This is a genomic window from Synergistaceae bacterium (assembly GCA_017443945.1).
In the GTDB taxonomy this organism is placed as follows: Bacteria; Synergistota; Synergistia; order Synergistales; family Aminobacteriaceae; genus JAFUXM01.
In genome coordinates, this window is sequence record JAFSXS010000052.1 from 1 (window position 1) to 92,203 (window position 92,203).

The following is a 92,203-nucleotide window of genomic DNA, read 5'->3' on the forward strand; positions in this document are numbered from 1 at the left end:
AATAAATAAATAATATAGTAATAGCAAGGGATTATAAAAATTTTGCTTAGGTAAAGTTTGAGGGAAAGTTGTGGTAAAGTATGGTAAAGATTGCGGAAAAAATTAAAAAGTTTACCAATATGTGTGATGGGTGATGAAAATTAATCATGAGTCTTGCTGAGTAGAAAGTAAGATTAATTGCTGTGTTGAAATTTTGTGTCGGGTGAGATACTAAGGGCGCAGTCAGGAAAGCAAAACGCTTTTATTTAAGCCTGCTCTTATTCCAAAACGAGTCAAAACAAAATCATATTTCGCGGGATCTTCAGGACAAATTTTCTTGAATCCTTCTGTTATCTCTATTGCTGTCCTCAAATCCGCCTGCTTCCTGTCAGTAAATTCAAGCAAACGAGATATATTAAACATGTGTGTATCAGTAGGCACTATTAAATCACTAGGTTTTATGACTGTCCAGCCGCCCGGATCTACTTCATCATGTCTGACTAGCCACTTTAGAAATAAAAATAATCTCTTGCACGCGCTCCCGTCTTTGGGTGAAGTTATCAGAGAAAATGCACCTTCCTTCTTGCCTTGTGAGAGTCCGGCAGAAAAAATATCAAGTGCAGGCAACAATAACTTATCGGAAGAATTTAAGCATTCACATAAAAAATTTTCAAGAGAGTCATATTTCCTGATTATGTCAGCTATATTCTTGAGCAAATTATTTACATCGTCTGAAGTCGTAAATCTATGCTTAAACGCTTTAGGCACAATTTGTAAATTATCATTTGCGAGTAAAAATTTTCTGGGTTTACTCGTGAGACATGATAAAACTTTTTCTACACTCTTCATAATTTGCGCTACTCTCCCATATGCAAGTGAAGACGCTATAAGGCCGACAATTTCTAAATCCCGCACATTTTTGTAATTATAAAGAAAATATAACGGATCAGGATTAATTAATTCCTTGCGCGCATAAACATAATATAAACCTTCGAGAAATGCTCTTAATTCGTCATTAGTCATGATTCATATAAATTAAATACAGGGAAGCAAAAATTTTCTACTCCCCCGCAAAAATTATTAACGTGCAGACAATTCACGGTCAACAAGATAAATGCTGTGTTTGTCTCCGCCGAGAAATTCTATTTTGTTGACTATGCTGCTTGTGTTGTCTTCTTCTTCCATTTGCTCATCAACAAACCATTTCAGCATGGATTGAGTCGCGTAATCCTTTTCTGCCACTGCAAGATCAACGAGCTTATAAATACGCGATGTTACATATTGTTCGTGAGCATATGAAGCTTTGAAGGCCTCAAGTGCGTCTGTATATGAGTCTTTAGGCTTGGCAATTTCGGGAATAATCACGCGCTCGCCACGTTCATAAAGATAATTAATGAATTTTTCTGCGTGCTCGATTTCCTCTTTGTACTGTTTGCGCATCCAATGAGCCATTCCAGCTAAACCGGAGTCCTCAAAATATGCTGACATTGCCAAATAGATATAAGCTGAGTCAAATTCTGCTTTTATCTGCTCGTTAATTGCGTCTCTCATTGCCTGAGAAATTTTCACCGTTTATGACCTCTTTCTAAAAAATTTAGGCTTCTGCCTTCCATAATCCGTGTTTGTTGCAATATTCGCGCATTGTTACGCCCGGTTTTGCACAACCAAATTCTACTGCGGGTTCCTCGCCGGGTTTCAGGAAACATCTAGCAATTCTCTCGCCCTCGATTACTTCTACCCATTCGATATAATGATCGTCCTGCATTGGGTGAGCGACGCTGCCGACTTTTACTTTTTTGCCGTCAAGAACGGGAACGTGTTTTTCCTGCGCTGCATCGGTCGTATTTTCCTTTAACAGCTTCATTGGTTCTCCGCAACAAGAAAGAGTCCCGCCGCCGACGTGCATAACTTCGACGATATTTCCGCATTTAGCACACTTAAAAACGTTCAACTTTTCCATTATAAATTTACCCCCGTATAAAAAATTTTTGCTAGAATAATAATAAACTTTTTGTGAAAATTTAAACACGAAGGAATTACGCAAAATTATGATGAAACGTTCGAGAGCTTTTATTTTAACAGAGATTTTAACGGGGACAATGCTTCAGGCTGGACTCGTGCTGGCTTTGTGCGGTGCGTTCTATATGACGATAAATTTTTACGTTAGGACAAGCAAAATTTTGACTGCTCGTGAAAAAGGTCAGCGGGTCATTTCATTTGTTGACGAGAGAATAAGACATACAGGACTCGGCCTCTGGAAGTGCAGCAGCTCGGCAGAAATTCATAAAGCATTAAGAACGATTCCGGGATTCTGGTGGGATAATGCTAAGACTGAAGCTGTTAAACATTTACCAGTTGTAATTACCAACGGAGACACTTGGAACGCGAAAACTTTAGATGAAGACGGCAATGCGACTCAGGGAATTGTCAGAGGAAATATATTAACTCTGCTTTACGCTCAAAAAGTTAGCAGGAGAGATGATAAAATTTTATTAATTCAACCATGTGATGCTTCAGGTTTCTTTAATAATGTTCCGAGAAGCCGTCCCGTTGCTTTAAGCGGCAAAGCTAATGATGATGAAGTAAAATTATTCAAGACAGAGAATAATAAAGACAAAAATAACAATGATTATATATCTTCCTCCTTTAATGAATTAGGGACTCCGTCTTACTTAACTTCATGGGCTGTTACTGCTACTGCCGGCGTGCCTTTACTACTCAGCAAGAACGCAACAATAAACGGCAGACACATTCTTATCAGCGCAGATATTTCAACAAAATCTATAGATATTGCGTCAGGGACAGAGCTTTTATATCTCAATTGCGATAAAATATTTACTGAGAATGATACGAATCTTGGCACAGGCAGAAATTTAGCATATAGAAAACTTGAAAATGACTGGGACACAAGCCAAGCGGATCGAACCGAGAAAAAAAGAAATATCGAAACCGGCATTCTTGAATTATATATAGAACTCGACAAGAAAACTCATGTATTAGATCTCTATGTGCTTGCGAGCGGAGGCTATGACTCTTCACTTGATAACCCGCGCCCAAAATCTTGGCCAGATAGTGCAATATGGAGAGACGATTACAAACATCATTATATTTATGTCTCGCGAAAATCTTGGCACCTTGATAATATTCCGCCCTCATTTCAATGGAATTAACAGCCCTGCAAGAGCTTCATCAATGTGTGAGACTCGAATTAATTTGATTCCTGTAAATTTTATTTTTTCGCGCGAACTCACTACAGCCGCATGAAACCCCAACCGTGCGGCCTCCTTTAGTCTTAGCTCAATTCGTGTAACCGGTCGGATTTCTCCCGCGAGTCCAACCTCACCGAGCCAACATGTACCCGCCTGAAGTGCAACATTTTTTAAAGCCGACGCAATCGCAGCACACGCAGGCAAATCCGCAGAAGGATCTTGAAGAGTCAAACCTCCTGCAACATTTATATATAAATCATGTCCGTTCACTGCAATATTACAGCGACGTTCTATTACGGCCGTCAACAGTTGAAAGCGATTTAATTCTATGCCTCTTGATGTTCGTCTCGGATATGGGAAAACAGTTCGAGCAGCTAAAGTTTGAATCTCGGCGGCTAATGGCGTATTTCCTTCAAGTGCAATAGTCATAGCTACACCCGGCACAGCTGAGTCATCGCGATTCCAATAAAGGCCGCTTTTATCCTGCACAGGCGTTAAACCGTCTTCGCGCATTTCAAATATTCCAAGCTCATCCGTGCTGCCATAACGATTTTTAACGGCTCTTAGCATTCTATATGATGAATAACCCTCACCGGAAAAATTTAATACTGTGTCGACCATGTGTTCAAGCATCATAGGGCCTGCGATTTTGCCGTCTTTCGTGATGTGGCCGATCATTACTGCGGGAATATTTTTTTCACGGGCTGAGTCTATGACTCTTTGTGCAACTGCGCGAACTTGAGTAACTGTTCCCGGCCAGCCTGAGTCATTATTTGCGCTCATTGCCTGCACGCTGTCAAGTACAAAGAATGCAAATTTATTAGCGTCGAGATTGTTTAAAGCGTCTTCCAAGTCCGAACCCGAATATAAATATAAATTTTCTGACTCCGTGTGAAGTCTTGAAGCACGCAAAGCAACTTGAGCATCTGACTCTTCGCCCGAAATATAAAGCACAGGAAGATTATATTTTTTCGCGACACTTCCGGCAGCTTGAAGCAATAAAGTAGATTTTCCTATGCCCGGTTGACCTCCGATTAAAGCGACTCCGCCTGGAACGAGTCCGCCTCCTAAGACTCTATCAAGTTCATCAATGCCGGTTAAGATTCTTTCAGGCGATTTTACGTCAAGTGCGCTGATAATTTTTACTTTCTGCGAGATAATTTTATTGTTGCTGCTTGATGATTTAGACTCCTGCATAAGTTCAAGTGTCCCCCATGAATTACAAGAAGGACATTTTCCCGTTTTAGTCGTTGTTATATGCCCGCATTCAGAACAAATATATCTTGTGATTTGTGAGTTTGCCATGTGCTTATTATATAGTGCGAGTGGTATAATGTTCAAGAAATAAAAATTTTCCCATCGCGATTAATTCAATCAAGAAAATAATTTTACTAATACTTTTGCTAATACAAGAATGCGCAAATTTATTAACAGCTGCAAAGGTTCATAAAAAATTTTTCTGCATTAACGCAATTAAATTTATGAATCATTGAGCAAATTAATAAATTCCTGTTCTGATAAAATTTTCACGCCGAGTCTATCTGCTTTCTCAAGTTTTGAGCCGGTTTTGTCGCCTGCAACTAAATAACTTGTCTTTGCACTCACGCTGTTAGAGACTTTACCGCCTAAATTTTTTACGCGTTCTGCTGCATCGTCTCGAGTCATTGAGTCAAGTGTTCCGGTGAAGACAAAAATTTTTCCTGATAATCTGCCGTGAATAACTTTTTTATTGCTGCTCATTGTGAGGCCAAGCGCGCGGAAATCTTCTATTAACTTCAAATTTGACTCGTTCCTGAAAAATTCATGAACACTTTTTGCAATTATCGGCCCGATCCCTTCAATCAATGCTATATCGCTTTCACCTGCTGATTTGAGCGAGTCAATATCCCCGAATCGCTCAACTAATAAAGACGCTGCATTTTTCCCGACATCAGGAATCCCTAATGCTGTAATTAAATTCTCTAATGGGCGACTCTTTGATGACTCTAATTCTGACATAATATTTTCTGCGCTTTTACGTGCGATTTTATCAAGTTTCAGCCAGTCAGAAATTTTCAGATTATATATATCGCTCAAGCACTTAACGAGTCCGGAATCAATTAATTTTGCTGCTAAACTGTCGCCGAGTCCCTTAATATTCATACTTGAACGTGAAGCAAAATATTTTAAACCCTCCTTTAACTGTGCAGGGCAGGACGCTCTATTTGTACACCTATAAGCAATTTCGCCGGGCAACCTCACGACTTCAGACTCACAGACAGGGCAAATTTCCGGCATTGTAAAAATTTTTTCGTCTCCTGTGCGCGCTGACTTGTCAACTTCTATTACTTCAGGAATAATTTCTGCTGCTTTCCTGACTCTTGCGAGATCTCCGACTCGAATATCTTTGCGCAAAATTTCATCATAATTATGAAGTCCTGCGCGCTGAACGAGAGTCCCCGCGAGTCTCACAGGTTCAAGAATCGCAACAGGAGTCAATACTCCCGTACGTCCGACAGAAATTTTTATATCTTTTATGCGCGTGAGTGCCTCTTCAGGGGGATATTTATATGCTACTGCCCAGCGCGGAGCATGTGAAGTCGCGCCTATTTCCGGCCATTGAGTCAAATCGTCGAGCTTGATAACTACTCCGTCAGTGAGATAATTTAATTTGTGGCGTTCGTTCTGCCAGTGAGCTATAAAATTTTTCACGTCATTAAGATTCTCGCAATATTCACAGGCATTTTGCACGGGAAGACCTAAATTACGCAAATATTCAAGTGCTTTGCTTTGACTCGTTATCCCATAAGACTCAGCGTTCACGAGGTAATATAAGAAAATATCGAGTCCCCGTTCAGAAATAATTTTGCTGTCCTTCTGCCTGAGAGTCCCTGCTGCTGCGTTTCTTGGATTCGCAAAAGTTTTCTCGCCCCGTTCAGTACGAATTTGATTTAACGCGTTGAATCTGTCAGTAGTCATCAAGATTTCCCCGCGAACTTCAATTTTTCCCGACGGAGCATTATTTAAATATTTAGGAATTGACTCGACCGCTAATAAATTTTCTGTAACATCTTCGCCGGTTATGCCGTTTCCTCGTGTAGCGCCCTGAATAAATTTCCCGTCCTGATATATAAGCGAGACTGCGAGACCGTCAATTTTCATTTCGCACGTAAAATGTTCTTCACGTTTTATGCGCGCGAAAAAATTAACGAGTTCATCAGGCGTAAATACATTATCAAGCGACAACATCGGGATATTATGCTGAACAGGAGCAAATAAATTACTTGCCGAGCCTCCGACGTTATGAGTCAAGAAATTTTTGCGTGTAAATTCCGGGTGATCGCGCTCTAAATCATTTAATTCACGAACAAGCGAGTCATATTCAAAGTCGCTGATTTCCGGCGAATCTTTGTCATAATAGAGTCCCGCATGATAATTTATAAGCTCATAAAGCTCATTCATACGGGATTGAAATATATTCATGCTTTAAGATTTCGGCTTCATCGCAGGGAATAAAATAACGTCCCTGATTGAACGTGCGCCGGTCAAGAACATAACGATTCTATCCATGCCGATTCCCATGCCTCCAGTCGGGGGGAGACCTGCTTCGATTGCGTTAATAAAATCTTCGTCGAAAACGTGTGCTTCCTCGTCGCCTTCTGCTTTCTTGCGTGCCTGATCCTCGAATCTTTCGCGCTGGTCGATAGGGTCATTAAGTTCACTGAATGCATTTGCTACTTCTTTCCCGAACATGAATAACTCGAATCTGTGCGTATAATCAGGATTTTCGGGATCACGTTTTGAAAGCGGCGATATTTCCGTAGGGTGTCCGAGCAAAAATGTAGGTTCAATTAATTTTTCTTCGCCGAACGCCTCAAATAAGAGATTCAACACTGCAAATTTGCTTTCATGTCCGGTCATTTCTGCGCCGAGTCCCTTAGAACGTGCTATTTCGCGCGCTTCCTCGTCGGATTTAACTGTGTCAATGTCGACTCCGGCAAATTCTTTTACTGCTTCACGCATTGTGATACGCTTAAAAGGTTTTGAGAGGTCTAATTGCGTGCCGTTCCATTCTATATTGAGAGTCCCGATAGATTTTGCTGCGTTCCTGATTAATTCTTCCGCAAGATTCATCATGTCAACATAATTTGCGTAAGGCCAATATACTTCCATCATAGTAAATTCGGGGTTGTGCATTGTGTCAATACCTTCATTGCGGAAATTTCGGCCTATCTCGTAAACTCTGCCCATCATGCCGACGACGAGACGCTTCAAATATAATTCTACGGCAATACGCATATACATATCGACACCCAGCGCGTTATGAAAAGTTTTGAAGGGTCTTGCGTTTGCTCCTCCTGCAAGAACTGACAAAATCGGAGTCTCGACTTCTAATGTGCCGTGAGATTCGAGAGTCTCCCTGAACGACGAAATAATTTTAGAACGCTTACGGAAAACTTCGCGGACTTCAGGATTTGCGATTAAATCCATGTAACGCTGTCTATATCTTATTTCAGTGTCTGTTAATCCGTGCCATTTTTCGGGCAGTGGGCGAATTGCTTTGCTGAGTAATTTATAATTTGTTACCATGATAGTTAATTCGCCGCGTCTTGTTCTGCAGGGGTGGCCTTCGATGCCGAGCCAGTCGCCGGTGTCAACCCATTTTTTGAGGAAATTATAATTTTCTTCGCCTACAGTATTAAGCTGAAAATATAATTGCATTCGTGAATTTTCGTCGGCCAAGTCTGCGAAAGTTGCTTTACCCTGTCGTCTGATTGTCATGACTCTTCCTGCTGTCTTGACTGGTGAGTCCTGTGATTCTTCTTCGGGCTGCAAGAAGTCAAATTTTTCGCGAATTGACTCTAAAGTGTCGCGCCTGTCCCATGTTTCGTTTACATAGGGGTTATAGCCTTCTTCGGATAATAGACGCTGTAATTTTTCCTTGCGCTGTCTTACTACCTCGTTATCTTCCGAGTTAAATAATTCTTCGGGCATAAATAAAATTTTCTCCCTTTCTCGTAAAAAAATTTCTTAATATATTATACTTTATTACATGCACAAAATTTTTCAGTAAAGATTTATGCGATTATAAATGAATGCTGCTATGTATATCGGCTCCATGCAATAATTTATACTGTTGACACAATTTGTTATGTCTTGTCAGGCTCGTAACGCAATTTTTTCATCAGTTAATAATTTGAGTCGCGTTCAGGCAAAGGTATTTACAGCTATTAAACTAGATTGGCTATAACAAAATTTCTTTGTGAAGTCTTATAATCAGTGAGTGAAATAAATATTTCTGTAGTTGCAAATGTAGTTGTAAAAATGTATTCTATCGTGAAAAATTTTTATTGCTCCTGCTGTGAATGCTGCAAAATATTTTAACTCATTGACGGCCAAATATGAAGCAAAAATTTAACGCCTGAAAGTTATTTATCACGAGCTTATATGCTCTTTTCATAACAAGTTTTTATCGAGATTATATTATTTTCCTATAAATTACTTAGCATAAATACGTAGAAATTACTATTGTTTTTTTTTTTTTTTTCTAAGCTAAGATTTGCACGTTAATAATTTTAGTAAATCTTTATCATAGAAGGAGAATGCTTGAATGAGAAAAATTTTAGCTCTGATTGTATGTGCTGTTATATGCATTGTCGGAGTCAGTGAAGGTGCTTATTACGACGAAGGCAATGACGGAGACAGCTGGGAGACGGCGTATATTCTTGACTCGGTTGAAGATTTTGTGTTGTTCAAGGACAGAGTCAATAATGATAATGATGACGAAGGAAAATATTATAAGCTGGCAGCAGATATTGATATAACTTCCTATACAAATTGGGAGGGTATAGGAAAAAATTATAGCTTTACTGGACATTTTGACGGTCAAAATCATACTGTAAATGTAAATATTTCCGCTGACAATGCTACAGGATTATTTAACATAATAAGTTCGGACACAGATACAATTGCGGTTAGGAATCTTAATGTTGTTGGCACTGTTAAAAGCAGATATTCTGCCAACGGTTTAGCTTGGAAACTTATGTCAGGTATAATTGAAAATTGCAGCTTTAACGGCACTGTAGAAAGTATATCATGGGCATTATGGACATCTGCAAGCGGTTTATTTGATACTGTAAGGTCAGGTACTATCAGAAATTGCAGAGTTAAAGGAATAATATCAACATCAGCATCATCATATCCGTATTACTCATGGGCAAGCGGTATAGTTGTAGATCTTATTAATGAAGTCTTCAAATCCAAAGATGTTTTGATAGAAAATTGCACAGTTGAAAGCGGAACAAAAATAACTGCACAAAATTATGCAGGTGGAATTGTCGGTACAATGAGGGCAGGTCGTATTCAAAACTGCAATACAAGAGGAGTAATTATAAGCGCTTCAATTGGTATCGGCGGTATAGTCGGCTACGCAGATTTATCTTCAAGTCAAAATATTTATCTCTCAGGCAATCAAAGCCCCGCAGATTATCCGGAAATAGGAAATAATAATGGTAATTCCGATACTCCTGAAGACAATACACCATCCGTTAATAATGAATGGAACAATCACCGCTACGAAATCTACAACGAGTCTTTAACATGGGAAGAAGCAAGACAGCGTTGTGAATCTCTCGGCGGTCATCTCGTAACAATCACAAGCGATGCAGAACAGACTTTTATCACGCAGCTTTTAACAGTTTCAAGCACTAATTACTCAGTCTACTGGATCGGAGCAAACGCAGACTCTTCCGGAGCATGGCACTGGGTAACCGATGAAGTTTTCGAGAAGCAATACAGCAATTTTGCAGCAAATCAGCCCAACGGAGACGGAAATTATTTACAGATTTTCGCAAGTTCAGGCCTATGGGACGACACAAGACAGGACACAGGCACAGAACACGGCTTTATTTGCGAGTGGGACGAGGAACAGAAGGCAGTAACAGAAGCAGCCTTAGACTCTAATTTCGAAAAATGGCAGGCAAACCCTGACGCTTGGACAGACACCGACGGAACAAATTATTTCGGTGCAAGGCCGAGTCCTATAGATAATTCACACTTAGCAGGCAACCCGCCGGTAGTTTCGCCAGTAGATCCTAATGCTTTGCCGGTATCTTATGACGGTAGAATCGCAATAGGACTCCCTGACGCAAGAGATCAGGGCGATTATTCAACCTGTTGGGCGTTTGCGTCAATAGCAGCTGTCGAGGCAAATTATCAAGCTCAAAAATTTAATTTCCTTACGACAAGTCCGGATCTCTCAGAATTATATATGGCATGGTTTACTTTTGCTCAATTCGGCAAAGAAAGAGGCAGAACCGGCAGCACGCTTGAACAGGGCGGAACCGTTAATTTTGCTATAGACTTTCTTAAGGAGCTAGGTACAATAAACGAGTCCGATATGCCTTACTCAATAGCAGGAGATAATAAATCAACATCAGACTCTAATATCACCGCATTTCTTAACGGCAGACGGGCAGAAAATTTTAACAGAACGCCTATAAGACTCGCTCATGCAGAAACAGTTTATATCAGCGAGAACAACGAGTCAGAAATTAAACGTCTTGTCATGCAGCACGGCGGAGTCTATTTCGAGTACCATAACGGCAATACCAGCGAAAACTATAAAGAGAGCACAAACGCTTTCTATTCTCCATATGTAGAAAATAGGGATCACGCAGTATTAATTGTCGGCTGGGACGATAATTTTTCAGCAGATAACTTCAACACAAATCCCGGCAGAAACGGCGCGTGGCTTGTTCGTAATTCATGGGGAACTGAATGGGGCGACAAAGGCTATTTCTGGATGTCATACAAGCAGGCAGACTCACAGCTTGCAGGAATGTTCAACGCTGCATATTTTATAATCAGTGAGGATAACGCCCCGCAGTTAGTTCAGGAAGAAACAGAGAAATTCACAGAAACAGGCACAGTTCCGGAAAATACAGATAATATTGCAGAGTCTGAAGATATTATCATCGTAAACACCGTAGAAGATACCGGTCCGACAAAGCATATTACTACAGCATGGGCAGCAAATATTTTCAGGGCAGCCAGAAATGAAAGTTTGTTCAGAGTCGGATTTTACACGACTGATAATAACGTGCAGTACAAAATTTTCGTGAACAATTTCGGCAAGGACAAACCCACAGATCCCGGTGAAGCAGAAGTATATTCAGCAGCTGGTAATTTCTCAAACGCAGGCTATCACACAGTAAATTTAACTGATACTATGAAGCTCAACAGCGGCGATTATTATGCAGTAATCGTGAAAATGACTCTAAGCTCCACTTATAAATATTCAACAGCTGTAGCAGCATTCGTCGATAAATACGCAAGCCCTGACGTTAAACCGGGAGAAAGTTATTTTTCTGATGGTGAACCGGTGCCTTCAGTGTGGCAGGACGGGACAACGATAGAAGGAGGCCCCTATAATGCATGCATAGAAGCTCATACGGTTTTGATAAAGATTAACGAATCAAGCCCGGTTATAACGACTGATTCACTTCCTGACGCTACAGCAGGCCAGCAATATAATTTCACACTTAATGCTACAGGTACAGGAAAAATCGAATGGAGAAGCGGCAATATTCCCGCAGGACTCGCCTTAAGCCGTGAGGGAGTTATTACGGGAGTTCCTGAGGACTCAGGAGAATACAGCATAAACTTTACAGCTATTAACAGTGCAGGACAGGCAGAGAAAATTTTGACTCTCAACGTAGCAGAGAATCAAAATCCTTCAGAACCTGTAAATCCCGTCAATCCCCCTGCGGATCCTGTCGACCCTGTTAATCCTGATGACGAGCCTCAAAGTTTACCGATGGGCAGCAGCGGAGGCTGTGAGTCGGGCTTTGGTGCGTTATCAATTGTTGTAATTCTTGCTTTGTTCTCTAAGCGCAGGGATATTGCGGAAAAATAAATTTTCAAGGAGGTTTTATCATGCGCAGTAAAAGATTTGCAAGTTTGTTTATTATCGCGTTTATTGCAGTATTTATATTCGCGGGTAATGCGTTTGCTGACATTGTTGACAGTAGCTCGCCCTATCACGTGTCAAAATGGACATCGTATCGGTATGTTAGTATCGGCTCGGTGTTTAGTGATTGGAATTCAGGAACTTTCGGCGGAAATTGTTTTATGTTTGCAAGGCTGGTAACTAATAGGCTCAAGAACGTAGATTTTAATCTTCAAGTTAATGGAATGCGTGCTATAAGTAATATTAAAGGTGTCGGCCCTCTTGCAGGTAAGTCTGTAAGCAGTATATCTAGACTCATAGCACAACATTTTTACGATGTCAGCGGAAGTATTACAGAGCAGCAGGTGAAAAATGCTTTTGCCAATGCTAAGGAGGGTGATGTAGTTCAATTTAGGCGCAATTCAAACGCAGGCCAGCACACATTAATAATAGCTAAAGTATACAGCGACGGATTTACGACTCTTGAAGCAAATTCACCCTATGCAGGTACTATCAGCAATCAGGCCAGATATTATAAAGATTTCGCTAAACAAATAAATCAAGCTAAAAATTTGGGCGGATTCTCTATTTACAGATTCGGAGTCGATGAAGTTGTACGGCCAAGCATTAAAACCGCTCCGTGGGGTGATAGAGTTTATGCAGGATATTATTACAGCTTTAAACCTACTGCAACGGGTTCAAATTTAACATGGAGCATTTCGAGCGGCAGTCTTCCGCCGGGATTCTCGATTAATTCATCAACAGGCGAAATAAGCGGCACTGCTTCACACACTGCAAGCGGTAAATCCTCGAATATGTGGATAAGTTATATTTTCAATATTAAAGCGTCAAATTCCGCAGGAGAATCCGTAAAAGAAGCTTGGTTACCTGTGTGGGAGCCGCCTGTAATTGTAACGAATTCACCACTTCCAAACGGTACACAGGGACAGTCTTACAGACAAGAAGTCAAAGCAGATGGCACAGCAATGAGTATGACATGGAGAGTCAAAAGCGGTTCTCTTCCTCCCGGACTTACACTTGGTAAAAGAAATTCTAATTTAGTTGCAGACCGCCGCTATGCTGTAATATCAGGAACACCTACACAGCCCGGTACTTATTCATTTGAGTTAGAATGTGATAACGGCAATGGGTTTTATCCTAGAGGCATAGATACTAAGTGGTTTACAATTACTATCAAGGGTACGGAGCCTCCATATGACTCAAGTATCAACATAAATTATACCTTCAAGACTCCTTGGTCGCGCGGGGTGTATTATTCTGACTGGGTCAAGACAAATGTTGACAACTATACATGGTTCCAGAATTTTGGCGAACTTCCTCCAGGTTTGAATATTAGTCGTTCAGGCAAGTATATTTATCTAAGAGGTACACCGACAAAGGCAGGCACTTACAATTTTGCGATAACTATATATAAAATCGCTAATGGCTGGTATTCAGGTCAAAGGTCGTTCTCATACACAGTTACAATCACAGATTCGAGCAATAATAGTGAATGGCGTTCTTCTGCTATGTCTACAACATTTAATTATTTACCAGGCAAAATAGGCACGTCATACAATGATTATATACTCGTCAACGGCGGGGTCGCTCCATACACGGCAAGAATCGTCAGCGGTACAGCTCCATCAGGGCTAAAACTTTCAACATCAGGACGCTATATAAAATTCACAGGCACACCCAGAGGCCAATGGGGTAATTTCTCGTTTATATTGCGCATAGTTGGAGCAAATAAAGGCTATGTCGAAAAAAGGTGTTCAATTTACATAAATTATAACCCTGCTTATCCGGCCGGAGACAACGAGGAGGAAAGCCTGACAAAACCTAAGATTATAACAAGCTCCCTTATTGACGCAAATGTAAACGCAGAATATTCCGCAGCAATCGAGGCAACCGGAGCAACGCCTATAACTTGGACTCTCATAAACAGCAATTTACCGGAAGGCGTGAGCTTTGACGCAAACGAAGGCACAGTAACAGGCATTTTCACGGAAGCAGGCAAATATTCACTCACAGTCAAGGCTGATAACCCGGTAGGTTCAAAGACTAAGACCGTAAAAATTAAAGTCTTGCCAGCAAAACCGTTAATCATCACTGAAGAATTGCCTATGGGAGTATTGCGTGAAGAATATAATATCCCAATCGAGGCAGAAGGCACAGATCTTAAATTCTCTAAGAGCGGCAGTTTCCCAAGTGGACTTAAACTCGACAAGAAAACGGGATTAATTTACGGCACACCTAAGAGAGCAGGCACTTACACATTCACAATTACGGCCAAGAATAAAGCAGGCTCTGACTCGAAAGAATTTACGCTTGAGATTAACCCTGGCGACCCGCCTTCTATTGATATTACGAGCTTACCCGATGGAACTGTGAAGACTTATTACGAGACTACGATTACAACATCAGGATCAAGCCCGATAAAATGGACTAAGAACGGGACTCTTCCTTCAGGACTCAAGCTCAACAAAAAAACGGGCATTTTGTCAGGTACACCTAGGAAGGCAGGCACTTATACATTCTCGATAACTGCAACGAATGACGCAGGCAGCGACACAAAAGAATTTGAACTCGTAATCAAGAATAATGCAGGAGGCAGCAATAATACGACCTCAAGCAATAAAGACGAAAGCGAGTCTAATTCCGGTAGCTATGGAGAAAACCGCCCGGTCGTCGAACTTGAAGCAAACGAAGACATCACCGGCAATTCAGGCAGCATTCAGACTCATTTATATCTAGTCAGCGATGATGAAGACATAGAAGGATCTATCACTGTCGAACCCGATAAGGCTTTAACGTTCAAAATAGGCGAATGGGTCAATAGTTCCGGCGTTGCTGCAGAAGTATCTGACGTGAAAATCTTTATTGACTCTGAAGAAATTTCAAGCGATATAGTAATTTCTGATGATGAGTCTTTCGTTTTGCCGAGTGAGCTTGTAACGGGAGAATTTACAATTTATGCAAAGGCTCTCGCAGGAAGTCTCGAACTCACGACCAGAGAAATTAATATTATTGCAAATGACGATGATATTAATAACGGTCAGAGTATAACAGCATCACAAAGCGGGAACACTGACGAAAACGGCACACTGAGCGCAGGGGGATGTAACATCAGCTTTGCAGGAGTTGTTTTACTCGTTTTGTGCGGCACTATGATATTCAGGAAGAAATAATTTATTTTGCTTTTCCCCCTTGTTAACGCGAGGGGGATTTTTTTTGCGGTTATAATATATATAAATTTTAGGGAGGCTATAATCTTGCAGGAAGTCTTGAATAAATTAAACGAGCTTGGCATTAATTACGAACTCGAAGAACATGAAGCAGTCTTTACAATCGAGGCAATTATAAAACTTGGCCTGAACAAACGCGGAATGATTCCAGTAAATTTATTTTTGCGCGACGCTAACGGGAAGAGACATTTTTTAGTGATCCATGACGGCGAGAAACAAACTGACCTCAAAAAATTGCGTGAACAAATTATTTGCTCGCGTTTGAGCTTTGGCTCTGAAGAAAGATTATATAAACATTTAGGACTCACAAAAGGTTCCGTGTCTCCGTTCGGGCTGATAAATAATATAAATAATGACGTAGAATTAATCATTGACTCAAGCATAAGAAATCAGCCGCTTTTAGGTTTTCACCCGAATATAAATACTGCGACTGTTTGGCTTAGTTATCAGGATTTCATGAAATTTGTTAATGCCTGCGGGAATCCTGTAAAATTTGTTGACTGCTAGTTATTTTAAGCCGTTAACATAAATTATATTGCTCCCTGTGTTAATATTCTTGAGCGTTCGGCCTGAAAGACTCTCAACTTTTGCGAATAATTCCGGCTGAGTCTCTTCACTTTGCGAGATTTCATAATTAGGAATCGGGATTCTTTCTCCGTCTTCATTGAGCGCGATTACTCCTTGATTCTGGATTCTGTCATAGACTTCACCGCCGTGTAAAAAATAACTCGGTTCATTAGGTGCATTCAGTGAAGGAACTATTATATTTGCTGGTCTTGCAAGTTCGTCAAGGAAATTAAACGCTTCCATCAAAATCGAGTCAATTTTATCCGTATCTCCGGCAGCTTCTGAAATTTTTTGCGGCAATTCGTCGCGCCATTCCTGAATTTTATTAATTTGCTGCTGTATTAATTGCGAGCTTTTTTCGGCCGATTCTGAGTCCATCACTAAATATTGCGTTAAATTTTCGAGTCTCTCTCTAACTGTAGGGACGCTCTTGTCTGTCTGCACGATTTCGCTCGTTAAAGTTGACTGCGATTTTATTTTTACGTCATCGCTTACAGTGTACCAGCCGGGGGAGCTTATCTCGTAAAATTCTGCGCCGTTTTCGTCATGTTTGACTCTTACTTCCATATTAGGCTGCCAGACTTCCCGAACGTTCCATTTTTCGCCGCTGCTGATTCGAGTTCTCATGCGTTCAAGAATGCTAGACATTTGCGAGTCCTGCCAGTTTTCGGTCTGTTCGCGTGAAAGATTTTGCGACATTCTTAAATTTCCCGGTATCATGAACAAATTATCATTTAAATCAGCAAGTTCAATCTGAATTTCGACTCTATCAAGATCGTCGAGACTTTTATCTTGTGCAAGTGTAGCTAAATCATGCATTTTTTCGAGAATATTCTGCGCTTTCTTCATGGCCTCGTCCATTTTCTTAGTGGCCGGGTCATATTTCACGATATTTTCTGCTTTGTTAGTGCCTTGCGATTTCTGCAGCCCTGACTCGGACAATCTCACAGAGTCATTATTTTTCTGCAAATTAACTTGAGGCAGGACACTTTTATTTTGCCTTAACGTGTTAAAGTTTGAGAGTAAATTTATTGCTTGAATCCTCATGATTATATCACCTCAATACTTTGATTATCGTTAATAGTCAGACATTCGCAGCCGTCTTCAGTGATTAAATAGTCGTCTTCAATTCGCAGGCCGCCCCAGCCTTCTATGTAAATTCCCGGCTCAATTGTAACGACATCACCGGCTCGTAAAATGTCCTTTGAGGTACGCGACAATCTCGGCGACTCGTGAACTTCCAAGCCCAGCCCATGACCAAGTCCATGCAAAAAATTTTTCCCGTAGCCTGCATTCTCTATAACTTTACGCGCAATTAAATCAACGTCAAAACCTGATACGCCCGGACGAAGTGCTTTTGCTGCCTGATTATGAGCGTCTAACAAAATATTATTTATTTCTCGTGCCTTGTCGCTTAAATGAGTCAATGCAAAATTTCTTGTAATATCACTCATATAGCCGTTCACCATTGCGCCGTAATCGACTGTAACAATATCGCCTTCAGCAAATTTTTTATCAGTTGCCGGAGCATGACACATCGCCGTTCTTTCACCTGAAGCGACAATAAAATCATCGTGTGCCCAGCCTTTTTCTGCGCCTAATAATTTAATTTGTTCGTTGAGCTTTATATCAAATTCTATTTCAGTCATTCCGGGGCGGGTTTGCTTTAAAACGTTTGCAAGAGCTTGACGGCCGATTTTCGCAGCTTGTTTGATGTACTCGATTTCTTGAGAGTCTTTGCAGCGTCTTAGAGTCAATATTAAGTCCGACGAGTCAACCCAGTTAGCTTTTACGGGAACAAAATATTTTATGTAATCGGCGTGAGAAATTTTTTCTGCCTCGAAACCTACATTAACCCAGTCAGAATCTTTTACGGCGTTTGCAATGTATTCATAGACAGAAATTTTTGATTGAATGATGATATTATAATTACTCTGCAATTTTGCCTGTGTCGTATAGCGTCCGTCGGTGATTAATATTGCGTCGTTGTGAGTTATTATCAGTCCGGCCGAACTCCCGCGAAAACCTGAAATATAATGACAACTTTCTGAATTTGCGCGTTCATCTACTATTAAGACAAAGGAGTCTAATTTTCTTTCATGCATTAAAGCGCGTAATTTTTCGAGTCTAGCGTTCATTGAGTATCACTCCTGAAAAAATTTCATGATTCGTTCTTTATAGTCGGGTGCCTCGTCATAAGCTGCATGGCCGTAATTCTCGTAAATATATAATTGAGCACCGATTTTATTTGCTGTCTCACGTGAATAATCAGCCCCGAAAATTTTATCAAGTTCAGCACCGATTACAAGAACGGGAGATTTTATCTTGTCTAGCTGGTCATAAATATCAAAGTCTCTAACTGCTTTAGTAAGAATTATAAATCTTTCAAGCTCTGAGTCGCTCAAATTTTTATTTGCGTCAAGAATTGCATCACGATATTTTGCGAAAAATTCCGGCGTATAAACATTTTCGGAGAATGCTAGATTTACGGCGTTAATATTTTTCTCGCGGGCAAGAGTCAATAAATCATTCCAAAATTTTACTGTTCTAGGCTTTGCACGTGAGAGAGTAGAGCCTAATACAATTTTTCGAGTCAAATCCGGCCGATTCACAGCTAAAGACTGCGCAATCATTCCGCCCATTGACACGCCTAAAATGTCAGCATTCTTTATCCCTAGCGAGTCAAGAGAGTCGGCCAAGTCCTGCGCTAAATTTGAGATATTATAATTTTCCGGTAAATCATCGCGGACATCGAACAAGAATACTTCATAATCGCGCGAAAAAATTTTATATGCTTCTGCGACTGAATCAGCGTAATTCATTACACTTTTTAAGCTCATACCGGGAATTATCACGAACTTATTTTGACTCGCTTTATTGCCGAACCTGAAAAATTTTAACGCAAATCTTTCTGTCTTGAGTGACTCTATTTTTATGGGCATGATTGACTCCTTCGCGTTAGTCCTGCTGATAATTATATGACTGCATAATAATATACATGACATTATCAATATCAGATAGTTTTTCCATATAAATTTCAACATCGCCGTTTCCCCACTTTCTTTGTCCTGTTGTATCTTTGCAAATGCCTTCAGGGTCGTTTATGTCTGCAAATTTCATGTTAATAGCGATTCTAAGCCTCTGACTCTGAAAGAAGACATCAGCAAAATTTGTATCGAGCTTATAAGCAATATATAATTTCTTGAATTCACGCCTTACATATGACGAAATATTTTGAATGCGCGAGTCCAGCAAATTAAATAATTCCATCGTGTGAGCATTAGTACTGTAACTTGCCATGCTGTAACGCTCTTCCTGCCCCTGATATTTAGCGAGTTCTTCAGGTGTCATGCTAGGAAATTCCCATATTTTGACTGCCTTAGACGCTAATAAATTCGCGCGGTTAATAATATTTTGCTCGTTCCATTCCGTTAAAGCTATAATATCAGAATTAAGACGTAAAGCACTTTGCTTAAATCCGCCTGTTATATTCATTTTTTCAGTGAATGAGCTGTTACTCATTTCAGAATTATAAGCAGTCAGAGTCAAATTTCCGATCGTGTGCAAATATTTTTTCTGAATTTCGCGCCAGTTATCACCGAGCATTTTTTGCCATTCCTGAGTCAAAGTCTGCGGCATTATGTGCTCAATAGTATAATTTGCCATGTTTATGGGAGCTTTATTATCAAAATTTTCGAGTCGGCTCAATATAAATTTATGAGTCTGCATTGTATAAATATCACGATTCACAAACGCAGCAATAAATTTATCATCATCAGGAAATTCACGATAACCGCTGCACATGAGAAAAAATGCTTTGATAGAGTTTACATAATCATCGGGTTTTATTGCATTTCTCAAAGTCGCAAAAGTTTTATTCAATGAATTTGTCGGGAAATCGCATATACTTCGGCGGAAGACATAACTAATACAGAGCCTCAAAACTTGTTTAAATTCTGAATCACTGATAATTTTTTTCTCGTAATCATCACGGACTCTGAGCAAAAACGGATAAGATATGCTCATTCTAAGCTCGTTAATGTCCTCATAGAGATATTTAATTTCTGAGTCAGTGCTCCTCATGAAAATTATATCAGTGTAATAGACGGCATATTTATATAAATCGGCGCATAAATCGCGGGCTGATGCAAATTCTGAATTTATGCTGTAATGTTTAAATTCTTCGTAAGTGCGGTTCTTGTTGGGTATCCGGGCAAGTTTCATAGTTATATAATCGCGAAAGAAATCATCCATACTAGCGATACCAAAAAGTTTTTCCATTGGTCTCCATGAATGTTCATAAATATACGTCTGCTCGTCTGAATCAAGTCCCATCAGCAAATAATTTCGTATTAAGTCAGACTCTGATAATTCTTTGCCGGTTGAGTTCAAACTCTCAAAAATTGCCTGCGCGTCATCGTCTGAACGGTCGAGAGTTATATTTACAATTTGGAGTTTACCTATAGACTCGTATATTTCTAATGGCTGCAAGACTTTATCATTAATTTTGTCGGCAAAAAATTTATAATTCTCCAGCAGTCTTGATTTAGTGCCATTATTTATGGGCTTATGCTCAACGAGACTAATAAAAATTTCGCGGTCTGAGTCAGTCAACAGCAATTTATAACGCTCGTAACCGTCAACATATTCATTTTTCAGAAATGTATTGTCAATACGACGTGTATTAATATTATTATCCTGCGTTTTTTCGGCATAATCGCGAAGGGCAGTCAGCAATAATAAAATTGTAGTGATTCGCTGTTGTCCGTCGATAATTAAAAATTTTTCAACGCCCGTTGCCGATGCATGTTCAACAACATTTACAATAGAGCCGATGAAATGAGCTTTTCTCCCGTTTTTCTGCATTGAGACAATATCATTATATAACTGCCTGCACTGCTCAATATCCCAGCTGTAAAATCTCTGATAAATCGGGATTATAAATTGCTTCTCACCGTTTAACATCGTATTTATATTACTTTTTTGCGCGTACATGTTATATTTCTCCCTGTCATAATAATAATAAAGCAAAGTCAAAGGCTTAAAACCTTTTTTTTGCACCGGTGCGGGGCGATAGCTACTCTCGTTGGTCGCAGCAAAAAATTTTTATCATTTCTCCATAACTGCGACGCTTTCAACGTGTGCCGTCTGAGGAAACATGTCAAACGCTTTTATACTCACGAGCCTATAATCATGAGACGCTAAAATCTTGCAGTCCCTCGCCAAAGTCGCCGGGTTGCACGAGACATAAATAATTTTTCTGACTCCGAAATCATTTATAGCCTCAATCACGCGTCTTTCGCAGCCATCACGGGGAGGATCTAACACTACTGAATCATAAGAGTCACGTAATTCACTTATAATTTCTTCTGCACGCCCGCAAAGTGCTTGAACATTATCGAAATTATTAGCATGCAAATTTTTTACGGCCATTTTCACAGCTCCGCGCCATTCTTCGACAGTTGTTAAATTCTTCGCGTTCTCTGCAAGATAGCAGGTTAATGATCCTGTGCCGCTGTAGAGTTCGAGCAAATTTTTTGAATCTCCTGCAAGTGAGCTCACATAACTAAATAATTTCTCTGCCTGGCCGGTGTTGACCTGAAAGAATGACGCTGTGTCAAAGAATAATTTATATTTTCCGAGAGTCTCGCAAATTAAGCCCGACCCCGTCAAATTTTCCGTGTAAGTCCCTAATATGACATTGCCCGGTTTTGAATTATGATTCATTGTCAAAGTGTCCGGCCTCGCTTGATTGCCCAGTGATACAAGAGCTTTCACGCTTTTTGCTGACAATTTGCCGTTGATTACGAACGATAAAAGACTCTCGCCCGTGTTAATTCCTGTACGTGCTATTATGTGCCGCAATTTTCCGGAGCCGTTAAGCTCATTATAACCGTCAAAAGGATATTTTGTCGTGTCAAGCGAGTCTAAAATTTTGCCGTAGATTTCATTCAAACGCTTTGCATTCACGGGACATTGACGAATCAATTCAAGCCTGTGAGTCCCTGCCCTGTAGAAGCCCGTTATAATTTTTCCGCGCAAATCCTGAACTGGGAAAGCTGCTTTATTGCGATAATTCCATGACGACGGCGACTCTTCACATGTTAAATCAGCAAAATTTTTCGAGTCAAAACCTCCGATTCTTGTCATTGCATCGCGCACTAATCCGGCCTTGAGCATTAATTGCAGGCTGTAATCTGCGTGTTGTAATTGGCACCCTCCGCACCTGCCGTAATATTTGCATTTGGGAATTATCCTATTTTGACTCGCTTCTATAATCGAAAGTGTATCGGCGACGCTGAAATCTTTTTTTCTCGCTACAATCTCAGCATTGACAATTTCACCTGGTAAAGCTCCATGAACAAATATAACGCCTCTGTCAGTTCGTGCGATTCCGGCTCCTTCGCTTGACAGTGCAGAAATTTCGAGCGTGAGAGATTCTTTATCTCTATTGTTAGACCATTTTTTCAGGATTGACGACCTCCTTAAATTTTTCAGGACTCAATAAATCAAGCTCTGTACATGCTTCCTTGAGTGAAATATTTTTACTATGAGCTAATTTTGCGACTTTTGCGGCGTTCTCGTAGCCTATTACGGGATTTAGTGATGTAACAAGCATGAGGGATTTGTCAAGATTTTCACGCATTTTGTCTCGGTTGGCCTTGATTCCTGACGCGCAATTTTTGTTGAATGAATTTATTGACTCGCTTAATATTCTCACTGACTGCAAAAAATTATAAGCGCATACCGGCATAAATACATTTAATTCAAAATTTCCCTGACTCGCCGCAAATCCTATTGTTGAATCATTGCCCATTATTTGAGCAGCTATCATTGTAACCTGTTCGCACTGAGTCGGATTAACTTTTCCGGGCATTATTGAGCTTCCCGGCTCATTTTCGGGGATAAAAATTTCTCCATAACCGCAGCGGGGCCCCGACGCAAGAAATCTCACATCATTAGCTATTTTCATCATGTCGGCGGCAAGTGATTTTACTGCACCATGAGCAAAAACTATTTCACTTTTCGACGTGAGAGCATGAAATTTATTTTGTGCAGGAGTGAATCTAATTCCCGTTAAACTTGTAAGAGCGCGCGTTACTTCGACATCAAAATTTTTCGGAGCATTTAAGCCAGTCCCGACAGCTGTTCCGCCGATTGCAAGACGAGACAAAAATTTTTGCGATTCATTCAAGTATTCTAACGCACATTCTAAACTGTTACGCCAGCCCGAAATCTCCTGCGAAAATCTTATCGGTGCAGCGTCCTGCAAGTGAGTCCGGCCCGTCTTGATTATGTCAATATTTTCTGACTCTAAACGCTTGAAAGTTGCGATTAATTCATTTACGGCAGGAATTAATTTTTTCTCGACCGACAAGACTCCGGCGATATACATAGCTGCTGGAAAAGTATCATTTGAGGACTGCGACATATTTACGTCATCATTAGGGTGTAATAATTTTTTCGCGCTTAATTCGTTGCCCCGATTAGCAATTACTTCATTTACATTCATGTTTGACTGAGTGCCTGAACCTGTCTGCCATACAACTAAAGGAAAATGAGAGTCCAATTTGCCGGCAATAATTTCATCAGTTACGAGCGAAATAAACTGCAATTTTTCAGGAGTCATTTTTTCCGGCAGTAAAATATTATTCGCGATCGCACAAGCCTTCTTTAAGTACGCAAACGCATTTATTATTTCACTGGGCATTGTTTCAAGTCCTACACCTATTTGGAAATTCTGACGGCTTCTTTCTGTCTGTGCTCCCCAGTATTTATCGGCGGGGACTCTGATTTCTCCCATTGTGTCATGTTCTGTTCTGTATTGCATTTAAGATTTGTGCGCTCCTTCCCACTCAAAATTTTCACCGAGATAGAATTTTCGCGCGAGTTCATTTCCGGCGACTTCTTCAGGAGATCCCGCTAAAAATATTGTCCCGTCGTGAATTAAATATGTCCTGTCAGTAATTGAAAGCGTTTCTCTTACGTTGTGATCTGTTATTAATATCCCGTAGCCCTGCGCTTTTAACTCGTGAATCATTGATTGAATATCAGCTACTGCAATAGGGTCTATTCCGCTAAAAGGTTCATCGAGCAAAATAAATTTCGGCTTAAGTGTCAAAGCTCTTGCGATTTCGACTCGCCGGCGTTCTCCTCCTGACAAAGCATAGCCGTTAGTGTCTGCAATGTGAGTTATCTTAAATTGTTCGAGCAGCTCATCTGTTAATTCTTTGGACTGTTTGCGCTTGCCGGTTTCTTCCCATACGAGATTAATATTTTCGCGGACTGTGAGATTTCTAAAAATTGATGCTTCCTGCGGTAAATATCCGATTCCAGCACGTGCACGCATAAAAACGGGAAGACTCGTAACTTCTGTATCATCGATCATGACAGTTCCAGAGTCCGGCCTTATTAATCCTACAATCATATAGAATGAAGTAGTTTTTCCCGCACCGTTAGGCCCTAAGAGCCCGACAACTTCACCGGGGTTAACGTTAATGCTGACTCCTCCGACTACAAGACGATTATTATAACTTTTTCGCAAATCTGAAGCTGTTAGACCTGTCATTTTCTGCGTGTTCTCCTTTGCGGCTGAGGTTTATTATTATCTGGCTTAGGTGCTGGCGGGTTATTTCTGCGTTCACGAGTCAAATCTATAGTAATTTCTGCGCGGTCAGTGCTGACTCCTCCATCGCGCTGTCGTGTTATGCCTCCGAGAGCCTCGACTCTATTTTGATCGGGAAAATAAACGATTGAGTCAGATTTTAGAGTCCTCCCTCCCTGAACTGCTACAACGTGGCCGCTTACGACGACACTTCCTCGTGTGAGCGAATAAACTGCGCTGTCTCCTTTAAGATTCACTGCGTCGCCTCTTGCTTTAGGTTTGCCGCGAATCCACACGCCTTTTTTCGCTGTCATCTCGAATAAATCACCGTTTCTGATTATGCCCTCTACTGTCTCAGCACCGAACGAGAAACCTTTAGATCTGTCCTCAAGATTTCTAACTTTAGTGAGCCAAAATTTTGTCTGCCTGTCCGTTGCTGTAGGGTCAGATATTCCGCCTAAACCTGTCAGAGTCAATCTATCTGCGTCAATGTGCATAGAACCGTAACCGCCTTTGACTCCGTTAAGAAATTTGCACGTAGGAATTTCCGCGAATGTGAGTAATAATTTCCCGGCGTTCAAGTCAATTTTTGCTGCGTTCCACCTGCCTGCTGCTGTTATGCCCTTGTCAAAATTTACTTCTTTGCGACCTGTGTTGCCTGTTGCTGTAGGTGCTTTGACGTTGAAATCTCCCGCGTTGATTGTAACATTCCCGTCCGCAAGAAAATCACCCGTGTAAGCGTCGAATCTCATTCTATTAGCTGAAAGAGTCGCTTTGTCCGGCAGCGCATTAGAATCAAGAGCGAGAACAGGTGCAGCAAACAAAAGAATCAGCAGACATACTGTAAAATTTCGCTTCATTTATTCGTCTCCCTTCACGTAAAAATAATTATGATTTAACAAATTATATTACAGATTCAACGCGCAAGGGATAAGCAATTTTTCACGTGTAAATGTTTTAATGACGGCTTAAAATTTTGTGAGTGGCGGCACCTGGATTCGAACCGGGGACAACGCGGGTATGAACCGCGTGCTCTAGCCAACTGAGCTATACCGCCTAAAAAAATTGGTGGCGGGGAAAGGATTTGAACCTTTGACCTTCGGGTTATGAGCCCGACGAGCTTCCAGACTGCTCCACCCCGCGATTTGGCTTTAACGAATGGTGCCGGACGAGGGATTTGAACCCTCACGGACTTTACGCCCTCGGGATTTTAAGTCCCGTGTGTCTACCATTCCACCAGCCCGGCAACACAACGGCTATTTTATAATAAATATCGCTTTTATGCAAATATAAAGTTTTCTCATGCTGATATAATACACATTTATATAATGTCAGAAAATTTTTATAGGAGGCTATTAAATTGGCAGCAAAAGAGAGAGAGACATTTGGCAGCAGACTCGGATTTATTTTCTTGTCAGCAGGCTGTGCAATTGGACTCGGTAATGTTTGGAGATTCCCGTTTATTACAGGTCAATACGGCGGGGCAGCTTTCGTTCTTATCTATGTAGCGTTTCTGCTGTTTCTTGCAATGCCCATTATGGTAATGGAATTTTCTGTAGGGCGCGCGTCGAGATTAAGTCCTTCGCGATCATTTGAAGTTCTTTGTCCTGAACATAAAGTCTGGTCGTTATGGGGTTATGCTGCATGGATAGGAAATTGTTTATTGATGATGTTCTACACGACAATAACGGGCTGGATGCTGGCATACACTTATAATTCAGCTGCGGGAACTTTTGCGGGATTGAACACTGACGCAGTAGGACAATTTTTCGGCAAATTTCTTGAATCACCGACTCAAATGGTAGGCTGGATGACTCTAGCAGTCTTTATCGGTGCAGTTGTTTGCTTCTCAGGACTTCAAAGAGGAGTCGAGCGCGTTACAAAAATTATGATGTGCGGTTTGCTCTTAATCATGATTACTCTTGCTGTAAGATCTGTAACTTTGCCGGGAGCTGATAAAGGACTCGAATTTTACCTCAAGCCCGATTTCAATAAATTAATTTCGTCAGGTTTAGGCACGACTTTATATGCTGCATTAGGCCAAGCGTTTTTCACGTTGAGTCTAGGTATTGGATCAATGGCGATTTTCGGAAGCTACATCGAGAAAGATAGATCTTTATTCGGTGAAAGTTTAATAGTTACCGGTCTTGATACGTTTGTAGCACTGACAGCAGGATTAATAATTTTCCCGGCTTGCTTTGCTTATGGAATCAACCCCGGCGCGGGCCCAGGTTTAATTTTTGTTACACTTCCGAATATGTTTAACTCAATGCCGAACGGTCAAATCTGGGGAACATTATTTTTCTTGTTCATGAGCTTTGCTGCGCTTTCTACAGTTATTGCAGTCTTTGAAAATATTGTAGCGTGCTTCATGGATAAATTGAACTGGTCGAGGCAGAAATCAACAATTGTAATGGCTCTATTAATTTTTGTGTTCTCGATTCCCTGTGCATTAGGCTTTAATTTATGGAAAGATATTCAACCGCTCGGAGCAGGTACAGGAGTCCTCGATCTTGAAGATTTTATTGTGAGTAATAATTTATTGCCGATCGGATCAATTATTTATTTGCTCTTCTGCGTGAGTCGTTACGGCTGGGGCTGGGATAACTTCATAAAAGAGGCAGACGAGGGCAAAGGCCTTAAATTCCCGAATTACTTACGAGGCTATTTTACATATATAGTGCCGGTTATCATGCTTATTATTCTAGGAGTCGGCTATTATCAGACTTTCGCAAAATAATTTAGTTCATGGGAGAAATTATCAATGCAGGATTTAAATACGCGTGAAACTTTAGGGAGCAGATTAGGATTTATATTTTTGTCGGCCGGTTGTGCGATAGGACTCGGCAACGTTTGGAGATTTCCATTTATTACGGGTCAATACGGCGGGGCAGCATTTGTACTGATTTATATATTCTTTCTGTTATTTCTTGCTCTGCCGATTCTCGTAATGGAATTTGCTGTAGGCCGTGCGTCGCAAAAAAGTGTGAGTCAATCATTTGAAGTCTTAGCACCGAAAAATAAAATTTGGTCATTATGGGGTTATGCGGGCTGGTTCGGCTGTATATTATTAATGATGTATTACACAGTAGTAGCCGGCTGGATGATTGCTTATACAGTTTATGCGGGGGCTGGTATTCTTGAAGGCATTACCCCCGATGAGGTCGGAGCAGTTTTCGGCGGTCTCGTGTCAAATCCTGAACGCAGTGCATTATGGCTCTATGTTGCTGTATCGATAGGCTTTATAGTTTGTTGTGCAGGTCTGAGAAACGGAGTCGAGCGTGTTACAAAAATTATGATGTGCGGTTTGTTAATTATCATGGTTGCGCTTGCAGTAAGATCTGTAACTTTGCCGGGATCTGATAAGGGATTGAGCTTTTATTTGAAACCTAGCTTTGAGAATCTCACAGCAAAAGGATTCTGGACGAGTGTTTATGCAGCATTAGGACAGGCATTTTTTACGCTGGGACTCGGAGTCGGGAGCATGGCAATTTTCGGAAGTTACATCAGCAAAGAAAAATCTTTAATGGGCGAGAGTTTAATTATCACCTGCCTTGACACTTTTGTAGCGTTGACAGCAGGATTAATAATTTTTCCAGCTTGCTTTGCATATGGAATAAATCCGGGTGCGGGGCCGGGCTTAATATTTGTAACACTTCCGAACATGTTTAACTCAATGCCGAACGGTCGAATCTGGGGAACGTTATTTTTCTTGTTCATGAGCTTTGCTGCTTTATCGACAGTAATTGCAGTCTTTGAAAATATAATTGCGTGCTTCATGGACAAATTTAATATGAAGAGAGTCCCTGCTTCAATAATTACGTGCGTAGGAATATTTATTTTGTCTCTGCCGTGTGCGTTCGGGTTTAATATTTGGTCAGGATTCCAGCCTTTGGGAGCGGGTTCAAACGTGTTAGACCTTGAAGATTTTATATTGAGTAATAATATTTTGCCGATTGGGACGACGATTTATTTATTATTCTGCGTGACTCGATATGGCTGGGGCTGGGACAATTTCATTAAAGAAGTTGACTCAGGCGACGGACTCAAGTTCCCGAAATTTTTGCGCGGATATTTAACATATGTAGTGCCGGTTATAATGCTGATAATTTTTGTAGTTGGTTACTGGGAAAAATTTTTCTAGCTTTAACGGCTGATTTGTATTAAAATGGTTGTCGAGCAGTTCTCAAAATTTTATGGGAGCTGCTTTATTTTTGCAACTACATTTACAACTACAAAAACTCGCAAATTTTTTAGTGTACGCAAATGTTCATGAATAAAAATTTTTTCTTAACGCGATAAATTATGACTCACAAAAAAACTTTTTTCCCCACGTGCGACAAATTATGCCGGGCGTAAGAATCTGCACATTTTAGAGTGATATAAAATTTTTTCTCGAATGCGCTAATTTCTGTACAATAAATTATGAATCACAAAAAACTTTTTCCCCCACGTGTGGCGAATTATGCCGGGCGTAAGAATCTATACATTTTAGAGTGATATAAAATTTTTTCTCGAATGCGCTAATTTCTGTACAATAAATTATGAATCACAAAAACTTTTTTCCCCACGTGCGACAAATTATGCCGGGCGTAAGAATCTGCACATTTTAGAGCGATATAAAATTTTTCTCGAATGCGTTAATTTCTGTGCTATAAATTATGACTCACAAAAACTTTTTCCACGTGCGACTTCATTAATCACGCAGAAGAATCTATAAATGCGAAAAAATATTTTACAGCCGACCCGCTTGTGCATTATCAGCCGCTCCCGTCTGAAATAATTTCTTGCGCGAATATGCAAAAGTTTTTACAGCTATTCAATTACATTTGATACATAAAAATTTTTGTCAATGCGCTCTAGTGAATTATTATAATAGCAAATTTTTACAGATTGGGCCGGTTGTGCGTCATCATCTATTACTGTTGCTCACAACATAAATATTTTTTACACGTCATAAAGTGAACAGCTAATAAATTTTTCAAGTATTCATTATGTTATAATTATCGCAAGTTATAGAGGGAGGTTATTACAAATGAAAAAATACGTTTGCACAGTATGCGGTTACGTTTATGATCCAGCAGTCGGCGACCCTGATAACGGAATAGCACCCGGAACAGCGTTTGAAGATCTGCCCGACGATTGGACCTGCCCCCCTTGCGGTGTAGGTAAAGACATGTTCGAGCCGGAATAAATTAATCATGAAATAAAAATTTTTTCCTCTGTCATCAACGGCAGGGGATTTTTTTCTCGCAAATTAAAGTTTGAACATTCAGCACCGATAAATAACGTGTGAGGGCAGGGACGCCTGATAAAATACAAAGGACTGTAGCACAACGAATTTATAAATAAATTTTGAGAGACGGCTAAAACCGTTTGCAGGAGGCTAATATACAATGAGGATTTATCACAACATACCGGCACTCACAGCGTATAACTCGTTAAGCGCGACGAATACAGCTATGGAGAAATCAATTCAGAAGCTCTCAACAGGTTTGAGAATTAACTCGGCAGCAGATGACGCAGCAGGATTCGCAATCAGTGAAAAAATGCGTTCACAGATTAACGGACTCAATATCGCAATCAGAAACACTCAGGACGCTACGTCAATGCTTCAGGTCGCAGAAGGTGCACTCGGCGAGACTAACTCAATGCTTCAGAGAATGCGCGAGCTTTCTGTTCAGGCTTCAAACGATACATTGACATCACAAGACAGAAGTTATATACAGCTTGAAATCGATCAGCTTGTCGACCAGATTAACAGAGTCGCAACTACTACACAGTTCAACAAGAAGAGATTACTTGACGGCAGCTCGGCAGGTATTACATCATCAAGCAATTTGAGCGTTAAAGCATTCGTTCGCGGTTCACTCAGAGAGATTGACCAGTTCGGACAGAAAAAATCTTTTGAGGGCAACTATAAAATTAAAGTTACAGTCGATCCTAACCAGACAGGACAAGGACAAGTGCAGAAGTCAGCAATCATGACAATCAAGCACCCGAACGTCATTACAAACGTAGAGACAAACAGCAATGACGGAATTGTAAAAGTTGCAGTCGATAATTTACCCGCAGCAAATTTTGAAGTAACAGCAGATACAACAGCACCCACAGCAGCAACTGCTACTATTTCATCATTCTACGGCTTCGGCAATACAAGCGACAACCCTGTAGCTCTTGACGATGTTAATAATTACTTCACAACTACTCCTTCAGCAACAGCAGATATTAACAACGCAAGCATTTTATTTGAAATTACTTCTACGAGCGAGGACAGCATTACTCTTAAAGCACAGTCAAATATTTTAGGACTCGACGGAACAGTAAACAGTGCCGTAATGGAAAATATTATCCTGAAATATGACGGTACAACTCCGCCAACTGTTGACCTTTCTAAACTTGTTGACGCTAAAGACGCAAACGGCGCAGCTGTAGAAGGTGCTTTTACGATGTCATTCGGTTCTGGTGTAACAAGTGCTGACGATCTCGCGGTTATGCAGAGAGGAAATAAATTTGTTCTCAATGTAAGAGGCTTCAACGGTGCTACAACGACTACTGCTGCTGATATGGCTGTAAATATTGCCGCGACTCAGGATCCCGACTGGCCTTACAACTGGGCAGATAATACAGCGGGAGTAAGCGTTTTCGGCGATACAGATCCGGCTAACCCGAATCCTGACAGAACAATATCATATAATTTGAACTCTGCAGCGTGTCAGGAAAAAGATTTACATTTCCGTAATTATTATCTCGACAGCCAGAGAGGAACTATTTATGACGGCGATGTTATCGTTACAACCGACAGTAAATTTGATGCAGCAAGTGTGATTCAGAACGGCGACGTTCTCTCGAAATTTACAGCAGCTTACATCGGCAAGACAGCAACAGGAGATACAAAGCTCCGTGATTTAAATACATTCTGGAACACTTCCGGCGTATTCATGCTTGATAATCCTCAGACTATCACTATCACGCAGGGAGACGGCAAGAAAGCAAGCGTTACCCTTTATGCAACTGATACGCTTAATGAAGTCCGCGCGAAATTCAACAGCGCAATTGCAAACGATCTCGGCCAATCTCAATATGTAGACGGCGCATACTCTGATTATTTCTGCACATTTGTAGAAAAAACTCAGGGAGTCGACATGCCCGCGCAGGGTCTCGAAACAGTACCCGGCACGTTTATATTCAGGTCATTGCTTGCGGGGCCTGCAGGTGATTTGACGTTCAGCGGCGACGAAGATTTAATTAACACTCTTGCATTCAACGTCGTAAAGGACAGCTCCGTTGCAGCCTTCCAAGCATCAATTTATGACGCTCACACAGGTACGCCCATTGCAACAAATGTAAAAGTTTCTGATAATCACTTAATCGGAATCTTGCATGAAAACGTTGACATCGAATTTGACGCTATGGCCGGCGTTCAAGCAACATGGAGCGAGGCAGAAAGAAACTTCATTCTTACTCCTCAAAGCAGAGGCTATGAAGCAACAGTTCACATCGTCGACAGCTCTACAGTTTTCCAGATCGGCGCAAATGAGGGCGAAGATATTGCAATCGACATCGGCAACATGTCAGCAGCTTCACTCGGAATCACGAAAGTAAACGTTGCAACACGTGAGACAGCAACAAAGGCTATCGGAATCATCGATCACGCAATCATCATGGTATCGAGCCAGCGCGCTAAAATCGGTGCATATCAGAACGCACTTGACTACACAAGCGAGAACTTGACAACAACAATGACGAACTTGAGCGCAGCAGAGTCCAGAATCAGAGACGCAGACATGGCGCAGGAAATGATGGAGTTCGTAAAACTTCAGATCCTCAACCAGTCCGGCACATCAATGCTCGCACAGGCAAATCAGCTTCCACAATCAGTGTTAAGTCTGTTACAATAATAAAGTCAAAGGTATTTGTACTCATAAAAACTCCAATCTTTAGATCCGGAATCAAATCCGGGTCTTTTTTTTGTGTATGCATGTATATTTTGTTGTATAATAATCCCGATTTCATTTATATATTATTTAGGAGGAAATTTTTTATTATGGCTGTACGAGTTGCAATTAACGGCTTTGGCAGAATCGGAAGACTTGCATTCCGTCAGATGTTCGACGCAGAAGGATACGAAGTTGTCGCTATCAATGACCTTGTAAAACCCTCAATGCTTGCTCACCTTCTTAAATATGACACGACTCACGGAAGTTACAAGAAAAATAGCATTACCGCCGATGACGAGGCCGGAAAAATCACAGTAGACGGCAAAGACATTACTATTTACGCAAAACCCAAAGCAGAAGAACTCCCATGGGGCGAGCTTAAAATCGATGTAGTTCTTGAGTGCTCCGGATTCTACGCGTCAAAGGAAAAAGCACAGGCCCATATCACAGCAGGCGCACGCAAAGTAGTTATCTCCGCACCCGCAGGAAATGATTTACCGACAATTGTCTATAACGTCAACCACAAGACACTCAAGGCCAGCGACACAATTATTTCTGCTGCATCATGCACAACTAACTGCCTTGCACCTATGGCAAAAGCTCTTAACGATTTAGCTCCTATCGTATCAGGCTTCATGACAACAGTACACGCTTATACAGGCGACCAGATGATTCTTGACGGCCCTCACAGAAAAGGTGATTTACGCCGCGCAAGAGCAGCAGCCTGCAACATCGTCCCGAACTCAACCGGTGCAGCAAAGGCTATCGGACTCGTTATTCCTGAATTAGCAGGCAAACTTGACGGAGCAGCACAGAGAGTCCCGACTCCTACAGGATCAACAACGATTCTTGACGCAGTTGTCAAAGGCTCATGGACAAAAGAGCAGGTCAACGAGCAAATGAAGAAAGAAGAAACAGAGTCATTCGAGTACAACACAGATCAGATCGTTTCTTCCGATATTATTGACAGCACAGCAGGCTCAATCTTTGACGCAACACAGACAAAGTGCAAGCCCGCCGGAGATGATTTAACCCTCGTTCAGGTCGTATCTTGGTATGACAACGAAAATTCATACACAACCCAGATGGTAAGAACAATTAAATATTTCTCCGAGCTGAAATAAGCAAATTTTTTAGCATTGATTAAATTCTCCTGCCTGAGTCGAATCGGGCGGGAGTTTTTTATTTTGCGCTATAATATTTAAAATTTTTATTGGGAGATGAAAATTTATTCATGAAATTATTTCAGAGTCTGATGGGATTCATTTCGGCTGTAGTGCTTTGCGTTGTGCTGCATGTCGCAAGTAATATGTTTATTCCGCTTGTTATTGCATGGTTTATTTTACAAATTCTGCGTCCTGTCATAAAAATCGGCAAAACTTTAAGGCTTAATCCGTGGCTTAATATTACGCTTGTATTTGCGACTCTCACTATTGCGGGACTCGTAGGATTTAAATTTGTTGCTGTTCAGGTTGTCGAGTTCGGGCGGGTCTATGACGCTTATTCAGATAAATTAATAGAATGGTTCATCAATCTGCTAAAAACTTTGAGTATTCCTCCTGAAGCCGTGAAAAATTTTAATTGGATGGGATTATTGCAGGACAACGCTAGAAATATTTCAGAATTAGTTATCGCCCTATCAAGCAAATTTGTATTGACGCTGGTTTTCTTGATGTTCATGATGTTAGAGGCTCCATACTTGCAGGAAAAAATAAATAAAGCCTTTGGACGCAATGCAGAGAGAGTCCAGAAAATTTTAAGCACTATTTCAGAACAGGTCAGCCGTTATTTAGGGACTCTTGCATTAATCAGCTTTGTTACGGGCGTTTGTGCGTGGATTGTCTTAACCGTTCTTGATGTGAGACTTGCTGCGGGCTGGGGTGTCTTGACGTTTTTGTTAAATTTCATTCCGACAGTAGGTTCAATTATTGCGACGATTCCGCCGGTTGTTATGGCAGTGATTCAATTTTCGCCGGGGTTGTTCAAGCCTGTATTAGTTCTTGTTTCACTCACAACGATTCAATTGACGATCGGAAATATTATCACACCCAAAGTAATGGGCGACAGGCTCGGAGTTAGTCCCGTTGTAATATTGCTTTCACTATTATTATGGGGAATGATATGGGGGATTCCGGGTGCTTTATTGTCAACGCCGATAGTCTCAATTATAAAAATTGTCTGCGAAAATATACCGTCATTGAATTTTATAGCGGTCTTAATCGGCAGCGGAGATTTTGTGAGAAGGAGTCCGGTAATTACTGAGAAAAACTCAAGAGTCCCCGAAATTACTTCAGCCGTGAAAGAAAAAATTGCCAACGCAGCAAAGAAAATCGGCAGAAAGAGTCAAGAGAAACGCAAATAAAACTTGACTAATTATAAATCAGTCTCTAAAATATTTCACGGATTGAGGCGGTATAGCCAAGCGGTAAGGCAGAGGACTGCAAATCATTTAACCCCTGTTCTATTCTGGGTGCCGCCTCCAGATTTAAATCATTTCACAAATAATAAATTCCAATCTTTATGTTATACTGACTTCACAAATAATTTATCAGGAGGAAAATTTTTACATGTTAGGCTATGGGCTTGACCCGACAATAATTATTGTAATACCGGCTTTATTATTATCGATGTGGGCGCAGTCGCGTGTGAGTTCGACATTTAATCAATTCAGCCGCGTACAGGCTCGCAGCAATGTTACAGCCGACAACGTTGCAAGAATGTTATTAACTCTTTACGGAATGGGAAATATGCCTATAAATCACGTTTCGGGATCTCTAACGGATCACTATGACCCACGCAACAGGACTCTAAATCTTTCCGACAGCGTTTATAATTCACGGAGTATAGCGTCAATCGGTGTAGCAGCTCACGAGGTCGGGCACGCGATTCAGCATTTAGAGTCATATTCGCCGTTGATATTCAGAAATTCAATAGTTCCCGCCGTAAATCTTGCGTCAAGTGCTTCAATACCGTTATTTATGATAGGGCTTATTATGGGCAGCATGACACTTGTAAATATCGGGATAATTTTATTCACGGGGACTCTGATATTTCATCTTGTTACATTGCCGGTGGAGATTAACGCGAGTTCGAGAGCATTGAAATTATTAGAGCAGACTCACACGTTAGACTCGCAGGAATTATCGGGCGCAAAAAAAGTATTGACTGCAGCAGCATGGACTTATATATCGGCGGCTTTGATGTCGGTCTTACAGCTGGTAAGGTTATTGATGATTCGTAATTCACGGAGGCGTTAATTTGCGCGGAATTGAAGCAGCTTTAAAGATTTTGACGGAAAATAAAGACTCCGGCCCCTTTGCGTCAGAGTCTCTCCGAAAACTTGCAGACCGTGAAAAAATGAAAGCTCCTGATATAACGCTTGCATCGTCGTTGATTTATATAGTAATGCGCAGGCGTGAGCTATGGGAAAAAATTGCAGATGAATATTTGCGCGCAAAAGAGTCCCTTCCTCCCGAAGTCTATATCAGCGTAATAACAGGTGCAGGCGGGATACTTGAGTTACGCAGATTTTCTGAAGGCGTGTTAATTAACGGCATTGTCGAATATCTCAAGCGCAATAAAAATTTTGTAAAATATTCCGGTCTCGTTAATGCAGTCTTGCACAAGATAAAGGAGTCAGCCTCAGGGAAACCCGAAAAATTCAAGAAATCGCCGAGTCTCGAAGGCCGCGCGCTTTGGGCTGGTGTTCCGTCGTGGTCATTGCCTGTTTGGATGCGCACATGGTCTCGTCAGGAATTGAACGAATTATTTGCGCTTATGGATATGCCGTCGTACTCGTCATTAAGGGTCAAGCCCGGAAAATTTGATGAAGTCATGCAGTTATTATCGAGTCAGGAGATTCAAGCTGTAAAATCTGATATTTCTGACGCTCTGCACCTTAACGAGTCAATTTTACCGCGAAATTTGCCGGGATTTGCTGAAGGTTTATGCACTGTTCAGTCGGAAGGCTCGATTATTGCTGCATCGCTCGTGAAAAAATATTATTCGGGTTCTGGAGTGATTCTCGATATGTGCTCAGGACGAGGAGTAAAGGCCGGGCAAATATTACAAGAGTGCGATAATGCAAAAATTGAGTGCTGGGAGCTTTCCGGCAATAAGTCAATTAATGCGCAGAATGAATTACAAAGATTAGGAGTCAATGAGCGTGCATTAATGAAGGTCGGTGATTCTCTCGTTCTTTTGCCTGAAGATATACCGAGCTTTATAATACTTGACTCGCCCTGTTCGTGTTCAGGGACATGGAATCGCAAGCCTGAGTCAAAATGGCGCATGGACTGGAAAAAATTAGACGGTTTTGCATCAATGCAGAAAAAATTACTAGATCGTGCTATAAATTTATGTGTGTCGGGCGGTTATGTGTTATATATTACGTGCAGCCTGTTGAAGCCCGAAAATGAAAATGTTGTTGCTGACGTTCTAGCAAAGCATGATGACTGTATTGAAATTCCGATAGATTTGCGCGGTCAGGCATTTCATCGTGGCAGACCCTACGGTTTATACATATGGCCGTCTAGTGCATGGCTTGACGGGTTTTACTGCGCGTTAATATTAAAGAGGTAGGGAGGATTTAATCACTTGGGAAAAATATTAAAAATTGTATTGTTATTCGTCATGATGATTATATTTGCGTCGGGTGGAATAGCTGTCTACACTGTATTTTTGCGGCCTGAAGTTGAGGGAGTTGTCCCGGATCTGCGCGAACGTTCTATAGTTGACGCTGTTGCAGAGGCTGAGAGACTCGGATTTGTCGTTCAGGTTGAGTACGCTGCGTCCACTTTGCCGGAGGGCCGAGTCCTTGCACAGTCGCCAAATTCCGGCGTTAAATCGCGTAAAGGTCAAGTCATTGTCTTGCAGGTGAGTCAAGGAGGCGGAGAACTTCACGCGGTCCCCGATGTCAGAGGCAAGACTTTAGCAGACGCGCAGAATTTAATAAAATCGCAGGGATTCTCATTAGGCGACGTAATAAGAATCAGAGAACCTAACACCGAAGCAGGAAAAGTAATCGCACAGAGTCCGGCATTTCCCGCAAATATTTCATCAGGGCGAAAAATTGATTTGTTAGTTCAAGAGGGCAGCGCGTCAAACGGAAATATTACGATTCCAGATGTTAATCGCATGACCGAGAAAGAAGCACGCACAGTTTTAGAGGCCGCCGGAGTAAAAGTTCAGGGAGTAGACAGAGTTTACAGCCCGTTATTGCCTGAAGGACTCGCAATTGAGACCAAGCCCGCCGCAGGAAGTGCAATAAAAGCAGGTCAAAGCGTAATATTAAAGCTCGCTACACAAAAACGTCCGGCAGGATTCATGGACTCTGACAGCAATAATCCGAACGTAAGGCGCGTAACTAATCAGCCTCAGAATCAGCCCGCACCAGCACCCGCAGCACCAGCCAAGCCCGCAAATAATAATCGAGTCAGCGTTCAAGTTCCAGGCCAAGAAGAAGTCTTTATCGGTGATGACTATGTAACGATTCCAGAGCCTGCGCCGTCAAGAACTCAAGCAAATAATAATAATCGCACGCAGACTCAGACTCCAGCACCTTCACAGCCTGCAAGCACACCCGCACCAGCTCCAGCAAGCACAGGAGGCAGCAAGACAGCTCGAATCCGTTATGTTGTACCGCCCATTGCCAGGCCTATGGACTTGCGAATCGAAATAACAGATCCGTCCGGAAAGAGAAACGTTTTGAGTCGTCAGGTAAGGAGCGGAGAAAGCATTAACACAACAGCAAGCTATACTAATGAGTGTGTGATAAGCATTTTCTTGGGCGGCGAGTCAGTTTGGCAGGAAAGGCAGAAATAAACCATGCGAAAAATTTTATTAGCACCGTCTTTATTAGGAGCAGACCCTTTAAACTTGGCCGGAGCAGTTGAGTCAATGCGCAATAATTATGACTGGCTTCACTTGGATATAATGGACGGTCATTTTGTGCGAAATTTATCATTTGGACCGGAGACAGCCGCGGCACTGCGCAAAAGATTCACGGATTCATTTATTGACGTTCATTTAATGATTGACAGACTCGAAGTAATTTTGCCGTTGTTCATTCAAGTAAAGCCATCACTAATTACTATACATGCAGAGACAGAATCGCATTTATTGCACGCGTCATTAATGCAGATCAAGAACGCCGGTATCAAATGCGGGATTTCGTTATGTCCTCCGACACCGGTTAGAAATATTGAGTCAGTGTTAAATATTGCTGATTTAGTGCTTATAATGTCAGTTACACCGGGATTCGGCGGGCAGAAATTGATTGATAACAGTCTCGATAAAGTCCGCGAACTTGTGAGTCTCAGAGAAGCAAACAAATTTAATTATTTAATCGAGATTGACGGCGGAGTAAATGAGAATAATATAATAGACATTGCGCGGGCCGGCTGTGATGTAATTGTCGCAGGGAGCGCAGTATTTAAGAATCCGGATCCCGGCGCGTGGCTCGCAAAAATAAAGGAGGCAGTCAAATTTTGACAGAAGGTAACAGCGCCTTAGAGGAACTAGGAAGATTAATAACAGAACGCCGCGAAAGTATCGGGATGACTCTTGAAACAGTCTTTGACCGTACCAAGATTAGACCTGAATATTTGCGCGGTATTGAAGAAGGAAATTATACGAATTTTCCCGAACTCGTTTACACAAAAGGTTTTGTCAGAACGTATTTAAAGCTGATAAACGCTGAAGATTTGCAGGACGATTTTATGAAGCAGCTTGACCGGGCATTTATACCAAATTCGCGAAAACAGGAATTACAGAGGCAGCGCGGAATTAATAACATGCTCGGCAACGGTTCATCAGTCCCGAAAGGTTTTAAAGCAGCGTCTCACTTCTGGATATTTCTTGTTTTAGTGCTTGCTCTTGTTGGAACGGGTGCTTATGTCTGGTACGCCGTTAATTACAGCGGGTTAGACTTGCGGAATCTGAAATTATTTAATTTTTCAGGAAGCAGCAACAACGGATTATTTGACGTTCCGGACAACTCTTCAAACGATGTAATTACTAATTTAAGCCGTGATGTTGCAGCAAATCCCGTTTCAGTTGATAAAAGAGTCGTCAGCAGTGAACCGGTCAAGAAGCCCGAACCTGTGAAGCCTTCATTAGAGATTCGCGCAATAAATGATGTATGGCTTAGTGTTGCATTTGGGAACGCACAGCCCGTTTTTAGACGTACACTCAGACGCGGGGACTCGATGAAATGGGATTTGAATGCGCCCGCAAGAGTCGTGTTTGGCCGGCCTACTTCAGCACAGGTTATCTTGAACGGCAAAGATTTAGGCATTGTGAACAGAGCAGCTAAGAAGTCAGAGACTCATATTTATAACCCCGACGGAACTACGCAGAAAATAAAATAAATTTTTCGGCAGGTTGTTATTATATAATGGCCTGCTGATTTAATTTCTTGCTTGAAAAACTTTTACGCGCTATTATTATTCATTGCAAATTAATAAATCGTTATGGAGGACACTTTCAAACAATGGCAGAGGCAGCAGCAAAACCTTGGTGGCGTGAAACAATAGAAACAATTGTATGGGCGTTTATTCTCGCTATGATTATACGCACATTAATAGTACAGGCTTTCTGGATTCCGAGCGGCTCAATGATTCCGACTTTAGAAATAGGTGATAGAGTCTTGGTCGCAAAATTTTGGAATTGGATATTTGAGCCTTCGAGAGGGTCGCTTTACGTGTTCAGATACCCTGTTGACAAAGAACGCGATTTTGTAAAACGTGTTATAGCAGTTCCCGGTGATGTAGTTGACATTAAAGACGGAATTGTTTTCATCAACGGCAAGCCCACCGAAGAGCCCTACGTAAAGAATCATGACAGGTTTAATTTACGCGCAAATTATATTTTCCCCGAAGTCCCGTTTACTGTTCCTGAGAAGAAATATTTTATGCTCGGCGACAACAGGTCAAATTCGCAGGACAGCCGTTATTGGGGGTTTGCTTCACTTGATGACATGCGGGGGCCCGTTTTTTTCCGTTATTGGCCGCTGAATCGAATCGGAATCCCTAAATAAATTATGCCCCGTTCTGTATGGTATCCCGGCCACATGGCAAAGGGAACGCGAAAATTAAATGAATTAGCGTCAAAACTTGATTTAATCGTTGAAGTAAGGGACTCGCGCGCTCCTGTCTCTACTTCATCACCGTTAATTAAAGCATTGGCAAGAATCAAGCCCGTTATTCATGTTTTATCGCGTAAAGACTTGGCCGACCCCGAAAAATTAAATCTCTGGCTGAACACGTTTAAGCACGCATTCAGTGCAGACCTTCGCAAAAAATCGGGTTTAAATGTAATCAAGAAAGCGATATTAAAATTTAAGCCCCCTCACAGAGAAGTAAGACTCGCCGTCGTAGGTATTCCAAATGTCGGAAAATCTTTATTGCTTAATTCGTTAATAAATAAATCAAGTGCTTCAGTAGGCAATATCCCCGGCGTTACTAAGTCCGTGAACTGGTACAAGAATGAAGGAATGCTAATTGTTGATTCACCCGGTATTCTTGACCCTCACGCAGAGTCCGGCGCGCATTTAATTTTATCGTGGCTGGGATGTGCAAAAGCTGATGTTGTCGGAGGCTGGGAAAATGCGGCGTTAATGCTCATAAAATTTTTGTGCGCTAAAAATATGCGTGATCTATTGCCGGTTGAATATGTTGACGAACCTTCAGAGCTTACACTTGAAAGAATCGGCCGGCGTATGGGCTGCTTAATTTCGGGAGGGCGAGTCAATTACGAACTGGCCGGGCAAAAATTTATTGAGGCTTTCTCATCAGGCAGACTCGGACTCGTTTGTCTTGAGACCCCTGACTCAGAACTTGCTATAAATTTCAATCATGAGGCAGCTAACGTTGTTCAATGATTTAATTCTCACGTCGAGAGCAGATCCGGTTGAGGCAGCCGAATCACTTGAAGAGCTTTGCAGACGAGGAGCAGTTATCGGCACTGATGAAGCGGGGCGGGGAGCTTTGGCCGGACCTGTTGTAGCAGCAGCAGTATATTTGACTCGTGAGCAGGAGAAAATATTATTAAATCGCAAATTGCGCGACTCTAAGCGTTTGACTCCTAAGGGACGAGAAAAATTATTTGCTGTAATGAACGAAATCGGCGTGTTATGGCGTGCTTCAATGGGCAGTATCGCACGAATCGAACGAGATAATATTTTACAGGCTTCATTATGGGCAATGGCTCAGAGCGTCAAGAAATTAGCTGCGAAATTAAATACTTCTCCCGCATGCATAATCGTTGACGGCACAGAGAGAATCCCGGATATAAATTTTTCTCAATGGCCGTTGATAAAAGCTGATGACTTAATACCGGTCGTATCGGCTGCTTCGATTGTCGCAAAAGTTATACGAGATAGATTAATGGCAAGGCTTGACTCAAAATTTCCCGGTTATAATCTTGCAAAAAATAAAGGTTATCCCACTAGAGAGCATAGAGAACGTGTAAAATTAATCGGACTGTCTGATATACATAGAGAGTCATTCTGCCGAAAATTATTAAGTGGAAGGTGATAGAGAATGCCCGAAATAAATAATTTGAATGTAAGCCTAAATCAGAATTACAGTCAAGCCCAGCAGAATATAAGCACTCGGCAGGGGCAGATAATTAATCAACCGCAGATTTTACAGCCCGGGCAGTTGACGAAATTTGCCGGAATCCGTACAGGAATGCTCATCGAGGGCACTGTTTTATCACAGAACAGCGACGGCACTTATACAGTAAGAGTTGATGTTAATGGCGTAATGCAGGATTTGCGGGCGCGTGCAACAATTTCACTTATACCGGGCGAAAGATTTAGAGCTGTCTGGGACGCTTCCGGGCCTGATGGAGTACCCGTTTTAAGACTCTCGCAGGGTGAATTGTCGTTTTTGTCGCAGATTCCCGCACGTGATAGAGAGCTTGCGACGGCCTTATTAGCGCGTGGTCTGCCGTTGTCTAATGAAGTTCTTACAGCAATTAAAGACGCTTGGCGCAAAACAGGTTCTAACCCCGGCGAATTGTCTTCATTTATAGAGTTATGGGCGCGCGACGTTCCTATGACGCAGGAAAACGCGTTATTATTATCTCAATATGCAGCGATGAATGACTCAGAAATTAACGAGATGTGGAACAGAATCCGCAAAAAATTAAAATCTGACACTTCTGACGGCAAAGACCCGATTAAATCTCTCAAGGGCATGAAGGAAGGCAACGACGATATTGCACAGTTCTTGCAGGCACAGTCAATTTTGATGAAGTCTCCCCGTCCTGAAGTAAACCCGGCGTTATTGGCTGCTCCTTTCTGGCCGTTAGTCGAGAATAATACGCAGAGCATGACAGCAAAAATTTTTGTAGGTCGTTCAACAAATGGCGATGACGGTCAAAAATATTGGCAGGTCGGATTTGGCTTAACCGGTAATAATTTAGGCGAGGTGGGCGGACTAGTTGAGAGCGACGGCAAAAGCTGTAATCTGACTCTCAATGCCGAGAGAGCAGAAACTTGCAGGATAATTGAACGCAGAAGACGTGATTTAAGGCGTGAACTTCAAGGACTCGCGATTCCAGTGAGCTTTATAGGAATTTCCCAGCGCGCTCCGGAAAATGAACGCGATATTTTGCTTGCAGGACGAGGACTCGATATTACAGTATAGAAGGAAAAATTTATTATGCCCGAACAAAATAAACGTGATAAGGCTGTAGCAGTCAAATATGATAATAAGAAAATGGCCGCTCCTACTGTTGTAGCAAAGGGAGAAGGCTTTATCGCTCAAAAAATTATAGAACGCGCAATTGAAGCAGATGTACCTATTGTTGAAGATGCTGCGCTTGTGTCGGCTTTGATTTCTCTTGAGTTAGGCGAGGAGATTCCAGCAGAGTTATACGAGGTCGTCGCAAGAGTCTTAGCATGGGTCTACAAACTTGACAGGGAGTCAGCCAAATAAATGACTCAAGCTCAAGAGTTAGGCAGATACGCAGAAGATAAGGCAGCAGAATATATTTTGTCTCTCGGATGGCGCGTAATTGCACGTAATATCAGGAATAAATACGGCGAACTAGATATTATTGCAATAGATAACGACAACAACGAAATTGTAATTATTGAAGTCAGGGCGCGCACAATCGGGAAAATTCAATCACCGTTAGACTCGATAGGCTCACGAAAATTAAACGCGTTAATCAAGTCCGCACGTGAATTTATCGAGGAAGAACTAAACTGGGACGGTTTCTGGCGGATTGACTTTATTGGCATAACTATAACTCACAAAAATGAGCCTGATAATTGGACTCTTGAACACATAAGCGACATTACAGCAGGGATGAATATAATTTCATAATTGATTTTATCATTCGCGTAAAATAAAATTTGACTGATAAAATTTTTACAGAATGGAGAATCATAATTTGACGCTCGCAGAACTTGAATCAGGAAAAAGCGCAGTTATTACAACCGTCGGAGGCTCAGGAAGTTTACGCCAGCATTTATTAGATATGGGAATAATCCCCGGCGCACTCGTAAAAATGGTAAAGTCCGCACCTTTAGGAGATCCCCTCGAAATTAGAATCCATGATTACGAGCTGACACTAAGACTCGCCGACGCAAAAAAAATAGAAATCAAACTTTCACAAGATACACAGCAGGCCGAAAAATTTATTGAAGCATTTAACAGCTTAAATCAAGTAGAACACCCCGGACTCGGTGAAGAAGGCAAATATCACGTCAATGACAAAAACGAGCCTTTACCCGATGGAACGTTATTAACTTTTGCGCTTGCAGGGAATCAGAACTCAGGCAAGACGACATTATTTAACCAACTAACCGGCGCAAAACAGAGAATCGGAAATTTCCCCGGCGTTACAGTTGACCGCAAAGACGGAGCAATCAAGGGACATTCAGACACTTTGATAACAGATTTACCCGGCATTTATTCAATGTCCCCATACAGCGGTGAAGAAATTGTCGCAAGAAATTTTATTCTCGGCGAGAAACCTAAAGCAATAATTAACATAATCGACGCTACTAATATCGAACGAAATTTATATTTGACTGAGCAGTTAATGGAAATGCAAATTCCTATGGTGGCAGCTCTTAACATGATGGACGAGTTAAGCGGCAACGGAGGCACTATCGATATTAACAGAATGGAGTCGCTTTTAGGGATTCCAGTTATACCAATTTCAGCACTCAAGAATGAAGGCATAGAAGAACTCGTAAATCACGCTGTCCACATCGCAAAATTTCAGGAGAAGCCTAAACGTTACGATTTTTGCGGAGAAGAAGATCACGACGGCGCAGTACATAGATGCATTCACGCAATTACGCATTTGATTCAGGATCACGCAGAACGGGCCGGCCTTCCTCTAAGATTTGCAGCAACTAAAGTAATCGAGAATGACGCGCTGATAATTCATAAACTCAAACTCGAACAGAACGAGCGCGAAATGTTAGAACATATAATTTTGCAAATGGAAAAGGAGCGGGGACTCGATAGAAATGCTGCAATTGCTGATATGAGATTCAATTTTATTCACAAAGTCTGCTCACAATGCGTCGTCAAACCTGCACAAAGCCGCGAACATTTACGAAGTCAGAAGCTCGACAAAATTTTAACAGGCCGTTATACTGCTATTCCTGTTTTTATTGCTGTAATGGCTGCTATTTTCTATCTCACATTTGAAGTAATCGGCGCATATTTTCAAGATTTATTAGCAAGCTGGATTGACTCATTTACGGAAATTGCGGACTCTTACATGTCATCAATCGGCGTTAATGAGATCGTGCACAAATTTATAATTGACGGCGTTTTTGCAGGACTCGGCAGCGTCTTAAGTTTCATACCGATAATAATCACGTTATTTTTCTTTCTCTCGATTCTTGAGGACACCGGCTATACTGCAAGAGTAGCGTTTTTCATGGATAAATTATTGCGTAAAATAGGCTTGTCAGGCCGCAGCATTGTCCCGATGTTAATAGGTTTTGGCTGTACTGTTCCTGCTGTAATGTCGACCCGTACTCTTCCCAGTGAGCGCGATAGAAAAATGACGATTTTATTGACTCCATTTATGAGCTGTACAGCAAAATTGCCGATTTACGCGTTTTTTGTAAATGCGTTCTTCCCTGATAAACGAGGCTTAATAATGACCGGTTTATATGTTTTGGGAATCGTCGCCGGGATTCTTGCAGCGTTATTATACAAGGAGACATTATTCAGGGGTGAAGCTGTACCGTTTGTGATGGAGCTGCCGAATTATAGAATGCCTGCTGCAAAAAATGTTATATTCTTAATGTGGGAGAAAGCGAAGGACTTTTTACAGCGCGCATTTACTGTAATATTTCTTGCTACGGTTATTATATGGTTTCTGCAAAGTTTTGACCTGCAATTTAATTTTACGACTCAATCAGATAAAAGCATTCTCGCCGCGATTTCTGGTTTATTAGTGCCGTTATTTGCGCCTTTAGGATTAGGAGACTGGCGGATTTGCACATCATTAATAAGCGGTTTTCTCGCAAAAGAAAGTGTTGTGTCGAGTCTTGGAGTCTTGTTCGGCGAAAATGTTAATGCATTCTTGTCAAGTGCGTCTGCGGGTGCTTTGCTGGTATTCAGTTTGTTATACACACCTTGTGCGGCGGCAGTTGCTTCGATAAAACGCGAACTCGGAGGCGGCTGGGCATTAGGCGTTGTGATTTGGCAATGCGTTATCGCGTGGGCTGCGGCAATGATCACGAGAATTATTATTCTTGCAATATAATATAATAATCACGAGTAATTTATAAGGAGGCAGATTTTTTTGCGAGTTGCTGTAACTTACGAGAACGGGAATATATTTCAGCATTTCGGCAAGACTGAAAATTTCAAGCTCTATGACATCGAGAATAAATCAATCACTCGCAACGAAGTTATTAGCACTAACGGCCAAGCTCATGGGATTCTAGCAGGATTCTTGAAAGCTCAGGGAGTCGACGTATTAATTTGCGGCGGTATAGGTTCGGGAGCGCAGGAAGCTCTTAATACTGTAGGAATAAAATTTTTCGCAGGAGTCAATGGCAGTGCGGACGAGGCTGTGAAAAAATTTCTTGACGGCAGACTTGAATTTGACTCGAATCCTAAATGCGATAATCACACTTGCAAGGAGTGAATTTATATAATGCCAGCATGTAATCATAATTGCGAAAACTGCGGCGCAAATTGTTCAGAACGCGATAATACAGCCGCAAAATTTCAGACTGACAGCGTGATAAAAAACGTTATCGGCATAGTCAGCGGCAAGGGAGGTGTCGGGAAATCCTTAATTACCGGCTTGCTTGCGTCTGGAATGAACAAGAAAAATTTTAACACGGCGATTTTAGACGCTGATATAACGGGGCCGTCAATTCCCAAAATGTTTGGTATTCATGACGGTTTATTATCTGACGGACATTTTATACAGCCTGCAATCAGTAAGAACGGAACAAAAATTATTTCGATGAATTTATGTTTACCAGATGAGTCAGATCCTGTAGTATGGCGGGGGCCTGTCTTAATGGGAGTGTTGCAGCAATTTTTTGAAGAAGTTGACTGGGGATTTACTGATTATATGTTTGTCGATATGCCGCCCGGTACAGGTGATGTGCCGTTGACAGTGTTTCAGTCATTGCCTATCAAGGGAATTATTATAGTTACGACACCTCAGGAACTTGTAAGTATGATAGTAAGCAAAGCTCTTAGGATGGCCGAAATTATGAATATTCCCGTGCTGGGTCTCGTTGAGAATATGAGCTATTTTCTTTGCCCTGACTGCGGGAAAAAGCATTATATATTTGGTAACAGTCATATTGAAGAGTTTGCGTTGTCTCACGGGATAAAAAATTTTGCGCAGCTTCCTATTTTGCCGGAATTTGCGACACTTTGTGATTCTGGAAAAATTGAAGACTTTGACGCGGGGAAATATTTAGACTCAATCATGAAAAATTTATAGAGTAAATAAAATTTATGCCGATGAGCGCTTTAACACTTGTCGGCAGCTTTTATACTTTCATGCACATTCAGTCCCCCTCCCAAAAAATTTATTTCTTGCCTTATAATATACTTGTAAAATTTTATTTATCGAGGTGTATGTTTATGTGTAAAAAATTTTTTGCGCTTGCTTTGTGCATAATGATTCTCGCGTGTTCTTGTGCGGCAAATGCTGAAGGACTCAAAATCGGCATTCTTGCAAAATCTGAGACTGGCCCGACATTTAACACTAAATCGAGTCTTGAATCTTCCTGGCTATGGTCATTAATGGGACACGGACACGGCGAAAATGACGAATATATTTCATTTGAAGATTTACCAAGCATGATAATGGCATTAGAGTCCGGCAAAGTTGACGAGCTTGACTTACCGCAAATCGTCGGCGAATACATCATGGCACAGAATCCAAATTATAAAGTCTCCTGCGTAATGCGTCCTGAAAATGTATATTTTGCGTTCGGCTTCCTGAAGGAGAAAAATGTTATTCTCTGGCAAAATTTTAATTACGCTTTGAGACTCATGCGCAGAAACGGAACACTTCAAGACTTGCAGGCAAAATATTTATACAACCCCGGCAAAATTGAGCCTGAACCAGTAAAATTTGATTTATTCCCGAATGCCCAGAAAGTAAAATTTGCTGTAACCGGCGACATTCCCCCGATTGATTACACAGCACCCGACGGCACGCCAGCAGGCTTTAACGCAGCACTTCTCGCAGAAATCGGCCGACTCCTGAAAATTAATATTGAGATCATAAACGTTACTTCAGGTGCAAAGACAGCAGCTCTCACATCGGGACGCGCTGACGGCGTTTTCTGGTACGTTGTAAGCACTAATAAAGATATTATTCTCGTTGATAATGATATTTTATTAACGTCAGATCCGTATTACACGTTTAATATTTATATGCACATACGCAAAAAGTAGGGGGTATTATTTATGAATAAAAAATTTTGTGCGTTTATTGCAATTATAATAATTCTTGCGTGTTCATGTGCGGCAGGTGCTGAGGGACTCAAAATCGGCATTCTTGCAAATCCTGAGAACGGTCTGTCATTCAACACAAAACAGTATCTTGAATCGACTTGGCTATGGTCATTAATTGGACACGGACACGGCGAAAATGATGAGTATATTTTATTTGATGACCTGCCCAGCATGATAACGGCATTAGAATCCGGAAAAATTGACGAGGCCGACCTGCCTCAAATTGTCGCTGAATATGTCATGTCGCAGAATAATAATTATAAAATATCGTGCGTAATGCGTTCACAGCCCATGAATCTTGTGTTCGGGTTCATGAAGGACAAAAACGTGATTCTATGGCAAAATTTTAATTACGCCTTGGGACTCATGAGCAGAAACGGCACTCTTCAAGCTCTTAGAGAAAAATATTTATCCAATCCCGGCAAAAATACGCCTGAAGAAATAAAATTTGACTCCTTCCCGAACGCAGAAAAAATAAAAATTGCTGTAACCGGAGATATTCCCCCGATTGATTACACAGCACCCGACGGCACGCCAGCAGGTTTTAACGCAGCACTTCTCGCGGAAATAGGCCGACTCCTGAAAATTAATATTGAAATCGTCAATACTAATGCAGGGGCAAGAATTGCAGTTCTCACATCAGGACGTGCTGACGGCGTTTTTTGGATCGACAGTGAAAATAAATTGTCGGAAAATATATTAATCTCTGACCCCTATTACACGTTTAATATTTTCTTGCAGTTACGGAAAAAATAAGGAGTGTTATTCATGAACAAAAAATTTTGTGCATTTATCGCGTGTGTAATAATTCTTGCGTGTTCGTGTGCGGCAGGTGCTGAAGGACGCAAACTCGGATTATTGCAGAATGCCGGAATGTCTGAAAAAGGCTTCAACGATTTATCAACAGTAAATTCAATATGGAAATGGGAAATTTCAGGCGCAAAATATTCGTCCTACCATTTTTACGATGATTTAAACACTATGTTAATGGCCTTGAATGCCGGCAATATTGACGATTTAGAGCTTCCTCAGCCCGCAGCAGAATATATTTTATCCGTCAATCCAAATTATAAAATTTCCGGCGTATCATGTTCAACGGGTGCAAATTTAGTGTTCGGTTTCCTTGCGGGTAAGGGGGTAATCATGCAGAAAAATTTTAATTATGCACTTGGCCTCATGCGCAGAGATGGGACACTTCAAGATTTACAGACAAAATATTTAGCTAACCCCGGCAAAAATGAACCTGAGTCCGTAAAATTTGAGTCTTTCCCGAACGCAGAAAAAATAAAAATTGCTGTAACCGGAGATATTCCCCCGATTGATTACACTTCACACGACGGCAAAGCAGCAGGTTTCAACGCAGCAGTAATCGCAGAAATTGCAAAGCGTCTCCAAATAAACGTTGAAATCTTTGACATCAATACAAACGCAAGGACAGCCGCATTAACTTCAGGACGTGCAGACGCGGTTTTCTGGTATGAACTTATTGACGGAGTAGGGACTCAATATGATGCACCGGAAGGGGTAATTTTCTCGGATCCCTATTACAGATTTGATTTATTCGTTCGTATTGGCTTGCGAAAAAATTAATCATGCGCTAGAATGCTAAATTATTGCGGATGTAGTTCAACGGTAGAGCGTCAGCTTCCCAAGCTGAATGTTGCGGGTTCGAATCCCGTCGTCCGCTCCAATTTTTTTGTTTGTGATGATAACAGGTCTTGTGATTCGTTCATGAGGCCTTTTTTGTTGTAAAATATTCCCGCGTTGTATTATACTAATTCGCAAGTTTTATATTTATTCAGGAGGAAAATTTTTTATGCGCACATTTTTGGCAGTTATTCATATTATAGTCGCAATATTAATGATGATAGTTGTTCTCGCTCAGCAGCGCAAACAAGGCGGATTTGCAGGAATTTTCGGCGGCGGTACACAACCGGACTCGGGACAGTGGCAGAGATTTACACCTCTTACGAAAATTACGATTGTGTTAGCTTCAATTTTCATGATAACTTCATTCTTGATCGTGTACATTAACTAAGCAAGGGAGAAATAATAAAGTGTTGAACTTTCTCAAGGACTCAGAAGCCCTGAAGGTCAATCCCGACAGATTTTACAGCGCAACCCATGACGAAATCAAATCAGGTGCTACGACGGATATTTATTTTATTAACACTCGTGATATTCTTGCGTCAATGAATTTGCTTGATACGCCCGTTACAGCAGAAATTTTCACGCGTTCAACAGGAATGTTTGCGGGTCTTGCTGAAGTATTAGAACTCTTGAAAGATTCTCCCGTTCAAATCGAAGCATTACCCGAAGGCGAATATTTTACCCCGAAAGAAGTTGTAATGCGTATAAAAGGTTCTTACGGCGCATTTGGTATTCACGAGACAAATTTACTCGGCATTCTTTCGAGTTCGTGTGCATGGGCGACGGCGGCTCGTGAGTGCGTCGAAGCTGCAGAGGGCAAACCGGTTTTATCGTTCGGAGCCAGGCATTTACACCCGGCAATTTCGCCAGTTATGGAAGCTATAGCAGTAAAATTCGGAGGCTGTACGGGTGCGAGCTGCGTATTAGGCGCGAAACTTTGCGGACGCGAACCGATGGGCACGATTCCTCATGCTGCGATTTTAATCACCGGCGACACTGTTAAACTTGCTGAAGCGTATGACTCTGTATTGCCTGATTATGTCGGCAGAACTTTTTTAGTTGACACGTTTAAAGACGAGTGCGAGGAGGCTTTAAGGCTTGCTCATGCTTTAGGCGATAGACTCGGTGCTGTAAGGCTCGATACTCCCAGTGAAAGAGGCGGCGTTACAGCTGAATTAGTACGTGAAATGCGTTATAGATTGAATCAAGAAGGTTTTAACCGCGTAAAAATTGTAGTTTCCGGCGGTCTCAATCCTGCAAGAATCAAAGAATTATCAAGCGCAGGAGCAGACATTTTCGGAGTCGGGAGCTATATTGCTCATGCTGTGCCTATGGATATGACAATGGATCTAAAAGAGGTCAACGGCAAACCCATAGCAAAGCGCGGAAGATTACCCGGTATACTTGAAAATAAGCGCCTTGTTAAGATAAAATAATTTGACGTGAACAAGCCCCCGTTCACAGAGATTTATTATAGATTTATAAAATTTGCAGGAGGAATATTTATAAATGACGGGCAGCAGCTCATATTTGGCAAAACCAGGCCAAATAAAACGAAAATGGTACGTTATTGACGCGTCAGACAGATCAATAGGCCGTCTGGCAGCAGTAATTTCACGAATATTAACGGGCAAGAATAAGCCGACTTACACGCCTCATGTTGATACGGGCGATTATGTTATTGTCATCAACGCAGAAAAAGTGAAGCTCACCGGCAATAAAGCATCGCAGTCAACTTGGCACTATCACACAGGACATCCGGGCGGTTATCGTGCTACAAACTGGGGAGTCCTGCTCAAGACAAAACCGGCGGCACTCTTTCATCACGTTGTAAAAGGAATGCTCCCGCGAAATAGACTCAAATACGCAAGCAAGCTGAAAGTTTATGCAGGGCCTTCACATCCTCACGAAGCACAGAACCCTGAAGCACTCGAAATCTAAACAGGAGGAGAATATATAAATGTCAGACGATAAATATATATGGGGAACAGGCCGGCGCAAAAACGCTCTTGCAAGAGTCAGAATTTGTTCAGGCACTGGCGAAATAAAGATTAATAATCGCAGCGTAGAAGAATATTTCCCGCGCTTAATGTGGCAGTCGCAGGTCTATCAGTCATTGAAAACGGCCGGAGTTGAAGGCAGAGTCGATGTATTTGTAAATGCTTCCGGCGGCGGCTTAACTGGTCAGGCAGGTGCAGTAAAATTAGGTATTGCACGCGCATTAATCAAGATGAATCCTGATTACAGACCGGCACTCAAGAAAGAAGGACTCTTAACGAGAGATCCGAGAATGGTCGAGCGTAAAAAGTTCGGTCAAAAAGGTGCAAGAGGAAAGAGACAGTACTCGAAGCGTTAAAATATTTTCCCCCCGTCAAGATGCAGGCGAGGGGATTTTTTTGCGCGTTTAATTGCTTATGTGTGCGTCTAACGGGATTGCTTTATTTTGTTCAGCTAGTGAAGGCGCTGCATTGTCCGTGAAAATTATTTCTGCTTGGACACCTGTAGAGGCTGCTACTGACGTTAAAATTTTTCTTGCGTTCTCGTCCGAGTGTGCCAAGATTCCCCGTTCGATTTCGTGAGCTTTTACTTTGTTGAGGTCGGACAAAATTTCGCGGTTCTGATCCTCAAGTTTTATAGATGTAAATATTCCCGCGTGCTGGTCATAGACTTCAAGAGACTGCATATCGGCGTAAATGTCAGTAATTTCACTGTGAGGGAGCGAGATAATTACTTTGTTGTCAAATTTTTCTGAGACTTGAGCTTTTGACAAATCGCACCCGCATACTATTGTGCCGTTATATTTGAGCATAAATTTTCGAGTTGTGCCCGGTATATTTGCGTCAATGAAGGGAATTTTTACGCCCTCAGAAAATGTTACGATTGATTGAAAACTTTCGCGCACCGTTGCAAGCTCGCTGACGTTCTGAATCCCCGCAAGTATAGTAGACCTCACAGAAATATTTTGCGGCTTCTTACCTTTTTTGCGCGTGAACATCAAGACATTTATTGCAATCGAGGCGGCAAGAGCTAATACTATAACAATTGTAGCTGTCAAATTTAGTCCCTCCTGATAAAAAATTTTATTACACGCAATATAATATCAGAAAAATTTGCAGACTTTCCGGCGAGATATTATAATCACTGTAAATTATTATACATTGGAGGAGAATCTATGCTCTTGACGGAACGGCACGGAACGGCACGGAACGGCATAGCGTTATTTCGTGGTGTCTTGAGTGGCTGAACAGTGAGAAAAATTTTATTTTCTGGCTAATAGCGTTGAATCTTATCACTATAGTCGGAGATTTGAAGGGCAGCAGCAATTTACGAAAAATTTTACATTTTGGGTGCAGCCTGTCAATTATCTTAATGTATGTAACACTTGCAAGTTTGTTGATATATTTATTTCTTCGCAGATTTAGAGTCGTTCACAAGTTCGTAAAATTTATTTTTCTGGCTGTAAATGCGGTATTCTTTGCGTTAGATTTATTCACAGTATATTATTATCACATACGATTTAATATATTAATGCTGAATATTGCTCTAATGACAAATTTTCGCGAGGGCAGCGAGTTTTTACAGATGTATCTGTTAAATAAATCTTTCTGGCTGTTCGTTCTTGCTATAATTGCGTTGATATTTATTGCTCGTAAAGTTTGGCAGATAGCATTTAAACCCGGTAAATTAATTTTGTGTCTGCTCATAATATTTTTATTTGCTGGAATATTCTCATCCGTAAGAGAAATTTCTATGGGCAACGGCCGAAAAAGAGACATAACAAATTATCTCGGATTCACAAGATTTTGCTGTATGACTGCAAGATATTACAATGCCAGCAGAGAATATAATAAAGTTTTAAGCGAGCCTAATGCAGTAATCACAAAAAATTTGAGAAGCATTCCATATATAATATTTATTCTCGGTGAGTCGGCTGCAAGACATCACATGAGCATTTACGGTTATGATCTGCCTACGAGTCCAAATCTTGAAAAACGTCAAATATATATATTCAATGATGTTGTATGCGCTGAACCACACACTGTAGCTTCAGTTAGAAAAATGTTTACGTTTCATAATAATGAGCTCCCCGGCCCATGGTATAATTACATGAATTTATTTAGCATTCTTAAAGCAGCAGGTTATTATAATATTTGGCTCTCAAATCAGGAAGTTTATATAGGACTTGACGCTATAAATTTTTATGTGAATATTTGCGATGAAAGACATTTTATCGAGTTTAAATCTTACTGGGACGGCGGGTCGGCTTATGATGATAGTCTGCTCCCCATACTTGACGAAAAATTAACGCATTCTCGCGAGAAAAATTTTTACATGCTCCACTTGAATGGCAGTCACGTAGCTTATAAAAATAGATACCCGGCAGAATACGCAAAATTTACGGCCAAAGACGAAATAAGCGGCTATTCCGGTATAACTGAATCAGAAAAAATTACCCGCGCAGAATATGATAATACTATATTATATAATGATTATGTCCTGAACGAAATTATTAAACGCTTTGAGGACAAGAACGCAATAATTATTTATACTTCGGATCACGGGCAGGAAGTATATGATCTTATTAGCTCGGCTGGACATGGCTGGTTTCAGACGCGCAATGTTGCTGAAGTACCGTTTTTAATTTGGACATCGAGAAAATTTTGCGAGTCATATCCCGATTTAGACGCAAGAATTAAATCAAGCGTTGACCGGCCTTACATGACAGATGATGTTATTCATACAATTTTAGATATTGCAGGAATAGAGACTCCCGGCTATGATCCCGCAAAAAGTGTAATTAATGCAAAATTCGACTCGTCCCGGCCAAGAATTAATAAAGATTATATTTACACTAAGGAGAAAGGTTTAATTGAGGTACAGTAACATTTTTTCGCGGTTATTCAATGCCTCGCGTTACTCTCTGGAGGGCTTGTATTATGCGTTGACTCATGAGCAGGCTTTCCAGTATGAGTTTATCATGCTGATTATAATAATTTTGGCTGGAAAATCTTTATTGCTTGCGGGAGCGTGGCTCATTGTGATGTGTCTTGAACTTATAAACTCTGCTGTCGAGAAAGCATTTGACTTAATCGATAAAAATTTTAGACACGAGATCAAAGCCGGCAAAGACATGCTCTCATGCGCTATTTTTCTTGCTGTATGCTTTAATATAATTTTATGGGGGTATGTTATTATAATGCAATAAATTTTTTGCAGGGAGTGAGAATAAATTAACGCCTCCGAAATTATAACAAACTTGAAAATTTTGGGTCTCAGCGCAGGAGCAACCCCAAACGATATTCATGCAGCTTTTAGAAAATTGGCGCGCGAACTTCATCCGGATATAACAGGCTCTAAGAGTGATTTTCGATTCAAACAAGTAACTGGGGCATATTCACTCCTGAAAAATTTAGCTCCCGAAGAACTTGCGGCAATTACTCCGGCACAAACGCGCGAAAAAGTAATTAACCATGAGACCGGCAAAATTAACGCGATTCTTGACAAGTACAGCCACGAAATAAAAAATTATTACGCGAATCACTCAAGCACAGAAGGACTTGACATAAACGCAATTTTATTCAGGCTTAAATCTCATAATCCCAGAATCATAAATATTGCATTGAAGCATTCAGGAAGATTCGCTAATAAATTAGAATTTCGGCGCGCATTATGTGAAGTCCTGAAGAGTGATAATTTAAACGAGGAGACAGCAAGACTCGCCGGTTCACTCCCGTTTGATGACAACACACGCAGGCAGTTAGCATTTGACTCGGCCTCGAACGCTGCAAATTTTCCCGCAGGTCTGATAATTAATTTAATCGCAAATGATATAGACTTGATGGAAAAATTTTTATTGTTCGTGTCGCCTGAAAATGTAAGCGTGATATTAAGACGCTGGCCAAACGGTAAAATCATAAATTCAGGCGTGATACGGCATTTGTTAAGCTCTGACGACGAAAAAATTTTAGTCCCGTTATTGTCAACTGCAAAAATTAAATTTCCCGGCGCATTATTGCCCCATAAACGAAGACTCGCAGCTCTTGAGACTCACCCGTCGGCAGCTGTTCGGGCATGGGCGAAAAATTTTGTATAATTAAAAAATTTCCAGTAATCTAATATAATAAGTGCGTTGTTACATAAACGAAGGCTCGCAGATATTAGGGCAAAAAAATTTGTATAAAGGAGTCAATCACAATAAATGATTAAAGATTTTCCCGCAAAAATTGAATCAATCCCGCAAATAATAGATTTCATAGACTCTCACATGAACACCGGCAAGAAATCTCTGCAAACAAAAATATTGACAGAAGAATGTATTAATAAATTGCTCGAACACGCTGACTCCGACGCTAAAATTATACGAGTCAGAATAAATAAATTTCTCGGCAATCTTCACATTGATATTTACGTTAATGGCGAAAATTTCGACTTCCGGAAAAATTTAACTCTCGGCGTTGATTTGGCAAATTCTGATATGTCAATAGAGACATCCGAAGCAATATCTAACTTACTTATAAAATCTCTTGCAGACAAATTAACTTATTCCCATCACAACGGCGTAAATAAAATAAGAATCACTATTGCAAATAAATCGCCGTATACAATGCTTTATTACACGTTATTTGCTATTGTTGCTGCGATAATAACGGGTCTTATCATGAAAAATTTTGCTGATTCTGAGACTTGCAGGAACTTCAACGATTATATTTTATCGCCTGTGCGTGAAATTTTTATGGACGGCCTTAAATTATGTTCAGTAGGAATTATATTTTTCTCGATTGCCTCATGTATTACAAATTTGGGCGGAATGTCAGATTTAAAAAAGGTCGGCGGCGTACTAATTATTTGCTTTATCGTCATGCACATTATATCAGCTTTTGCCGGCGTGGGAGCTTTTTACGCGTTTAAACCGATTACTACAGTTCATGCAGTATCAAATCAGGTCAATAATATAAATACTGTGAGTAACAATGCCGAAATTACGCTAATTAATTTTATTGCGAATCTGATTCCTGAAAATATTGTCAGACCGTTTTTAGAGAGTCAAATGCTGCAATTAATAGTACTTGGGATTCTAATTGGTTATGCTGCGGGGGCTGCAGGTGCGAGTTTGTTCAGGCAATTTATAGACGAGTGCAATAATATTTTCATGAAGATTATAGGTATATTCATAAAACTTATTCCTCTGGTCGTGTTCTGCTCGATTACTTCAATGTTTCTGACTATAGGCGGACAAGTAATGATCTCATTATTAGGGCTTGTTATCACAAATTTTGCGATTCAAATTATAGTCATGATATTATTCTTTGCTGTTGTAGTTATTACGTGCCGTCTTAACCCTGCAAAAATTTTCGTGAAGTCGCTTCAAATGTTGATAACTGCATTCACTACCTGTTCGACAAATGCATCTATACCAGAAAGCATTACAGCCGCTCAAAAAATGGGAGTTGACTCAAAAATTTATTCGTTCTCGATTCCATTAAGCACTGCACTAAACAAAGCTGGCGTTACTCTTGAACTGCTTCTGAATACTATTGCAATTTCTTATATGTTCGGTGTAGATGTTTCATTTCACAAGATGTTATCTATGATTTTACCGGCGATTATATTCAATATTGCGTCTCCCGGTATTGCTGGCGGTGTAACTATTACATTTGCTGCCCTTATTGCTATGCTTGGCGCGCCGTCTGATTCAATAGCACTCTATATAGCAATGGATCCGATTATTGATATGTTTGTGACTCCGGTTATATGTTTTGGCAATATTTTAGTGACTCTATTTACGGCGAGTCATACAGGAATGATTGACAGAAAAATTTTTAATTCGTGATAAAAAAATTTGCATTTTTGCGCATGTGATAATATAATAGCCTCTGTTGCTTACGACGAATCGCTAGCTCAGTCGGTAGAGCACCGGACTTTTAATCCGGGTGTCGGGGGTTCAAGTCCCCCGCGATTCATCAGCAAAATACTTCTTGGTCCCATCGTCTAGAGGCCGAGGACACAGCCCTTTCAAGGCTGCGGCGCGGGTTCGAATCCCGCTGGGACCGTTACAGAATCTCTCACGCAAATTAATTCATTCACGCAATATAATAAATAACCGCTCAATTTCCGCAATCAAGCGGCCATAATCGTGCGTTATTTGTTAAAGTTTAATTTTTCCTTGATGGTCTCGATTAAATTTTTCGTAGTCTCACCAGTTCCGAACTCGTCAAGAATTACACCGAATGCTTTGCGTAATAAACGTTTGCCGGACGCTGAAAGGGGCTTATCATTTACTGTCGGTTCTTGTGCGGGCTCCTGTTCGATATATTCTGCTACTTCACGCATTATTTCACTGTGAGATTTACATTTTTCGATAGCGGCATTGTATTTCTCGATGTCTGATTTTGCATTAAGTATTTCGCCCTCAAGCTGCTGTTTTCGTTCGTCGTCGTGATAGAGTCCCTCGTCGAGCCTGTATTGATTATCGTCGATTATTTTCTCTGAGTCAGAAATTTTCTTGAGGCTGCTTCTGATTGCGGCGGCCTTCTTGTAGATTCCTGATAATTTCGCAAAAATATTCTTCATCGCTGACTCAAATGCTGCACGGGCTGAATTTTCCTTCAGATATTCGCGGCTTGTGTTAGGGATTAACGCTCTTGACACGCAGAATAATTCACCGGCGAAATAATGTATTGCTTTCTCTTCGGGAAATAAATTTTGTAAAGTGTCTTCGTCGCCGATTTGTATATTATCTTTACGGAGCCTGATACTTCGCATTTTGCAGTTTTCCTTGATTACAGCCTTGAATGATGACAAACTGTACCACATCCACGCAAATAAATTATTGTCTTTATCGCGAATGTCTAAAAATTTTATGCTCCTGATACTGTCATCGCCGTTTGATGTCGTAAATTCAGGCTTGTAGGGCTTGAATAACTGCTCATTGTTCAGGAAAATTTTATATACGTCGATTTTGAGTCCGAGTCCCTCCGCGTGCTGGTGGATCTGCGACATGAACGGCGCGAAAGTCTCTGCATACGGTAAAGGCGCAATAAATGCAAGATAATTTTTTACCCCGTCAACGTCAAGCAAATAGTTGTGTTCTTCGCTTATTCCGTCAAGTTCTGCGATAAAATAATGTCCGTCTGTATCATCTGTAAAATCTTGCGAAAATTTATAAATCTGCTTCAAGACTTCATCAGCCGTCAATTTTTCTGTGCTCGAAGTCAACTCACGCATTAAAGCTGCATCGCAAGTTAAACGCGAAATCACCTGCTCGCCATTGAACTTGGCCGTAAATGTCAGAGTCTTACAGCAGGAAAGGCCGCAAAGTCTCCCGATACCGCGAAAACCTTTATCAACGTCTTTATTTTTCTCGGAGGCCGCTATACTTCCAAGAAGGCGCGCGAAATCATCAGCTTTGACTCCTGCTGCGTTGTCCTCAATTTTTATATTGCTGGAGTCCTTGTCGATAAAAATATTTATGCAGCCTTGATCCCTGCTCGAAAAAATATTTTCCCTGACTGCATTGTCAATCGAGTCGCACGCGTTCTGTATGTACTCGCGAAAAATTGACCATGAGGTTTTATACAGTGCTTCCGTCAAGCTCTCAAGGGCATTTGCTCCGATAATATAATCGCTCATAAAAAATTTCTCCTTCCTGATTTAATCATTAAATTGCTTATAAACCGGTTTCGGAAATCTCACGCGCAAAAGAGTCCTAAAAATTGGATTCTGTATCAAGTACTCGCCCTGTTCAAGACGCGTTAAAATATTCTTGTAGGTGCTTGGGAAATTGCTGTAGTCATGATTTCCGGCTTCGAGCGCATTACTTCGGCCATAAGCATTTGTCGCGCAGTTTCCTGTTACTCGCGGATGAATCGCAGATCTAAATTGTTCAGCACCGAATAAAATTACTCCCATAGATCTCCCGCGTTCGGCAACGTCTAAAAGCTCGTGCAAAATGGGTGAACTTCTTGCAACATCTTTCGAGGCATATTTATTAAGCTCGTCAATGAAGATTATTATTTTTTCGGGAGGATTCAAACCTTCATAGCTGCCCAGTTTTAAATTATAAATTGTCTTTAGTGCATCGCCGAAAACAAATGCCTGTTTGCTGCTGTCAAGTTTGGAAATGTCTATTACTTTGACTTCTCCGGGCTGTATCTGCCTTAACTCTTCAGAAAGCCTGCATTCATCTTTTGCGCTTGAACGCCTTGACTCAGATTTAAACATTTCATCATATTTTATAAACGTGTTAATGAGCCTGTAAAATTTTTGCCAGCTTACAGTTTTGATTCCTCCGTCAGCTTTTGTGGCACCTATCGAGAAATCATGTATAGTTTTAAGCAGCTGATCCCATGTTCTTACGCCTCTAAAATCGGGGTCTTCGTCGTCCATTATCTTGCTTATAATAGACTCCGTTGTCTGGTAAGAGTCATCTATGTCAGCAAATAGCATTTCTATACGTCCGCGATCATATTCGTATAAATATTTAAATTTTTTGAGCTTCTTATCTGCAATATACCGCTTTATATCATCATCAGGCAAATACGAGCTTGATTTACTTTCTCTGTATGGGATGTAATAGCTGACGTTTGTGAAGGGCTTTGCTGTTAGTCCGATAGTTTCATATTCTTTGCGCTCACTCTCTGTTAAATCGTCGTTGGGCTGGTCTATTGCCATTAAATCGCGTCCCTTAACGTTAAATATTACAAATGAGACGTTATCGCCGTTCAACTGCTCTTGAATCGCCTTCAATAAGAACATTGAGTAAGAAGTCTTTGCAGCGAGTCCCGAAATTCCCGAAATATTCAAGTGCGCGCCATCAGGGCCGAGAACAAATTTTGAATCCAGATTTACAGGTAAAGAAAGCTCGCTTTTAGTCCCCGCATACATTGTGATATAACCGCATGTTAAAGGCTTCTGAATCTTATCGAGTCCAAGCGCAGTATTAATTTCTTCGGCTGAAGCAAGATAAACGGGCGCATTATTCCGGACTGGGGTATAAAATTTTCGAGTGTTCATTATTACATTTGCTGTGATGCAGTTCATTTCGACTCGTTCTGTCGGTGCCTCTGCTTTGAGATTCCCGAAATCGTTAGAAATATAACCCGTCAAAAAACTTGATGAGTCAGTTATGTGCGAAATATTTTCTATGCTCCCGTAAGTGTAAGACCCGCCGATATGTTCAACTTTTATAATATCGAATGCATGAATAGGAAGTGTTGAGCTTGTCCAGAAAATAAATTTGTCCATCGTTGTAGGGCTGGACTCTGTTGCTATTACCCTGCCGATAATACTTTTTGCTGCCAATGCAAATTACCTCCTGTTAAAAATTTTTAGAATATCTGCAAGAAAGTTTTTGCGCTGATATATTTTGATTTAATATACTGTTCTGTCAAATATGACGGATAAATATAATTTGCCCAGTTCGAGTCTTTGCCCATACAGACGGGGCTGCGTTCGTTGAGCATAAATGCGCTTAATTTGTTAATTTCTTGAGTCGTTATAGATTCAGTGTCGGACGATAAAATTTTTTCGAGCTTTATTACTCCGTCAAATACTGAATGAGTGCGCCTCTTGTCATGCATTCTCAAGTACCAGACAATAATTTTTTTGTCGCCTAAGATTTCGGGATTCGTGAATAATGCCGCCTGAGTCCTGTTATATAAGGGCAATTCAGCAATATAAAGCGGGTCGGGCTGTCCGTGAGAATTTATGCAGATTTCGGGATTAAAATTTTTCACGACTCCCAGAACGTAATTATAATTGTTAGAGTCAACATCTTTTGCGTAAAGGCTTTCGAGAGTCCCGTCTTTGACTAAATAATTTGTGTCTGATAATAAATTTTTTTCCGTGAGATATTCTATTAATTTGATCTCGTAGCTTCTTGAACGCGATAAAATTTTATCTCTTGCTCGATCGTCTAATAATTTTGTTCCAGCGTCTAAAGTCGAATAATTCAGCACGACAGAAATTTTTAAATCGCCGGATAATGAGTCATTTAATTTTTGCTTGAGTTCCGAGAAAAATTTTTTCTGCCCGTCAAAATTTGCTACGTCTGGAAGAGCTATTACTATTTCATGTTGATATATGAAGGGTAATAATTTTTTTGCTGTTCTTTTGCAGCAGGCGACTCCGATTTGGCCGGCTATTATGGGATAAATTTTTTGTGAGTAAACAATGTCGTCAACTTTGTAATTTTGTCTTGCGCTGTCGATGAAATAATTTAAAATCTGCTTGTCTGAACGTGATAATTTTTCGCTTTCTGACTTAATGTCTATATATTTTGTGTCTGTTGAAGATTCTGCGTTCCTGAGCCAAACGCCGCCGGAGGAGTCTTCGTTTTCTTGTTCATGCTCTAATGAGTCAGCGCTAATTTTTTCGACTCTGTAGCTTGAGCCGTGAGTCTCACGTTCTATAATGTCAATTAATCCGCTGTGAGTCATGAAATTTTCTCCTGTTTTGATTTCGATAGGATTAAATTATTATAACATAGAAATTTTTAGTGATATAATAATTCGCAACTTCCCATAAACTTTATGAATCAAAGAAAAATATTTTACTAATACTTTTGCTAATACAAAAAATTTAAATTTTTATGGTTGCAGCAAATATTTACGCTGGAAAAAATTTTTATAACGTGCGAAAAAATTTACGCGGCTGTATGTTCGATACATTTAAATATTCTGTAAAAACTTTTGCATAAACGCGACTCCAGACTATAAACCGGGTGGGTGGGTGGGATTAACCAATTAAAACTCGGACTCAGAATCCTCTGTGAAGTTACGAAATATGAGAAAATGTTTTCTTGCTACGACCAATCGGCACTGTTTGCAAAAAAGGTTTTCGCTTTTGCCTTTGCCTGTATAGATTTAAAGTGTTTTCAGTATAATTATGCGCAAAAAATAGGGAAGGACTCAATCCCTCCCTTAAAGTATCGCATAAAAATTTTATTCATTTATTCGAACGAGAAAATTAATTCTCCTGCTTTAACGTCAATATTTACACGAGTCTTTTCTCGGATTCCTCCGGCAATTAATGCACGCGCTAATTTCGTTTCTACATTGTGAGTGATATAACGCTTCAACGGCCTTGCACCGTAAACAGGATCATAACCTGCCGACGCGATAAAGGCCAATGCTTCATCAGAAAAATTTAATTCGATCTGACGTTCTGCGAGCCTCTCTGACAAACGGGAAAGCAAAATTTTCACGATTGATTTCACTTCATCCTGCGTCAATGGCTTAAAGAATACTATATCATCAACTCTATTCAGAAATTCCGGCCTAAAATGTTCCCTCAATGCCTGCATAACTTCCTCGCGCGCTGATAATGCAATAGTATCGCCTACAATATTATCAAGCAAAATCTGCGAGCCTATATTACTTGTCATGATAATAACTGTATTCTTGAAGTCTACTAAATGGCCGTGAGAGTCTGTTATTCTGCCGTCGTCCAAAACTTGCAGCAAAATATTAAACACGTCCGGATGAGCCTTCTCGATCTCGTCAAATAATATAACGCTGTAGGGTCTGCGCCTGACTGCTTCTGTTAATTGTCCGCCCTCGTCGTAACCTACATAGCCGGGGGGTGCTCCTACTAAACGCGAGACAGAATGTTTCTCCATATATTCGCTCATATCGATACGAATCATATTTTCTTCGCTGTCAAAGAGTGCTTCTGCGAGAGTCCTTGCGAGTTCAGTTTTTCCGACTCCTGTTGGCCCTAAGAATATAAATGAACCGATCGGGCGCTTTGGATCCTTTATTCCGCTTCGTGCGCGCAAAACTGCATCGGCTACGAGATTTACAGCTTCGTTTTGACCCACGACTCTTTTGTGTAAAATTTCGTCGAGCTTTAATAATTTTTCGCGTTCACCCTCTAATAACCGCGTTACAGGAATACCAGTCCAGCGGCTTACGATGTCGGCGATTTCGTCTTCTGTTACTTCTTCACGTAATAATTTCTTGCTGTCTGAGTCTGATTCTGATTTAACTTTCTCGGCAGCCTTTAATGACTCTTCTAATTCGCGCAATTTTCCATAACGTAATTCAGCAGCTTTGTTCAAATTATATTCACGTTCGGCGCGTTCGATTTCTGATTTAACGTTTTCGATCTGCGAGCGTAAATCCCTGATTCCGGAAATAGATTTTTTCTCGGCCTCATATTTTGCGCGTAAAGTATCAGCCTGCGTGCGTGCCTCCTGTAATTCTTCCTGCAATTTTTCGAGTCTTTCTTTGGAAGCGTCGTCGCTCTCGTGCTTTAATGCTGTCTCCTCGATTTCTAACTGCATAACTTTTCTTGATGCTGCGTCGAGTTCTGAAGGCTGCGAGTCAATTTCCGTGCGCAACATTGCACATGCTTCATCGACTAAATCAATTGCTTTATCTGGCAAAAATCTATTTGTTATATAACGATTCGAGAGTACAGCCGCACTCACAAGCGCATTATCACGAATTACGACTCCGTGATGAACTTGCAATTTTTCACGAATCCCGCGCAAAATTGAAATTGTATCCTCGACTGAAGGCTGTTCAACGTCAACAGGCTGGAATCTTCGGGCAAGTGCTGCGTCTTTCTCGATATATTTGCGATATTCATCAACTGTAGTTGCGCCTATACAGTGAAGTTCACCGCGTGCGAGCATAGGTTTTAACATGTTGCCTGCGTCGACTGCTCCTTCTGCTGCACCTGCTCCGACTATAGTGTGAAGTTCATCGATAAATAATAAGATTCGTCCGTCAGAGTTCTTTATCTCGTTTAGTACGGCTTTGAGTCGTTCTTCAAATTCACCGCGATATTTTGCACCCGCAATTAATGACCCCATATCAAGAGCAAAAACTGTACGATCCTTCAAGCCTTCGGGAACATCACCGCGCACGATTCTTTGTGCAAGACCTTCAACTATTGCTGTTTTACCGACTCCGGGATCGCCGATTAAGACGGGATTATTTTTTGTTTTGCGCGATAAAATTCTGATTACGCGTCTAATTTCGTCATCACGTCCGATAACGGGATCTAATTTTCCGTTTTTAGCAGCTTCTACTAAATCGCGGCCGTATTTTTCTAGTGCTTGATATGTTGCTTCAGGGTCTGCGCTTTGGACTCTTTGTGAGCCGCGTACAGAATTTAGAGTCTGTAAAAATTTTTCTTCTGTAATGCCCAGCCGTGAAAAGATTCTGCCTGAAGGTGTATTACTGCCTTCACTCAACATAGCTAAAAATATATGTTCGACTGATGTATATTCGTCTTTGAGAGATTTTGCGCGTTCGTCTGCACGATTTAATAAACGTTCGAGTCTTTGAGTGATGTAAATTTTTCCTTCCTCGACGCCCGAACCTGTAACTCTAGGCAATTTCGATAATTCGTCGTCTACAGATTTTGCGAGCGCACTTGTATTCACTCCCATACGCTTTAATAGTTGATTAATCAAGCCTTCTGAATCTTTTAACAATGCTGCTAATAAATGTTCTGTATCTACCTGCTGATGATTATATTCTGATGCTATTGCGCTTGCCTGCTGTAGTGCTTCTTGACTCTTGCGTGTTAATTTCTCTGCTGCCATAATTTGTTCACTCCTTTAACTTTTACTGACGAAAGATTTTAAGTCAGAGTAAAAATTTTGCATGAGTATTTTGACGGCTTATTTTATCCCTCCCGCTAACCCCCCCCCCCCCCCCCCGGCCCCCCTCCCAACCCCGAGGGGGGAGAAAAAATTATTACATTTGCTATAAACTATGCTTGAATGTATATTATTATTTACAAAAATTTTATCAGAAGGAGAAATTATCACATGAGCAACAAATTAGTAGCTTATTTCTCAGCAAGCGGCACAACAGGCAATATCGCAAAAAAATTAGCTGAATCAATCGGCGCAGACTTATACGAGATCAAACCTGCAGTAAAATATACAAGCGCAGATTTAAACTGGAATAACAGAAGTTCCCGTAGCAGTATCGAAATGCGCGACAAGTCATCACGTCCCGAACTCGCAGACAAGAACGCAAAAATTTCCGGCCATGATGTTATTTTTCTGGGCTTCCCAATTTGGTGGTACGTTGCACCGACGATAATTAACACTTTTCTCGAAAGCTACGATTTTACGGGCAAGAAAATTATTTTATTCGCTACATCGGGCGGATCGGGATTCGGTCAGGCCGTCGCAGGTTTACAGCCAAGCGCACCGGGGGCAAAAATTGTCGAGGGAAAATTATTTAACCGTTCTGTCAGTCCTGATGAGTTAAAGAAGTGGGCAGAAAGTTTTTAGAAATTTCTTGCGGGCGTGAGTTCTCTTGCGCTCGTTTTTGTTATTAACATGAGAACCGGCAATTTATTCACAAAAGTTAACCGCACTAATGATGAATTTCTCGAAATACTTTTTTCGGGCAATAGTAATTTCAGAGTCGAGCGCATTGTATCAGAGGGTCATATTTCGCCGCAAAATTTCTGGTACGATCAAAATGAGTCTGAATTTGTCGCGGTCCTGCAGGGAAATGCAAAATTAGAGTTCGAGAATAAAATTTTAGAGCTTACCCCCGGCGATTGGGTGATAATTCCTCCTCACGAGAAGCACAGAGTAATTTATACATCGATTGAGCCTGCTTGTGTGTGGCTGGCCGTTTTTGGTGTAGAATAAGAATACTAAATTTTTCAACAAAGGGAGCTGTCATAACATGAAGAAAAAATTATTTTGCGCGGTTATTATTGCGTTAATTATGGCCGGCTGTGCGTCTAGTGCTGTGATATTCTCAACAAGAATCGGCTATTTGACACGATTAAACACTGATGAAGAAAATTTCAGGGGTATTATAACGAATGCTCACAGGACAAGCGACTGGTCAATTTTCACGTCAAATCATGAAATGTTCGGAGTAAAATTTTATAATTCACTAATAGCAATGCAAATGGCTCTTGAGGCTAACGAAATTGACGAGATGGCATTACCCGAAATGACAGCAAGCTATGTAGTTCACATGAATCCCGATTTAGAAGTCTGCTGTGCTGCACATTCGCATATACCGATGAGTCTTGCGTTCGGTTTCATGGAAAAATCTAGGCCGCTGCTCGAAAAATTCAATAAAGCTATAAGAGACATGGAATTAGATTTTACGCTTGCAAATCTTCAGGGAGAATATATAAATAACTCAGATAATTATACGCCCGTAAAATTTGCAAGATTCCCCGGAGCTGACACTATAAGAGTCGCTGTAACGGGTGATTTGCCGCCTGTTGATTTTGTTGCGCCGGACGGTAATCCAGCAGGATATAATACGGCCTTACTCGCTGAAATAGGCAGACGAATCAAAGCTAATATCGAAATAATTCACGTAGAAGCAGGAAGCAGAACAGTTGCATTAACTTCAGGACGCGCAGACGTAGCATTTTGGTACGAGACCACGCAAATTTCTGATATTAAACTTGATGCTCCCGACGGTGTATTATTGTCAGAGCCTTATTACAGCTGGAACACGTTTTTACATATACGCAAAAAATTAAGGCGTTAATAATGTATAATACTTGCAATTAAATTTATTTATGAAACGAGGTATTTATTTAACCATGAAAAAATTATTATGTGCTTTGCTCGCAGTTATGTTGATGGCCAGCTGCGTTTTTGCTGCTGATTTTCTCAGAGTCGGCGAAATCACAAAATTAAATATCACCCCTGAAGATTTTAATAAATTAGTCTATGGGATTCCGACGGCAAAATCTATGGAATTCAGAAATAAACCTGCACCCGACGGAAGAGTTACAAAATTTTATGATTCATTAACGACTCTAGTATTAGCACTCAATCGGGGAGAAGTTGATGAAATTCTACTGCCGAAAGATGTAGCTAATTATGTACTTAGAAATACTGATAATTTAGAACTCTCAGCGATTAATCACATAATCCCGAATTATTTATCAATGGGCTTCAAAGACGACGAGAACGGACAGAAATTAAAATCTGTGTTCAATAGTGCGTTAATCAACCTTGAGAATAACGGAAAACTCGCAGCCCTGAAAAATTTATACATCACTGAACCGGGATTCGGCGAACCTGAAAGCGTACAGCTCGGCAAATTTGACGGTGCGCAAACAATCAAAGTAGCAGTAACAGGAGACTTGCCCCCGATCGATTTTATTGCAGAAGACGGAGTCCCCGCAGGTTTTAATACAGCAGTACTCGCAGAAGCCGCAAAAATCGCGAAAATTAATGTTGAACTCGTAAATATTGACTCAACAGCAAGAGCAGCAGCACTCGTATCAGGCCGCGTTGATGTAGTTTTCTGGTTTCAGTCAATACCGGTCGGAAATGTTGACGTACCTGAGGGAATAATTTTGTCAGAGCCTTATTATACTTGGACAGAAATGTATTCGCTCAGGAAAAAATAAAAATTTTATGCAGTTTATCGCGGTCTTGTGATTTAATCATGAGGCCGTTTTTTTTTGCGCGCTTATTGAAGTATAATAATTGTTGATTATCCATGAGTAATAAATCTTAATGAAGAGAGGTCGTTTGCAGTGAAAAAATTATTATGTGCATTGCTTGCAGTTATGTTATTTGCGGGTGCAGTCTACGCGGAGGGCGGCAAAATCGGCGTTCTTGCAAAATTAAACATGAGTGAGGCAGAATTTAGCAAACTCGTTGAAGAAGGCAGCAAAAACGGAAGAGCACTAAAATTTTCGTCGGGCGTAGAAATTCCCGGAGAGGCTTATATTTTCTATGACTCGTTAATGTCGCTGTTACTTGCACTCAACGCCGGAGAAGTCAACGAGATTCATTTGCCCGAAGACGTTGCAGATTATGTCTTGAACGTTAACGACGCTTACAAAATTTCGAGCATAACTCGCATGACATCAAATTTTTATTTATCGTTCGGATTTAGGGCAGGCGATTCACCGGCTCTGCGAAACAGTTTTAACGAGGCTTTAATGTCAATGAAGGCAGACGGCACAATCTCAATACTTCAGACAAAATATATTTCAGACGCAGGACTTGACGCTCCCGAACCCGTAAAATTTGAGCATTACGACAACGTAGATAAAACTATAAAAGTAGCAGTAACAGGAGACATGCCCCCGATAGATTTTATTGCAGAAGACGGAACCCCGGCAGGCTTTAATACTGCTGTTCTTGCTGAAATCGGAAAGCGTTTAAAGATTAATATCGAGCTCGTAAATATTGACTCAGGTGCTCGTGCTGCTGCCTTAGCTTCGGGACGTGTTGATGCAGTTTTCTGGTTTATGGCTCTCAAAGGCGCGTCAGTTCATGCAGATGTCCCGGAAAGTATCACGCTTTCTGAGCCTTATTACAGCTGGAATGAAATTTTATCGCTCGTCAAGAAATAAATTATTGACTCGAATATAATTATTGCGGCACTGGAATAAAATTTTTCTGGGAGCCGCATTTTTTGTACATTAAGGAGGAATCATAAATTAATGCAGAGACTTTTTTTAACGCCGTCAGAAATCGCAGACGAAGCAATTAAATCAGGTTACAAGAAGGCAAATTTAACTATCACGAAGCAATTAACGCTCGGAATATTGGCAGGAGCTTTTATCGCATTCGGTGCGCAGGGTGCAAATATGGCCGTTCACGCGATAAATAATCCGGGACTCGCAAAATTAATCGCGGGTTTAATATTTCCGGCGGGCTTAATAATGGTAGTCATTGCGGGTGCTGAATTATTCACGGGAAATTCTTTAATGATTATGGCACTAGCTGACAGGCAGATAACTTTTTTGCAGTTATTGCGTTCATGGGTAGTGGTTTATGTCGGGAATCTTATCGGAAGTGTATTAATCGCATATTTTGTCGCAAAGTCCGGGCAATTTGATTTTAACGGTGGCCAGCTGGGAAATTTTACAATTAACACTGCGCTGGCGAAAATTAATTTATCATTTATGCAGGCATTTATACGCGGTATATTATGCAACTGGCTTGTGTGTCTTGCTGTGTGGATGTCGTACGGCTCTGATGACTTAACCGGCAAAGTTTTAGTTATATTTTTCCCGATTTTATTATTTGTTGCGTCAGGCTTTGAACACAGTATAGCTAACATGTATTACATTCCGGCGGGGATATTTGCTGACACTCAAAATATTATAAGCTGGTCTGCAATGTTCACGAAAAATTTAATTCCTGTAACTTTGGGAAATATTGTAGGCGGAGCGTTTTTTGTCGGGATAATTTACAAGTTTGCATATAACTCATAAAAAAATTTTCCCCTGTATGACTCATTCACGCAGGGGAGTTCTTCACATTTAATCAAACATATTGCTGATAGATCTTTCTTCGTGGACTCGTTTAATTGCCTCTGCAAATGACGGCGCAATAGAAAGCTGCATTATCTTGCTTGAAAATTTTTCTGGCGTAATTGGTATAGTGTCCGAGCAGATTAATTTTTCGATTGCTGAAGCGTTAATTCTATCGAGTGCAGGCCCCGACAATACCGCATGAGTCGCACATGCATAAATTTTCGAGCTTCCGCGTTCCTTGAGTGCGTCGGCTGCGTGGCATATAGTGCCGGCTGTGTCGATCATGTCATCAACAAGTACAGCAATTCTATCGCGGATATTTCCGACAATGTCAATAACTTCTGACTTGTTTGCTACGTCATATGAACGTCTTTTATCGACAATTGCAATATCAGTATCAAGCATGACTGCAAATCTTCTCGCGCGCGTAACTCCTCCCGTATCAGGCGAGACAACAACGACTCTATTTTCCTTCAGCTCGTCTGCTAGAAAAGTTTTAAAGTGTTCTGCTAATAAATTCATTCCCGTTAAGTGATCTACAGGAATATCAAAGAATCCCTGCAATTGTCCCGTATGCAAATCAGCTGTTATGACTCTATCAATACCGCCGTGAGTCAATAAATTTGCTACAAGTTTTGCAGTAATAGGCTCTCTGGGCTTGGCTTTCCTGTCCTGCCTTGCGTAACCGTAATAGGGGATTACGGCATTTACATAATGTGCTGAAGCGCGTTTCATTGCGTCGGCCATAATAAGAAGCTCCATTATATTTTCGTTTGCCGGCGTGCATGTCGGTTGAATGATAAAAACGTCTGCGCCCCTTACAGGTTCATTGAGGCTGATTCCGATTTCACCGTCAGAAAATCTGTAGCGTTTGATGTCCGATAATGGGACGTTGAGCTCTTTGCTGATTCTCTCGGCAAATTCTGGGTGCGCTGTGCCGGAAAAAAGTTTAATGCCGTTTCCTCTGGACAAGATTATTAACCCCTTTCGGTTTTGTTTTTGTGAAGATGATTCCTTAATGACCAGTCCGCAATATTAGTTTGTCTTGCGCGTCCGACTCCTAGTGAATTAGCCGGAACTTTTTGTGTTATTACGGAACCTGCCGCAGTCGCTGCCCCTTCTGAAATTTCAACAGGTGCAACGAACATTGTATCCGAACCGATGAAACAATTATCGCCGATAAAAGTTTTATTCTTGTGTTCGCCGTAGTAATTGAAAGTAATGCTGCCCGCTCCGATATTTACGTCATGGCCGAGCGTTGCATCTCCCATATATGACAAGTGCGGAACTTTTGAATTTTCCCCTATGTGTGAATTTTTCAGCTCTACGAATTTCCCCGCAAATGCTTTACTCTCAAGGCATGAATTTTCGCGTATATAACAAAATGGGCCGGCCTTTGCTGAGTCTTTAAGCTCGCTGTTCTCGATGAATGCATATGCGATTAATTTCACGTTTTTGCCGAGTCTTGCATTATTTAAAATTGAGCCTGACCCGATATAGCTGCCTTCTTGAATCTCACTATTTCCCCAGATTTGAACGTTCGGCATTATTTCGACATCGGGAGCAAGTTTTACATCAACTCCGATATAAACGCTTTCGGGGTCTAAGATTCTTACGCCGTTATCGAGCCAGTGATTTAATATTCGCATTCTTAAAGCGCGTGAGACATTTGCGAGTTCGATTTGATTATTTACACCCTGCATTTCTTCTTCGGGCATTGTGAAAGCTGATGTGCTCATTCCCTGTTTGTTCATGAGAAATAAAGCATCGGGCAAATAATATTCATGTTGGGCGTTATTATTAGTGATTGAGTCTATAACTTTTTCGAGTGATTTAACCTTGAACGCATAGCAGCCGGCGTTAACTTCTTTAATACTGCGCTGAGATTCGTTTGCGTCTTTATATTCAATTATTGACACTTGATTATCGACTCTAATAATTCTGCCGTAAGCTCCGGGATTTTGTGCCGTAAAAGTTATAACAGTGCAGTCATGATTTTCACAGCTGGCGATTAAAGATTTCAGGCTCTCAGGAGTCATCAATGGCAAATCGCCGTTAAGAACTATTAAATTTTCGTATTGGCTCCAGAATTTTTGCGCAGACTTTACCGCGTGGCCTGTGCCTAATTGTTCATGCTGATATAAAATTTTTACTGGGAATTTATTAGATATGTGAGATTCGACGAGTTCGCCGCCTGCACCTACAAGAACACAAATATTTTCTGGGCTTATTCCTGCCGATAAGACATTATTTATTACGTAATCAATAATTGGACGATCTAAAACCGGTTGTAAGACTTTGGGCTTTGCGCTCTTCATTCGTGTACCTTTACCTGCGGCCATTATGAGAACGCATAAACTATTCATGAATTACATCACCTCGAAAGTTATCGTGCTGGCTGGGGAGGCTGGAGTCGAACCAACATTTACGGATCCAAAGTCCGGCGTCCTGCCATTGGACTACTCCCCAACAACGCGCATAATTATTGCTTAAAATTTTATTGCCGTCAAGTGTTTTATTTTTTTTCGCCGCCGAGCGGGGTGGGTGGGTGGGAGCGAGGCGGCGGCTTCGATACAGCTATTTACGCGAGAAAATCATGATTATTACTCGGTGGAAGTGAGTCGATTCTAATATCCGGCAAATCAGGAGTCTTCGTCTCGTCCACTGTAATATTATTTGAGTCTGACTCTTCTTTCATGAGTTTATCGAGTTCTTCAGCGTCAATTACTTCACGTTCAAGCAAGACTCCGGCTACTTTGTCCATCAAGGCGCGTTTATCCGTTAAAATTTCTTTAGCTGTCTGATAGCATGAGTCAATAATTGATTTCACTTCTTTATCGATCTCAAATGCAATTTCCTCGCTGTAATTTCTGTCTTCGGATATGTCGCGGCCTAAGAAAATTTCTTCTCGTTTATTTCCGAGCTTGACGAGTCCTAATTTATCGCTCATTCCTAATTGAGTAACCATTTGGCGGGCTGTTTGTGTTGCGCGTTCGAGGTCATTTGCTGCACCGCTTGTAACGTCATTGAAGACAATTTCTTCTGCTACACGTCCGCTTAATAGAATTGCGATTCTGTTCATCAAGTCCGATTTTGACATCAAAAATTTATCTTCTTCGGGTAATTGCAGAGTATAACCAAGTGCTGCGCTGCCTCTTGGAATGATTGAGATTTTATGAACTGGATCTGCACCGGGTAAAATTTTTGCGACGATTGCGTGTCCTGTCTCGTGATAAGCTACGATTTTTTTCTCGTGATCGCTGATTATTCTGCTTTTGCGTTCAGGGCCGGCCATGACTCTTTCGATTCCTTCTTCTAAGTCTGACATCTCGATTTTATCTTTTCCCTTGCGTGCGGCGAGTAATGCTGCTTCATTGACTAAATTTGCTAGGTCAGCACCAACGAGTCCCGGAGTCCTTCGCGCTAAAATGCTTACGTCGACATCATCAGAAAAAGTTTTGTCCTTCATGTGAACGCGTAAAATTTCCTCACGTCCCTTAACGTCAGGTCTATCAACTACAATATGTCTGTCAAAGCGTCCAGGCCTTAACAAAGCAGGATCTAATATATCAGGTCTATTCGTAGCTGCTATTAAAATTGTGCTGGTCTTATCATCAAAGCCGTCAAGTTCTACGAGTAATTGATTTAAAGTTTGTTCGCGTTCATCGTGGCCGCCTCCGAGTCCTGCGCCTCTGTGCCGTCCTACAGCGTCCATTTCGTCCATAAAAATTATGCATGGCTGATATTTCTTTGACTGCTCGAATAAATCACGCACTCTAGCAGCACCGACTCCGACAAACATTTCTACAAAGTCTGAGCCGCTTGTACTGAAAAACGGTACATCAGCTTCACCCGCAGCAGCACGAGCCAATAAAGTTTTACCAGTTCCGGGAGGTCCGACCAGCAAAACGCCTTTGGGGACTCTTGCGCCGAGTTTCTTAAATTTTTCGGGATCCTTCAAAAAGTGTATAACTTCCTGTAACTCTTCTTTTGATTCTTCACAGCCTGCGACATCTTTAAATGTAACTTTGGGCTTATTGTCGAGAAATAATTTAGCTTTGCTCCGGCCGAATGACATAATCCGTCCGCCGCCGCCTTGCATGTTGTAGAGGAAATAAACCCAGACTCCGATTAATAATAACGTCGGAAAAAGTGAAGTCATAAGAGTCATCAGCCACGTATTTTTTTGAGGAGCTTCGACGGTTACAATAATTCCTTTTGCTGCTGCTTTGTCTGCGAGTCCTGCTACATCGAGTCCGTACGTTAAAAATCTTTGTCCGCCGTGTAATTCACCCTGAATGACTGCTGAACTTGATTCGCCCTGTACAGTATTATTGCGTATTTGCAAGATTCTAATTTTGCCGTCGTCCATATCCTTTAGAAATTGGCTGTAACTGATTTCGTCGTATTGTTTCTGAATTTCTTCGGGCGTTAAAAAAGTATTTACCATTGTAACGACCACTAGAACGAGAACGAGATACAAGCCTAAATTTTTTACGATTTTATTCATAATGTGAAATAATTAGCCTCCGTTATATAAATTGCTAAGTTTTATCACGATTATAACAGAGTCAATATAAATTTTAACTGTCAATAGCACAGATTTATATATGCTGCAAAATTTAATAATTTCTTAATTTCAGCGTGTTATAATGCTGATTAATTACATAACATTTTAGGAGATTCTTGCATGAGCAAAAAAAGTATAGGCATTCTTTATATATGCACTGAACAATATTGTTTATTCTGGGAAGATTTTCACAAGACATTTGACGAGAAATTTTTACCCGACACAACAAAAAATTATTACGTCTTCACAAATAAGCCCGAAACTATACCGGAGTGCGAGCGCGTGAAAGTCTTTTACATTGACCATCAGCCGTGGCCGTTAATTACTTTGCTGAGATTTCATTATTTCTTGAAGTTCAGACATGAAATTGAGAACAATGATTATTTAATGTTCGCAAATTCTAATTTACGATGTCAGCAGATTATCACAGAAGATGAATTTTTGCCGGACGAACATCAAGAGCTTACTTCCGTGCTTCATCCTGCTTTCTATGAGACAAAATCAAGATATTTAACTTATGAGCGCGACAGAAAGTCAACGGCCTATATACCCTATAACGTAAAAGGACGTTACATGATGGGAAGTCTTTTTTGCGGACATACCGATAAATTTATGAAAATGTCAGAAATACTTGCAGCACGCATAAATAAAGATTTTGCTAACAGAAAAATTGCTTTATGGCACGATGAGTCACAATATAATAAATATATACTTGAAGGACATAATATTCGAGTCCTTTCTCCTTCGTACGTTTATCCTGATAACTGGATCATACCGTTTGATATAAAAATAGCAATGACAGATAAATCAAAAATTTTCACCGTTAATGAATTTAAAGAGGGTATGCGCATGGAAAAAATTGGAGCAGAGAACAAGAAAACTAAAAAGTTCAGCTTTATTTCCGCACCGATTATAAGAATCCCTCTGATAAAAATATATCTTGCTGCACACCGTTTTATATTTCACACTCTTAAACGCCGTTGGATAGACATCCTTACATTGAGGGATATGATTTTATTTAGACATATATGATTTGATTCACAATTTTTTCATACTGATATGATATTAATCACTATGTTATAATGCAGTCTCACAATTATTACATGAGGTGATTAACTTAATGCTGAAATTTTTTACTAGAATAAGAATTCTTTTATGGATATTAGCTTTGGCCGGAGTAGGTTTTCTTGTGAGCACTCAGGTACGCGCAAAACTTGCACAGGCTGAAGCAAATTTACGTTCATTAGAGACTCAAACCGTAACAGTTTATCCGGTCGACACGGAGACAATTACAACATCAGATTGGAACACTTGGCGGAGCTATTACGGCCAAGCAAAAAGCGCACACACACAAAATATAACGACATTTGAACGCGAAATAGTAAAAACTGTAACTGTAGACGTAGGAAGCCCAGTTAAAGCAGGTCAAACTGTAATAACTCTTCAGGCAGCAGCAAGAGGCGCGCAGGTTCAATCAGGCAAGACAGCTTATGACGAAGCAAAATTAAATTATGAGAGACTCAGGCAGTTACACAAAAAGGGCGGTATCTCGCAAAGTGAAGTAGACGCAGCTTATTCGAGACTCAAATCAGCCGAGGCAGCTTTAAGATCTTCACAGTCAACACTACAGCGCACAGCACTTAAAGCAAGCATTAACGGCATTGTCGCAGCAAGAAGAGTCGAGCCCGGAGAAGTCGCAGAGGCCGGAGCAGTGTTATTATCAATAGTTGACCCTAAAGAAATGGAAGCTGAATTAATGGTCTCTAAGAAGGACATCACAAAAATTAATAAGAGCACTCCCGTTGAAATTTACGTTGACGGAGTAAAGCATATCGGACGCGTTAAAAGAATCAGCCCTGAAGCTCAGACGGGATCAGGTTTATATCCTGTTGTTGTAGGTCTGCCGGAAAATTCCGGGATTTTGCCGGGAACTTATGTAGAAGGCCGCTTTATGGTCAGCAGTCAGAAAAATGTTGTAGTAATTCCTTCAAGCGTTGTGCTTTATCGAGGGACGACTCAATCTGTTTACATAGCAGACGGCAGCACAGCACGACTCAGAGCAGTTACTACAGGAGACGGACGCGAAGGAAGAGTAATAATCACTTCAGGACTTAAACCAGGCGAAAATTTAATCACAAGCGGGAACAGAGTACTTTATGACGGAGCTACAATAATTAACACAGTCGACTTGGCCGAATACAACAAGAACAATTCTAACGAGGGCTAGTATTTCATGAGAGGATTTATACGTTTTTGTATCACACACCCGGTTTTTACTGGGTGTTCTGTTGTTATATGGATTTTGCTGGGAATATCAAGTTATTTCACGCTTGGTGTTACGCTTTATCCTGATGTAGAGCTGCCCTTTGTCCTTGTGCGAACGACTTATACAGGAGCAGGCCCTAACGAAATCGAGCAGTTAATTAGCAAACCTCTTGAAGACGCACTTGCAGACTTGGAAAATTTGCACTCGATTACTACATATTCTATTGAAGGCGTATCAATGGTCGCTGTAGAAATGGAGTCAGGCACTAATCCCGATTTAGCACTTGTTGACGTAAATAATAAGGTCAAAGCAAAGATTCCAGATTTACCCGACGACGCAGACGAACCTATCGCAAGCAAATTTGATATTAGCGCACAACCCTTCTTGATTATTTCGTTTACGTCTGATATGCCGGAGAAGACAGCAAAGAAAATTATCGATGACAGAATTAAACCCGTTGTCGCAAGAGTTGAAGGGGTCGGACGTGTTGACGTTAGCGGCGGCCGTGATAGAGAAATTCATATAAATTTAGATCCTTCTGCTTTGAGCGATTACGGTATAAGTTATATGCAGGTCTGCAATGTTGTAGCAGCAAATAATCAAACAACGCCCTCAGGTTATATCACGCAAAAAAAAGACGAGGTCTCATTACGATTAATGGGAGAATTTAACGAGGTCGAACAATTAGAAGATATATTAATTCCTGCAAGTAATGGCCAGCCGGTTAGATTGTCAATGCTGGGAACAGTTGTCGACGGTGAAACAGATCAAAGAAGTATGGCGCGTGCAGATGGGAAGCCTGTTGTGCAGTTGAGAATAAGTCCGCGTTCAAATGCTGATGTTGTCGAGGCAGGACGGCAAATTAAACGCTTGATGACTCGAACAATGCGCGATTTTCCCGACTTCAAATATGAATACACTTATGATGATACGGGATTCGTTGAGTCAGCCGTCAAAAATATCATTCGTGATACAGCTATAGGAATCGCATTAACGGCACTTGTTATATATTTATTCCTGGGCAGATTTTCAGCAACATTTATAGTAGCGTTCTCAATGCCTGTTGCTTTTGCTGCTACGTTTGTCCCGTTACAAGTTCATGGCTACACGTTAAATTTAATGAGTACTCTCGGTCTTGCGCTTTCAATGGGTACGCTCGTAATGAACGCTATATTAATCATTCAGAATATTTATAGATTCCGTGATATGGGCTATGAACCTTTTGAGGCTGCGGAAGAAGGCACCGTCGAAATTTCTATGTCAGTTCTTGCAGGAGTCTTGACGAACTTAGGAGTCTTTATGCCTGTTGCCTTAATGAGCACGATAGCAGGACAATTTTTGAAGCCCTATGCAGTTACGATTGTTTATGCTACAGCTTTCTCATTATGGGTAACAATGGCCGTTACTCCGTGTTTAGCAGCAAGAATCAAGAAGCAGAAAGGGGACTCTGCCGAACTGCCGTTAATCGGAAAAATTTTAACAGGCTGGTGGAACTGGATATTTGACGGATTCAGAGATTTATTCTTTATGATTCTGCACGCTGCTATGAGATTCCCGTTTACTACAGTTTTATTCACGATTTTAGCGACGTATGGATCTCTGAAATTAGGCGGTTTTCTTGGGACTCAGTTTACGCCCTCAACCGATGACGGCACAGTAAGAATAACTCTGACGCTTGACAATAATTCATCAATTCAGCGCACATCAGAAGTAATTTACAAAGTTGAAGATTACATTAACACGATTCCCGACAGAAAATATATTAAAAACGTTGTCTCGACCGTTGCAAGCTCAATGAGGAGTCAATCAATCAGCGAGGCACAAATCGCATTATATCTCAATGACGACCCGCACAGGCCTTCAACTGAAGATTTAGCAGACAAAATTCGTCCGTGGCTTGAAACTTTGCCGGGGGTTGATGTCTCTATCGCGGCGACTCGTTCAGGATTCGGCAATCCCATAGAAATACAAATTAAGGGCGAGGACTTGAATCAGCTTTACACAATCGCAGAAGAAATCAGATCTCGAGGCCGTAAAGTTCCCGGAGTCAGAGACCTAAAAATTGAGATGGAAATGGGAAAGCCTGAATTACAAGTTGCTCCTATCAGGTGGCGTTTGTCTCCATTGGGCTTAAATATTGCAGACTTGGCCAGCATTGTACGAGGTTACTTAATCGGCAGGGACGCGGGGAAATTCCGTCAAGGCGGTTACGAGTACGACATCAAAGCAAGAATCGCGCGAGATAAGGCCAGCGACATTTTTAACGCTCACGAACTGCCAATCATGACAAGTTACGGGCTTGTTCCTCTTGATGAAATGAGTAATATTTCATGGAGCGACTCACCTACTGAAATTAGGCGTGTTGAACGTCAAAGGGCTGTAGTTGTTACCGGTCGTGTGCGTTACATCACAGCAGGTGAGGGAAATGCTTTAATGCGTCAAGTAGTCGACAGTATGACTCTTCCTGAAGGCGTAAGCGTAAATTTCGGCGGTGAACAGGAAGACATGGCCGAGAACTTCACGGAATTATTACGCACGTTAGTTATTGCAATTGTCGTAACGTATTTAGTAGTAGCTGCTATTCTTGAGAGCTGGATTTATAGTGTTGTAATTCTTGCGACTGTTCCAATGGCTGCAATCGGGGTCGTTCCTGCAATGTTAATATCAGGAGTCAATATCTCGATTTTCGCGTTAATCGGCATGATTATGCTTGTCGGAATGGTCGTAAATAATGCAATTGTCGTTGTTGATTATGCGGAAGTCTTGAGGCGCAGCGGTACAAATCCATATAAAGCGGTCGAGGAAGCCTGCCACGTTAGATTTAAATCGCTGTTAATGGCCGTTGTTACATCGGTTGTGTCATTAGTTCCGTTATTGTCAACAGGCAGAGGCTCAGAAATGAAACGCCCGATCGCAGTAGTTGCTATAGGAGGACTTATCGCCGGAGGTATGCTCGCGATGTTGTCGATTCCTGCTGCTTATAAATGTGTGTGGCAGATTCGTCATTTATGGGCGAGAATCAGAGGAAAAAATATCATTGACTCTGATGATGACGAAGACGACGACGACGATGACGAGTAAAATTTTAGGAACGCTGGCACTTGAAGCGATGTTAATAGAAGTGTCAGTTACTCCTAAACCTGGTCTAGTAGATAGAAATAATTCGGGAGCTCATAGAGATATGGGCTTCTTTACTTTTATGAAGAGTGCTGCGGGTCTGCGTTCATGCTTTGAAGAATTTGCGGAGTCGGGCATTAAAGCAGGTCAGAAAAATTTATCACCCGTTTTGTTATTTCCGGAATTGCGAAAAATAGGCGTTATTGCAGAAAATGAAATGTTTAGAGCGACTCAAGGGATTAATACTCACAAGGGCGAAATTTTTTCACTGGGAGTCTTGAGTGCTTCAGCCGGTTATCTTGCAGGAATGAACGCGCAGATAAATTCTGATTCAGTTATGACTCTTGCCGGCCAAATTTGCGAAGGATTGTGCGATAAAGATTTTGCACAGGCACGAAATAAACCGCGCGACTCACTCACTAAGGGCGAAAAAATTTTTATCGATTACGGCATTACAGGCATAAGGGGCGAGGCTGAGTCAGGTTATGAATCCGTGAAAAATATTGCGCTGCCTGCGTTGAGAAAATATCTTGCTGAAGGTGAAAATCTTAATGACTCGCTTGCAAAAACTTTGATTCACTTAATAGCGTTTGCCCATGACACAAATATAATTTCCCGCCATGATTTAAATATTGCAAAAAAGGTTATGAACGAGGCAGCGAAAATTTTAGAGAACGGCACAGACATTGACTCGATTATAGAGCTTGATAGAAATTTTATACGCTGCAATATAAGCCCTGGCGGATCTGGTGATTTATTAGCGGTTACTTATTATTTGTATGAACTTGATATAATTAGCTGATCTCACACGAAAAGAGGCAGCTATTAAATTATGAATCTCGATGACGCTTGCATGTACTTGAATATTTCACCCGATGACGACGATTTGAATCTCGATGAAATAAATCGCAACTATAACAGCAAATTAAAACTCTATGACCCTGCAAAATTTTCGCCCGACTCGCCCGAACACGTCAAAGCACTTCATATGCGCAAAAATCTTCATGAGGCATATAATTTTTTGCTTGATGTTCACTCACAAATTTACGGCTCTAACAATAAATCAGGAAATAATAATTTATTCTGGAAACTCGCTTTTGTGTCAAGCCTCGTTATAATTTTATGCTTTGCCGTAAGCGCGTTTTTGTTCTATAAATATAATAATCAGACTCCAACTCCGTCAAATAATTCAAATGAGTATTCACAAATTATGCGTGAACTTGAACAGCTAAGACGAATGACTCAGAATCAGAATCAAGCACCTAAACCGCCGCAAGCACCGGCAAATTATGCTGACTTAGTCGAAAGAGTCATGCCTTCAATAGTGTTAATAGAGACTGATAACGCAAAGGGCAGCGGATTTTTCGTGAGTGCTAAAGGCGATATTCTCACAAATTTTCACGTAGTAAGCAATGCAGAACGCATAAGAGTTACAACAAGAGACGGCAAAAAATTTAATGCACGAGTCAAAGACTACGACTCAGAAAATGATATGGCATTAATCGCAATAGAATCAAGGAGCGCAACACCTTTTTTGCATATAAGCCCAGTTTTACCGCGTCAAGGCGAGGCAGTAATCGCAATAGGTAACCCAAGAGGCTATGACGGCACTGTCTCAAACGGTATTATTTCAGCGTTCAGAGAAAATAATAAATGGGTGCAATTTACTGCGCCGATTTCGCCGGGTTCAAGCGGAGGAGCGTTAATTAATTTACAGGGTCAAGTCGTAGGAATGCCGACTCAATACAGGACAGACGGACAGAATCTAAATTTTGCAGTTGCCCCGACTCTGTTAAATAATTTCTTCAAGAATGCACAGAATAATAATATTTCACGGCCTCAACGAACAGCAAGACGCAATAATAATAATGTCTCCTTGCCAAATTCGCGGGGCTTTCAGGGACTCCGATGGGGCGCAAGTTTTTCGAGCGTTGAGAGGGCAATTAATGCAGAACTTGAACCGCTTGATGACTCAGATGTGTTATTCTATACGAAAAAATTTTATCAGGCCTTCAATGCTAATATTGACGTTAAAATCTGTTACTCATTCAATAATTATAAATTGTCGGGTGTCATGCTGGCTCACCAAACTAATAACCGTAATATAAACAATGTCAGAAATAATCTTACACGCGAATTAACGAATCTTTACGGCTCACCGGTCAGACGAGGTTATGACGATGACGACAATTTTATTTGCATGTGGGCTGACTCAGGGCTTGGGATTCTGCTCACTCAAAATAGCGAAATTAATACGATTCTAATAATATTTTCACCGTTATAAAAAATTTCCCCCGGCTTTATCATGAGTCAGGGGAAAAAATTTTATTCCTCGTGATGTTCAATTGGTATAATTTCCATTCCATGTTTAGCGCGATAATTATTTAATGCCTCGTGTATAGCTTCTTCGGCCAAGACTGAACAGTGCATCTTTATGGGCGGCAGACCGTCAAGAGCTTCTGCAACCGCGTTATTTGTCAAGTTCCATGCGTCTTCGATAGTGCGTCCCTTAATCATTTCCGTAGCCATGCTTGATGACGCTATAGCACTTGCACAACCGAAAGTCTTGAATTTCACGTCTTCTATTATCTGCGTGTCGGGGTTGACCTTCAAATAAATTTTCATGATGTCGCCGCATTTAGGGTTACCAGCCTCGCCGATTCCGTCAGCATTCGCAATTTCTCCTACGTTGCGGGGATTCATGAAGTGATCCATAACTTTTTGACTATAATCTAACGCCATTATTTATTTCTCTCCTAACTGTTTTAAATAATCTTCCCATAACGGGGACATTTCACGGCGCTTTGCTACAATTTCCGGCAGAACGTCAAGCAAATAATTTATATGTTCATCAGTCGTGAGTCTTCCGATCGTGAATCTTAATGAACCATGCGCCATTTCGTGTTTGAGTCCCAGAGCTAATAAAACGTGTGAAGGATCAAGACTTTCAGAGCTGCACGCGCTTCCGGTTGATGCAGAAATTCCGCGCGAGTCGAGGTCCAATAAAAGTGTCTCGCCTTCTACACCAATAAAGCTGAAATTTATATTATTCGGGAGTCTTTTATCGCCTGTTGCACCGTTTAATTTTGCGTGCGGTATGCGTTCGAGAATGCCGGCGATTAATTTATCACGTCTGGCAGAATTAATTTTCTTGTCCTCGTCGAGTCGTGATTTAAGAATTTCCATAGCCTCACCAAAACCGACTATGCCAGCAATATTTTCCGTGCTTGCTCTGTGCCTGCGTTCCTGTGCGCCTCCGTGTATAAAGTTCTCAGGTCTCAAGCCCTTACGCAAATATAAAGCTCCTACACCTTTGGGCCCATACATTTTGTGTGCTGACATTGAAAGCATGTCGATATTCATAGCTTTTACATCGATATTCAAATGTGCTGCGGCCTGCACTGCGTCGGTGTGGAAGGGTATTTTTTTCTCGCGGCAGATTGCTCCAATTTCCTGAACCGGCTCGATCGTACCGACTTCATTATTTGCGAACATTATAGAAACCAGCGCGGTTTTGTCGGTGATAGCTGCTTTGAGTTCATCGAGATTAATAAAACCTTCTGAATCGACATTTAAATATGTAACGTCAACGCCGTGAAGTTTGCTCAAATATTCGGCAGTGTGTAAAATTGCGTGATGTTCGATTTTTGTCGTGATTAAATGATTCTTGCCGAGTAATTTTGCTTTCTCAAGAGTACCCTTTAACGCCCAATTGTCAGCCTCTGTGCCTGATCCCGTGAAAAAAATTTCTGACGTATCAGCGTTCAAAGCCTTTGCAACTTGTTCGCGCGCGTGTTCGATTGCTGCTCTTGTCTTGCGGGAAAATGAATAAACGCTTGAAGGATTCCCAAAATTTTCACTGAAATAAGGCATCATTGCGCTTAATACTTCAGGACTAACGGGCGTTGTAGCTGTGTGATCCATATAGACAAACATTTATGATTTATGCCTCCTTAATGCTTTCTCGCGTTCAGGGTCAGTGCAAATTTCTTCGTTCGCTATGTCATGAAGTGTCGTGCTGCTTAGAATATTATCAACAGCCAATTTTACACGCCTCCATAAATTAAACGTCGGACAGGTTAAAACATTTTCGCAGCCTTTTTCTGTCTGGCATTCTCCCCAAATTACCGACTCGCCCAATGCTCTAAGAATGTCAGAAATCGTAATTTCCCGCGCGTCTCTTGCAAGTTTATAGCCTCCCTGAGCACCTCTTACACTGTCAAGGAGTCTTCCCCGCCGTAATTTACCGAGTAATTGCTCTAAGAATGCAACAGGAATATTTTGACTTTCTGCAATATCATTTACACAAAGCGGCGACTCATTTTCTCTAACGCATAAATCCGACATCGCCCGAAGACCGTAGCGCACTGTAGTTGATAGTTTCACTGACTCATATCTCTTTTCGTTATTAAATTCAAATCGCGCAAAGAATAACATACCAGATTTATTTTATCAAGATTCAGAATCAGCAAAAAAGCTCCCCCGCTATCATAAACGAGAGAGCAAAAAATTTTTTTACCCGTTAAACCTCATAGGGCTTAATCTCGCGCACAACGTCTAAAATTGTCCCGTCGCGTGCTTCAAGAATTGCTACAACTTTATCTTTCCACTGTAAGTCATCGGGTCTGCCTACGAGTGAATATGCTTTCTCCTGAAGTTCTTTAATGGGTACGTGCTTAATTCCGGCCTTGTCAAGAGCTTCTATAATGTCAGGTCTATTCGGGTTAACTGCTGTTCCGTAATCTGTTACAACAACGTCAACACAATCACCGGGGGTCGTAACTGTAACAACTTTCTCGCAGATCGTGGCCATTCTTCCGCGCGTCAAAGGAGTAACAATAACGCAGCATTTTGCGCCCGCCGCCGTGTCAGGATGTCCGCCGGGTGCACCGCGTAAAACGCCATCAGAGCCCGTAATAACATTGACGTTGAAATCAATATCGACCTCAAGTGCTGCAAGAACGACGAAATCAAGTTTATTCACAAATGCGCCTTTGTTCGCAGGGTTTGCATATTCGCTGGCTGTCATTTCGTGATGATTTGGATTCGTGCGGATGTCTTCAATTGCTGCAACGTCGAAATCTTGAACGTCAATAATTTGTCCGACTTTGCCTTTTCTCTGAAGCTCACAAATCGGCCCGGTAATTCCTCCGATAGCCCACGCCATTTTTATGCCCTTTGCGTCCATGAGAGGCTCAAGGAATCTATTAACAGCGAGTGAAGGTCCTCCCGCACCTGTCTGGAAAGAAAATCCTTCTTTGAACCATGGGCAGGCTGCGATAACTTTTGCGGTATTCTCTGCCATCATTAAATCGCGGGGATTCTGAGTCATTCTTGCTGCTGCAGACGCAATTTTTTTCGGGTTGCCGATCTCATCAACTTTTACGACGTAATCAACATTTACACCGTGAATGCTGGGAGGGAAATTCGGATAAGGAACAAGAGTATCTGTAATAACTACAACTTTGTCAGCGTATTCTGAGTCCGGTACTGCATAAGATAACACACCGCAATCACTTTTTCCGCCAAGTGCGCGCGCGTTGCCGTATTCGTCTGAAGTCGGAGCACCGATAAAAGCTACGTCAATATGAACGTCGCCTTCTTCAACTGCTCTGACTCTTCCGCCGTGAGAACGCAAAATCGCAGGAGTCTTCAATTTTCCGTGTGAGACAACATCACCCATTCTGCCGCGTATTCCTGATGTCTGAATGCCCGTAACGATTCCCTGTTCGATATAATCTGCAATAGGATCATGAGCACTGCCCAAACTTGACGCAGCAATCGTAATATCCTTAATGCCTAAATCGACAATTTCTTTCATGACCATATTTACTATATAATCGCCGTCTCTAAAATGGTGGTGGAAAGATACTGTCATTCCGTCTTTGAGTCCCGTTGCGATTACTGCATCACGAATCGAAGGAAGTAATTTGCTTTCTTGCGGTTTCTCGTAAATTTTGCTTGTAGGGCCGGCCTTCTTGATGTATTGACCATCGCGATAACCTTTGCCCTGATATGGTTCATATTTGCGTCCGTTCTTTAATTCTACTGCTAATGCTTCTGCGGGTATCTCTCTTCCAACTGCTTTTTTCATCTTTAAAGATCCCCCTCATAAATTCCGCTGGCTTTTGCGAGTCTGATAACTCTTTCAGCACCCGGCACAAAAGCGATGTCTATCATTTTACCGCCCTCGATCGTGAAGACTCCGACTCCCTCGGCTGCATGTTCACGATAAGCGCGCACTATTTTCTCGGCCTCTGCAATGTCCTTCTGTGATGGAGCTAACATTTCATGTACAATCGGAATTTGACGCGGATTAACGAGCGATTTTCCGTCAAAGCCCATTTCTACATTTTGTTTGACTTCAGCTCTAAAGCCTTCATCATCGTTAATGTTAGTGAAGACCGTATCAAAGCATTGAATCCCCGCCGCACGTGCAGCCATTAACATATGACCGCGAGCCGCAAGCATTTCGATTCCGCCGGGAATTACTTTAACCTGCATACATTTGCGGTAATCTCCGCCCGATAATGCAACGCCGAAGAGTCTGGGTGAAGCTGTGCAGATCTCATAAGCATTTAATACACCTTTAGGACTCTCAAGAGCTGCCATTAAAAGTGTGCGCCCGACTTCGACTCCAAATTCTTTTTCCGCCTCTGTAACTGCTGCATCAACTGTCTTAACGTCATTAGCTGACTCAGTTTTTGCGATTCTTATTCCGTCGCAGCCTCCCGCAACACAGACTCTAATATCTTCTTTCCAGTGTGGAGTATCGAGTCCGTTAATTCTGACAATTACTTCTGTATCGCCGTAATCAATAGACTTTAACGCGTGATAAAGTGAAAATCTCGCAGAATCCTTCTGATTTTCTGCAACAGCGTCTTCAAGGTCGAGCATAATCGAGTCTGCTCCGTAAATGTAAGCGTCCTTAATTAATCCGGGCTTCTGTGCATTCATGAACATCATAGTGCGGCGAAGTCTAAATTTTTCCGGCTTTGGTCTTGGAATACTCATTATCTTATTACACCTCCCCAATCAAATCGGCCGTCCATGTCGCACTGGCACCCGCGATAAAATGCGCACTCAACGCGAGCTTTAATCGTGCAGTCTAATGCGCCGTGATCGTTGACGATTACTTTTGCGTTTTTCACGCCGAGTCTTTCCAGTGAAGCCAGTACCTCAGCTTTTATTTGCCTGCCGTACTGGTTAATTACAGAGCTTTCAAGGGTTAAATCAATTCCGCCGCTGTCTCTGGGTTCTAGCGTTATCATTACGTCGCTGGACTCAAGAGTTCCGGCAGTGCCAACCGCTTTTAACTCCATTTGAACAAACACCTCCTGCAAGAGCTTAATATTTATTTATTATGGAAATATTTGAGTTAATTCTATCACAGTGTAATTTATCAGGCATTAAGAATTTTAACGCATTTAGTGAGCTTGACATTTTCTGACTTGAATATAATAATTTATATAACTTCCCGATAAAAAATTTCGCGCGAAAAAATAAATTTTACTAATACTTTTGCTAATACAATTTTATGATTTAATTTTGCTTGTCATGTGCGTTTATGTGTGAGAAAAAATTTTTTACCTGCATGAAAATATTTGCGTGATTTATTAATAAACATTCTCGGAAAAATATGACAAAATATTTTTGTTGAGCTAAAAACTTGAATATTTATAAAAAATTTGTTATCTGTGTGCGACTCGTTTTTCCCCCGTAATCATAAATGCATGTTTCCGAAAGACTTTAATAAACATTTTCAGAAAGATATGACAAAATATTTTTGCTGAGCTAAAAACTTGAATATTTATAAAAAATTTGTTATCTGTGTGCGACTCGTTTTCCCCAGCCCATAATTACAAATGCACATTGCCGAAAGACTTTAATAAACATTCTCGGAAAGATATGACAAAATATTTTTGCTGAGCTAAAAACTTGAATATTTATAAAAAATTTGTTATCTGTGTGCGACTCGTTTTTCCCAGCCCGTAATTACAAATGCACATTTCCGAAAGACTTTAATAATATAATTCAGATCTTATGCAATTAATTTATCGTGCGAATACGTTCGTTCTGCCCACCCACCCGCCCGGACTGAAGAAGTAGTGCGAACACGAAAAAGTTTAAAGTGTATTGCTATATATTTCATAAAATAAAAATTTTCTGCTATATTATATCTGCTCAAAAAATTTTTTAGGAGGTCTATATTATGAATTGCAAACATTGCGGCGCACCATTGAAGCCCGGCGAGGATATATGCCCTTATTGCGGAGCCAGCTGCATAACAGAATCAGCAGCAAATAACATTAAGAAAAATTCTGAACCTCACGCAAAAATGAAATATGTATCCGGCGCATTAGTTGTGCTCTTAAGCTGCATTACTTTGGGGATATATAATATTTACTGGTTATGCACGAGAAAAAATGCGCTCAATAATTTGACTCCTGACATAAAAATTTCTGATATTTCTTTTTGGGGTTATATCGTGTTGAGCGTTGCAAATCTTGCGCTTGTATTCTCTGATTTATCTGATTCAGAATTGTACGGCGTATTAGCTCTTGCTTTGTGGGGATTCTACATTTATCTAGTCTTCCAGATCAGAAAAATTCTGCGCCTTTATGCCTCTAAATATGTTGATAAAGCAACTGCCATAATATTAGTAGCTCCGTCGGGTGTATTATTATTCTTCTTCGGGACAATTTATTTGCAGACACAAATTAACAAGATGATCAAGGCCGAATTATTTGCGCCTGAAGTGTGATTATTATAAAATCGGCATCGTCATAACACGCAAAAAATATAAAATTTTGATGTCTATGTCAATGCCGTCAATTATTTATGAAAACTATAGACTCTCACGTTCATATTTATCCGCCGGAAATAATAAAAAATTGCGAGAAAATTTCAGCGCACGAGCCTTATTTTGACGCATTAATTCATAATCGTGTACATAAATGGGCAACTCTCGACGACTTATTAACACGCATGACACACGATAATATTACACATGCAGTTATATTCGGGTTCGCTTTTCGTGATATGGGACTGTGCAAAATCTGCAATGATTACGTTATTGAGTGCGTGAAAAAATTTCCTGACAAATTAAGCGGACTTTGCGTCATTCCTCCCAATAATAACGAGTCAGAACGTGAAATTTTGCGATGTGCTGACTCAGGGCTTATAGGCGCGGGCGAACTTTTTCCCGACGGACAAAATATTAATATTTCGGACAATAACGAGACTTCACATTTAACTGGTGCATTAAGGGAAGCAAATTTTTTTGTGTTATGGCATATTGCAGAACCTGTCGGACATGATTACGCGGGCAAAGGCAAGACATCAGTTAAGGACGCTTATAATTTCTGCGTGAACAATCCGGAAATCACGACAATTTTTGCGCATTTAGGCGGGGGATTATGGCTTTATGAACTAATGCCGGAAGTAAGAAAAATTTTGCGAAATGTTTATTATGATATTGCTGCAATGCCGTATTTGTATGATTCTAAGATTCTTGACGCGATTAAATCAGCCGGACTGATAAATAAATTCTTGATGGGCAGCGATTACCCGATTTTAGGCTCATCGAGATACGAGAAAATGTTTAGCGAGTCAAGTCTGAATATGAATGATTTAGCGCAAATAAAATATTTCAACGCCGCAAAATTAATAAATCCCCCTGCAATTGAATCATCACAGAGGGAATAAAATTTTTTATCTCACTAGACAAGGCTTCTTGTTGTCAAATTTCCAGCCCGGTATTAAATACTGCATTCCGATTGAGTCATCACGTGCGCCGAGTCCATGCTTGAAATAAAGTTCATTAGCTTTCTTAATCTGCGACATATCGACATCGACTCCGAGTCCGGGCTTCTTCGGGAGATCAATACAACCGCCGATAATCTGCATTGGTTCAACAGTGAGTCTCTCGCGGCCTTCCTGCCAAATCCAGTGAGTATCGATTCCGTTCATTTTTCCGGGAATCGCTGCTGCACACTGCACGACCATTGCAAGCGAAATATCAAAATGGTTATTGCTATGACAGCCCCACATCAAGCCAAAATCCGCGCATAACTGCCCGACTCTAACAGAACCGTTCATCGTCCAAAAATGAGGATCTGCTAACGGAATATCTACAGCTTGAAGAGTCAAAGCGTGGCACATCTGCCGCCAGTCAGTATTAATCATGTTCGTAGCAGTCGGCATCATCGCAGCTTTTCTAAACTCGGCCATTACCTCACGACCGCTAAAACCTGATTCTGCTCCGACGGGATCCTCACAATATGCAAGACATTATTTTAATTCTGGCGCGATCTCTAATGCTTCTTTCAGACTCCAGCAGCCATTTGGATCTAAATCGACTCTTGCATTCGGGAACGCCTTTTTTATGGCCTGAACAGCTTTTAACTCTTCGCGCGGCTTCAAGACTCCACCCTTTAGCTTGAAATCTTCAAATCCGTATTTCTCGTGAGTTGCTTTTGCGAGTGCTACAATTTTTTCTGGCGTTAATGCTTCTTCGTGCCTGAGTCTATACCAATCACAAGGCGAGTCTGATTCTTCTTCGTAGGGCAGGTCAGTTTTTTTGCGATCACCGATGAAGAATAAATAACTCAAGAATCTAACTCTTTCGCGCTGGATTCCGTCGCCCATTAAAGCAGCTGCAGGAACGTCTAAAAATTTCCCCATCAAATCAAGCAAAGGAGCTTCAACCGCCGTAACAACATGAACTCCCGTACGTAAATCAAAAGTTTGAAGGCCGCGCACATCGTCTTTGATATTTTCGTCGAGCCACTTGCGGATTTGATTCAAAGTATTCTTGTAGTCAGCGATTCTAGTGCCGATTACTAAATGTTTGACATCTTCGAGAGCCTTTGTAATTTTCTGACCGCCGGGGACTTCACCAGCACCGATTTGGCCGGAAGAATCCTCAAGAATTACTACATTTCGCGTGAAAAACGGAGCATGAGCACCGCTTAAATTTAATTCCATACAGTCATGACCTGCAACGGGGTAAACGTCCATTTTTGTTATAACAGGTATAGCAGTCATTGAATAATAGTGCCTCCCTAAATATAAAATTTTAAAAAATGTGAGATACGCTCATTATATCATTTAACCGTCCCCGAATAATCCGAGAATGTCAGACAAATCAACAACTGCGTCTTCTTCCTCGACTCGTGCTTTCATTGCTGCTGTCTCGTCTTCGAGTTTCTTGCGGGCCTCTAAAATTTTGCGTGTCTCCTCAAGTTTTGAAATAGCGACCTCTCTATGTCCGCGATCATAAAGAATCATTGCAGCATTTGTGATATAACCGCCTAAGAATGCATCATATTTTTTTGCGTCGGCCTCAGCTTTGTCAAATCCGCCCTGAAATTTTCCAGTATATTTTTTCGCGAATCTGTCCGCCTCGTGTTCGATGATGTCTTTGCTGATTGACGCTAATTCTTCAAGCATTCTGTCAAAATCTGTCTTAGTAGAAATTGCGTCGACATAACGTTTTCCCGACGTAAAATCATAGTCAGGGCTATCACCGCCGTATTTTATTGACGGGTCAATGTGCTTAATTTCTGTAGGGTCTGGCTCGTCTGACTCTGACTCATTCTGCGAATCTTCTTGTGAGTCTGACTCTATTTCTTGAGGCTCGTTAATTGCTGACTCTGACTCACTCTGTGAAATTTCTTGAATCTCTTGCAAAATTTCTTGTGAGTCTGACTCTATTTCTTGAGGCTCGTTAATTGCTGACTCTGACTCACTCTGTGAAATTTCTTGAATCTCTTGCAAAATTTCTTGTGAGTCTGACTCTAACTCTTGAGGCTCGTTAATTTCCGGCGCTGACTCTGACTCACTCTGTAAAATTTCTTGAATCTCTTGCGAATCTTCCTGTGAGTCTGACTCTATTTCTTGA

General features: G+C 41.1%; 77 protein-coding genes, 8 tRNA genes and 1 pseudogene. 52 read left to right on the forward strand and 34 right to left on the reverse strand.

Features of this window, described 5'->3' with window-relative positions; translation table 11 throughout:
* Positions 1 to 222: 222 nt before the first annotated feature.
* Genes IJT21_05015 through IJT21_05025 form a run of 3 tightly spaced genes read right to left on the reverse strand, consistent with a single transcriptional unit; the run spans position 223 to position 1,942 of the window.
* A complete protein-coding gene (locus IJT21_05015; protein MBQ7577615.1) occupies positions 223 to 1,002 on the reverse strand; it encodes a TIGR02757 family protein in 780 nt (259 codons plus the stop codon).
* 57 nt (positions 1,003 to 1,059) lie between these two features.
* Positions 1,060 to 1,530, reverse strand: coding sequence for a ferritin (locus IJT21_05020; protein MBQ7577616.1), 471 nt, complete (start codon positions 1,528 to 1,530; stop codon positions 1,060 to 1,062).
* A 43-nt stretch (positions 1,531 to 1,573) separates the two neighbouring features.
* Positions 1,574 to 1,942, reverse strand: a complete 369-nt coding sequence (locus IJT21_05025) for a desulfoferrodoxin (protein MBQ7577617.1) — start codon at positions 1,940 to 1,942, stop codon at positions 1,574 to 1,576.
* A gap of 85 nt (positions 1,943 to 2,027) precedes the next feature.
* Here IJT21_05025 and IJT21_05030 point away from each other — a divergent pair, with 85 nt between their 5' ends.
* Positions 2,028 to 3,149: a hypothetical protein gene (locus IJT21_05030; GenBank protein ID MBQ7577618.1), complete on the forward strand. Its 1,122-nt coding sequence runs from the start codon at positions 2,028 to 2,030 to the stop codon at positions 3,147 to 3,149.
* On the opposite strand, the gene radA is transcribed toward IJT21_05030, so the two are convergent.
* The 3 genes from radA to lysS all read right to left on the reverse strand — a co-directional run bounded on the left by radA (position 3,132) and on the right by lysS (position 8,162).
* On the reverse strand, positions 3,132 to 4,493 hold the full coding sequence (gene radA, locus IJT21_05035; GenBank protein MBQ7577619.1) for a DNA repair protein RadA: 1,362 nt from the start codon (positions 4,491 to 4,493) through the stop codon (positions 3,132 to 3,134). The genes IJT21_05030 and radA overlap by 18 nt on opposite strands.
* A gap of 174 nt (positions 4,494 to 4,667) precedes the next feature.
* Positions 4,668 to 6,650, reverse strand: a complete 1,983-nt coding sequence (ligA, locus tag IJT21_05040) for an NAD-dependent DNA ligase LigA (protein MBQ7577620.1) — start codon at positions 6,648 to 6,650, stop codon at positions 4,668 to 4,670.
* Positions 6,651 to 6,653: 3 nt separating this feature from the next.
* A complete protein-coding gene (gene lysS, locus IJT21_05045; protein MBQ7577621.1) occupies positions 6,654 to 8,162 on the reverse strand; it encodes a lysine--tRNA ligase in 1,509 nt (502 codons plus the stop codon).
* A 616-nt stretch (positions 8,163 to 8,778) separates the two neighbouring features.
* Between lysS and IJT21_05050 the strand changes: the two genes are divergently transcribed.
* The 3 genes from IJT21_05050 (at position 8,779) to IJT21_05060 (ending at position 15,872) form a co-directional block, all read left to right on the forward strand.
* Positions 8,779 to 12,084 (forward strand): hypothetical protein, encoded by a 3,306-nt coding sequence (locus tag IJT21_05050; protein MBQ7577622.1) that lies wholly within the window; start codon positions 8,779 to 8,781, stop codon positions 12,082 to 12,084.
* 20 nt (positions 12,085 to 12,104) lie between these two features.
* Positions 12,105 to 15,308 (forward strand): putative Ig domain-containing protein, encoded by a 3,204-nt coding sequence (locus tag IJT21_05055; GenBank protein MBQ7577623.1) that lies wholly within the window; start codon positions 12,105 to 12,107, stop codon positions 15,306 to 15,308.
* A 78-nt stretch (positions 15,309 to 15,386) separates the two neighbouring features.
* Positions 15,387 to 15,872: a prolyl-tRNA synthetase associated domain-containing protein gene (locus IJT21_05060; protein ID MBQ7577624.1), complete on the forward strand. Its 486-nt coding sequence runs from the start codon at positions 15,387 to 15,389 to the stop codon at positions 15,870 to 15,872.
* Here IJT21_05060 and IJT21_05065 read toward each other — a convergent pair whose 3' ends face one another.
* The 11 genes from IJT21_05065 to IJT21_05115 all read right to left on the reverse strand — a co-directional run bounded on the left by IJT21_05065 (position 15,873) and on the right by IJT21_05115 (position 25,783).
* Positions 15,873 to 16,979 carry a hypothetical protein gene (locus IJT21_05065; GenBank protein MBQ7577625.1) on the reverse strand — a complete coding sequence of 369 codons (1,107 nt, stop codon included), beginning with the start codon at positions 16,977 to 16,979 and terminating at the stop codon, positions 15,873 to 15,875.
* 2 nt (positions 16,980 to 16,981) lie between these two features.
* Positions 16,982 to 18,070 carry an aminopeptidase P family protein gene (locus IJT21_05070; GenBank protein ID MBQ7577626.1) on the reverse strand — a complete coding sequence of 363 codons (1,089 nt, stop codon included), beginning with the start codon at positions 18,068 to 18,070 and terminating at the stop codon, positions 16,982 to 16,984.
* 6 nt (positions 18,071 to 18,076) lie between these two features.
* Positions 18,077 to 18,874 carry an alpha/beta fold hydrolase gene (locus tag IJT21_05075; protein MBQ7577627.1) on the reverse strand — a complete coding sequence of 266 codons (798 nt, stop codon included), beginning with the start codon at positions 18,872 to 18,874 and terminating at the stop codon, positions 18,077 to 18,079.
* A gap of 16 nt (positions 18,875 to 18,890) precedes the next feature.
* The gene (locus IJT21_05080; protein ID MBQ7577628.1) at positions 18,891 to 20,927 is read right to left on the reverse strand and encodes a DUF262 domain-containing protein; all 2,037 of its coding nucleotides are present in this window, start codon (positions 20,925 to 20,927) and stop codon (positions 18,891 to 18,893) included.
* A 114-nt stretch (positions 20,928 to 21,041) separates the two neighbouring features.
* Positions 21,042 to 22,430: a 23S rRNA (uracil(1939)-C(5))-methyltransferase RlmD gene (gene rlmD / locus IJT21_05085; GenBank protein ID MBQ7577629.1), complete on the reverse strand. Its 1,389-nt coding sequence runs from the start codon at positions 22,428 to 22,430 to the stop codon at positions 21,042 to 21,044.
* Positions 22,387 to 23,763, reverse strand: a complete 1,377-nt coding sequence (fumC, locus tag IJT21_05090) for a class II fumarate hydratase (GenBank protein MBQ7577630.1) — start codon at positions 23,761 to 23,763, stop codon at positions 22,387 to 22,389. The genes rlmD and fumC overlap by 44 nt, the downstream gene beginning before the upstream one ends.
* Positions 23,764 to 24,501 (reverse strand): LPS export ABC transporter ATP-binding protein, encoded by a 738-nt coding sequence (gene lptB / locus IJT21_05095; protein MBQ7577631.1) that lies wholly within the window; start codon positions 24,499 to 24,501, stop codon positions 23,764 to 23,766.
* Positions 24,498 to 25,397 carry a hypothetical protein gene (locus IJT21_05100; protein ID MBQ7577632.1) on the reverse strand — a complete coding sequence of 300 codons (900 nt, stop codon included), beginning with the start codon at positions 25,395 to 25,397 and terminating at the stop codon, positions 24,498 to 24,500. The genes lptB and IJT21_05100 overlap by 4 nt, the downstream gene beginning before the upstream one ends.
* 123 nt (positions 25,398 to 25,520) lie before the next feature.
* Positions 25,521 to 25,594 (reverse strand) — tRNA-Met (locus tag IJT21_05105).
* Between the two features lie 9 nt (positions 25,595 to 25,603).
* Positions 25,604 to 25,680, reverse strand: a tRNA-Met gene (locus tag IJT21_05110).
* Between the two features lie 16 nt (positions 25,681 to 25,696).
* A tRNA-Leu gene (locus tag IJT21_05115) sits at positions 25,697 to 25,783 on the reverse strand.
* Positions 25,784 to 25,891: 108 nt separating this feature from the next.
* Between IJT21_05115 and IJT21_05120 the strand changes: the two genes are divergently transcribed.
* From IJT21_05120 to rpsI, 29 genes are all read left to right on the forward strand, one after another.
* A complete protein-coding gene (locus tag IJT21_05120) occupies positions 25,892 to 27,277 on the forward strand; it encodes a sodium-dependent transporter (protein MBQ7577633.1) in 1,386 nt (461 codons plus the stop codon).
* Between the two features lie 24 nt (positions 27,278 to 27,301).
* Positions 27,302 to 28,681, forward strand: a complete 1,380-nt coding sequence (locus IJT21_05125) for a sodium-dependent transporter (GenBank protein MBQ7577634.1) — start codon at positions 27,302 to 27,304, stop codon at positions 28,679 to 28,681.
* A gap of 891 nt (positions 28,682 to 29,572) precedes the next feature.
* Complete coding sequence (locus IJT21_05130; GenBank protein MBQ7577635.1) at positions 29,573 to 29,731, forward strand: rubredoxin; 159 nt, start codon at positions 29,573 to 29,575, stop codon at positions 29,729 to 29,731.
* A gap of 202 nt (positions 29,732 to 29,933) precedes the next feature.
* Complete coding sequence (locus tag IJT21_05135; GenBank protein ID MBQ7577636.1) at positions 29,934 to 32,438, forward strand: flagellin; 2,505 nt, start codon at positions 29,934 to 29,936, stop codon at positions 32,436 to 32,438.
* Between the two features lie 146 nt (positions 32,439 to 32,584).
* A complete protein-coding gene (gap, locus tag IJT21_05140; protein ID MBQ7577637.1) occupies positions 32,585 to 33,601 on the forward strand; it encodes a type I glyceraldehyde-3-phosphate dehydrogenase in 1,017 nt (338 codons plus the stop codon).
* 110 nt (positions 33,602 to 33,711) lie between these two features.
* Positions 33,712 to 34,839 (forward strand): AI-2E family transporter, encoded by a 1,128-nt coding sequence (locus IJT21_05145; GenBank protein ID MBQ7577638.1) that lies wholly within the window; start codon positions 33,712 to 33,714, stop codon positions 34,837 to 34,839.
* A gap of 46 nt (positions 34,840 to 34,885) precedes the next feature.
* A tRNA-Cys gene (locus IJT21_05150) sits at positions 34,886 to 34,959 on the forward strand.
* An 85-nt stretch (positions 34,960 to 35,044) separates the two neighbouring features.
* Positions 35,045 to 35,734 (forward strand): zinc metallopeptidase, encoded by a 690-nt coding sequence (locus tag IJT21_05155; GenBank protein MBQ7577639.1) that lies wholly within the window; start codon positions 35,045 to 35,047, stop codon positions 35,732 to 35,734.
* Between the two features lies 1 nt (position 35,735).
* Positions 35,736 to 37,058, forward strand: a complete 1,323-nt coding sequence (locus tag IJT21_05160; GenBank protein MBQ7577640.1) for an RsmB/NOP family class I SAM-dependent RNA methyltransferase — start codon at positions 35,736 to 35,738, stop codon at positions 37,056 to 37,058.
* Positions 37,059 to 37,073: 15 nt separating this feature from the next.
* On the forward strand, positions 37,074 to 38,300 hold the full coding sequence (locus IJT21_05165; GenBank protein MBQ7577641.1) for a PASTA domain-containing protein: 1,227 nt from the start codon (positions 37,074 to 37,076) through the stop codon (positions 38,298 to 38,300).
* Between the two features lie 3 nt (positions 38,301 to 38,303).
* Positions 38,304 to 38,969, forward strand: coding sequence for a ribulose-phosphate 3-epimerase (gene rpe / locus IJT21_05170; GenBank protein MBQ7577642.1), 666 nt, complete (start codon positions 38,304 to 38,306; stop codon positions 38,967 to 38,969).
* The gene (locus IJT21_05175; protein MBQ7577643.1) at positions 38,966 to 39,847 is read left to right on the forward strand and encodes a DUF4115 domain-containing protein; all 882 of its coding nucleotides are present in this window, start codon (positions 38,966 to 38,968) and stop codon (positions 39,845 to 39,847) included. Before rpe ends, IJT21_05175 begins: the two co-directional genes overlap by 4 nt.
* A 122-nt stretch (positions 39,848 to 39,969) precedes the next feature.
* Positions 39,970 to 40,515, forward strand: coding sequence for a signal peptidase I (lepB, locus tag IJT21_05180; protein ID MBQ7577644.1), 546 nt, complete (start codon positions 39,970 to 39,972; stop codon positions 40,513 to 40,515).
* Between the two features lie 3 nt (positions 40,516 to 40,518).
* Positions 40,519 to 41,358, forward strand: a complete 840-nt coding sequence (locus tag IJT21_05185; protein ID MBQ7577645.1) for a 50S ribosome-binding GTPase — start codon at positions 40,519 to 40,521, stop codon at positions 41,356 to 41,358.
* Positions 41,333 to 42,013, forward strand: a complete 681-nt coding sequence (locus IJT21_05190) for a ribonuclease HII (protein ID MBQ7577646.1) — start codon at positions 41,333 to 41,335, stop codon at positions 42,011 to 42,013. The genes IJT21_05185 and IJT21_05190 overlap by 26 nt, the downstream gene beginning before the upstream one ends.
* A 6-nt stretch (positions 42,014 to 42,019) precedes the next feature.
* Positions 42,020 to 43,132 carry a hypothetical protein gene (locus IJT21_05195; GenBank protein MBQ7577647.1) on the forward strand — a complete coding sequence of 371 codons (1,113 nt, stop codon included), beginning with the start codon at positions 42,020 to 42,022 and terminating at the stop codon, positions 43,130 to 43,132.
* Positions 43,133 to 43,147: 15 nt separating this feature from the next.
* Entirely contained in the window at positions 43,148 to 43,423 is a 276-nt protein-coding gene (locus IJT21_05200; GenBank protein MBQ7577648.1) for an EscU/YscU/HrcU family type III secretion system export apparatus switch protein, read from the forward strand.
* Positions 43,424 to 43,816, forward strand: a complete 393-nt coding sequence (locus tag IJT21_05205) for a YraN family protein (GenBank protein MBQ7577649.1) — start codon at positions 43,424 to 43,426, stop codon at positions 43,814 to 43,816.
* A 67-nt stretch (positions 43,817 to 43,883) separates the two neighbouring features.
* Positions 43,884 to 46,229, forward strand: coding sequence for a ferrous iron transport protein B (gene feoB, locus IJT21_05210; protein ID MBQ7577650.1), 2,346 nt, complete (start codon positions 43,884 to 43,886; stop codon positions 46,227 to 46,229).
* Between the two features lie 39 nt (positions 46,230 to 46,268).
* Complete coding sequence (locus IJT21_05215; protein MBQ7577651.1) at positions 46,269 to 46,616, forward strand: NifB/NifX family molybdenum-iron cluster-binding protein; 348 nt, start codon at positions 46,269 to 46,271, stop codon at positions 46,614 to 46,616.
* Between the two features lie 6 nt (positions 46,617 to 46,622).
* A complete protein-coding gene (locus tag IJT21_05220) occupies positions 46,623 to 47,435 on the forward strand; it encodes an Mrp/NBP35 family ATP-binding protein (GenBank protein MBQ7577652.1) in 813 nt (270 codons plus the stop codon).
* A 143-nt stretch (positions 47,436 to 47,578) separates the two neighbouring features.
* Positions 47,579 to 48,400 carry a transporter substrate-binding domain-containing protein gene (locus tag IJT21_05225; GenBank protein ID MBQ7577653.1) on the forward strand — a complete coding sequence of 274 codons (822 nt, stop codon included), beginning with the start codon at positions 47,579 to 47,581 and terminating at the stop codon, positions 48,398 to 48,400.
* A gap of 12 nt (positions 48,401 to 48,412) precedes the next feature.
* Positions 48,413 to 49,216, forward strand: a complete 804-nt coding sequence (locus IJT21_05230; GenBank protein ID MBQ7577654.1) for a transporter substrate-binding domain-containing protein — start codon at positions 48,413 to 48,415, stop codon at positions 49,214 to 49,216.
* A 12-nt stretch (positions 49,217 to 49,228) separates the two neighbouring features.
* Positions 49,229 to 50,050, forward strand: a complete 822-nt coding sequence (locus tag IJT21_05235; protein ID MBQ7577655.1) for a transporter substrate-binding domain-containing protein — start codon at positions 49,229 to 49,231, stop codon at positions 50,048 to 50,050.
* Between the two features lie 25 nt (positions 50,051 to 50,075).
* Positions 50,076 to 50,150: transfer RNA gene (locus IJT21_05240), tRNA-Gly, on the forward strand.
* 126 nt (positions 50,151 to 50,276) lie between these two features.
* Entirely contained in the window at positions 50,277 to 50,498 is a 222-nt protein-coding gene (secG, locus tag IJT21_05245; protein MBQ7577656.1) for a preprotein translocase subunit SecG, read from the forward strand.
* Between the two features lie 19 nt (positions 50,499 to 50,517).
* Positions 50,518 to 51,546, forward strand: coding sequence for a nicotinate phosphoribosyltransferase (locus IJT21_05250; protein ID MBQ7577657.1), 1,029 nt, complete (start codon positions 50,518 to 50,520; stop codon positions 51,544 to 51,546).
* Between the two features lie 73 nt (positions 51,547 to 51,619).
* Positions 51,620 to 52,051 (forward strand): 50S ribosomal protein L13, encoded by a 432-nt coding sequence (gene rplM, locus IJT21_05255; GenBank protein MBQ7577658.1) that lies wholly within the window; start codon positions 51,620 to 51,622, stop codon positions 52,049 to 52,051.
* Between the two features lie 19 nt (positions 52,052 to 52,070).
* A complete protein-coding gene (gene rpsI, locus IJT21_05260) occupies positions 52,071 to 52,466 on the forward strand; it encodes a 30S ribosomal protein S9 (GenBank protein MBQ7577659.1) in 396 nt (131 codons plus the stop codon).
* A gap of 48 nt (positions 52,467 to 52,514) precedes the next feature.
* Here the strand turns inward: rpsI and IJT21_05265 are convergent, their stop codons facing one another.
* The gene (locus IJT21_05265; protein ID MBQ7577660.1) at positions 52,515 to 53,165 is read right to left on the reverse strand and encodes a DUF4230 domain-containing protein; all 651 of its coding nucleotides are present in this window, start codon (positions 53,163 to 53,165) and stop codon (positions 52,515 to 52,517) included.
* 251 nt (positions 53,166 to 53,416) lie between these two features.
* Here IJT21_05265 and IJT21_05270 point away from each other — a divergent pair, with 251 nt between their 5' ends.
* From IJT21_05270 to IJT21_05295, 6 genes are all read left to right on the forward strand, one after another.
* Positions 53,417 to 54,994 carry a sulfatase-like hydrolase/transferase gene (locus IJT21_05270; GenBank protein ID MBQ7577661.1) on the forward strand — a complete coding sequence of 526 codons (1,578 nt, stop codon included), beginning with the start codon at positions 53,417 to 53,419 and terminating at the stop codon, positions 54,992 to 54,994.
* Positions 54,981 to 55,316 (forward strand): diacylglycerol kinase, encoded by a 336-nt coding sequence (locus tag IJT21_05275; protein ID MBQ7577662.1) that lies wholly within the window; start codon positions 54,981 to 54,983, stop codon positions 55,314 to 55,316. The genes IJT21_05270 and IJT21_05275 overlap by 14 nt, the downstream gene beginning before the upstream one ends.
* 51 nt (positions 55,317 to 55,367) lie before the next feature.
* Positions 55,368 to 56,204: a J domain-containing protein gene (locus IJT21_05280; protein ID MBQ7577663.1), complete on the forward strand. Its 837-nt coding sequence runs from the start codon at positions 55,368 to 55,370 to the stop codon at positions 56,202 to 56,204.
* Between the two features lie 105 nt (positions 56,205 to 56,309).
* Complete coding sequence (locus tag IJT21_05285; GenBank protein MBQ7577664.1) at positions 56,310 to 57,941, forward strand: dicarboxylate/amino acid:cation symporter; 1,632 nt, start codon at positions 56,310 to 56,312, stop codon at positions 57,939 to 57,941.
* Between the two features lie 57 nt (positions 57,942 to 57,998).
* A tRNA-Lys gene (locus IJT21_05290) sits at positions 57,999 to 58,071 on the forward strand.
* A gap of 17 nt (positions 58,072 to 58,088) precedes the next feature.
* Positions 58,089 to 58,161, forward strand: a tRNA-Glu gene (locus IJT21_05295).
* An 88-nt stretch (positions 58,162 to 58,249) separates the two neighbouring features.
* Here IJT21_05295 and IJT21_05300 read toward each other — a convergent pair.
* The 4 genes from IJT21_05300 to clpB form a co-directional block, all read right to left on the reverse strand.
* Positions 58,250 to 59,740, reverse strand: a complete 1,491-nt coding sequence (locus tag IJT21_05300) for an ATP-binding protein (protein MBQ7577665.1) — start codon at positions 59,738 to 59,740, stop codon at positions 58,250 to 58,252.
* A gap of 21 nt (positions 59,741 to 59,761) precedes the next feature.
* The gene (locus IJT21_05305) at positions 59,762 to 61,411 is read right to left on the reverse strand and encodes an ATP-binding protein (protein ID MBQ7577666.1); all 1,650 of its coding nucleotides are present in this window, start codon (positions 61,409 to 61,411) and stop codon (positions 59,762 to 59,764) included.
* Positions 61,412 to 61,437: 26 nt separating this feature from the next.
* The gene (locus IJT21_05310) at positions 61,438 to 62,547 is read right to left on the reverse strand and encodes a hypothetical protein (GenBank protein MBQ7577667.1); all 1,110 of its coding nucleotides are present in this window, start codon (positions 62,545 to 62,547) and stop codon (positions 61,438 to 61,440) included.
* A gap of 512 nt (positions 62,548 to 63,059) precedes the next feature.
* Positions 63,060 to 65,666: an ATP-dependent chaperone ClpB gene (gene clpB / locus IJT21_05315; GenBank protein ID MBQ7577668.1), complete on the reverse strand. Its 2,607-nt coding sequence runs from the start codon at positions 65,664 to 65,666 to the stop codon at positions 63,060 to 63,062.
* A gap of 228 nt (positions 65,667 to 65,894) precedes the next feature.
* Here clpB and IJT21_05320 point away from each other — a divergent pair, with 228 nt between their 5' ends.
* The 6 genes from IJT21_05320 (at position 65,895) to IJT21_05345 (ending at position 70,303) form a co-directional block, all read left to right on the forward strand.
* Positions 65,895 to 66,368 (forward strand): NAD(P)H-dependent oxidoreductase, encoded by a 474-nt coding sequence (locus IJT21_05320; protein ID MBQ7577669.1) that lies wholly within the window; start codon positions 65,895 to 65,897, stop codon positions 66,366 to 66,368.
* 15 nt (positions 66,369 to 66,383) lie between these two features.
* Complete coding sequence (locus IJT21_05325; GenBank protein ID MBQ7577670.1) at positions 66,384 to 66,737, forward strand: cupin domain-containing protein; 354 nt, start codon at positions 66,384 to 66,386, stop codon at positions 66,735 to 66,737.
* A gap of 37 nt (positions 66,738 to 66,774) precedes the next feature.
* Positions 66,775 to 67,605 (forward strand): transporter substrate-binding domain-containing protein, encoded by an 831-nt coding sequence (locus IJT21_05330; GenBank protein MBQ7577671.1) that lies wholly within the window; start codon positions 66,775 to 66,777, stop codon positions 67,603 to 67,605.
* A 55-nt stretch (positions 67,606 to 67,660) separates the two neighbouring features.
* The gene (locus tag IJT21_05335) at positions 67,661 to 68,479 is read left to right on the forward strand and encodes a transporter substrate-binding domain-containing protein (GenBank protein MBQ7577672.1); all 819 of its coding nucleotides are present in this window, start codon (positions 67,661 to 67,663) and stop codon (positions 68,477 to 68,479) included.
* A gap of 129 nt (positions 68,480 to 68,608) precedes the next feature.
* On the forward strand, positions 68,609 to 69,436 hold the full coding sequence (locus IJT21_05340) for a transporter substrate-binding domain-containing protein (protein ID MBQ7577673.1): 828 nt from the start codon (positions 68,609 to 68,611) through the stop codon (positions 69,434 to 69,436).
* A gap of 90 nt (positions 69,437 to 69,526) precedes the next feature.
* Positions 69,527 to 70,303 carry a formate/nitrite transporter family protein gene (locus tag IJT21_05345; protein ID MBQ7577674.1) on the forward strand — a complete coding sequence of 259 codons (777 nt, stop codon included), beginning with the start codon at positions 69,527 to 69,529 and terminating at the stop codon, positions 70,301 to 70,303.
* Between the two features lie 48 nt (positions 70,304 to 70,351).
* Here IJT21_05345 and IJT21_05350 read toward each other — a convergent pair whose 3' ends face one another.
* The 4 genes from IJT21_05350 to ftsH all read right to left on the reverse strand — a co-directional run bounded on the left by IJT21_05350 (position 70,352) and on the right by ftsH (position 74,855).
* Positions 70,352 to 71,320 carry a ribose-phosphate pyrophosphokinase gene (locus IJT21_05350; GenBank protein MBQ7577675.1) on the reverse strand — a complete coding sequence of 323 codons (969 nt, stop codon included), beginning with the start codon at positions 71,318 to 71,320 and terminating at the stop codon, positions 70,352 to 70,354.
* A 2-nt stretch (positions 71,321 to 71,322) separates the two neighbouring features.
* Positions 71,323 to 72,711, reverse strand: a complete 1,389-nt coding sequence (glmU, locus tag IJT21_05355; protein ID MBQ7577676.1) for a bifunctional UDP-N-acetylglucosamine diphosphorylase/glucosamine-1-phosphate N-acetyltransferase GlmU — start codon at positions 72,709 to 72,711, stop codon at positions 71,323 to 71,325.
* A gap of 29 nt (positions 72,712 to 72,740) precedes the next feature.
* Positions 72,741 to 72,814 (reverse strand) — tRNA-Gln (locus IJT21_05360).
* Positions 72,815 to 72,926: 112 nt separating this feature from the next.
* Positions 72,927 to 74,855, reverse strand: a complete 1,929-nt coding sequence (gene ftsH / locus IJT21_05365) for an ATP-dependent zinc metalloprotease FtsH (GenBank protein ID MBQ7577677.1) — start codon at positions 74,853 to 74,855, stop codon at positions 72,927 to 72,929.
* A gap of 180 nt (positions 74,856 to 75,035) precedes the next feature.
* Between ftsH and IJT21_05370 the strand changes: the two genes are divergently transcribed.
* The 5 genes from IJT21_05370 to IJT21_05390 all read left to right on the forward strand — a co-directional run bounded on the left by IJT21_05370 (position 75,036) and on the right by IJT21_05390 (position 82,582).
* Positions 75,036 to 75,947 (forward strand): hypothetical protein, encoded by a 912-nt coding sequence (locus tag IJT21_05370; GenBank protein MBQ7577678.1) that lies wholly within the window; start codon positions 75,036 to 75,038, stop codon positions 75,945 to 75,947.
* An 88-nt stretch (positions 75,948 to 76,035) separates the two neighbouring features.
* Positions 76,036 to 77,142 carry an efflux RND transporter periplasmic adaptor subunit gene (locus IJT21_05375; GenBank protein MBQ7577679.1) on the forward strand — a complete coding sequence of 369 codons (1,107 nt, stop codon included), beginning with the start codon at positions 76,036 to 76,038 and terminating at the stop codon, positions 77,140 to 77,142.
* Between the two features lie 6 nt (positions 77,143 to 77,148).
* Entirely contained in the window at positions 77,149 to 80,262 is a 3,114-nt protein-coding gene (locus IJT21_05380) for an efflux RND transporter permease subunit (GenBank protein MBQ7577680.1), read from the forward strand.
* Positions 80,219 to 81,100, forward strand: coding sequence for a triphosphoribosyl-dephospho-CoA synthase CitG (gene citG, locus IJT21_05385; protein MBQ7577681.1), 882 nt, complete (start codon positions 80,219 to 80,221; stop codon positions 81,098 to 81,100). Before IJT21_05380 ends, citG begins: the two co-directional genes overlap by 44 nt.
* Positions 81,101 to 81,130: 30 nt before the next feature.
* Positions 81,131 to 82,582: a trypsin-like peptidase domain-containing protein gene (locus IJT21_05390; protein MBQ7577682.1), complete on the forward strand. Its 1,452-nt coding sequence runs from the start codon at positions 81,131 to 81,133 to the stop codon at positions 82,580 to 82,582.
* Positions 82,583 to 82,623: 41 nt separating this feature from the next.
* On the opposite strand, the gene nifU is transcribed toward IJT21_05390, so the two are convergent.
* From nifU to citD, 6 genes are all read right to left on the reverse strand, one after another.
* The gene (gene nifU / locus IJT21_05395) at positions 82,624 to 83,040 is read right to left on the reverse strand and encodes a Fe-S cluster assembly scaffold protein NifU (protein ID MBQ7577683.1); all 417 of its coding nucleotides are present in this window, start codon (positions 83,038 to 83,040) and stop codon (positions 82,624 to 82,626) included.
* Between the two features lie 3 nt (positions 83,041 to 83,043).
* Positions 83,044 to 84,222 carry a cysteine desulfurase NifS gene (gene nifS / locus IJT21_05400; protein ID MBQ7577684.1) on the reverse strand — a complete coding sequence of 393 codons (1,179 nt, stop codon included), beginning with the start codon at positions 84,220 to 84,222 and terminating at the stop codon, positions 83,044 to 83,046.
* A gap of 12 nt (positions 84,223 to 84,234) precedes the next feature.
* The gene (locus tag IJT21_05405; GenBank protein ID MBQ7577685.1) at positions 84,235 to 84,684 is read right to left on the reverse strand and encodes an Rrf2 family transcriptional regulator; all 450 of its coding nucleotides are present in this window, start codon (positions 84,682 to 84,684) and stop codon (positions 84,235 to 84,237) included.
* A 136-nt stretch (positions 84,685 to 84,820) separates the two neighbouring features.
* Entirely contained in the window at positions 84,821 to 86,392 is a 1,572-nt protein-coding gene (gene citF, locus IJT21_05410) for a citrate lyase subunit alpha (GenBank protein ID MBQ7577686.1), read from the reverse strand.
* A gap of 2 nt (positions 86,393 to 86,394) precedes the next feature.
* Positions 86,395 to 87,312 (reverse strand): HpcH/HpaI aldolase/citrate lyase family protein, encoded by a 918-nt coding sequence (locus tag IJT21_05415; protein ID MBQ7577687.1) that lies wholly within the window; start codon positions 87,310 to 87,312, stop codon positions 86,395 to 86,397.
* Positions 87,312 to 87,620: a citrate lyase acyl carrier protein gene (gene citD / locus IJT21_05420; protein ID MBQ7577688.1), complete on the reverse strand. Its 309-nt coding sequence runs from the start codon at positions 87,618 to 87,620 to the stop codon at positions 87,312 to 87,314. The genes IJT21_05415 and citD overlap by 1 nt, the downstream gene beginning before the upstream one ends.
* Before the next feature lie 890 nt (positions 87,621 to 88,510).
* Between citD and IJT21_05425 the strand changes: the two genes are divergently transcribed.
* Both IJT21_05425 and IJT21_05430 read left to right on the forward strand, forming a co-directional pair.
* On the forward strand, positions 88,511 to 89,062 hold the full coding sequence (locus IJT21_05425; GenBank protein MBQ7577689.1) for a DUF4234 domain-containing protein: 552 nt from the start codon (positions 88,511 to 88,513) through the stop codon (positions 89,060 to 89,062).
* Between the two features lie 77 nt (positions 89,063 to 89,139).
* Positions 89,140 to 90,006: an amidohydrolase family protein gene (locus IJT21_05430; GenBank protein MBQ7577690.1), complete on the forward strand. Its 867-nt coding sequence runs from the start codon at positions 89,140 to 89,142 to the stop codon at positions 90,004 to 90,006.
* 6 nt (positions 90,007 to 90,012) lie between these two features.
* On the opposite strand, the pseudogene gudD reads toward IJT21_05430, so the two are convergent.
* Positions 90,013 to 91,347: pseudogene (gene gudD, locus IJT21_05435) on the reverse strand (glucarate dehydratase).
* 63 nt (positions 91,348 to 91,410) lie between these two features.
* Positions 91,411 to 92,203 (reverse strand): hypothetical protein (locus IJT21_05440; protein MBQ7577691.1); only part of this gene is annotated, 793 nt, incomplete at its 5' end.

What these genes read in the sequence shown, in the direction of transcription:
- IJT21_05015 (MBQ7577615.1), bottom strand. Translation starts at nt 1,002, where the DNA reads ATGACTAATGACGAATTAAGAGCATTTCTCGAAGGTTTATATTATGTT.
- IJT21_05020 (MBQ7577616.1), bottom strand. Translation starts at nt 1,530, where the DNA reads ATGAGAGACGCAATTAACGAGCAGATAAAAGCAGAATTTGACTCAGCT.
- IJT21_05030 (MBQ7577618.1), top strand. Translation starts at nt 2,028, where the DNA reads ATGATGAAACGTTCGAGAGCTTTTATTTTAACAGAGATTTTAACGGGG.
- radA (MBQ7577619.1), bottom strand. Translation starts at nt 4,493, where the DNA reads ATGGCAAACTCACAAATCACAAGATATATTTGTTCTGAATGCGGGCAT.
- ligA (MBQ7577620.1), bottom strand. Translation starts at nt 6,650, where the DNA reads ATGAATATATTTCAATCCCGTATGAATGAGCTTTATGAGCTTATAAAT.
- lysS (MBQ7577621.1), bottom strand. Translation starts at nt 8,162, where the DNA reads ATGCCCGAAGAATTATTTAACTCGGAAGATAACGAGGTAGTAAGACAG.
- IJT21_05050 (MBQ7577622.1), top strand. Translation starts at nt 8,779, where the DNA reads ATGAGAAAAATTTTAGCTCTGATTGTATGTGCTGTTATATGCATTGTC.
- IJT21_05055 (MBQ7577623.1), top strand. Translation starts at nt 12,105, where the DNA reads ATGCGCAGTAAAAGATTTGCAAGTTTGTTTATTATCGCGTTTATTGCA.
- IJT21_05065 (MBQ7577625.1), bottom strand. Translation starts at nt 16,979, where the DNA reads ATGAGGATTCAAGCAATAAATTTACTCTCAAACTTTAACACGTTAAGG.
- IJT21_05070 (MBQ7577626.1), bottom strand. Translation starts at nt 18,070, where the DNA reads ATGAACGCTAGACTCGAAAAATTACGCGCTTTAATGCATGAAAGAAAA.
- IJT21_05075 (MBQ7577627.1), bottom strand. Translation starts at nt 18,874, where the DNA reads ATGCCCATAAAAATAGAGTCACTCAAGACAGAAAGATTTGCGTTAAAA.
- IJT21_05080 (MBQ7577628.1), bottom strand. Translation starts at nt 20,927, where the DNA reads ATGTACGCGCAAAAAAGTAATATAAATACGATGTTAAACGGTGAGAAG.
- fumC (MBQ7577630.1), bottom strand. Translation starts at nt 23,763, where the DNA reads ATGCAATACAGAACAGAACATGACACAATGGGAGAAATCAGAGTCCCC.
- lptB (MBQ7577631.1), bottom strand. Translation starts at nt 24,501, where the DNA reads ATGACAGGTCTAACAGCTTCAGATTTGCGAAAAAGTTATAATAATCGT.
- IJT21_05100 (MBQ7577632.1), bottom strand. Translation starts at nt 25,397, where the DNA reads ATGAAGCGAAATTTTACAGTATGTCTGCTGATTCTTTTGTTTGCTGCA.
- IJT21_05125 (MBQ7577634.1), top strand. Translation starts at nt 27,302, where the DNA reads ATGCAGGATTTAAATACGCGTGAAACTTTAGGGAGCAGATTAGGATTT.
- IJT21_05130 (MBQ7577635.1), top strand. Translation starts at nt 29,573, where the DNA reads ATGAAAAAATACGTTTGCACAGTATGCGGTTACGTTTATGATCCAGCA.
- IJT21_05135 (MBQ7577636.1), top strand. Translation starts at nt 29,934, where the DNA reads ATGAGGATTTATCACAACATACCGGCACTCACAGCGTATAACTCGTTA.
- gap (MBQ7577637.1), top strand. Translation starts at nt 32,585, where the DNA reads ATGGCTGTACGAGTTGCAATTAACGGCTTTGGCAGAATCGGAAGACTT.
- IJT21_05145 (MBQ7577638.1), top strand. Translation starts at nt 33,712, where the DNA reads ATGAAATTATTTCAGAGTCTGATGGGATTCATTTCGGCTGTAGTGCTT.
- IJT21_05155 (MBQ7577639.1), top strand. Translation starts at nt 35,045, where the DNA reads ATGTTAGGCTATGGGCTTGACCCGACAATAATTATTGTAATACCGGCT.
- rpe (MBQ7577642.1), top strand. Translation starts at nt 38,304, where the DNA reads ATGCGAAAAATTTTATTAGCACCGTCTTTATTAGGAGCAGACCCTTTA.
- lepB (MBQ7577644.1), top strand. Translation starts at nt 39,970, where the DNA reads ATGGCAGAGGCAGCAGCAAAACCTTGGTGGCGTGAAACAATAGAAACA.
- IJT21_05185 (MBQ7577645.1), top strand. Translation starts at nt 40,519, where the DNA reads ATGCCCCGTTCTGTATGGTATCCCGGCCACATGGCAAAGGGAACGCGA.
- IJT21_05190 (MBQ7577646.1), top strand. Translation starts at nt 41,333, where the DNA reads ATGAGGCAGCTAACGTTGTTCAATGATTTAATTCTCACGTCGAGAGCA.
- IJT21_05195 (MBQ7577647.1), top strand. Translation starts at nt 42,020, where the DNA reads ATGCCCGAAATAAATAATTTGAATGTAAGCCTAAATCAGAATTACAGT.
- IJT21_05200 (MBQ7577648.1), top strand. Translation starts at nt 43,148, where the DNA reads ATGCCCGAACAAAATAAACGTGATAAGGCTGTAGCAGTCAAATATGAT.
- IJT21_05205 (MBQ7577649.1), top strand. Translation starts at nt 43,424, where the DNA reads ATGACTCAAGCTCAAGAGTTAGGCAGATACGCAGAAGATAAGGCAGCA.
- IJT21_05225 (MBQ7577653.1), top strand. Translation starts at nt 47,579, where the DNA reads ATGTGTAAAAAATTTTTTGCGCTTGCTTTGTGCATAATGATTCTCGCG.
- IJT21_05230 (MBQ7577654.1), top strand. Translation starts at nt 48,413, where the DNA reads ATGAATAAAAAATTTTGTGCGTTTATTGCAATTATAATAATTCTTGCG.
- IJT21_05235 (MBQ7577655.1), top strand. Translation starts at nt 49,229, where the DNA reads ATGAACAAAAAATTTTGTGCATTTATCGCGTGTGTAATAATTCTTGCG.
- secG (MBQ7577656.1), top strand. Translation starts at nt 50,277, where the DNA reads ATGCGCACATTTTTGGCAGTTATTCATATTATAGTCGCAATATTAATG.
- rplM (MBQ7577658.1), top strand. Translation starts at nt 51,620, where the DNA reads ATGACGGGCAGCAGCTCATATTTGGCAAAACCAGGCCAAATAAAACGA.
- rpsI (MBQ7577659.1), top strand. Translation starts at nt 52,071, where the DNA reads ATGTCAGACGATAAATATATATGGGGAACAGGCCGGCGCAAAAACGCT.
- IJT21_05285 (MBQ7577664.1), top strand. Translation starts at nt 56,310, where the DNA reads ATGATTAAAGATTTTCCCGCAAAAATTGAATCAATCCCGCAAATAATA.
- IJT21_05300 (MBQ7577665.1), bottom strand. Translation starts at nt 59,740, where the DNA reads ATGAGCGATTATATTATCGGAGCAAATGCCCTTGAGAGCTTGACGGAA.
- IJT21_05310 (MBQ7577667.1), bottom strand. Translation starts at nt 62,547, where the DNA reads ATGACTCACAGCGGATTAATTGACATTATAGAACGTGAGACTCACGGC.
- clpB (MBQ7577668.1), bottom strand. Translation starts at nt 65,666, where the DNA reads ATGGCAGCAGAGAAATTAACACGCAAGAGTCAAGAAGCACTACAGCAG.
- IJT21_05320 (MBQ7577669.1), top strand. Translation starts at nt 65,895, where the DNA reads ATGAGCAACAAATTAGTAGCTTATTTCTCAGCAAGCGGCACAACAGGC.
- IJT21_05330 (MBQ7577671.1), top strand. Translation starts at nt 66,775, where the DNA reads ATGAAGAAAAAATTATTTTGCGCGGTTATTATTGCGTTAATTATGGCC.
- IJT21_05335 (MBQ7577672.1), top strand. Translation starts at nt 67,661, where the DNA reads ATGAAAAAATTATTATGTGCTTTGCTCGCAGTTATGTTGATGGCCAGC.
- IJT21_05345 (MBQ7577674.1), top strand. Translation starts at nt 69,527, where the DNA reads ATGCAGAGACTTTTTTTAACGCCGTCAGAAATCGCAGACGAAGCAATT.
- glmU (MBQ7577676.1), bottom strand. Translation starts at nt 72,711, where the DNA reads ATGAATAGTTTATGCGTTCTCATAATGGCCGCAGGTAAAGGTACACGA.
- ftsH (MBQ7577677.1), bottom strand. Translation starts at nt 74,855, where the DNA reads ATGAATAAAATCGTAAAAAATTTAGGCTTGTATCTCGTTCTCGTTCTA.
- IJT21_05370 (MBQ7577678.1), top strand. Translation starts at nt 75,036, where the DNA reads ATGAGCAAAAAAAGTATAGGCATTCTTTATATATGCACTGAACAATAT.
- IJT21_05375 (MBQ7577679.1), top strand. Translation starts at nt 76,036, where the DNA reads ATGCTGAAATTTTTTACTAGAATAAGAATTCTTTTATGGATATTAGCT.
- IJT21_05380 (MBQ7577680.1), top strand. Translation starts at nt 77,149, where the DNA reads ATGAGAGGATTTATACGTTTTTGTATCACACACCCGGTTTTTACTGGG.
- IJT21_05390 (MBQ7577682.1), top strand. Translation starts at nt 81,131, where the DNA reads ATGAATCTCGATGACGCTTGCATGTACTTGAATATTTCACCCGATGAC.
- nifU (MBQ7577683.1), bottom strand. Translation starts at nt 83,040, where the DNA reads ATGGCGTTAGATTATAGTCAAAAAGTTATGGATCACTTCATGAATCCC.
- nifS (MBQ7577684.1), bottom strand. Translation starts at nt 84,222, where the DNA reads ATGGATCACACAGCTACAACGCCCGTTAGTCCTGAAGTATTAAGCGCA.
- citF (MBQ7577686.1), bottom strand. Translation starts at nt 86,392, where the DNA reads ATGAAAAAAGCAGTTGGAAGAGAGATACCCGCAGAAGCATTAGCAGTA.
- IJT21_05415 (MBQ7577687.1), bottom strand. Translation starts at nt 87,312, where the DNA reads ATGAGTATTCCAAGACCAAAGCCGGAAAAATTTAGACTTCGCCGCACT.
- citD (MBQ7577688.1), bottom strand. Translation starts at nt 87,620, where the DNA reads ATGGAGTTAAAAGCGGTTGGCACTGCCGGAACTCTTGAGTCCAGCGAC.
- IJT21_05425 (MBQ7577689.1), top strand. Translation starts at nt 88,511, where the DNA reads ATGAATTGCAAACATTGCGGCGCACCATTGAAGCCCGGCGAGGATATA.
- IJT21_05430 (MBQ7577690.1), top strand. Translation starts at nt 89,140, where the DNA reads ATGAAAACTATAGACTCTCACGTTCATATTTATCCGCCGGAAATAATA.